The following is a 101,733-nucleotide window of genomic DNA, read 5'->3' as shown; positions in this document are numbered from 1 at the left end:
TTCAACACCGATGTCGCCGGAATCGTCGGGCCACTGGAGAGGCGTTTGAGCCTCAAGGGCGCGAAGGTGCTTGTCCTGGGTGCGGGCGGCGCGGCGCGAGCTGCCGTCTTCGGCTGCCGCGACAAGGGCGCCGAAGTCTGGATTCTGAATCGCACTCCCGAGACAGCCCAAAAGCTCGCCCGCCAGTCTGGTGCCAAGACCATCAAGCGCGATGCCGTCGCCAAAACTGGCTTCGACGTCATCATCAATGCGACGCCGGTGGGTATGGCCGGGCAAAAGGGTACGCCCTTGCTTCAGCCCGAGGACCTTACCGCGCGCATCGTCTTCGATCTGGTCTACAACCCCATCGAGACCCCGCTGCTGAAATTGGCACGACAGAAGGGGCTCACGGCGATCTCCGGCGTGGAGATGTTCGTGCAGCAGGGAGCACGCCAGTTCGAAATCTGGACAGGCAAGCCCGCTCCCGAGGAAGAGATGCTGCGCGTCGTACTGCACTCGTTGCGTCAGTCCGCCGAGGCCGCGAGCGATACCGCCGCTCACCCCGCAGCTCCAGCGAAGGTGGAGGCACCTGAACCGGTAGCCGCGGTCCCCGCAAAACCCCCTGCGAAGCCTGCGGAAAAACCAGTACCAGCAAAGGCCGCCGTCAAGGCACCGGTAAAAGCACCTGCAAAGGTTGCTGCAAAAACAGTAGCAAAGCCTGCTGCTAAACCAGCAGTCAAGAAGCCCGCAACCAAGGCCAAGCCAAAGGGGCGGTAACAGCCCTCGGGCTGCGCAGTTTTGGCCGTCTAAAAATCGGCGTAATGGCTGGTTGAAAATTGGCACAGATCTGAACCTCTCTGGTTCTTAGATCTGTGCCAATTTTGTTTAAGTTCCGGCGATTGCGCTGTAGGCAGCGATTAGAGCATTTTCACGAATAGTGTGATGTGGCTCTTTTCAAGCCCACCCATACCGTGTCATCTCGACCGGAGGCGGCGGCTTTTGCCGCCGTAGCGGAGAGACCTGCAGCTTGCCCGGACGAGCACTATAGCCAGTGCACACAACCTGCAGGTCTCTCCGCTCCGCATGACGATAAAACCATCCTGCTCCGGTCGAGATGACAGTTCTATGGCGGTTCATGCCTCACATTGTTCGTGAAAAGGCTCTAGCCCTCCTGGAAAATTCCCCTCATTACATCCTCTTTATGTCTTCTTTACGTCTTTACCCGTTAAATCTTTATTACAGCTTCTAGTAATCGCCTAAGTCCTTGTACCCCTGAATGATTTCTGCCACACGGGCTCTTTGCGCATACCCAAAAGTGTGCCTGGAAAGTTGTACCCATCGTTGCTTCAAAGCAATTCAATCTCAAAACTCCGATCAGCCACGGATGAAAGAGGACTCCATCTTGATGTCTAAAAACACGCTTCGCAGACTCTTTGCCGCCCTCGCCCTTTTGCCGCCCTTGAGCCTGCCAGCCGTCGGGCATGCTGCCAGCGGAGTCGATCCCGGCAGCGTCCACCTCTCTACCGGCAGCCTGCACGGCACGGTTACCGGCGGCAATGGTCTCACCGCTGCCGGCGCCAAGGTCGTCATCTGTACTCTCCTCAATGATTCAGCCTGTTCCTACGCTGTTACGGATGCCTCAGGCAGTTTTGTAGTCTCGGCGCTTCCAGCCGGGACCTATCAGGTCGCCACGATCGAGAACCATGAGATGGCGGGCTCAATCATCCGCGAAGTTCCAGCAGGCGGCGATGTGACCGCCGATGTCGATACTCAGACCTCTACCTCCGCTCCGACGGCCCCAGCGCCGGCGGCTCCCCTGGACCAAAGCTTCATGCACAAGCTCGGCCGCGCATACGTTGCCGATTGGGCCGGTAACGGACCTGCCACAGCAGTGCCTCAGCAAACGCGTCGCGGCACGCCGCCTCCCATCTTCTCCCCGCCGTACCCCGCGACCGATTGGCCCATCGGCGGCACACCCGTTATCGGTGCTCCCGACGGACAGACCTACCCGCTGATGCAGGCGATCGACGAGAACAAGAGCGTCAACAAGATCTACGGTTGGATCGAAGTCGGCGGCAACGGCTCTACGAACAACAAGACCAACGCCGGCAAGGGCATCGCCGCCAATGCGCCGGCCGCCTATGACGTTTACTCCAACGTCATCCAACTCGACCAGGCCGCTCTTTACTTTGAAAAGATCGAAAACACCGCCCAGAAAGACCATTTCGACTGGGGCTATCGCGTCACCGCGCTCTACGGCACGGACTATCGCTTCACCACCTCGCACGGCCTGTTGAGCCAGCAACTGCTGGTCAAGAACGCGCAGTACGGCTTCGATCCGGTCATGTTCTACTACGACGCCTATTTCCCTAAAGTTGCGCAGGGAATGGTCCTGCGCATCGGCCGCTACATCTCGCTGCCGGATATCGAGGCCCAGCTCGCGCCCAACAACTACACCTACTCCCACTCCATCCTCTACACCTATGACTGCTATACCCAGTTCGGAGCCAACGCTACCATCAAGCTCAACGATCACTGGACTGTTCAGGCAGGCATCTCACCCGGTTGCGACACCATGCCCTGGACCACCGACGCCAAGGTGACCGGCAACTTCTGCGCCACCTACACCTGGTCGAACGGCGGCAACGCTCTCAACACCTGCGACAACACCATCAACGACGGCAAGTATGCCTACAACAACCTCACCGCCTTCTACGAGACGTGGTATCACCGCTTCAACAAGAGCTGGCACACCGACACCGAGGCCTGGTATCAGTACATGAAAGACGTGCCCAATATGTATTGGTATAACGGTGGGTACGCCAAGACAGCAGCGACACCCTGGCCCGAGACCAACGGCGCCGGCGTAACGCTGAACTTCGGTGCTGTCTGCCAGGACCCTCGCCTTCCCGTCGCGCAGCAGTCCTCTCGCTGCTACGCCCCTGAGTGGGCTATCACCAACTACGTCGAGCACAATTTCTGGAACAACACGGCTTCGTTGAACATCCGCAACGAGGTTGTCGACGACATCAAGGGCCAGCGTACCGGCACCCCCGGCATCTACGAAGAGCACATGGTCGGCTTCGACTTCTGGGCGGGATCTACCATCACCTTCCGGCCCGAGCTCAGCTATACCAAGTGCTACACCAAGTACGGCGCCTCCTGCACCGACATCGCTGCCGGCGGCTCCATTGCCAATATTGAAAGTGTTCACCTGGGAGGCAATCCAATCCCCACAGGCGAGGGTAAAACCCAATCCCTCACCCTCGCAGCCGACCTGATCTGGCACTTCTAGCTCAGTCAACTTCAGGGGCTACAAGGCAATCACCTTGTAGCCCTTTTTCACATCTTCTCGCATAAAGACTTCATAAAGATTTTTGCGATAGCTCCATGCAATTCGTGGCATTCTGTAGGCTCCGAACAGCTCACGACCTACTTCCACAAAACAGCTCCACAAGCTCCAGCGGCCCCGTATCACTGCATTCAAGAATGCGGTTCATTTTTGGAACATTCAGTCCACGGAGGAAACGAGATATGGCAGAAGAAGTGACCACCACTGCAATGAAACCCACGTTGGGTCTCACAGGCCTTACCAGCAATGCGATGGCCCTCATCGCCCCGGGAGCCTTTCTCTGGCTGACCTTCTTCATCCAATCCACGACAGGAGTCTCCGGACCCGCAATGTGGATGGGAGTGCTGGGAGCACTGGTTCTATGTTTATCCACCGCTGTCTGTTACGCGGAGATGGCGAAGCTCTACCCCGGTACAGGAAGCTCCTATTACTTTGCTGAGCAAGCGCTTCTAAATCGTGAAGACGCCTGGCGTTACGCCCGCATCTCCAAGTTCGTGGTCGGCTGGGCGTCGCACCTCTACTACTGGATCTATCCCGGCGTGATGGTCGGCACCATGGGCATCTTCTGCGGCTACATCGTGGGCACGCTGTGGCCGAGTTTCATGAGCGCCTCGAATCCCGGCGTCCTCTTCATGATGGCCGTAGCCATCGTCTTCTCCTTCGTGACCGCCTATATCTCCTATCGCGGCGCGCATCTTTCTACCTCCATCAATCTCGGCATCAACGTCGTCCAGATCACAGCACTCCTGGTCTTCGCAGTTCTCGCCCTCGGCTATCGCATCAACCACAAGCCGGGATCGGTTGCGTGGCAGTTCGATTCCACCTCCGGCGAGGCCTACCAGTACGAGTTCAAGACATCCACCACCGTCGCCGCCGGCGTCTCCACCGATACCATCGTTCGCGACACAAACGGCGTGCCGCTGCCCAAGCTCGATGCCGACGGCAAGCCCGTTCCGTTCCACATCAGCTATGACGAGCGCGATGCCAGCGGCAACTTCCTTGCGCATCCCAATGCCAAATCGGTCATCAGACCGCATCACTGGAGCTGGGTCTTCATCCAGGCAACAGTCGCCATCCTCATCCTTGTAGGCTTCGAGTCCGTAACCGCAATGGGAGGAGAAGCGAAGAACGCCAAGCGAGATGTTCCCATCGCGGTCATCACGTCGCTGCTGGTACAGGGAGTGATCTTCTACTTCATTGAATACTTTGCAGCCAACTACTTTCTCAACAGCGGCTACAGCATGCAAAGCGCAGCGGGTTCGGCCGCGCCCATCGGCGACATGATGATCATCGTCGGCGACGCTCTCTTCGGCTCCGGCCATGGCCGCACGTTCATGCTGGTGGAAGCGGTCACCGTCTTCCTCGCACTTATCGGGACGACGCTCTCCTGCATGAACACAGGCGCGCGAGTCACCTATGCAATGGGCAAGGACAAAGAGGTCTCCAACCGCTTTGGCCTGCTGCATAACAGCAACCTGACGCCCCACCGCGCGGTTTGGACCCTCGCCGCTATCTCCGCGGCTATCGGCTGTGTGGCTGTATCCCTGGCCTTTGGCGACAGCGGTGCACCGAGCGCTGCGGCGATTGCTGCCCTTCCCCATGGGCTGTGGTCGAGCTTCGGCTACTTCTCCCATGACAAGATGGCGGCGCTGCCCAATAGCCTTCTTGCCATCACGCTGACGACCAACTTCGGCACCTTCCTGCTCTATGCACTTAGCTGCATTCTTTGCATGGTCGCTTATCACAAGCATGCGAAGTACAGCTTTATCCGCCATACCTTTATTCCGATGTTCGGCTTGCTTGCAAATCTCGGCTGCATGGGCTTCTACCTCGCGGCTCCGTTTATTGGATTGGGGACGTGGAAGGAGCCTTACATTGCACTGGGTATCGCGGCAGTCTGGGGCATCTATGGCGCCCTGCACTTCCTGACCAAAAGCAAAAGCGAAGGGAAGGCTGTTTTACTCCAGGCCCATCCGCATCGGTCGTAATTTGGTCGCGACTTAGAGGCTGTTTGAGGCTTACGATTGCTGTTGTCTTTCGTTTTTGTTCTTCGCCGTCATGCTGAAGCTACGCTTCAGCATGACGGCGAGAAAGAGAGAACAGCTTTCAGAGCCTCTTACAGCGCATCCAAAATCCTATGCTTGATCTAGAGTTTGCCGAACTTACCGACCGCGGCCTGGTACGAAGCCACAACGAAGACTCGCTAGGGCACGTGCTGCCTTCCAACGCTGCACAGGTACAGTCGCAGGGATGGTTCTTCGCACTAGCGGACGGCATGGGTGGCCATGAGCACGGCGAGGTGGCCTCGCAACTCGCCATCGAGACAGCGCTCGACGGCTTCCGCAAGATCCCCAAGGGAGTCATGCACGTCTCACTGCTGCCGCGTCTGGTGCAGGAGGCCAATGCAGCGGTATACGACGCAGGCCAGGCCAAACATGGTTCCGGCGCACGCATGGGCACAACCTTCGTCGCCTGCGCACTCCGCTTCGACTCCGCCGTCGTATCGCACGTCGGCGACTCACGCTGCTATCTCTTTCGCAACGGCAACGGAACGCAGCTTACGCGCGACCACACTATGGCCGACGAGCAGTTGCGTCTCGGCATCCTCTCCAAAGAAGAAGCAGCCACGGGCGAAGGACGGCATGTGCTCACACGCTCCCTGGGCAGCGATCTCTTCGTCGCTGCCGATACCATCACCGTCAACGTCCTGCCCGGAGATGTGCTTCTACTCTGCAGCGATGGCCTGCACGGCTATGTGCCTGATACAACCCTGGTGAAGATTCTCCAGCAACACACCGACCTCGACCAGGCGGCAAAAGCGCTGGTCGCAGCTGCCCTCGATACGGGAGGGCATGATAACGTCAGTGTGCAACTCATCCGTGTGCGAACCGTGGAACGAATGGGGCTTTATCGTGGACGTCCCTATCGGCTGCTCTAAAGTCTCGTTATGCATAGGGAGAATCTTTGGATGACGCAATCTACTACTTCACGAGCTTCACTACGATGGACGCACTCTGTTGCCTTCAGCATCCTGTGTCTGTCGCTCACCAGTGCTACCTTCGCTCAGTCCCAGGCTCCAGCCGTTACACAAAACCCCGGCACGACCGCACCGAAACATCCACTTGCCTTTGAAGTCGTCTCCATTCGGCCCAGCGGCAAGAACTCGTCGTACAGCTACGGACATGCGCCTGACGGCTACCGGGCCACACACTTCACACTTTGGTCGCTGATTATGCAGGCGTACTTTCCCATGCCACTTTGGTCGGGTGATCGCCTCCAGAATCCACCGCAAGACAAGCAGGAATACGACATCGTAGCTAAGATCGCTCCAGAGGATCAGGCTGAGTGGAACAGCAGCCTCAAACGAGGTCTGGAGATGCAACAAGTAATGCTGCAAAACATGCTTGCTGATCGATGCAAACTTGTCTTTCACACCATTCCCGCAGAGACACAGGGCTTCGCGTTAGTGACGGCGAAGCATGGCGCAAAACTCACACCCGCGCCCCCAGGGGAACCTTTGCCCAAAGCCATGCAACTTTCGGCTGGCGGAGTAGCGGTAGGGCGGAATAATCCCGTCAATGGCGTGGAGTGGACCTTTCACGCGGCACCCATAGCCTCACTGACAGGCTTTCTATCCCAGGTATCACATGCAATCATCGAAGACCACACGCAACTTACGGGGAGTTATGATTTCCTGCTCGCGCGTCGGTCCGATTTTTCAGGCCAAGGAGAGGCTACAAATCCGTCCGATAGCTGGGAGCTGGAACCGCTGGGTTTACGCACGGTCCCGATTAAGGTTCCGACCGTGACCCTAGTCATCGACCACATCGAGAGCCCGTCGGAGAACTGATTGCGATTTCCTTTGAACCCATGATCGCGCCTAATCTCACCCTTCATCCCGGCGACGAGCTTGATCACTACAAGCTCGAAGGCATTGTTGCCACCAGTGGCATGGCCACGGTCTTTCGTGCCCACGATCAGAGAACCGGCCAACTGGTTGCGATCAAGGTGCCGCATCCCGAGATTGAAAGCGACCCGGCGATGTTCGATCGCTTTCGGCGTGAAGAAGAGATCGGCATACGCATCGATCACCCCGGCGTAATGAAGGTCTTCGCCAACCCAGACCGCTCACAGGTCTATATGGTGATGGAGTGGCTCGACGGCCGTCTGCTGCGGCAGATCATGAACGAGGAAAAGAAGCTGCCGGTAGAACGCGCGACCAAGCTCACCCTCGGCATCTGTGCCGCACTGGAACACATTCACTCGAATGGCGTCGTGCATCGCGACCTGAAGCCCGAGAACATCATGGTCGAGCCGGACGACGCGATTCACCTCATCGACTTCGGCATTGCCGCCAACGCCGGTGCACGGCGACTCACCTTCGGTCATTTTTCGCAGAGCATGGGCACACCCGATTACATCTCTCCCGAGCAGGTCCGCGGCAAGCGTGGCGATGCGCGCAGCGACATCTACGCACTCGGTGTAATGCTGTACGAGATGTTGACAGGCGTCGTGCCGTTCTCAGGGCCAAACCCCTTTGCCGTGATGAACGACCGCCTGCTCAATCAGCCGCAGCCGCCCTCACAGCTTGAGCCCTCGATCACACCGCAGATGCAGGAGATTCTCTACCGCGCACTGGAGAGAGAGCCAAAGAACCGCTACGCCAGCGCACGAGAGATGGCGCGCGATCTGGAGCATCAGGACGAGGTCGGCATTGCGGTACGACCGGATGCAGCAAACTGGCAGAAGAGACAATCGCCGGAAAAGCGCCGTTTCCTTATGTACCTTCTGCTCGCGCTTATTCCGCTGCTGATCTTCGCGCTCCTGCTGCTCGTCGCGCACCGGAACTAAGTGTTAGGACGACCGTTCGCATGAGCGTCTATGCAACACCAACGAAGAACAAGCAACCACAAAACCTTTAACGCAGAGGGAGCGGAGGTCTCGCGGAGGCCGCAGAGGGTTCCGTGGCGACCTCCGCGAGACCTCCGCGCCCTCTGCGTTAAAAGAAAGGTGTCCGTATAGCCTCGGCTATCGCGGCGCGAACTCATCAGCATGCATCACAAACTCCGGATACGCTCCTGCACCTAGTTCGCGAATATCCATACCCTGCCAGTCACCATCGGAATCCACACGATAAGGAAGGATCCGATTCAACAGCAGGTTCCCTGCGTGGATGAGCGGAAACATCACTCCGAGCAGCGTCGCTACCCCAACCAGCTGCGCCAGGATAAGCCCCATCCGCGAAGCACCCTGCACCGGCCCGAAGAGGCCGAGGGCGATAAGCCCCCAGAGTCCGGCTCCCGCATGGACCGAGATTGCTCCGCCAGGATCATCCACCAACAGCTTCAGCTCCAGCGTCTCGACCAGGAAGGTGACCAGGCCTCCTGCCACCAGGCCGATGAGGATGGCCACCCCGGGAGATACCCTGCCGCATCCCGCACTTCCTGCCACAAGACCAGCAATCCAACCGTTCGCGCTGAGCGAGGCGTCCGGCTTGCGATAGCGCAGATGCGTGGTGAAGACCGCGGCGAGACAGCCGGCCGCGGCGGACAGCATCGCGTTGATCGCGACCATCGGCAACAGGTCCACGGTAGCCCCATAGAAGAGCATGGAGGTAGCCGAGTCCAACCCGATCCAACCCACCAGGCCCAGCAGACACCCAAACAGCACCAGCACAATGTTGTGGCCGGGAATAGCCGTGGCCACACCTTCCGAGTACTTGCCCTGTCGCGGGCCAAGCACCCAGGCCACAGACAGCGCCGCAAAGCCGCCAACCACCTGCACCACGCCCGCACCACCTGCATCGGAGAACGCCGGAATCCCGAAGCTGCTTCCCATCTGTGCAAGCCATCCCCCGCCCCACACCCAGTGAGAGAAGAGCGGATAGAGCAATCCCGCCAGCAACGCGCTCGAACAGCAGATGGGCAGAAGCCGCCAACGATCGTTGCCGGAGCTGACCGGGATCAGCACGGCCACACCGACGGCAAATATTTGCAAGCAGAGGACCAGCGCAGCATAGGGGCCCTTGAGCAGGCCGGATCGAACCCCATGAGCGAGGAACGGATCCGCTCCAAGCCAGTCCCAGCGTACGCCGCCGGTGTGGAACGCGTGTGCTGCTCCGCCGGGATACCCCGCCCAACTGAACCCAATCGCCACGAAGACGATCGCCGCAACCCCCAGCGCGCAGAGCGTTGCGAGCATCGCGTGAGCCGCGCTGCGCGATCGCCCCAGGCCCTGATAGATCAGCGCGAGGCCGGCAGCCGACAGAGGAACGAGAAAGATACAGACGAGACAGACGGCCACATTCAATAGGCTCATCCCTGGGCCTTTTGCAGCGCCCGATAGCTCTGCGCAACCAGCACGAGACCTATGGATTCCACCAGCAGGCCTGCCATCACAAAAGCAAGGCGCTGCCCCGAACCCACAAGCAGCAGGAGGGCGGCAATGGCAATCAGCCAGCCCGAGACCATCAGTAAGCAACCAACGAAACTCAAGGCAACCTCCTCTATCCGTTCAGCCAAAAGGTGTTGAGGGGATCAGTTTATCCGCATTGCCCAGCCCGCAGGGCATGATTCTCAACGCTGGAGCCTGTCTCCTGCTCCTATTCCCTGTTTCCTGTTTCCTGTTTCCTGTTTCCTGTTTCCTGTTTCCTGTTTCCTGTTTCCTGTTTAGCTTCAGATAAATTCAAAGACAGACTCAAACCCATCCCAAACTTAATCGGAAGAGGCCTGCGATGAAAAGCACTCTCAATCAACTCGTATCATCTCCTGTCGGAGCCTTCCTGGTGCTCGTAATCGCGGCATCACTGGAGGTCTTTGGAGATTCCTTCTTCCAGTCCGGCCTATATCGGTCCACGGGAACGACGCGTTCCCTATGGTTTCTTTTAGGCGTATCCGTGCTCGGCCTCTATGGTGTGTTCGTCAATCTTCCGCAGTGGGACTTCGGAAAGCTTCTGGGCGTCTATGTCGCCCTGTTCTTCGTTGTCGCCCAGGTCGTCGCGAAGGTCCGCTTCCATCAGTCCCCCACCCCGCCTATTTTGGTCGGCGGCGGCTTGATTGTGGCGGGTGGTTTGGTCATCACCTTCTGGAAGGCATAGTTTGCCAAAGAACCCTGCAAAAGCCTTGACGCAACGGGGCAATCGTTCGCGACGATACGCAACGGCCGTAGTGCCTAAGGCAGCATCTTCCCAAATACAAATGCCGTCGCGTTCCTTTGCGAACCTCTGCGCCCGTTGCGTCAAGGCCTTTGCAACGCTCGCAGAGGAACGATGGCAGGATTGAATGACACGCCCTGCGGCCTCCAGCCCTCGAGAATCGTCGAACGGATGTGGAATACTATCCTTGGATAGGTAAAGATGGCATCATTTGACGCTATCTTTACGATTTCTTTACGACTTGTCCTCTATTTTGGAGTGAGACGCAACTAACAACTTGTTTATGGCCTATACCCCTCAGCGCGTTATCCGTCCGCGCACTAGTTGTGTTGTACCTCGCAGGGAATTCTGTGGATATGAATACGCGGCTCGCGGTCTGGTGGTATCGCGAGCCGGTTTTCGCCGCAGCATGCCGGATGATTTTAGAACGTGGAAAGAAAGGCTTTCAATAATGCAGTTGGCCGAGGCGGTTCGCAGCCCAATAGCCTGTGTGTCTATGTTCTTGCTTCTAGGTTTTGCCGGCTGCAAACATGAGGCCGCCAATCCCGCGCAGGAGGCTCCAGCCTCGCAGCCACAGGTAGTAGATGTGAGCTCTAATGGGATTGTCCGAGTAGATAATCCAGGCAGATTTCCGCTGCAGCCGGCGGTGGCGCGGTCGGTTGTCAGCACCCTTGAAGTAACAGGTTCTGTCAGCCCGGACGTCTCCCGCGAGCTTCCCGTCCTTTCGCTGGCCAATGGACGTGTTGTCGCTCTGCATGTAGGTCTCGGCGACTATGTTCATAAGGGCCAACTGGTGATGGAGGTGCAAAGCCCCGATGTGAGTACGGGCTTCGACGCCTACCTGAAGGCCGTAAACGACGAGCACCTTACGTCTGTCACCCTGGACCGAGACAAGCTGCTATTCGACAAAGGCGCCATTCCGCAGGCTCAGCTTCAGGCCGCACAGACTGGCGACGATGATGCAAAGGCAGACCTCACCGCCTCCGAGCAACAGCTCAGGGTCCTGGGTGTCGACAAAAACCATCCCAGCGACACCGTGAAGATCTATGCCCCGGCCTCCGGCGTGATCATCGCGCAGAATGTCACGGCGGCAGGAGCAGCGGGTATCACCTATGCCGGCGCGACAGGCTCACTGACCATCGCCGATCTCTCTCACGTCTGGGTCATCTGTGACGTCTATGAGAACGACCTGGCGAACGTCCATCTCGGCCAGCACGCCGATATTCGCCTGAACGCATTCCCGGGCAAGACATTCTCCGGGACCATCAGCGACATCGGAGCGCAGCTCGATCCTAGCCTTCGCACGGCGAAGGTCAGAATCCAGGTGCCCAACCCCGGCAATCAGTTGCGGCTTGGCATGTTCTCAACAGCGACGATCCTGGGCTCCCGGCCCGACACCAAGACGGCAGTCCCTGCTGGAGCGATCCTGCAGCTGCATGATCGTTCCTACGTCTTCGTGCCGGCAGATAACGGCACCTTCAAACGGATTCAGGTCAAAATTGGGCGTACTCTCGAGGGCAATTTCATCGAGGTGCAGACGGGTTTGAATGTCGGACAGCAGGTGGTTGCGAATGCGCTTGACCTGCAGAACACGGCAGACCAGCAATGATCAAGCGGGTGGTTGATTTTGCGCTGAACAATCGCTTCATCATCCTCATCGCTGCCGTGCTGCTGTTTGGCTGGGGAGCGATCTCATTCCATAACCTTCCCGTCGAGGCCTATCCCGACGTCGCGAACAACTACGTCAACATCATCACGCAATGGCCTGGCCGCTCCGCCGAGGACGTGGAGCAGCAGGTCACCGTACCGCTTGAGATCGGCATGGCGGGCATCCCGCACATGACGCATCTGCGGTCGACCACGCTGGCTGGGATCTCCAGCATCATGATGATCTTCGACGACGACAGCAAAAACGACTGGAATCGCGAAAAGGTTCTGGAAAGGCTCTCCCAGGTCACGCTGCCCACAGGTCTTCAGCCGCAGATCGGTACCGACTGGAGCCCGGTCGGGCAGATCTACTGGTACACGCTGAAGAGCACGAATCCTGAGTACGACACCATGGCCCTGAAAGGCCTGGAAGACTGGCAGATCGAAAAGCAGTTCCGCAGCGTACCCGGAGTCGTCGATGTGGCGAGCTTCGGCGGGACGACGCGTGAGTATCAGGTCACCGTCGATCCGGAGAAGCTGATCTCCTACGGCCTCACGATTGCACAGGTGCAGCAGCAGATCGCCGCCAACAACGTCAACACCGGTGGCAGCTTCATCGAGCAGGGCCAGCAGCAGATCAACGTGCAGGAGGTTGGTCTCTTTACCAACGTGCACGACATCGAGCAGACGGTCCTCAAAGCCTCCAACGGCACCGCTCTGCGCGTCAGCGATGTGGCGACCGTCGCACAAGGCCCCAAGATCCGCCTCGGCCAGATCGGCAAGACCTTCCGCAGCGTAGACGGCAAACTCATCGACGACGACGATCAAGTGGAAGGCGTCGTTCTTCTCCAAAAGGGCGAAAACTCCGACGCCACGCTCGTAGGCATCCACGCGAAGGTCAAGGAGCTCAACGAACACATCCTGCCCAAGGGCGTGTCGATCGTTCCCTTCCTCGATAGAAGCACGCTGCTCAAACTCACGACCAGCACCGTTCTGGACAACCTGACCAAGGGCATCATCCTGGTCGTCATAATCCTGTTCTTCTTCCTCGGCAATCTGCGCGGCGCGTTGATCGTCGCCATCACCATTCCGTTTGCGCTGCTGTTTGCATCGATCTGTCTCGATCTCAACCATATTCCAGCGAATCTGCTCAGCCTGGGTGCGCTCGACTTCGGTATGGTCGTGGACGGCGCCGTCGTCATGATCGAAAACATCGTCCGCCACCTGAGCCACAAGCGCCAGCCGGACAAGACGCCGTTACAGATCATTCGCGAAGCAGCCCACGAAGTACAGCGACCCGTCTTCTATGCGATCGCGATCATCATCACGACGTATCTGCCCATCTTCACGCTGCAATCGGTAGAAGGCCGCCTCTTCAAGCCGATGGCCTGGACAGTGGCCTTCGCCCTGCTGGGCGCGCTGATCTTCTCCATGATTCTCGCGCCGGTACTCGCGAGCTTCCTCTTCCCCAAAGGCACGACCGAGTGGGAAAACCCGGTCATGCACTGGCTCACCCAGCGGTATCGCCATGACGCTACCTGGGCCATCGAGCATAAGACGGTTCCAATCATCGCAGGAGTCTTACTGCTGGCCCTGGGCGGTTTTCTCGCCTTCAGCGGTGCTATCGGTTCAGAGTTTCTGCCGCACCTCGACGAGGGCGCCATCTGGGTGCGTGGGTCTTTGGCTCCCAGCACAGGCCCCACCGAGAGCCTCACCATCGCCAACAAAACCAGGGTTCTGTTAGCCGCATTCCCCGAGGTCACCCAGGTCGTCAGCCAGATCGGCCGGCCGGATGACGGCACCGATACCACCGGCTTCTTCAACACCGAATACTTCGTTGACCTGAAACCGAAGGATCAGTGGCGCCCAGCCTTCCATAAGAACAAGGAAGAGTTGATCGCAGCTATGGATCGCGAGCTGGAGAAGATGCCCGGCGTGATCTGGAACTTCTCGCAGCCCATCTCGGACAACGTGGAAGAGGCGGTCAGCGGCGTCAAGGGCGAACTCGCCGTAAAGCTCTACGGCACGGACCTCAAGACGCTGGAACAGAAGGGTGACCAGATCGTCCAGGTGATGAGCACGGTGCGAGGCGTAGCTGACCTCGGTCTCTTCCGTATCATCGGTCAACCGAACCTGAACTATATCGTAGACAGGCAGGCAGCGGCCCGTTACGGCATCAACGTAGCCGACATTCAAAATGCAATCGAAGGTGCCGTTGGAGGCACTATCGGGGGCAGCCCTGTGACTCAGGTGCTGGATGGCGAAGCACGCTACGACGTGATGGTGCGCTACAGCCCGAAGTTTCGGTCGACGCCTGAGGCCATCAACGACATCCGCCTGCTTGCACCCTCCGGAGAGCGTGTCTCTCTTTCACAACTCACGAAGCCTACAGTGGCTGATGGTGCAGAGGAGATCTATCGTGAGGGCAGCAGCCGTTACGTAGCCATCAAGTACAGCGTGCGCAACCGCGACCTCGGCAGTACCGTGATGGAGGCCATTGACAAGGTGAACAAGCAGGTTCCGCTACCCACTGGCTATAAGCTGGATTGGGCTGGCGAATACGAGAGCCAGAAGCGCAGCTCGCGCCGCCTGATGCTCGTTCTGCCTATCACCGTCCTGGTCATCTTCATGATCCTGTATGGCATGTTCAGCTCGTTCAAGTGGGCCATGCTGGTCATCTGTAACGTAATGATTGCTCCCGTAGGCGGCATGGTCGCTCTATACCTGACCCATACGCACTTCAGCGTGTCGTCGGGTGTCGGCTTCCTGGCCCTGTTCGGCGTCTCGGTGCAGACCGGCATCATCATGCTGGAGTACATCAACCAGATGCGCGTCAACGGGCACTCGGTAGAGGAGGCAGCCGTTGAAGGCGCTGTGCTGAGGCTTCGCCCCATCATCATGACCATGCTGGTCGCAATGCTGGGCCTGCTGCCGGCAGCGCTCTCTCACGGTATCGGATCCGACTCACAGCGGCCCTTCGCGATTGTTATCGTAGGTGGCCTCATGGGAGCTCTTGCATTCGGCATCTTCATCCTTCCCTGCCTGTATGTCTGGCTGGCACGTAGTACAGACGTTCTGCCGACACCGGACCACGAGTTCGAGAATTGAGGCCATTCGCGATGTTAAAAACTCAATCCGTTCTCCTGATCCTCGCCGGCGCTCTTGTCCTCCAGACGCCTCAAACGCCTGCACTATTCGCGCAGACCGCCCAGAACCCCGCTGCGGCTTACGCTGCGGGAGTAGGCCCTGGTCCGGATCCACGTAAGCCTCCCGCCTCACGCCCGGGAGCCTATACGCTGGCGCAGGTGTTGGATCTCGCCCACGCCAAGAACCCGACGCTGCTGGCCGCCGAACAAAACCTCCGCGCCGTTCGCGCGCAGGAGATACAGGCCGGCGTGCGCGCCAACCCCAGCCTGCAGATCAACGGAAACGACATCACCGAAGATGCAACCGCTTCCAGCCCGTACAACTACAGCGTGCAGGTCTCGCGTCTCTTCGAGCGCGGCGAGAAACGGCGCTGGCGTCTCGACGATGCCCGTGCCACCACCGCCCAGACGCAGGCACAGCTGGACGACACGATTCGTCAGACGATCCTGACCGTCAAGCAGGCCTTCACGCACATGCTGATCGCCAAGGAAGCCCTGGAGTTGTCGAGCGCAAGCCTCAAGGACTTCCGCCATGAGGTCGACATCGCCTCGGACCGCTACAAGGCAGGCGATCTGGGCAAGCTCGACTATGAGCGTCTCGACCTGCAACTGGGCAGCTTTGAAAGCGATGAGTCGAACGACATCGTCAATCTGCGCCAGGCCAGCGACCAGCTACAGACGCTGATCGGCATAGCGACGCCGGGAACGGACTTCGACGTAACCGGAGACATCATTCCGCCCGTTATCACGCAGACGCAGGACGCTCTCGTGCAGGCCGGCCTGGCCAATCGTCCTGACTATGCCGCCGCTAAATTTGGCGTTGCGGCAGCGGAGGCAAATGCACGCCTCGCCATAGCCAACGGCACTACCGATCCGACCCTCGAAGCGGAATACGACCGCAGCGGCACCGAGAACTCCGCCGGCTTCTCCGTCAACATTCCGCTGAGACTCTTCGATCGCAACCAGGGCAACAAACAGACGGCGCGCTTTCAAGCAGATGCCTCGCAGTTCACTCAAGTCGCGGCTAAGAATCAGGTAGTCTCCGACATCGACCAGGCCTGGATCGGATACGTGCAGTCCAAGCGTCTCTCCGATCGCTTCGGGGAGCACTACCTCGATGAGTCGCACGACGTCCTGAGCATCGCTCAGTTCGCCTTCGAGCACGGCGGCATCGCCCTGATCGACTACCTGGATGCGCTTCGCGATTCCAGATCCTCGACCAACGACGCCCTCAACGCCTATCAGCAGACGTGGCTTGCAATCCATCAGCTAAGCGCTGCTAGTGCTACAGAACTGATTCCGTAGGCCCCCACCAAAGTCTGTCATTTCGACCGACCAGCGGGAGCGGAGAAACCCCTGTATTTCGCGACCGCTTGTACTACTGCAGAAACCAAAGGGACTAGCTGTACCGCCGTCAAACCTAAAATGTGTTCTTGCTTCAGACAGCCATGTCCTGGGAGGCATCGCACAATACAGGGGTTTCTCCACTCCCGCTGGTCGGTCGAAATGACAAACTTCGAGGCAGGTTTGTAGTACCTAAGCCCCCTTCTGAATCCACCCCCGCAACGCCTCCATACTGACCTCACGACCCAGAAAAGCCTGCACCAGATCGCGAGCAGGCTTCGATCCGCCCGGCTCCAGCACCTGCCGCCGATAGCGCATAGCCGTGTCACCAGCCAGCACATCACCCTTGCCATCCTTCGCAAACTCCGCAAAGAACTCCAGCGCCATCACCTTGTCGTAGAGATAGGTGTAGTAGTTCGACGTGTAGCCAACGAGGTGCGTGAACGCCGCGTACATGCGGTTGCCATCGACAAACTCGTAGCGGCTGAAACGGTCGTAGCCCTCACGCAGCAGCGCGTCGAGGTCGAGCTTCGCGGCGCGGCGATCGTGCGTCTCCATCGAATACGTCGCGTACATCACCTGTGTCAACGTATTAAGGGCGCGGCCATGCGCACTGGCCTTGGTCATGCGAGTAACCGTCTCATACGGAATAGGCTCGCCGGTCTCGTAGTGTTTCGCGAATGTCCGCAACAGGTCGGCATCCTCGAAGAACTCTTCGAGCATCTGTGAAGGCACTTCGACAAAATCCCCTTCGGTCGCAATGCCGCTCTGCCCTGCCCAGCGCTGGCGTCCGCCGAGAACCTCATGCATCAGATGCCCGAACTCATGGAAGTAGGTCACAACATCGGAGTACTGCAGTAGACCGGGATCGCCGTCCTTGGGTTGGGGGAAGTTGCACACCAGCGAGGCCTCGGGCACCTGTGCGCCGAGCACGCCGCCGACCAGCGAGCACTCGCTGAACCACTTGCTCTTGCCTTCGCGCGGATGCATGTCGAGATAGATTCGACCGACAATCTCCCCCTTGTGCTTCGAAGCGCTGTCGTCGTCGAGCACGTCAAAAGCCTTTACCGCCTCATCCCACACAGGAGCATCGTTTGAGCGCTCAAATCGTACACGGAAGAGCTTGCCAGCTGTTGCAAGGATGCCAGCCTCAACCTGCTCGTAGGGAAAGTAAGGCCGCACACTCTGCGAATCGAAGTCGTAGTGCGCACGCCGATACTGCTCCTCCCAGAAACGGGCATCGCTGAGTGTGAGCGGCAAGGCCTCGGGATTACGCCCGCGGACAAAGGCTTCCAGTTCCGTAAACTCATGCTGCGCCGTCTCCCGCGCAGCCTCTTCGACCTCTTCTAGAAATTGCCGCATATTCGCGGCCGAACCCATCATCTGGTCGACTGTCGCGAGGTCCGCCCAACTACGAAAGCCAAGCAGTTCCGCCATCTCCTCTCTGGAAGCAAGTAAGTCCAATAGAATCTGCTTGTTAACGGGATATCCGCGATCGCTATAAGCAAGGTACATCTTGCGCCGTAATGAGGGGTTTACGGCATAATGCATCACTGGCGACATCTCCGGCGGGTCCGTTGTGAGCACCACCGGAGCGTCAGCCTTCAACGCACCTCCCTCTTCGCGCACCCCATGCCGTGCCAGATAGTCGGCAGGCAGCCCGAGCAACTCATTCGGATCGTCGACGGCGATCTTCCGCACATCATCCTGCACCGTTCGGCTGAAGCTCATGCTCAACTCAGTCATGCGCTCCGAAAGCGAACGCACTTTCTCCCGAGTCTCCTCATCGCGATCGACGCCGGAAAGCCTATAGCTAAGTAGCGTACGCTCCAGATAGTAGCGCGTCGCCGCATCTTCAGCACTGACATCAACTGCTTCAAGTGCCCGGTAGACGGCCTGATTCAAGCTCAGAGCGACTCCCGCTGCACTGACCGTCTGCGACAGCTCCTGCGCAGCATCGCGAACCTCAGCGGCAGGATGCACCATGAACATTACACCCGTCTGGCTCCCGGCCATACGTAGATGCCACTGCGCTTTATCAAAGAGTGCCAACGTATTCGCGACCGTACGCGCTCCCTCAACCGCCAGCAGTTCGTCCACCTTCACCCGCGAGGCTGCAAGATGCGCCTCGGTCCATTGCTTTGCGGCATCGGCTGTGCCGCCGCCGTTCCAGATATGCAGCGTGTCCATGTTGCGTTGTTCCTCTCCAACCCGCCTCAAATGCGGCATCTTTAATGATCGCACTTCTTGAGAGTTTGTCTTAGATTCATCATGCTGCCGGTCCGTGTCTCCGGAAGCGACAATACCCGTAAAATAAGACAGCTATGCGCTTCCTCATCGTTCTGCTCGCCCTCGCCGGAATCTTCGACTCAGCCCTCGCGCTTCGCATCCACTATCAGGACCCCAGCACAGCGCCACCGTGCGCGGTCACGGAGAGATTCGACTGCGGCGCGGTCAATCATTCACGGTTCGCAGTCTTTCCACCGAGCAGCTTCGATGAAGATCCTGCGTCCAAGAAGGTCCATATTCCCGTGGCGCTCTTCGGCATCATTGGCTACGCGTTGATTGCGGTATTGGCACTCGTGAACCGCCTGTGGCTCACGCTGCAGGCTGCCGAAATCGGCTTCGCCTTTGCCTCCTTCCTGAGCTATATGGAGGCCTTTGTGATTGAGAAATGGTGCGTCTACTGCCTGTGGTCGCAGGCTATCATCACGGCGATCCTGCTGTGCACCATCGTTGCACTCCTCCTGCAGGGCAGGAAGAGACGACAACTAGCGGCACAATAAAGCCCGAGATCGGCGCTACAATCCGTAGCATGTGGCCCAAGGCTGTTGCACAACTGATCGAACTCGCTCCTCACGTCACTCGGCTGATTCCCGTAGCCGATCGCTTCTTTCGAAATAAGTCGGAGACCGAAGAGACCCACCGCCGCGCTATGGAAGCAATGGCCGAAGGCCTGCGCAGCGACATCGGCCAGGCGACCGCGGCTCACGAAAGTCTTTATCGCCAGCTCAATGACCAGAGCGAAAAGCTCGCCGGTATTACCGCCGAGGTTCGCACGGCAAAAGCCGCCGTGGAAGCCGCGGAAGAGCACGTTGTCCGGCTTGAGAAAGCATTGAGACTCAATACGGAGGTACTCATCGGCGTGCTGGCCATCAATGTGGCTCTACTGGTGATAGCCCTGTATTTCGTACTGCGCCACTAATCAACCATGTCTTCGCGAATGCCAACTTCAACACAACAACACAATGCTTCCGGATCTACTGGGATAGCGGCGCTCGCAGCGCGCAAGATCTGGGCTGCCTTCGTTTTATTGTTCGCTGTCGTGACGGCAGCGTTCGTCTGGCCGTTCGCGAAGGCGCACCTGCAAGCAGTCGCAGTACTGGACCTTGTAGGAAACCAGCCGGTTCCTGCGCTGTTGCACGAGCTGGTTACAGAACCCATCACTACACACGACGTGAGTCTCAACACCAGCCAGGGAACGGTGCGGGCTCGGCTCTACTCGCCCCTGCACCACCCGAATGCACCCGCACTGGTGGTGCTGCATGGCGTGCACCACCTCGGCATGGACGAGCCAAGACTTATCGCCTTCGCCTCGGCGATGGCCTCCTGTGGCCTTCGAGTGCTGACACCGGAACTGTCAGACATTAAGGACTATCACGTTGGCGCGAACTCGATTGCGACCATCGGCGATACAGCAACGTGGTTCGCACAGGAGAATGGAGAACGACCGGTTGGGGTGATGGGCCTGAGCTTTTCAGGAGGGCTCTCGTTGCTCGCGGCCTCCGACCCGCAGTTCCGGTCGAGCATCAAGTTCGTGGTGGCTATCGGCTCGCAGGATGCGATGTCGCGCGTAGCCCAGTACTACCGCACAGGCCAAGATCTGCGTCCCGATGGAACCGAAGAGTTACTGCCCCCGCACGAGTACGGCGCACTCGTAATGGAATACGAAAACCTTCAGGACTTCGCTCCAACTGCGGATCTGATTCCACTGCGGGCAGTGTTGCGCGCGCATCTCTACGAAGACGGTGCAGCTGAAAAGGCAGCACTGGCAGTATTGATGCCCGCACAGCTCGCCGAAATGAAGCAACTACTGGACACCACGTCCGTCATGACTCGCGACAAACTGGCCGCTGCAGAGACAAAACACATCGCGGATATGGCTGGTGTGAGCCCGCGCGGCCACTTGCGGCAGCTCACAACGCCGGTCTACCTACTGCACGGCGAGGGCGATAACATCATCCCCGCTGCTGAAACGCTGTGGATGGCCAGCGAGTTACCAAGTGAGACGCTGAAGGCATCGCTAATCTCCCCTGTCCTTACTCACATCGACATAGACAGACACGGCCCGACCGCAATGGACCGCTGGAGGCTAGTGCATTTCTTTGCCCTGATTCTGCATGCGGCAGAGACAAAAGCATGAACTTCGATACCGCTATCTATCTCGGGGCCTTCCTATCTGTACTCTTGATGTTTGGGTTGCTGATCTATCTGCGTCCACCTCTTTGGCGGATTTTGTCAGGGGTTGAACTTCTTAGCGTGGTTTGTATCGTAATGGGTTGCCTTGCACCTCAACCCGTCAAGGACTTTGCCATTATGGAAGGTTCTTGGCTGGCATTTGCTACGGTGTCATGTATAGGGTCAATGTTGCTTATGTTCCGAAAACAACGAACGGGAACAGCGCTCTCAACAGGCTCGTTTTCCACACCACAATTGAAAGCTCTTATTTTCGCCTCAGCTGCGGTTCTTGCTCGTATCCTGTTGGCTCCAGTCTTACCATTTCATTTGTAATCCCACTTATGCCAAACCTCATTACCCTCACCGATATCTACGCTGCGCAGACACGTATCGCCGATACTGCTGTGCGCACTCCCCTGGTTCGTCTCAGCCGCGCCCGCTTGCGTATGGCCGGGTTCGCGGAACTCGCCGACACAACGCCGGACATCTATCTAAAAGACGAATCCGCTCAGCCTATTGGCAGCTTCAAACTGCGCGGCGCATATAACAAGATCGCGCAGCTTCCAGCAGAGCAGCTGAAGCGCGGCGTGATCACCTATTCTTCTGGCAATCACGCACAAGGAGTTTCGTATGCGGCGCGAGCACGGGGAGCGAAGGCGGTCATCGTAATGCCCTCCAACGCGCCGCGACTGAAGAGCGAAGCTACCGTTGCACTCGGCGCGGAGATCGTCACTGTTGGCCCCGGCAGCCTGGAGCGCAAGCAGAAGGCTGAAGAGCTTGAAGCGCTGCATGGCTATACGATGGTGCCTCCCTATGACGACGAGGCTGTCATCGCCGGGCAGGCGACGTGCGGGTTGGAGATTCTCGAACAACTTCCCAACGTGGGCCTCGTACTCGCGCCTGTCTCTGGTGGAGGCCTGCTCTCTGGTATCGCCAGCGGCATCAAGCTCGCAGCGGGCAGTCATACTCCACAGGTCTGGGGATGCGAGCCGGAGCTTGCCGGCGACGCCAAGGAATCGTTCGACACGCGCACGCTCGTTGAGTGGCCTGCCGCAAAGACCACGCGCACCCTGGCCGATGGCCTGCGCACGCAATCGCTCGGCGAACGCAACTTCGAGCACATTCTTCACTTCGTCGACGGCATTGTGACCGTCACAGAAGACGAGATTCGTGCCGCATTACGTATCATCCTGAGCGCAACCTCGCTGGTCGCCGAACCCTCAGGCGCGGTTGCGCTGGCGGCGGCTCTCTTCCATTCACAGCAGCTCCCGAAGGCCGACAAGGTGGTCGCAGTGCTTTCGGGAGGTAACCTCGATCCAGTGCTGCGGGCGGAGCTCGAATCCGAAGCCGCCGCACACGTCTAAAATTTCATCCATGCGATTCTCTGGTCTCATCGCCGCAGTTCTTCTCACGCCGACGCTGCTGCTCGCTCAGAAGCAGAAAAGAGACGACCGCAGCGGCTATGACCGTTCGGCGCGAGCGACGGTGCTGCATACGGCTAACGTCTATGTCACCCCAGACGGCGGCGCCCCGCCGGTCATTACCGTAACCCCGGGGCATGAGGTCGTCGTTACGGCGCACAACGGGCCCTGGGTAAACGTCTTTGCCAACACCGATACCAAGGAAGACGCAGACCCGGACTCCAAACCCGAGTTCGAAGAACCCGAAGCGAATCCCGACCCGAGTTCCGGCTGGATTCGAGACAAAGGCATCGTCGGTCCCACAACGCCAAACGGCGATCAGTTAATCTACGGCGCAGCTGCCGAGTATGAGGCCCAGGCCTCAGAGCCTCATCCACCCAAAGGCGCCGCACAGGCTGCGCATCTGCTCTATCGTCGCGTAGCCGATTACTTCCCCAACTCTACCCTCGCACCGGAAGCCGCGTTTCGCTCTGCCGACATTCGCTGGCAGCTCGACAAGCTCGACATCTCCACGCTGCCCAGCGCGCATGAGCAGGAGGCCTTCCTGCGACCGCAGTTGTATGAGGGCGAGTTCAAGCATCTGATGAAACTCTATCCGGACTCTCCAGTAGCGGCACGAGCGGCGTTCGAACTGCTCGACAATAAACTATGCGGCGACTGGCAGGGGCTGCCGAAGTGTCCTGAGATGGAGACGAATCTCTATCTGAAGTATGCCGACCGCTATCCTGGCGGACCCAAGTCTGCCGAAGCGCTCTACGATGCCGTCTATCGCCAGGGCGCCTTGGTGACGATGTACTCCGTCGACGAGAACAAGAAGAATTCAGACGCTGCCGCGAAGAATTGCGAGTCCATCGCCGATGAGATGCGCCAGAAGTATCCGCAATCGGACTTTACCGCTCGTGCCGCGAGCATCGCCTTTCGTGTGCAACAGGGCATTCCGATCTATGGCAATGATCGCGACTGAGGTCGTCTATTCGGCGGCTTTGCTTGCGCAGCGGAAGCCAATATTCGAGGCCGAGCTGTCAGGAGTATTGGAGGTTCGAGCCGCCACCCTGTAGCGATTGCAGTACGAAGCGTGGCACAGGAAAGAACCGCCCTTCATCACCTTCGCCTGGCCATCTGACGGCCCCGCTGGATCTTGCAAGGTAGAGAATGCCGTACTGAACCAATCAGCACACCACTCCCACACGTTGCCGGTGCAGGAGTACAGGCCATAGCCGTTCGGAGGGAAGCTATCGACCGGGCAGCTTCCTGCATAGCCGTCTGCGGCGGTATCGAGCTGGGGAAACTGGCCTTGCCAGATATTGCATAGATGCCTGCCCTCAGGAGTCAGCTCATCGCCCCAGGGGTAGAGCTTCTGTTCGAGGCCACCCCGCGCGGCGTACTCCCACTGCGCCTCTGTCGGCAGCACCTTCCCTGCCCAGGCAGCATAGGCTACGGCATCATTCCACGACACATGAACGACTGGGTGGTTCTGTCTGCCCTTGACGTCGGAACCGGGACCTTCAGGATGGTCCCAGGTTGCGCCAGGAACCTTGCACCACCAAGGCGTCTGCGCAACGGTATCTTCGACAACAGCTTCGAAACGTTCCTCTGGAATATGCGCCCAGAAGACAAACGACCAGCCAAAGACTTCAGCCTCGGTACGGTAGTTCGTTGCAGCGATGAAGGAGGCGAAATCGGCGTTCGTAACAGGGTAGGTGTCGATGTCGAAGGACGAGAATGTGACGCGACGGACAGGGCCTTCGCCGTCAGCGGGAAAGCCCTGTGAGTAGTTCGTGCCCATGAGAAAACTTCCGCCGGGAAGCGATACTGTTGCGCGAGTTGCGGCGTGAATGGATGTGGCCTGTGGCGTCTTGATCGGTGAGGATATTTCGCGGGCAGCCACCGGCGTGCAGCAGGAGTTGGGTTTGTCGTTGCTCATAGGAAGCAAAATGTTCTACGTGGAACATTCTTACAGGGTTTGTGCCGCGAAGGTATCGGGTGGAAATGACATAAAAGAGCTGGCGGAGGATTGTAAGCCAGAGAATTCTAGAAATGTGCCCCTGTGATTTCTAGAATTTCTGGGGTGTTACTTATTGTTTCTACTCGGGGTTACAGGAGTGGAATGATTTGGTCTGTGTCTTGGCAGATTTTCTAGACAGGATTTTCCAGGCGCTACACGCAAACAGCAGATTCCCTCCGGGAATGACAGAAAGAAAAGCAAAGGCTTCGCTGAGGCACTATGGATAAAGCTTCGCCTCCAAGATCTCCGGCTCCGGTTCGCCAGCAGCTACTATCAATTTCTTTAGTTGTTCGCGCAGTTCATTGGCTTTCTCTCGATACTCCTTGCGTCCTGCAAGATTGACCAATTCATGGGGGTCAGCGCGCTGGTCGTACATCTGATATTCCGTGTAGGTCTTGGCGGCGAGTTCCCTGCCACCCGAGATGTCCGCGACACAGTAGGTCCAGTCCGGCGTTCGGATCGCGCGGCCTGTCATCGACTCGCTGATCTGGATGAGCTGCTGGTTCGGCCAGTGCTGCCGTGCTTCTGGATCGTTGAGCAGCGGAAGTGCGCTGTGACCCTTCCACGTGGAGGGCACAGGGACCCCCGCCGCTTCCAGCAGTGTGGGCGCGAGGTCGATGAGGCCAATGAGTTCCGGGATCTGTTGTGTTCCGCGGAAGCCGGGACCGTCGATCACAAGCGGCACGCGAATCGAACTGTTGTGTGTGCTGCGCTTGTACTCCTGGTTGCGCGTCATGAAGTGGCAGCCGTGATCACTCATAAAGACGAAGATTGTGTTCTCGGCGAGATGCTCCTCTTCCAGGATGCGGCGCACGCGGCCCACCGAGGCATCGATGGATTCGATGCAACCGTAGTAGTCCGGGAGCTGAGCCTGCCAGGTGCCCGGCAACGCGCGGAGATCGTCAGGCACAACCGAGTTGACGAAGCGCGCCGCTGCACCCTTGGGAGCAATGGGTTGGTGCATGTCGTTCTGCTGATGCGGCTCAAGCTGCGAGATGAAGAGGAAAAATGGTTTGTCGTGCTTCTGACGGAGGAAGCGTTCGGCGCGATCGGTGAGGAAGTCGACGCGGTATTCGTCCTTGTAGGTAATCTCTTTTCCATCTCGATCCCAGATAGTCCCCTCATAGGGGTGCGAGGTGTTTTCGATGGCGTTAGCACCCTCCCAAAGATCGAGGAAACCGCCGCGGTCTTCCGCCTTGACAGCGCCAGGGCTACCACCGTTTGCCGGGTTCTCGAGAGCAAGATGCCACTTGCCGATGAGGTTCGCCGAGTAGCCGGCCTTGCGCAACTCTCCTGCAAGAGTCGGCAGTGACTTATCCAGCTCCAGGCCGTTGTGCCAAACTCCGGTCTCGGTAGCATAGCGACTTGTAAATATCACCGAGCGTGCAGGGGCGCATACAGGTTGATTGGTGACTGCATGGGTAAAGTTCTTGCCTCGAGCGGCAAGGGCATCGATGTTCGGCGTCCGTGTCGAGCTATTGCGGCCGCTGGCACCAACGAAGTCCGACCGGAATTGATCGGCCAGATATAGAACGATATTGGGAGGGGAGGAGGGCTTGGTTGTAGCCTGTTTTGCCTCCGCGGCGACAGGAACGGCGGCGGCCACTGCAGCTGCTACTGTGCTTTTCAAAAATGATCTACGACTCGCTATTTCTTCCGGCATTTCAAACTCCTACCAATAGATCTTTGCAGCAAACTGCAGTTGTCTTGAATTGTCGCGCGTGCTGGTGATCGACGCAAAAGTAGAGGGCGTTGTGAAGGTAAGGCTCCCAGGAGCGGAGAAGTTTGGCGTATTGGTTACGTTGAATGCTTCAGCACGAATCTCCAGCCTTGTTCCTGCAACAAGAGGAATCTCGCGAAAGAGCGAGGCATCGAGCTTATGATAGGCGGGTCCGCTCACCTGCGTGGGCGATCCACCCAATGCGGCAAGTCCAGTGGCCGCTGTGGCGGGATTTGCAAAGGCCGCCGGGTTCAGAAATTGCGTCGCGTTATGCGGACCTGCATAGGGGTTCTGCCCTGGAACCTTCAACGCATTGCAACCGAGACCAGCTGCGGTGGTAATGGAGCAAGCTACGGTAAGTGGCTGGCCATCCTGCACGGTTGCAATCCCCTGCAGCGACCATCCACCAACCACATAAGACGCAGGGCCGTGTGTAAGGAGGGCATGTCCATGACCAAACGGCAACTCATAGGTTCCGCTGGCATGGAAGATATTGCGAACATCCGTGTCGCAAAGGGCGTAGTCGAAACCAATACCGGCACCCGGAACATAGGGCGCGCGGTAACTGCCGATGTTGTTGTCGAGTTGATCTCGTGCATCCCCCATGCACTTCGACCACGTGTAGTTGGCGTCGATTGTCAGATCGTTCGCCCAACGGCGAGTCAGATCCAGTTGCAATCCGTTGTAGTTCGTAACGCCCGACGGAGTAATAAAGGTGCCACCTCGCGCGAAGTCAGGAAAGAAACTGTTCGTCTGCGCGTTGGCGGTCGCGGGGAGGACCACATCGAGCGTGTTTGTATTGATGGGTGTTTGCAGATGTTTCGATACCGAGCCGTCATACGCCAGCTTCAAGACAGTAGTTGCACTAAGTTGATATTGCACCTGCAGGTTATAGCCCTCGGTGTACGCGCTCTTCCAGTTATATTGCCGGCCCAACAGTGTAATGCTGGTTAGATTGGCATTGGCAGCGCTGAGCGGAACGTTTGTCAGTCCATTGCTTAGTGTGCCGATGGAGTTATCAGGGGTCAAAGGAGTTACTGGATTGCCCGCGGAGTAACTCGTTGCAATATTGAATGGGAAGTTTGCTCCCGGCTGTGCACTGAGGCCATAGTTTTCATAGCCGCCATAGAACAATCCAAAGCCCGCATGGATGACTACGCGTTGCGTGGCCTGATAAGCCAGGCCAAAACGAGGAGCAAAATTTCCTTTCTGAGCTGTCCCCAACCCTCTGTTGTCCGTTGGAACGAAGGCTATGTTGTCCTTGTTCAACAGTGCGATAAATGCTTGCGGTACTGATGCTACCTGCGACTGCGGAACGATAAACTGTGCGCCAACAGCGGGGTTGCTCGAGGAGCCTGGGATGAAGTTGGCCTGTCGATCATTGCGTTCCGTAGGAACACCGTAGTACTCCCAGCGCAGACCGAGATTCAGCGTTAGACGCGGGGTCGCGCGCCAGTCATCCTGCACATAGGTTCCGAAGTAACTCCGGTGCAGATTGCTGATGGGCGGAAAGCTGGAGGCACTGACGCTGTTTGCGCCGCCTATGTTGTCGTAAGCGGTAGTGCTGGCATGCTCAATCGAGTTCACCGTCGGATTCAGAACAAACTGCGCGCGATCGGTAGAGCCATCCGTCTGGCTCACAATAGAGGTGTAGATGCCGCTGTAGCCAAAGGATCCACGCGATGCCGAAGGAGTCGACGTTGGATAAGACAGGCTCTGGTAGAGCACCCCGCCGCGCAACACATGGCTACCGTGCGAGATCGTAATGTTGTCGGAAAATTGCAGGATATCGCTGGCCTTATTGCTGGGCAGAGAACCCGACTGTCCTAGATTGGCCAGCGCTCCAAACGTCAAGGAGGGCAAACCACCATTGCCCGGAAACTGCGGAATACCACCGATGCCATACTGTGCCGGAATACCTAACTGGTTGGCAAAGGGCTGACGACGGATATCGACGACGCGGCTGTAACCGGCGCGCACCTCGTTGACCAGTTGGGACGTGAAGATGTGCGTCTCGCTCACAGCCACGTTCTGCGCCTGTGTCCATCCATTGCCGGGGCGGCTGGCCTGGCCATCCGCGATACCCTGGAATGGGCCTGGGTTCAGCTGATCGGTATCGAGATAGCTGTAACGCGCAAATGCCGAGTCGCGATCGCTGAAGTGTTGATCAATGCGCAGATCGATGCCATCGCTGTTATTCGTCACCGTCGGGAACGAGGTGTAGTTATTTGTAATGCCACCAGCCGTCGGCGAAGGGAATAATTTTAGTAAGGCAATTGCATTGGCGTTCAGACGTCCGCTGGGTAACTGGTTGAGCAGCGCCACCTGCGCGGCAGAGGTAAAGTTCGTCTGCCCGGCTATCGCACCCGCATAGAATGGATCGCGCACATAACCGGTACCGGTCGCTATCAAGCCCGTGGTTGGATCGCTCTGCTTCGTCGTCACTGGTCGACTGGTTGCCGGATCGAAGATCGTTCCTACCGGAAAGACTCTTCCGAGCAAATCGGTCTTGGTTCCGCTTTGCCCCGCAATCAGATCGGTGAAGTTCGTAAATCCGGACTGATTCTCGGCCAGCGTAGGTACGGTGACTACCTTGCTGCTGTCCTGTGCGATGCGCGTGCCCTGGTAGTCGAAGAAGAAGAAAGTCTTGCCACGGCCGTTGTACACCTTAGGAATCACCACCGGTCCACTGAGCGCAAAGCCGAACTGGTTCTGACGATAGGCGGGCTTGGCCGCTGCCGTAGCAAAGTAGTTGCGAGCATCGAGAACGTCGTTGCGGAAGAACTCCCAGGCATCGCCGTGAAAGGCATCACCACCTGACTTGGTCGAGACATTCAATACGGCACCAGCGGAGTGCCCAAACTCTGCCGAGTAGTTGTCGGTCTGCACCACAAACTCCTGCAGCGCATCCGGCGGAGGCATGATGACGTACTGCGTTTGATTCACATAGTCTGCAATGGCTGCGTTGTTGTCGATGCCATCGAGAAGATAGTCGTTCTGCCCACGGCGCGCTCCATTCGCACTGAAAGAACCGCTGGCAGCCAGCCCGCGGGAATCTGCTTGTGCAATGGTGACACCGGGAGCCGTCTGTGCCAGAAACGTTACGTTGCGGCCGTTCAACGGCAGGTTGTTAATGCTGCGCGCATTTACCAGTTGCTGCAGAGAGGAAGTCTGCGTCTCCAGCAACGGCAGCGCCGAGGCTACCTCTACTGTCTGCGTTACCGCGCCGACGTGCAGCGCGACATCCTCGCGCAAAGTGGACTGTGCCGTTATCGATAGACCCGTCTGCACATAGCGCTCGAAGCCCTCCTGCTCCACGGTGAGCGAATACGTCCCAATGGCGAGAGGAGAGAAGGTGAAGCTGCCATCGTTGCCTGACTTCGCGGTGCGTTCTACACCGGTCTCTTCGCGCCGTAACCGAATCGTAGCGCCGGGTACACGCTGCTGTTGCGCATCGACGACTGTGCCGACGATAGCGCCTGTGTCCACCTGGGCCAATGCCACAGCACTACAAGATGCCATTAATGCCAATAAAAGAGAGATGTTTCTGAGGAAAAACAATAGGCCTCCGGGGAGATAAGGAGAAGACACGCTTATTCCAGCGGGGCTCAAGATACGCGCAAAGATATAGCTAGTCGTTTGGAAAAATTAGAAGAGGGGGATTCGCAGGTTAGCGGCAACAGAAACAACAACAACAACCGGAGCGGGGAGCGACCGGACAGAGGCCAGAGAAGGCCATCACGAGTTGTTGATCATGGTAAGACATGTTCAGCTACCTGTCTGCACAGGATAGGTAGAATCGTGACGTTGTGTCAACCTTGGCGAGCTGCAGTTTTCAAACTTCAAATCGCTCTTTTACCGCTTCGCGCGTTTCTTCACTGGCGGAGGGCAGGTAGATTCCCGTACCACCAGCTCGGGATCGACGACTAACTGCTTCGACGGCGAATGCTCAGGATGAGCCGCAATCTGGCGCACGAGGGCTTCGGCAGCGAGCATTCCCATGGTGCGCAAGGGCTGTCGTACCGTGGTCAGGCTGGGGTTCTGGAAGGCAGCCGACTGCACATCGTCAAAGCCCACAACCGAGACATCCTGGGGCACACGCAGACCTGCCTCCCGCAGAGCGCGTATGGCACCGATAGCCGAGACGTCGTTGAAGGTGAACAGCGCGGTAAACGGAATACCCGAAGCCAGCAGCCGCTGCGCGGCGAAGTAACCAGGCTCATGCGAGGGTGTGTCGCCTTCGAGCTGGGCCACGAGCTTTGGATCAAGCTTGAGGTGCGCTCGCGCCGCCGCATGCCGAATGGCCTGCCAGCGCGGCTCGGTATCGGAACTGAAGCTCTGCCCCTTGATGATGGCGATCTCGCGATGCCCAAGCCCTACCAGATGGTCGAGCGCCAGCTCCGCAGCGCGACGATGATTCAGCACGATGTTCGTAATGCCCTGCTGCTCCTCGGGGCCAGAGACAGTGATCGTCGGCAAGCGTGTCGATCGCGAGAGGATAGTGTCGATCGCAATAATGCCGTCGACGGAGCGCTCCACCAGCAATGCCTGTGAGCCTGCGATGAGCTCCTCGCGGTGATGGTGGCTGATGAGAAAGTAGACGTAACCGGCCTGCAGCAAGCCCTGTTCGAGTCCGGCGAGCACCAGCGTCACATAGCCTTCCGAGACCTCCGGAACCAGCACTCCAACCATCATCGACCGGCCGTGGCGCAGCGATCTTGCCAATGCATTGGGGCGATAGTTGAACAGCTTGGCCGCCGCAAAGATGCGGTCCTGCGTGGCTTTGGGGATCGACTTCGCGGCAGGAACACCGTTCAACACACGCGAGATGGCAGCTACCGAAAGGCCCAGATGCGCCGAAAGAGTTGCGAGCGAAGCAGGCGCGCCATGCCCGGAAGCTGCATCTGACTTATTGGGCTTACCCGGTTTAGTTGCGTGCTTTGACGAAGGCGCCACTCGCTGAGTCTTTCACAGGTTGCACCGGAAGGAAAACAGAGATACGGCCTTGACAGCCGTACTTCAAACGGAGCATAGTTTCGATTTGCTCAAACGTTTGCCTAATACGCTCAATCGTTTGCCTAAGGCGTCACTACAAGCGCCAACATTTTATGATGTCGGACTTTCTTTTGGAGGCAGTATGAAGTTGATTCCCACCACTCTTTCCCCTCAACGCAGGGCATTCCGGTGGTTTGCGTTCGCGGCCTTTCTCTGCGTCGCATCCCTGGCTGCGCATGCTCAGTACCGCGCATCGATCCAAGGCACAGTCACTGACACAACCGGAGCCGTGATTCCCGGTGCAACCCTGACCCTGACCGACATCGGAACACATGGAAAGCAGGTTCGCACCAGCGATTCTAGCGGCGTTTATAACTTTAACGCTCTGCCCCCTGACACCTTTACCTTGCAGGTTGAAAAGAAAGGCTTCCAGAGGCAGTTTCTCGACAAGCTAGAGTTGATCCCCGAGCAGGCGAATGCCATAAATGTGCAGATGCAGGTCGGGGCCGACACCCAGACCATTATCGTGGATGCGTCGACTCAGCCCGCAATCGATACAGAGACCGCGGGGCTTGGACGCAATATCACCGCGAACGAAATACAACACTTACCGGCATTCGAGCGGGATGTAACCAGCCTGATCCAGTTGGTTCCGGGTGTCCTAGCCGATGGCTCACAAGGCGGGGGCGGAGGCGGTTTTCTCTCCCCAGGAACGGCGACCGGAGCAGGACCGGCTGGAAGTGGCAACCTGGGTCACAGCAGCAGCATCTTCTCGACGGAGAATGGAGCTTCGGCCAACACCAATGGCGGTGAGTTTCAAAACAATGGCTACTCCGTAGACGGAATCAGTACAACCAGCGCTGTCTGGGGTGGAGCAACGGTGATCACACCGAGCGAAGATTCTGTTAGCAGCGTAAAGATTGTCACGAACGCCTACGACGCCGAGAACGGCCGTTTCAATGGGGCCCTGACGGAGATTACCTCCAAGAGCGGAACAAACCAGATCCATGGCAGCTTGTTTGCTCAGATTGTTCGCCCCGGCTTAAACGCCTATCAGCGCTGGAACGGCCCAAATTCGGTATTATCAGTCAATCCCGATGGCACGAAAAAAACTCCCTCTGAGCGCGGGTTGCTCAGGGATGAGGACCGCTACAACCAATTTGGCGGGAGCATCGGAGGGCCCATCTGGAAAAACAAAATATTTGCCTTCTTTAATTACGAAGGGCAAACCAACAATAATCCAGGAACAGGAACAGGCTGGTACGATACCGCCGCATTCGATGCTCTGGCGACCTCTGGCAGCATTGCTTCGACCTATCTTAATTTCAAGGGAAATGCGCCCGCAAACAGCGGTATTGTTACATCCACCTGTCAAAGTATCGGACTCACTGAAGGAGTAAGCTGCAATACGGTTTCGGGAGGACTGAACATCGGATCCCCGCTTACCTCAGGACTTGGAAAGCAAGACCTCGGATACGTTAGCAGCGCCAATCCGGGAACCGGCAGCGGTCTTACCCAGGTTGCGGATATTGCAAACTACATCACACAGAACCCAACCAGCACAAACTTCAAACAGTACAACGGCCGAGTGGATGCAGATGCAACCAGCAAGGACCATCTCAGTTTTGCAATTTACTGGGTTCCTTCAACCAAGGCAAGCTACAACGGTGCGAACCGCGGCTATGATTTGTTGAATCACACGCAGGTAAATGATGCTTTCTCGCTGATTTGGAACCACATCTTCTCGCCGACTTTTCTAAACGAGGCACGTTCCAATGCTGCAGGGTGGCGCTATAACGAAAACCAAGGCAATCCAAATGCCCCATACGGACTCCCTCAATCCAATGTAGCCAGTCCTGGAACCGCATCGCTTGCGTCATGGGGATGGAGTGCAGGACAGCACCTCAATCAATGGACCTATGGCTTCAAAGATGTTGCCACCAAGGTATTCCACTCGCAGACCTTCAAGTTTGGCGTTGACTTTACACGGCTTGAATATCTGAGCGATAACATCGGAACTCCAAATTATGGCTTTTACAACATCTGGGATTTTTTGAACGATGCTCCGGACAGCGAACAAGGCTCCTTCAACAACTTGACTGGCGTACCGGGAGAGTTCCGTAACGACAACCGCGAAAATATGTTCGGCGCCTTCATTCAGGACGACTGGAAGGTCACTCCGAAGCTAACTTTCAACATTGGACTTCGTTATTCGTACTTCGGCGCCCTGACTGACAAGGATGGGCATATGGGTGTCGTTCAGTTTGGCACGGGAAGCAGCTTCCTGACCGGACTTACGATTCATCAAGGGGTCGGCGCCTGGAAGCCTCAGCATCTCAACTTCGGGCCCCAGGTTGGCTTCAACTATAGTCCGGACCTCTTCCATGACAAGCTGGTGGTCAGTGGCGGATATGGGTTGAACTACAACGAGGGCGAGATCGCTACGGACAATGCAGCCGACGGCAACCCGCCGGGAGCGGGTTATTACAACTTCACGAGTACAGGTCCAACCGGAATCAATCCATTTATCTCGTACGCTGTGTCGAGCAGCTCGGGTAACATCAACGGTTATCCTCCTAACCCTCACGCTGTAACTTCGTATAACTCGGCCGGATTGCCGATCGGGGGTGGAGCAAGTCTCGGAGCTGTCGTCACGAATCGTCCGACAGAGTACTCAAATCACTATTCGTTGACTCTCCAATACGACCTTGGCCACTCGCTTGTAGCAGATCTGGGATATGTTGGCAGCACCAGCCGTCATCTCTACTACAACTATGATTCGACGGCCCTGGCTGCGATCCAAGGCTACGCTCAGAATCCCCTGGTTCCAAACGGTATCAACACCTTTGGAGCGGGAGGAGGTTCCAATAACAATATGATGCTGGCAGGCCTAAAGCATCAGTTTTCACATCAATTCTCGACCGAGGCTCAATTTACGTGGGGCAAGAGCATGGACACCGGTTCTGGTCCTTATGCACGCGATGCCTATCTTCAAAACCCTGGGTTTTACAGCTATGGCCGTTCCGATTTTGATGTAAATAAGGCTTTCAAACTATTTGGCGTCTGGCAGCCAGTACTTTTCCATGGTGGCCACGAATGGGCAGAAAAGGTAGCTGGTGGATGGACTCTTAGCGGCATTATGAGTCTGCACTCCGGTTTTGGATGGACGCCAGTCTATAACATCGGTGGCCACCAGCCCTACTGCTCAAACTGCGGATACGGGTATACGAACCTGCGCCCATATTACCTCGGCGGAGCCGGTAGTAGCACGAGTAACAACGCCTTCAAAACGGGCAGCAACTTTGCCCATCATGTGCCAAATAGCGGCAATGCGACTAGCTATTTGGATAATGAGTTCCTGGTTCCAGACTATGTGGCCGCTCTTGCAGATGGAACGACCGCGATCCCAGCAACGACCACTACAGGGTTGTTACCGGCCCCCGGGATTGTTCGTAACTCCTTCGCCGGACCCGGATATCGCAATGTTGACTTCACCATCGCGAAGGCTTTTGGTTTCCCCAATACGAAGATTCTCGGTAAAGATGCCAGGCTAGAAATTAAGGCGAACATCTACAACGCCTTTAATCTATTGAACATCAGCCCCACGAGCTTATCGGCTAACATCCAAAATTCCAATCTGGGTCAGGCTGGCAGTGCTCTGGGATCGCGGTCCATTGATTTCCAAGCTCGGTTTAGCTTCTAACCGCTCTTATTAGCCTCTTCGAACACGAGGGTGCTCTTCATGGGCACCCTCTCTTTTCCTTCAATACTTCAGTTTCGGGGATTCCCTCCCGTTCGACTGCACTCAGAGCGAATGATAGAAAAAACAAAGACTCACCTTGTGAATTTATTAAATGGCCTGAACGGCTGAACAATCCTTACAGCAACAAATTGAAGGGACACCATGCGGAATCAATCAAAACTTCACTCTGTCGCTCTGGCAGCAGGGCTCATCCTTCTTTCAAGCTCTCTGTTTACCCTCCAGGCACAAGAGCAAGAAAAAATCGCCATCGACGCAAAGGCGGTGACTACACCGTTCCCTCACTTCTGGGAACAGACCTTTGGCTCTGGCCGCGCCATTCTTTCGCTGCGGGAGAGTTATCGCAACGATCTCCGCACAGTAAAGCAGGCGACTGACTTCCAATCGGTTCGCTTCCACGGCATCTTCAACGATGAGGTTGGGCTTTACGATCCGGATCGTCAGACCAAAAATCCTGGTCTCGCCGCGCAGGCCGCCAACGATGCCTCGGTCTATAACTTCTCCTACGTCGACCAGATCTACGATGGGCTGCTGGCCAATGGAGTGAAGCCCTTCGTCGAGATGAGCTTTATGCCGAAGAAGATGGCCTCCGACCCGAACGCGGCGCATGCCTTCTGGTACCACCCCAATCCTTCTCCACCGAAGGACTATGCGGCATGGGACGCCATGATTCGCGCCTTTGCCGAGCACCTGGTCAAGCGCTATGGAATCGACGAGGTTGCGACCTGGAAGTTCGAAGTATGGAACGAACCCAATCTGGACTTCTGGATGGGAGATCCGAAGCAGGCTACGTACTTTGAGCTCTACGACCACACGGCTCGTGCGCTGAAAGCTGTTTCTCCGCGCCTGATCGTCGGTGGACCGTCCACCGCACAAGCTGGGTGGGTCGCGCCTTTTCTCGCGCACGTAAAGGCGGAAAATGTGCCGCTCGACTTCGTCTCCACCCATGTCTACGCCAATGACAAGGCGGAAGACGTGTTCAATACCCACGAGGAGATTCCAAGAGACAAGATGGTGTGGCGCTCGGTTGAAAAGGTCCACAACGAGATACTGCACTCGGCCTTTCCGAAGATCCCGCTCATCTTCTCCGAGTACAACGCCAGCTATGCCAACGAGCCTAACATTACCGACACCACCTACATGGGTCCATGGATGGCCAACAATATCCGCCTATGCGACGGCCTGACCGAGAGCATGGACTACTGGTCCTTCTCCGATGTCTTTGAAGAACAGGGTGTCGTGCGGTCGCCGTTTTATGGCGGCTTTGGGCTGCTCGCCGCAGACAGCATTCCAAAACCTTCCCTCAATATCTTCCGTGTACTGCATAAGCTGGGAGACCGGCGAATTCCCGTTACTTCGGAGTCCGCGCTGGCAACAGCAACGGAGAATGACGGCCTCGCAATTGCTTTGTGGGATTACGCTCCTCCCACAGGGACTGGCCCCACGTACACGATGCCGACCGGCCCCGCAGGCCCCGCGAAGACGTTCGATTTGGAACTGAAGAACGTGCCCGCGAACTCCGCCGTCGAGCTGTGGCGCGTGGATGAAGACCACGGCAACGTGCTGAAGGAGTTCAATGCAATGGGACGGCCACCGGGCGACCTCACACAGGAACAGATCAAGAGACTTCGCGCTGCCGGAGAGATGGCACCCGCGGAACACCTGCATCTTAAACAAGGCAAACTACAGGTCACGGTTCCGGCATATGGTCTGGCACTTGTGGTCGTAGGAAGGTAATCCCGATGAAACGGCGCACGTTATTAAAGCTACTTGCCGGATCGGCCCTGCAATCGCGAATTCCAGCCTTCGCGATCGCAGCGACTCCCAACAGCCTCGCAAGCGGCCTTACGCACGAGGACCATGTCTTTCTCGACGAAATGCAACGTCGCGGCTGCCTGTACTTCGTCGAGCAGGCAGGCGCGACGACGGGCCAGGTGCTCGACCGCGCCGCGGCCTCCAACGCCGACGGCAAACTGGATCCTCGTGGGATGGCCAGCATCGCCGCCACAGGCTTTGGTCTTTCAGCGTTGTGCATCGCAGAGAAGCGTGGCTATCAACCCCGCGCCAAGGTTGTGGAGCAGGTGCGGAAGACGCTGCACTTCCACCTCTACCAGATGCCTCACCAGCATGGGTTCCTGTCGCACTTCAACGATGTTGAGAAAGGAACCCCTTACCCTGGCAGCGAGATTTCGTCGATCGACACGTCGCTTTTTCTGTGCGGCGTGCTGACAGCTCGTGCCCACTTCCACAAAGATGCCGAGATCGTGCGGCTCGCGACTGCACTTTACGAACGCGTCGACTGGCCGTGGATGCTCGACAACGAAACGACGTTCTCGATGGGCTATGCGAATGGCAGCTTTCTCAAAGCCCACTGGAACCACTATTGCGAACTGATGATGATCTATCTGCTCGCCATGGGTTCCCCGACACATCCTGTCGCGGCCTCGAGCTGGGATGCCTTTGCCCGGCCGAAGATGACCTACAAGGACTACACCTATATCAGCGCGGATGATCCGCTCTTCGTGCATCAGTACAGTCATGCGTGGTTCGACTTTCGCGGCAAGCGCGACAAGTACGCGAACTACTTCGACAACTCCGTCATCGCGACGCAGGCGCATGAGGCTTTCTGCCTCAACCTGGGCAAGCCGTATTCGGCTGACTACTGGGGGATCAGCGCCTCGGACTCAGCACATGGATACACCGCCTGGGGAGGGCCTCCGGGCGAAGGCGGCATCGATGGTTCTGTTGTCCCCAATGCGACAGCCGGTTCTCTTCCCTTTCTGCCGTCAAACTGCCTTCGCGTGCTGCGCTCGCTGAAAGATCTCTATGGAGAAAAGGCATGGGGACGGTACGGCTTCTGTGATGCGTTCCATCCGGAGGCGAAGTGGTATGACCCGGATGTGCTCGGCATCGATCTGGGCATCGGCGTGTTGATGGCCGAAAACCTGCGCACTGGCTTTGTGTGGGAGACCTTCGCCCGCAATGCGGAGGTCGCGGTTGCGATGAAGAAGGCTGGATTTCATGCGGGGTAGTTGTTAGTTTTTCGCCGTCATCCTGAGCCAACGGCGAAGGATCTCCGCATTCGTGCTGCCCCCAATGCGGGGGTCCTTCAGCTACGCTTCAGGATGACGACGAGAAACAAACAACGGCAATTGTAATTTTGGAAGGCTTCTCAACTGCCTCCACTGCTTTGAATTCTCTTTCGGTTTTCGCGTAGCAAAGCGAGAAAGTCACGCAGCGCCACGCCCTGGTTCTTGGGGTTCCATGACACCGAAAGCCCTAGTGACAACGTCTCTGGAAGCAGTGGGCTGAAGGTAATTCCTTTGGCGCGCAGATGGCGCATGCCTGCAGGGACCAGTGCGATGCCTTCACCCGCCTCAATCAGCGTCAATACCCCTGGCCAGGATGATGCAGTATTCGCAATATGCGGCGAAAAACCCTCCGCAGCGCACATAGAGACGATGCTATCGAACAGGAACGTATTGGAGTTGCGATCGACCATCACCAACGGCTGGTTCGCCAGTGAGCGTAGGGGAACGTCGCGGCCGGCAAACGGATGATCGGGCCGCATGGCCACCACAATGGGATCTCGATACAGAAGCTCGGAGCGCAGCGTGCGATCGAACGGCGGCTCAAGCGGCCTCGTTAGTCCCACGTCTATGCGGCCCTCCTCCAGCGCGGCAACCTGCTCTACTGCGCGCATCTCGATGAGCGAAAGCCTGATTCCGGGCCGGGTTCGCCGGTACTCGCGGATGATGCGGGGGAAGAACCCTCCAGCGCCCCAGAGAAAGAACCCAATCGATAGCGTTCCAATTTCGCCATGCAGCGATTGCCGCGTCAGATCAACCGCTCGCTCTGCCGCCCGCAATGTTTTGCGGGCTTCCTCTAGAAACACGTAGCCTTCCGCGGTGAGTTGAACGCGCCGACCGGAGCGATCCAGCAATGCGCCGCCGATCTCGGCTTCGAGGTCGGCCATCTGCTCGCTCACGGACGACTGTGAAACATTCAACCGCTGTGCTGCTGCCGAGAGGCTTCCGAAGTCCGCAACCGCTGTGAAGTAGCGCAGATGACGCAGTTCCATGGGCTTTCTCCTAGCTGTTTCTCGATTACCGCTTGCTGATCCTTATACCTGTATAAGCGATTTCCACTAACCCTTTATATCGGTTTTTCCGATGGAACGTACAGGAAAGAACTGCGAGTCGTATCGGCACAAGATAGAGTCCTTAATACAGGCATTTTTTGCTGCGGAGTCTCTTGCATGTGGATTGTTCGACTTGCGTTGAATCGGCCTTACACGTTCATTGTGCTGGCGCTGCTTATCCTGATCGCGGCGCCAGTCGTGATTCTGCGTACGCCGACCGACATCTTCCCCAACATCAATATTCCGGTGGTCTCCATCGCCTGGCAGTACACAGGCCTGAATCCGGAAGAGCTTGAAGGCCGCCTGACGACGCCGTACGAGAAGGTGCTCACCACGCTGGTGGACAACATCGAGCACATCGAGTCGACGACCATCAACGGCCAGGCGATCATCAAGATTTACCTTCAGCCAGGGGCTTCGCTCGATACGGCGAATGCACAGGTTTCGGCCGCCTCCGAGTTTCAGCTCCGCTCGCTGCCGCCGGGAATTCTGCCGCCGCAGATCATCAACTTCTCCGCGTCCAGCGTGCCGATTCTTCAACTTGGCCTCTCCGGCCAAGGACTCTCCGAGCAACAACTGAACGACTACGGCCTCAACTTCATGCGGCCGCAGTTGGTCACCGTTCCCGGCGCGGTAGTTCCAAACGTCTACGGCGGCAAACAGCGGTCGATCATGGTCAACATCGATCCCAAGCGGCTACAGGCCGAAGGGGTTTCGCCGGTGGACGTGCTGAATGCGATGAACCAGCAGAATGTGGTTCAACCCGGAGGCACGGCCAAGATCGGTTCCGCCGAATACGACATCAGGCTCAACAGCTCGCCGGCCACCATCGAAGGACTGTCGAACCTTCCTCTCAAGCAAGTGAACGGAGCGACGATCTACGTTCACGACGTCGCCAGCGTCACCGACGGAAGTATTCCGCAGACCAACATCGTTCGCCAGGATGGGCGTCGCGGTGTGCTCATCACTATCCTCAAATCCGGCTCGGCTTCCACACTCGATGTCGTGAAGGGTGAGTATGGCCTGCTGCCACGGATCAAGCAGAGCCTGCCTTCGACACTCAAGATCACACCTATTGGTGATCAGTCAGTCTTTGTGCGCTCCTCTGTCAACGGAGTCATTCGCGAGGCCATCATTGCCGCAGCGCTGACCGGCCTGATGATTCTGCTGTTCCTCGGCTCGTGGCGTTCGACACTGATCATCGCGGTCTCTATTCCGCTCTCCATTCTGACCTCGATCATCATCCTCGGCCTGATCGGCGAGACGATCAACATCATGACGCTGGGCGGTCTTGCGCTCGCCGTCGGTATTCTCGTCGACGATGCCACGGTCACCATCGAAAACATTGAGCGCTACCTCGAAGAGGGCAATCCGCTGCACGATGCGATTCTCGAAGGCGCCGCGCAGATCTCAGTGCCGGCGCTGGTGTCCACGCTCTGCATCTGCATCGTGTTCCTGCCGATGTTCTTTCTCGCCGGCGTAGCACGCTATCTGTTCGTTCCGCTGGCCGAAGCCGTCGTCTTCGCGATGCTCGCGTCCTACATGCTGTCGCGAACACTGGTGCCAACGCTGGCGATGTATCTGCTGAAGGCGCACGATCACCATGCTCCCCTTTCGCGCAATCCGCTGGCGCGCTTCCAGCGGGCCTTTGAGCGTGCCTTCGAGCGCGTACGGTCCACTTACGAATCGCTGCTCGAACGTCTTGTTGCAGCCCGCAAACTGTTTATTCCCATCTTCCTCGGCTGCTGCGTGCTTGCACTGCTGCTGATTCCTTCTCTTGGCCAAAACTTTTTTCCCGCGACCGATAACGGCTCGTTCATCCTGCATGTCCGCGGCACGACCGGCATGCGTATTGAAGAAACAGCCAAACTCTGCGATCTCGTGGAACAATCCATCCGCACAACGGTACCCTCCGGTGAGATGGACAATATCCTCGACAATATTGGCCTGCCCTACTCGACACTGAATACGCAGCATGCGACCAGCGGACTGTTCGGCGCGTCAGACGCTGATATTCTTGTCTCGCTCAAAGAAGACCACCATCCCACCGCGGATTACGTGCGTACGCTTCGCGACAAACTGCCCAAGGAGTTCCCGGGAACAGTCTTCTACTTCTTACCCTCCGATATCGTTACGCAGATTCTGAACTTCGGCCTGCCCGCACCCCTGGACATACAGATCGATGGGCCCGACGATGCCGGCAATCGCAAAGTGGCCAACACCATCCTGCTGCAACTGCGGCAAGTGCCGGGCCTCGTCGATCTCCGCCTGCAACAACCGAACGATTACCCCGTGCTTAACGTGGACGTCGACCGTACCAAGGCGGCGCAGGGTGGCTACACACAGCGCGATGTAGGCACCTCGGTGCTCAATATTCTCTCGGGCTCCACTCAGCTTACGCCGATGTTCTTCCTCAACAACCGCAACGGCGTGGTGTACAACATCGTCACGCAGACACCGCAGTACCAGGTGCAGTCACTGCAGGACCTGCAGAACATTCCCATCACCGCGCCGGGCGCGAAGGAGCCGGAGATTCTTGCGGACGTCGCCGACTTTGGACGATCCACCGAGTTGCCCGTCATCAACCACTACAACATTCGCCGCACGCTGGACATCTATGGCAACGTGCAGGACCGTGACCTGGGCGCAGCGGCCCGACAGGTTGACCGCATTATCAATGCCAACCGCGGCTCGCTCGCGAAGGGCAACTTTATCCGCATGCGCGGCCAGGTGGATACGATGCGCAGCTCGTACGAAGGCCTGATCTTCGGCCTGATGTTCTCGATCGTTCTCGTATACCTGTTGATCGTCGTGAACTTCCAGTCGTGGCTCGATCCCTTCATCATCATCACGGCGCTGCCGGCGGCGATCTCCGGCATCGTGTTGTTCCTCTTCCTCACGCACACCACGCTGTCGGTGCCCGCGCTCATGGGAGCCATCATGTGTATGGGCGTTGCAACCGCTAACTCGATCCTTGTGGTTTCGTTCGCGAAGGACAGGCTCAACGCAACCGGTGATGCCATCCGCTCAGCTGTTGAAGCTGGCGCAACGCGCTTCCGCCCTGTCGCCATGACAGCGCTCGCAATGATCATCGGTATGATTCCGATGGCGCTGGGTGCGGGCGATGGCGGCGAGCAGAATGCTCCGCTGGGACGCGCCGTTATCGGCGGTCTGGCCCTTGCGACCGTCGCCACCCTCATCTTCGTCCCCGCCGTCTTCGCGTTGCTGCATGGACGCGACAACGCTAAAGAAACCGCCGCACCACAGGAACAAGCCACCGTCTAGAGCAGTTTTCGTATTACTACGAAGCGGATAATCTTTGAGAGTGCCGTTTTCTTGGGAAAAACGGCGTATAAGCCATTGACTCGCTCTACACCTATACGGAAACTGCCCTAGCCCGCATGAAGGGCCGCACTGGAGACCGGATCATGTCGACCGACATCAACACCGAAATGACGACACCCTCAACAACAGTATCTGGAGGCTCTGTGCCACACTATCCTCCACACCCCGATCCGCAGCACGGGCTGGAGGCACCACGGCGCATACCTACAGGGGTATGGCTGGCCGTCGCTGTGCTCGTAGTGCTCCTGCTGGCGGCTATCGTCTACGGCCTACTCTCGCGAGCCGCTGACGAGCGCCATTTGGAAAAGGCAACTGCGGTCAGTGCAATTCCGACGGTCAGCGTCACACATCCGGCGGTATTAGGCATGAGCTCCGAGATTGCGCTGCCCGGCGATACGCAGGCCTATAACGACACGCCCATCTATGCCCGCACCAACGGCTACCTCAAGCAGTGGTTCGTGGACATCGGCCAGCACGTCAAGCAGGGCGAACTCATGGCGATCATCGAGACGCCCGAAGTGGACGAACAGCTCCAAGTAGCGCAGGCGGATTTGAAGTCCGCACAGGCAGATCTCGCGCTGGCCAATACCACCTCAGCGCGCTACCAGAACCTGCTCAAGAGCGATTCCGTCTCCAAACAGGAGACCGATGTTGCCGTCAGCGGCGCAACCGCCAAGCAGGCTGCGGTGGACGCTGCTGAAGCGAACGTTCGCCGCCTGCAGCAATTGCAGTCCTTCGAGCATGTGTATGCGCCGTTTTCAGGCATCGTCACCATTCGCAACACAGATATCGGCGCGCTGATCGACTCCGGTTCAGCTACCACTAACAGCACCGCGAAAGAACTCTTCCACATAGCCGCCATTGGCAAGCTTCGCGTCTATGTCGCTGTACCGGAGACCTATGCGCCCGCCATTCAAGACGGCGGCACCGCTACGCTCACGCTCGACGAGTATCCCGGCCAGGAGTTCAACGGCAAGATCGTGCGCAACTCGAGCGCCATCGATCAATCCTCACGCACGTTGAATGTCGAAGTTGACGTCGACAACCCCGATGGCAAGCTGCTGCCGGGCGCTTATGTCTTCGTACATTTCAAGATTCCACAGCAGGTACGCCGGCTTTCAGTGCCGGCAGATGCGCTGCTGTTCCGCGCGCAGGGCTTGCAGGTGGGCGTGGTGCGCGATGGACACGTACATCTTCAACACATCACGATCGGGAAAGATAACGGCAGCACGCTGGAGGTCGCAACAGGCCTTACGGCGGACGACGAAATCGTACTCGCTCCTTCGGATTCGCTCACGGAGGGCCAGCAAGTGAACGTCGCAAATAACGGAACGGTGACGCAATGAACCTCCGCTCTGCATCTCTCTTCACGCTAAGCGGAGGCGTGCTTCTGAGCATGTTTTCGCTCACGGGCTGCATGGTTGGACCGAAGTACAAGGTTCCCACGGCTCCCGCACCTCCCGCCTACAAAGAGGCCTCGCCCGATGCGTATAAGGAGACTGCCGATTGGCACGTCGCCACGCCTGACGACGCGGCCATACGCGGCGCCTGGTGGACGATCTTCAACGATGGCGAACTGAACATACTCGAACCGCAGGTGGAGACCGCCAACCAGACGCTCAAGGCCGCCGACGCCAATCTGCGCGCCGCACGCGCTAACATCCGCGTGCAGAACGCCGATCGCTATCCCACCGTCGGGACCTCCCCGACGGTCCAGGGCATGCGCGAGTCGTCCAACCAACCCTACCCATTCAGTTCGTCCGAACAAACCAACGGGAACGCCAACCTTATACTGCCGCTACAGGTGAACTACGAGGTCGATCTCTGGGGCCGCATTCGTCGCAACATCGCCGCGGCAAAAGAAGAGTCGCAGGCCACTGCCGCCGATCGCCAGAACGTGTTGCTGTCCCTGCAGGCCGAAGTCGCCTTTGACTACTTCGAGTTGCGCTCATCCGATGCCGAGCAGAAGCTGTTCAACGATACTGTCGTGCAGTACCAGGAGGCTCTCCGCGTCACGAGCAATCGCTTCAATGGTGGCATCGCCCCGAAGTCTGACGTGACGCAGGCTGAGACTCAACTGCAGGCCGCGAAGGTACAGGCCGCGGACGTGGCCGTTCAGCGTGCGCAGTTTGAGCATGCCATAGCGATCCTCATCGGCCAGCCGCCAGCCTCGTTGAATCTGCCGCCTGCTCCGATACCTGTCGAGTTCATGCCGCCGGTCGTCCCGCCAGGGTTACCTTCGCAGTTGCTGGAGCGCCGTCCCGACATTGCTGCTGCAGAGCGCCGCATCGCCGCCGCCAATGAACAGATCGGCATAGCGCGTGCGGCGTACTTCCCCACACTCTCACTCGGCGGCCAGGGAGGCGTACAGAGTTCTTCTATCGCCTCGCTCTTCACGCCCTCCAGTATCATCTATTCGCTTGGTCCTACACTCGGCGAGACCTTCTTCGACGGGGGACGCCGTCGCGGCCTGTCGGAAGAGGCGATCGCAGGCTACGAACAGAACGCCGCAAACTATCGCCAGAGCGTGCTGACTGCCTATCAACAGGTTGAAGATAATCTCGTTGCCCTGCGAGTGCTGTCCGACGAAGCGCAACAACAGCGCCAGGCCACGGCCTCTGCGCAAGAGTCGGAGCGGATCTTCAATAACCGCTATGTGGGCGGTGTCGACACCTATCTGCAGGTCATCACAGCGCAGACGACAGCACTCAATAACGAACGGAATGACATCGATATTCTGCGCCGCCGCATGGATGCGACGGTGCTGTTGATCAAGGTGCTGGGTGGTGGATGGGACCGCGCGCAGTTGCCACCACAGTAGAGCGCAACTCTACGTCAGCCTAAAGTTTAAGTCGTTGTTCGTAGAGGAAGTTTCGTTAAGGGCACGGGCTTACCCGGCTAAGATAAGGCGCGGAGCGCTGGTTCCAGCTACCCCCTTGAAACCAGCGTCTTGGGGAAAAACAGCGTATAGACCTGTGGCTCGCTCTACACCTATACGGGAAATGCCCTAGCTCCCATTCCAAAAGCCGAGTCACCGGCCCGGCAGCGTCAGCGTGACGCGGTGCCCTGTGCCGAGTTCGCCGAGTGTAATGGTCAACGGTTTCGCAGGGTCTTTCCAGTCACCGTACTTGTAAGCGGCCGACCAGAGCGAGTTGCCGACCTTGAGGATGGGTAGGTTTCCCGGCGGGCCGGCAGAACCGATATCTTTCTGCAGGTCGTGAATGTTGCGAAGATGGGCGCCGCTGTCGTTCTGGCAGCCGAACACATCGGGCGCGCCGGTCCAGGCGATGCCGTTTCCGCAGCCGTCGAGATGCACCGGCTTGAGGGCACCGTCGATCCACAAATCGGTCGCAATAAACGTTGTTTTTCCGTTGTCTGTGGTGCCGGACTCACCAGCAGCCAGGATGCGGCTGTCAGACGAGAACACAGCCGTCTCGATCTCCGCATGACTGGTCGGGTCGCGCTTGATGAAGTGCCCGGGCATTGTTCGCCCCGCTGTCGCGATACGCAATACATCGCGGAGCGCGGCAATCTGGCGGCCATCGGGTGAGAGCGTGAAGTCTGTCGCGTGCCCATAGGGTAGCGGGTCAGGCAGTTCCGGCGGTGCTTCGATCACGGCCGGAACATCCTGGGTCCAGAGATACTTCTTCGCGGCGACGTCCCATGCGAACAGGGTATCGTTCGACAGGCCGTACAGCAATGCTCCATCGGGCGAATACATCAACTGTGACACACCGGATCCATAGCGGGGATATACCAATCCCGGCACGAAGTACGAGTTCTTATCATCGCCAATGCCTCCCACCTGCTTGCCCGATCGGGCGTCCAGCAGTAGAACACCTAGATCGCGGTCAGTGACCCCGACCAGGCCCACAGCTACGGTGTTACCGTCCGGAGACACTGCGATCGAGCCGATGGTGAACGGCTGCACGAGCTGCCAGACGATCTTACCGGTCGCCGGCGACATGAAAAAAACGCGTGGTTGCTGGGGGGCACCGTCATCATGGATCGCAGCAACTATCCCGGAGCCGGAAGGGCTTGCGACCAGAACTGAAATCTGACGAGGCGCGGAAACCTGCGCGTGCGCCCAGCAGGATACGAGTACAAGAGAGAACAGCTCCAGCAGGCAGCGCAGCGCGCGAACTTCAATACGAACTTTCATCTTGTCGGCTTTGCCGGTGCTGCCGGATGGGCTGGGTGTGCCCGATGCCCAGAGTGCTTCGGACGGTGCGTCTTTTTTGCGCGAGTGGTCGCTTGCGCCTGCTGAATGATGGCCTGCGCGATGACCGCCCGGCCAGCTGCCATCGCGATCTTGAAGGTATCAAGGCCGTTCGTGCCGCCATTTACGAGTTTGCGCGCCTCAGCCAGATCATTGTTTTGCAGAGCCTGACGAAGCTTATGCTGCACAGCTGAAAGAAAGCCTGCGACCACAATCCCTGCATACTCCTTTGCGTTCACCAAGTCGGGGTCATCGATAAATTTGCTTCCTGTGTTCGCCTTCTGATCTGCCTCTTCGTAGCGGCCCCTTCCTGTGAGTTGAATCAGCCCACGGCCACCGAAATAGCACCTTTAGGCTCAAACCGCCTTATGTTAGCATCTATTGGCTTCACCCCCAGACTGGTATGAAACGGGCCGTTGGCCCTGTCGGGTGCTGGGATTTATGGTGCTCTATCCCAGCAGCGCCAGCAACCCAGCCTCATCCACTACGGGAACCCCAAGCTGTTGGGCCTTCTCCAGCTTCGAGCCGGCCTCCTCGCCAGCAACGACGTAGCTCGTCTTCTTGCTCACCGAGCCCGAGACCTTGCCACCTGCAGCTTCGATGCGCTTCTTCGCCTCGTCGCGCGTCAGCGTCGGCAGTGTCCCGGTGAGCACGAACGTCAACCCTGCGAACGTCGTCCCAATCACCTTTTTCTCTGCCTGCATCGTCAGGCCCAGTTTTTGCAGTTCATGAACGAGCGTTTTATTTTTCTCTTCCGCGAAGAACTCCACAATGGCCTGCGCCACTCTTGGCCCCACCTCATTCACCGCTTCGAGATCGTCGGCTGTAGCGTTCATCAACGCATCAATGTCTCCGAAATGTTCCGCTAGCAGGGTCGCCGTACGCTCACCGACAAAGCGGATGCCAAGACCGAATAAGACGCGTGCCAGTGGCGCCGATTTCGAACGCTCAATCTGCGCCAATAGCGCATCCGTTGTCTTCTCGCCAACACGGTCGAGCGCCAGCACCTGGTCGCGTTTGCCTTTCAGCTTGTAGAGGTCGGCAATGCTAAGCACCAGGGGCTCGCGCGTCACCTGCACCGGCGCGCCCGTTTCGGCCACCTCTTCTTCCCCGCCAATCAGCGAGGCACTCTGTCCAAGCAACTGTGCAACCATCGACTCGCCGAGACCTTCGATGTTCATTACACCGCGCGCCGACCAGTGCAGCAACTCTTCGCGCACACGCGCTGGGCATACCGCGTTGATGCAGCGCCAGTCGACCTCACCTTCCGCACGCACCAGTTCGCTGCCGCACACCGGACAGAGGCGCGGAAAGACGATCTCGCGCGTACCACGCGGGTGCTTAGCGTCCTCTACGACCTCAGTGATCTTCGGAATTACATCCCCGCCGCGCTCGACAGAGACGAAGTCTCCGATGCGAACGCCAAGCCGCGCAATCTCATCGGCATTGTGCAGCGTAGCCCGCGTCACCGTCGTTCCGCCGATGAACACAGGAGCGAGCGCAGCTACCGGCGTCACCTTCCCTGTGCGTCCAACCTGAAACAACACATCTTCGAGCTGCGTAATCGCCGCCCGTGCAGGAAACTTATACGCGATGGCCCAGCGCGGAGCTTTCCCCGTAAAGCCAAGACGGCGCTGCTGAGCAATCGCATCAACCTTGATGACGACGCCATCGATCTCATACGGCAAACCATCGCGCAACGGCTCTGCCTTCTTGATGAACTCAAGCACCTCATCCATCGAGTCCACCGTACGCGCGTGTTTGTTGACGAGAAAGCCCGCATCCCGCAAAGCCTGCAACGCTGTGCTCTGCTCCGGCAGCAATGGCTCGCCCTCGCTCAGAAGAAAATAGGCGAAGAACTCCAACCGCCGCTGCGCAACAATATTTGGCTCCAGCGTACGGATCGTTCCTGCTGCCGCATTGCGAGGGTTGACGGCCGGCGCAAGCCCTGCGGCCTCTCGATCGGCATTCATCTTCTCGAAGGCCTTCTGCGGCAGAACGACTTCGCCGCGCACCTCAAACTGCTGAGGAAGTCCGGCCTTCGCCAGCTTCGCAGCATCAACATGCAGAGGCACGCTGCGAATCGTGCGCACGTTGGAGGTCACATCCTCACCAATCGTGCCGTCACCGCGCGTCACGCCCGTCTTCAACACGGCTTCATGTTTCGCTCCAGCATGGTATTGCAGGGCCATGGAGAGGCCATCGAGCTTCAGTTCACAGACGTAACGGACTCGCTCACCGGTGGGCAGGCCACCCAGAACGCGCTCCGCCCAGGCGCGCAATTCAGCCTCATTGTAGGCATTGTCGAGCGAGAGCATAGGCCGCGAGTGTGCAACCTTCGCAAAGCCCTCCTTCGGCTTGCCCCCGACGCGCTGCGTGGGTGAGTCCGGCGTAACCAGCTCAGGATGCTCAGCTTCAAGCTTCCTCAGCTCGTTCACGCGGGCATCGTACTGCGCATCGGTTAGCTCCGGTGCGTCGAGCACGTAGTACAGGTGCTCATGGTGACGTAGTTCTTCACGCAAAGCTTCGATCTTTTGATCGGGAGAGAGGGCGTTGGTAGGCGTGTGAGGCATCGCAACGATTATAGAAAGGCAAGGGCAAAGAACAAGAACCGGAAAACCTTGACGCCATTGTTGCTAAACTGGAAGCTCAAGGAGCATTCGACAATGGCACACATGGTTTTCTGCACAAAATACAAAGCCGAACTGGAGGGCCTGGACGAACCGCCCTTCGACTCCGACTTCGGGCAGAAGATCTTCAAAAACGTCTCGAAAAAGGCCTGGGGCGAGTGGGTTGAGCGCCAGAAGATGCTGCTCAATGAGTACCGCCTGCAGCCCTGGACGCGCGAGGCGCAGGAGTTCCTCGTCGAACAGATGAACGAGTTCTTCTTCGGCTCCGGCGGCGAATTGCCCAAAGAATACGTCGCACCGACCCACTAAAGCAGGAAATCGCAAATAGTGCAGGCATTCTGAGTCTTGCTTTGCCTGTTTCCTGTTTGCTATCTCCTGTTTCCTGTCCTTACTGGTGTAGACTAGAGGTACCCCAGCCGCTGGCCCACAAGGCGCGAGCGGCTTCCGTAGCAAGTCGGGACGTGGCTCAGCCTGGTAGAGCGCACCCTTGGGGTGGGTGAGGTCGCTAGTTCGAATCTAGTCGTCCCGACCATTTTTCTTCCGCATCGTCTTCGGCATTTAGAACAATCCTTGTTTAGGTCCATCCAAAAGTGAGAGCGTCGTCTTTCGCGCCCCCACAACCCTGGCGGCTCGTTCTACCGGCACGTCGCGATCAAAACATCATCACTGCCCATCTGCAACTTCAACTGCTTGTCAGCAACCTCGGCAGACGATGTACTAGCGGCAATGTTAGCTTTCCCGATCCGGCACCCCGAGGCCCACGTCTGATCCAGGCCAACCGTCAAGGTATCGGGTTTCGAGCTACGATGCACTGCTACTAACACTCGCTGATGGTCCGTTGCGGTGGTGCAGCCAGTTACAGGCGCATGGGAGCTATCCCGTACAAAGACCAGCCAATCCTCGTTACTGCTAAGTACTTGCTCGCCACCACAGGTCAACGCGGTGTGCTCGTGCCGAATGGACATGAGCTGAGACACCCAATCGAACATCATTGCCTGCTCGGGCGAGCGACCTGCAGCCGTGAAGGCGTTCGAGTCAGATCCGGCAAAACCTCCGAGGAAGTCTTTTCGATTGTCGGGATCATCGCCGCCCTTCATATCCAGCTCGTCACCATAGTAGAGCTGAGGCATACCACGCAGCGTGGCTAGTAGACCAAAAGCAAGGCGAAGCGCAGCAGGATTCGCACCTGGCTCAGAGAGAAATCGCTTCGTGTCGTGGTTTCCAATAAATGTGACGAGCCGCTCCGGATGCGCATACAGCCCGTCCGATTTAAGGACATCACTAATCGCAGTCATCGGCTCCTGATGGGTGAGAGCGGCACGCAAAGCAAAGTACATAGGATAGTCGAAGGGTGTATCGAGCAGCGTGTCATAGGTCCCGTCACTGCCTGTATGCGCTCTTCCACCCGCAAAGAAACTTACGACGTGCGTGTCTTTGTTAAAGATCTCTCCCACGTCCGACAGGTGGGGATAAAACGCATGTAACTGCTCGTTGTAGTCATGCCAGAATCTGCGTGGGACATAGGGGAACGTATCGATGCGCAGACCGTCCAACCCTGCCGATTCGATCCACCAGATGGCATTTTGGATCAGGTATTGAGCAACCAGTGGATTGTCCTGGTTGAGGTCCGGCAGAATATCGGCAAACCAACCATTGAGCAAGATGTTGCGCCGCGCGGCAGTGGCCGTCGGATCGGTAACGCTTGCGAAATCGTCATCCACTTTGATGTGGGATGCTGCCGTTCCATGAAACCAGTCTGGAGTGGGAGAGTCCTCTACCCAGGGATGGGCAGGGCCTACATGGTTCGGCACTGTATCCAGCACAACCTTCATTCCACGAGCATGAGCCGCTGCCACAAGCGCTCTATAGTCCTCCATGCTGCCGAAGTGCGGATCCACGGCATACATGTCGGTTGCACTATAACCGTGATAACTCTGCCCTGATTGCGCAGCGCTGTTGTCGTAGAGAGGTGTAGTCCACAGAGTCGTGACACCTAGCTGATGTAAGTAGTCTAGATGCTCCTGGATGCCACGTAGATCGCCACCATGATAGGCCCGACTGAGGCTACGATCGTCTGGATCGCGGAAGTTGGCAAGCTTATCGTTGGTTTTATCGCCGTCCGCAAACCGGTCCGGCATGATGAGGTACATCACGTCAGCCGAGCTGAAGCCTTTAGGCTGGTCTGCGACACTTCGTCGCGCCGAGAGCCCATAAGGCACAGTCGTACTGCCATGCACGTTCGTTGCCACCACTTCGAGAGTTCCCGGCTGTGCCTTCGCTGATACGAAGGTAAGAAACGCCCAATGTCCATTTGGCGAGATCGTCTGCTCAGTAATCCGGGCACGGGTATTGTGCAGAGTAAAGGTCGTGTTCTCCAGATGCTCACCGTGAACTAACAGAAGTGAGTCAGGAACCCGTGTAAACCAGTTCGGCGGATCGATCTTTGTAATGACTGGTTTTGCACTCTGCGCATAACTTGCAAACGTAAAAAAGCAATAAGCCAGAAATAGCATCACGGCACACATAGGACGAGTGAATACCTGTAGGTTCGTTCTGTGCGTGTGACGGTACATAGACTTCAACCTTTTTTGAAATTCGGATCATGTTCACATCGAACGCGACATAAGCCCATACGATGTGGTGTTAGTTCTTCATTACGAAAACAGCACAAACGTTGGGCCTCTGCCATAGGAGCTACAGGAGCCGCTGCTAAAAGTGATTAGTACGAGCATGAGACCGGACAAAAACTGCACGTCGGCCTCATGCCCGAAACTATTGGGCATCCAGGACCTGCCCCAGCAGGTCCGTTCTAAATCGCGCACTACGATAGCCCATGCCGGTGGCAATAATCGGATCGCTGTTGGGGTCAGAAGGTAAATCGAGCTGCCAACTGAATCTCACGATTGCTGTATACCTGCGTTCCTTCAATCTGGCCAAAGTTCGAGCCGGTAGCATTGGAATTCGGGTTTACGAATTCCGCTGTGTTGAGCAGGTTGAATGCATCCCCATGCAGCTCCAGCGTGTATTTGTCCGTGAGATGGATGTTCTTCTGGGCGCTGAAATTGACCGCACGATATCCAGGTCCATAGACCTGATTTCGGCCTAGTGTACCCAGACGCGTATACGTCGTACCGTTTGACGCAGCTATGGTGGGGATGTTGGTGGAGAATGCTGACGGATTGAACCAATATCCTGAGATGCTCTTGGGGTAGGTGATTGGCGCAACCAGATCAGGACGATTGCCGGGCTGGTACTGTCCTGTCGAGAGGTCGACGGGTGTGCCAGACTGGACTAGGGCAATCAGGCTGGTCTGCCAGCCGCCAATCAGCCAATCCATGGGACGTGAGACAGTTCCACCAAAACGCTGGCCATGGCCAAAGGGCAGGAGATAGAGGATGGACGAACTAAATACATGGCGTTGATCCTGGCTGGAGTTGCCATAGCCAGCCATCGGATCGTAATAGAGAGCCGCTGTCTGCGTCTGGAAAGCTCCAGGCGAGTCGTCCAGCGTATGCGACCACGAGTAGGATAAGGTTCCGGTCAGCCCATTGTTGGCGCGGTGTTCCGCGTGTACTTGCAGGGCGTTATAGTTCGAAATGCCGTTATATTCGTTGTAGTTAATGCTCCCCAATCCAGGGAAGTTCTGTATCCCCGTCCCAAACTGATTAATGTTGTAGGGATAGTAGGTTGAGAGGTGTTCGCCCTTGGTTCCCACGTAGGCGATGTTCAACACGTCCTTAGAGCCAAATTGCCTTTCCAGTTGCACATTCCACTCCTGGATCATGCTGTTCTTATCATTCTGGTTTACGGCAATCATGCTGGTGCCAGCCGGAGGTGCCGCTGGGTTGAAGTTGACGTAACCGCGGGCTGGAAGAGATGTGGTAACTGCGGCGGGACCGGTATAGCCAGTGCAATTGTAAGCACCACCACCGGAGACGGGCGACTGGTTGAGCTGTCCGGTGAACGTGATGCAGTAACCGTTGCTGGCCAGATAGCTATTGCTGCCACCGAATGGAGCTTGCTCGCCGAGTTGATTGTCGATACCGCCATAGTCCAGGAAGTAGAAGATGCCGTATCCGCCACGGAGTACGGCCTTTCCGTTTCCGTATAGGTCATACGTGAAGCCGAAGCGTGGAGCAAAGGCGTGGTAGTCCTGATTGATGATGCTGTCAGACACACCATTCTTTCCTGCGATCAGGACCGTACCGGTTTTAACATCAAAGGCGGCCTGCTGATTGTGTGCTTCATAGGGATGCGACAGATAATCCCAGCGAACACCAAGGTTGAGCGTTAGGCGATGGTTCACGCGCCAGTCGTCCTGCCCGAAGATACCGTCTTCCTGACCAATATTGGCGAAGTAGCCTGACTGCGAGCCTATTTCGTAGTTATCGACGCCACCGGCCAACAACTCGGAAACTTCATAGCCAGTAAAGTCGACCGTATTGCCGTTCAACCCGTCGATCCAGAAGTAGCCCTTTCCCTCCTGCGGATTGAAATACTCCACCTGGCGGCGAATAAATGTCCCGCCAAATTTGAACGAATGGTCTCCATGCGACACGCTTACTGAATCGGTCGCTTCATAGGTATTTTGAGGAACTGAGTACAGACCATAGTCACCGGTATATTCCAGATCGCCTTTATATCCACCAATCAGGGCGCCACCGGTAGTTTCCATATTGATGTTGGCATTCACGATGCCAAGATTTTTTGATACATAGTCGCCATACATCGGCGGCGTGTACCCATAGTTGTCGCGGTTATACGCAATATGTGCCTCATTCACAATGGACTGTGAAAAGATGTGCGTGTAACCCAGGTCATAGCCGCGAGCATGGGTAGGATTGGTGCCAGTTCCTCCGCCCGCCGGAAGGTTAGCGAACTCTGAGGTCTTGGAATTAACCGAATTGTCGTAACTGTAGCGGAAAAATGCTAAATCTTTAGATGTGGCGTTCCAATCAAGCCTAACGTCAAAGGTGTTGTACTTGTTAGACTCCGACTGCGTGTCGAGATAGTTTTGAAGGTAGCGATCCGTTCTCGTGGGCATTGGATACGCGTTGAGGTAGTTAACCGCAGCCGGATTGAGACGGGCTGTAGGAATAATGTTCCCGGCGAATGGCTGGCAGGTGGTGGGATCGTAAATCAAACCGGGGCTGGTCGAGCCTGCAATGGGATTGCTCGTACCAGGAATATTGCCCGGCGTGCACCGTGGATAGTTGCTCTGGTAGCCAGACCCGTTGGACATTGCTACATTTTCCAGTTCAGTAAAGTTCCCCGTGCGCATCAGTGCAGTTGGAACGGTCAAGTAATGTGGGGCCACGGGAAGAGCTTCGCGCAGCGCCTGATAGTCGCCAAAGATGAAGAGATGATTTTTGATGAGGGGGCCACCCACGGAGAACCCAGGCTGGTTGCGATTGAAGGAGGAGGCTGGTGTGGTTGGAGCATTGTTGAACCGATAATTCGGGTTTGAATCGAAGTGACTACTGCGATAAAACTCGAAGACCGAGCCGTGAAACTGGTTGGTGCCGGACTTGATAGAACTGACGACGATGGCTCCGCCCGCACGGCCATACTCGGCAGGGGCTACGCTGGTATCGACCTTGAATTCCTGCGTCGCATCGATTGAGGGGAAAAACAAAACTGTGTTGACCAGACCGTCGTTGTTGTCCACGCCATCCAGGATGTAGTTGTTCGCCTGGGGGCGAAGGCCATTAACAGAGAGTGCGGCGCTGCCGCTCTCGTTATTGCGTATTGTTTCGGTGGTATTCGAACTGCCACCGCCGCTGGCCGAGTCGCCATACGCACCACGGGTCACGCCGGGGGTCAGCAGGGCAAGGTTACTGAAGTTGCGGCCATTCAGCGGAAGTTCCGTTACCTGCGCACCTTGAATGGTCGCACCCATGCTGGCATCGGCGGTGTTGAGTAGCGGGGTGGCGGCGGTAACCTCTATGGTTGTCGCTCCCCCGGAGGGCATCAGTTGGATGATCAGATTCTGCGTAGTGGTGACGGTAATCGTTACCGCCTCCGACTGTGACTGAAAACCCTTTGCTGCGATCAAGACCGTATAGTGACCGCGAGGTACGGCAAGAATTTTGAATTCGCCCGAACTACTCGATTGCGCAGTGAGCTTGAGTCCGTTGTCTGTACTTGTAGCTGTAACGTTTGCACCAGGAATCACTGCGCCGGTCGAATCCGTCACCGTTCCAGCGACGCTTCCCGTATCGGTCTGTGCTTCCAAGGGGGCCTGCAGGATGGACCATCCCGCCAGTAGGCATATTGTGAGGAGTGCGCGGAATATCATTTTCCCCGTCGAACTCGATCCAAAGATTCGTTGCATGGTCGTGCCTCCAAAAAGAGCTCTCAGTCCCTGTGCCCTCTCAGGGCGCGCAAATGATGGACTGTCAAGCTACGTCGCACACCTTCGAAGAATCTCTCGCATCAGCGCAATCCTTTCGGGTCCCTTTGTCTTTCAATTTTTCATCCACAGCTAACCACCTATACAACAACAACTTAGATCCGGTTAATCATCCGATAACAAGTGCGTGCCCGTAGTGATAAAGTTTATGACGCACCTATTTCATATCCGATGCAGACGCCGGTTGCCAATTCGAGACTCACCTTCGGTCTCTATGAAGTTGATCTTCAGGCCGGCGAACTTTGGAAGGCCGGCTTTCGCATCAAGCTGCAAGGCCAACCGTTTAAGGTCCTTACCGCATTGATTGAACGCCCGGGCCAGGTGGTCTCGCGCGAGGAGCTTCAGCTTCGGCTTTGGGGCAAGGATACGGTCGTTGACTTCGACCACTCGTTAGGCACAGCCATCAATAAAATCCGGGAGGCCCTGGGCGACTCCGCCGAGAATCCCCGCTTTATTGAAACCCTCGCGCGACGCGGCTATCGCTTCATCGCCCCGGTCGGCTACCTTCCTGCAGAAGGTGTCCCCGCGCAGCAGTCTGCCACAGATCCGGCGCGATCGGCCTCAGAGTGGAACACAACACTTCCTGCCGGAGACGTATCTCCCTTAAACGATGCGACGCTCGCTACTGCAGGCGTCCAAAGCAAGCCGGATTCGACCAGTAGCGGGATTACTCAAAGAGTTCAGACCTCAGTCGCCCGTCCTTACAGATGGGCGATTGCCACAATCGGCCTCGTTTCGATGGCTGCAGTCGGCTACTTCGTGGGCTCTTCGCGCTCCACCACAGCTCCGCCGCACATCACGCAGATCACCCATGACGGTCACCTGGCACCCAGCGTCAACACCATTGAAAATCACATGGCGAGCGCGACCGATGGCGTTCGCTTGTTCGCGCCGACGCTCGAGAACGGCCATGCGGGGTTGGCAGTAGTGTCACTCTCGGGCGGCTCCGTTGCTCCTATGAGCATTCCGTCCGAGGTCGCCAGTCCGGCGCTGGGCGATATCTCCCCCGACGGTTCGCGACTACTGCTGCGCGACCACCTCTCCCCAGAATCCGAGCAGCCGCTCTGGGTAGTGCCTACTATTGGGGGCTCTCCCCTGCGTGTGGGCAACACCCTGGCTCATGATGCTACATGGATGCCCGACGGTAAAGAGATTCTCTATGCCAACGGCAACGATCTTTACCTGACCGGCAATAAACCCGAGCTCTATGCCTCGCTGCCAGGCCGCGCCTTTTGGCTGCGCTGGGAACCAAACGGCAAGCTGCTTCGGTTCAGCATGATCGATCCGATCGCGCATACCCTTTCGCTCTGGCAGCTCTCCGCCTCGGACCGCAAGCCGGTGCCAGTGCTTGCGGGGTTCACCAATCCGTCGTCCGAGTGCTGCGGCATCTGGACCAACAGTGGCCGCTCCTTTGTCTTCCAGTCCTCGCATGGCGGCAACACGGATCTCTGGAAACTCTCCGGCGAATCGACGAAGAACCCGGTGCGGCTGACCGACGGGCCACTCGAATTCCAATCTCCCGTCGCCGCGCCCAACAGCAGCCGTGTCTTCTTTTTGGGCGTCGATGCGCGCTCGGAGCTGGAACGAGTGACTCCCAACGGAGAACTCGTCCCTGAAAAAGGCTTCCTCTCCTCAGCGTTTCGTATCGACTACACTCGCGACGGCAAATGGGTCGCCTGGACCGACAGCGGCGGCCAACTCTGGCGGGCAAGCGCGGATGGAACAGAGAAGCTGCAGCTTACACCAGACACCCTGGATGTCTTCCTGGCACAGTGGTCGCCCGACGGCTCTCGACTCGCCCTAATGGCGCGAGAACCTGGCAAGGCGTGGCAGATTTACAGGGTCGGTGCGAACGGGAATGACCTCACCCCGCTCTTGAAGGAATCGCGCAACGCCGCCGACCCCTCCTGGTCGCCCGACGGCCTATCGCTTGTCTTTGGCCGCATCAACGATGCCATGGGCAAAGAAAACGCCGCACGCACTCTGCATATACTCCACCTTCCGACAAACCAGGTGGAGCAGGTCCCGGCATCGGATGGACTCTTCAGCCCACGCTGGTCGCCTGACGGCCGTTACATCGCCGCGCTCACACTCGACCAACGGCAGGTCCGGCTCTACGACGTTGCGAACCACACCTGGAAAGCGCTCTCCGTTCCCTCTGGCGCCGACCCGGTCTGGTCGTCGGACAGCCGCTCCCTCTACGTGCATGGCTCGCTCGACCCTGCACAGCCCATCTATCGTGTGAGCATCCCCGAGGGCCACGTGCAGGAGGTCGTCCGGCTCGCGGACTCGCGTGAGAACGATGCAGTGGACTACGTCTTCGGCGGGTTGACCCAGGACAATACGCCGCTGATTCGCGCCCGCATCTTTGCCGGAAACTTCTACTCACTCGACGTAAAGTAACTCGGCAAGCCCCCTATACACCTTTATCTATTGCGATAACTTACTGATCGAAAAGCGCTTATCTGTTGATTCAAAAATGAGCAACTGAGGGCGCATCTTGCATTGCGGTGATGCCTAGTGAATGCAGACTCTTACACCCATGTCTGCTTTGGCCCCGACGAAGAATCTGTTCTACCTCGCCGCCTGTGCTCTTTCTCTGGCGATCTTTAACACGAGCTCAATCGCTCAATCCGCGCCAGCTACGCTCAGCAGCCCCAAAGCTGTCACCGAGCCACTGCAGGGACTTGCGCATACGGCAAGCGGCATTGAACTCTCGAATGCGGCATCGACGCTAATGATCGACGCCATGCGGCCGGATGTTCTTCGGGTACGAATCTATCCCAAGGGGCATCCTGCCGAAGACGCCTCCTGGGCCGTGCTGCCGGAGGCCCGCAAGGCGCGTGTCTCGGTTACCTCTGAAGCTGCGGGCTTCAGCACTTCGGCGCTGCGCATAGCAGTGGATGCCAATCTTGGTGTGTCTGTGTCCGATCTCGCCGGGAACGTGCTTCAAAGTGACGCGGCTCCGGTTGGGTGGGATGGGACTGGGTTCAAGGTGAGCAAGCAGAAGACCGGCGACGACCACTTCTTCGGCCTCGGCGACAAGCCCGGCCCGCTGGACCGTGCCGGTCAATCTTTTGTGATGTGGAACAGCGACACCTTCGGTTGGCAGGAGTCGACTGACCCTATCTACAAGTCGATTCCCTTCTTCCTGGAGATGCACGGCGGCCGGACGATTGGAATTCTCTTCGACAACACCTTCCGTACCTACTTCGACTTCGGCCACGAGCGCGCCGATCGCTATACCTTCAGCGCTCCGGACGGCCCACTCGACTACTACCTGCTCTATGGCCCCGAGCCGAAACGCGTCGTCGAGACTTATGCCTGGCTCACCGGCCCAACACCGCTGCCGCCGCTCTGGGCACTCGGCTTTCAGCAGTCGCGCTATACCTATATACCGCGCACCAGGGTAGAAGAGATCGCCTCACGCCTGCGTGCCGACAAGATTCCCTCCGACGCAATCTATCTCGACATCGATTACCAGAACCACAATCGTCCCTTCACCATTGATTCCGCGAGCTTCCCCGATTTCCCTGGTCTCATTCACGAACTTGCAGCAGAGCACTTCCACACAGTTCTCATCACCGATCCACACATCGCCTATCTGCCCAACCAAGGCTATATGGCCTACGACACCGGCAAAGCGGGCGACCACTTCGTAAAACACAACGGACAGGATTATGTAGGTCCCGTTTGGCCGGGCCCTTCCGTCTTTCCTGACTTCACTCGCAAACAGACACGCGAATGGTGGGGCACACTTTACAAGGACTTCGTCGACGATGGGGTTGCTGGCTTCTGGAACGATATGAATGAGCCAGCCGTCTTTGTCTATCCCAGCAAAACCATGCCAGACGATGTGCAGCACCGCATCGAGGATCCCGGCTTCGCGCCGCGGACCGCAACACACCTCGAGATCCACAATGTGTACGGCCTGGAGAACTCGCGTGGCACGCGGGATGGCCTGCTCGCGCTTCAGCCTAATGTGCGGCCCTTTGTACTGACTCGCGCCACTTATGCCGGCGGCCAACGCTATGCAGCAACCTGGACCGGCGACAACTCGTCGACCTGGAACCACCTTCGCCAAACGACTCCACAGATTCTTAACCTTGGGTTGAGTGGTTTCTCCATGTCTGGTGCGGATGTTGGCGGCTTTGCCGGTTCACCACCGCCCGATCTGCTCACACGCTGGTTGATGCTGGCCGCGTTCCAACCCATCGACCGCGACCACGCCGCCAAAGGCACGCGCGACCATGAACCATGGGTCGATGGCCCGGTGCAGGAAGACATTCGCCGCCGCTACATTGAAGAGCGCTACCGGCTGATGCCCTATCTCTACACCACCGCCGAGGAGACCTCACGCGATGGCGTTCCGATTCTCCGTCCACTCTTTCTGGAGTTCCCGCATGCAACGAGCGACGATCATCCGCTCGACCAGGATGCTCCAGGCGAGTTCTTCTTTGGGTCGTCGATCCTGGTGGCAGACTCCCCCTCACCGGAAGAGGTTGCGCCCTACACCGTCAGCCTGCCGTCGGGCCTCTGGTACAACTACTGGACCGGCGAGAAGCTTGACCGGCGCGCTTCCATCGGCACGCGCGATCTCGAAATCCGTGATCCGACGGCAACGGCCACTCCTGCGTTGCCCCCGATCACGGTACAGCCCGGCCCGGGAGATCTGCCGCTCTACGTTCGCGGAGGGTCGATTATTCCGATGCAGCCGCTGGTACAGTCCACCGACGAAAAGCCCAGCGGACCGCTAACCCTGCGCGTATTTCCTGGCGATAACTGCCATGGCGATCTCTACCAGGACGACGGTATGAGTTTCGACTACCGCAAGGGCGCGTACCTGCGCCTGCACTTCACCTGCAGCGTCGGTGCAGATGGCTCACTGAGTGTTGATATCCCAAAGCGCGAAGGCAACTTTACTCCGTGGTGGACAGCGTTTCGCATTGAAGCTGTTGGCTGGACGTCTTCGGCGACACAGGTCAGCATCGACGGACACAGTGCAGCGCTCGAACACACCAAGCTGGGATGGGCCGCTACAGTCAGCGACACCGGCAAACCGCTGGTTGTTGTCTTCCACTGAAGTTAGGTCAGATAGCAGTGAAGGATGTCGATCATCTCTGCGCGACTGTAGACGGTGCAAACTCACCCGCCGAAAACGTCGTCCATGGTCCGGCCTTCATGTCGTGCAAAATTGGTTTCTGCCACGCAAACTCCGAATGCTTCTCAAGGAACGGAGCGGCGATGAAGTCTTCGCCACAGGGATGGCCAGCGCGTGCGATGAAGCTCATATTGGCGGCCATGTCGGCATCCATGACCTTGCCGGTGACTGCGCCCGAAGGTGAGAATGGCGGATTGCCCCAGACCGGTTCGCCTTCCGTGGAGAGCTCTTCGTGGCCGCAAAGCGAACGTTTGCCGGCGTCCACTTTCTTCTCGTAGCTATCGTAGTGGTCGGAGAGATACGCTTCCGCAAGGGCTGTGTCCAGCTGTCCATAATGCTTCTGCACAAAAGCCTCAGCGGTCACATGCCGCGCGTTCATCGAGCTCGACATGTTCTTTGGATCGAAGCCGGGCGTGTCGTCGCGGATCACATCGGGGTCCCATGCGTAGTTCGCGCTGACGAAGTAGCCATCCTTCTTGCGCTTGAGAGGTGTGTGCTTGAGGCCGAGCTCGAGGTAAGCAATCTCGCCAGTCTTTCGATCGCCGATCATCCAGGAGTTCGCGTAGCCGCCGTTGTTGCCCTTGCGCATGATCTCGGCGTACTCGTCGATGGAGTTCGCATACTGCATGGCTTTGCGCGAACGCTCGAACTCCGGGACGCCGTTGACGTCGAAGCCCGCGGCCATAGGCAGCGTAGTCTCGGTGATCATCAGACCGGCGGCATTGACGCCGAAGTCATCCTGGCTGGTGATGAAACCGGGCGCGCCGTCCATCAGCATGTGCTGTCCCTTCGCAGGGACGATGTCGAAGACGACGGTCCAGCGCTCGCCTTCCGCATAGCTCGACCAGTTGCTGTGCGCGATCACGATCTTGCCGTCCTTGGTGGCAGAGCCGGTGGCGATGAATGCGCTGCACTTGCCGGGGGCTGCAGCCGCGGGTGGGTTGGGCTTCTGCTGTTGCGCATTGAGCATCGGCAAGTAGTAGCCGGTTAGCTCTTCATTTCCATTGATAGCTACGACATCCCAAAGGTCGGTCTTTGAGCCTGCGGCCTTGAGCCCTGCGGCGATCCCCTTGAGCTCAGCCTGATACTCGGGATCGAGGTGCGGCCACAGAATGGTGCGCGCGGCCTCGCGAAAGAACGACCAATCCTTTTGATCGAGGTTCGGCGCTTCTACCGCATAGACGTGAACGTTGTCATCGATCTCTTTGGCGAGCAAGTACCCGTGCTGAAAACCAATCTGCTCCGGTGTGCCGGCAAGATGGACATACGTCCAGCCGCCTTGATTCGCCTTGTAACCGCCGGCAAGGCGCGGATCGTGCGTAGACCGCGCGGAGGCGCTGAGTGCGGAAACGGCAAGAAGAACAACGGCGGCAACGCGCATGACGAACTCCTGGATGTACTTGAGAGGGGATGGAAACCCGTGTGTCCAGATTGTAAGCCGAAGAGCGCGTCGAGCACTACACCCGCCGAGTGCACTTATTCATAAGGCACGCCCTGTTGAAACTGAAGTATCCCATCCTTTCCCGAACAGCCCGGCAGAATATCCCCCCCCCCAGAATGTCAGTCATGACTTGGTTCTGATCACCTGCAATTAGCGTTTGGGCACATTTCACTTGACAAACAAGTAGACAAAGAATGACTCTTTCATAAAGAGAGATCACTGGGATGTCAAGTAGAGAGAACGACTCGATTCAACTTCTTCAAGGAACGCTAGATCTCATTGTCCTGCGCACTCTTGCCAGCATGGGCTCACAGCACGCCTACCAGATAGCAAAGCGGCTAGAGCAAGTCTCCGGCAATCTTCTCAATCTCAATCAAGGCACGCTCTATCCAGCACTGGTACGTCTCGAGCAATACGGATGGATCAAGGGCACCTGGGGGAAAACGGAAAACAACCGGGAAGCTAAATACTATGCAATTACCCGGACCGGCCAGAACGCGCTTGGCAAAGAAACCCAGCGATGGAGAAGGATGGCTGGTCTGGTCGAAAAGCTTCTCGTTGAGGAGTCCTAAAGATGAGATATCTAAGGCGCATCTTTCTCAGATTCTTTGGCCTCTTCGCCAATTCCAAAGCAGAAGCCGAGTTGGATAGGGAGATTACTGCTCATCTTCAGTTGTTGGAAGACGACTTTCTGGATCGAGGCGTGACTCCAGAAGAGGCCCGACGAGCGGCCAGGCGCGCCTATGGAGGAGTGGAGCAGGTGAAGCAACTGCACCGCAACGAACGAGCCTACCAAGGTCTGGCCAGCACTGTGATGGACGTGCAATATACCTTGCGGCAGTTGCGTAAATCTCCAGGATTTACTCTCACGGCAATTCTTATGCTGGCATTCGGAATTGGCGCTACGACTGCCGTCTTCTCGATCGTCGAAGGAGTTTTGCTGCGCCCGCTTCCGTTTGCCGATCCCGATCACCTGGTTATCCTTGGCGATAATCTCGCCGGATCGTCCTGGGACCAAGCTAGCGTCACTGCTCCAGATATCCGCAACTATATGCGCGACACGCATAGCTTTCTCCACCTCGGCGGCTATCAGGGGAAAGGTTTTGAGCTGTCCGGTACCGGAGACCCGGTGCGTGTCGATGCGACGAGAATGAGCGGAGAGGTATTTCCGGCCCTGGCTATCGCGCCGCTTTTGGGGCGTTGGTTTTCCCAGCAGGAAGACGATCAGGATCAGCTAGTAGCCGTACTAAGTTATGGCATGTGGCGCGAACGCTTTCATGGCGACGAGAAGATTCTTGGGACGAAGATTCTTCTTGATCGCAAGCCTTATCTCGTGATCGGGGTCATGCCTCCTGATTTTGAGTTTCCCCTGCCGCCCGGCCACGTAAATAGAAGTGAACTTTGGGTTCCGCTAAGCCCTGAGCCAGAGGAATTCACCGCGGGCTTCGCGGCATCCTGGAACTCTCGTATGGTGGGGCGACTTAAACCTGGAATTACGCCTGCACAAGCACAGAACGATGCCCAGGTGGTAGCTGAAGAGACGATGCGTAACTATCCGGGGTTTATGCGAAGTCTTCGTATTCGATCCAACGTGAAGCTCTTGCAGGAAGACACCGTGGCACAGGCCCGTCCGTTGGTGCATACGCTGCTGATTGCAGTGGCAACTGTTTTGCTGATCGCATGCGCGAATCTGGCTGGCCTGCTTCTGGTGCGCTCGATTCGCAGGAGGAGAGAGATTGCCGTTCGTCTTGCTCTGGGCGCACGCGCCGCTATGATTCTGCGGCAAGCCATGGTGGAAAGCCTGGTGTTGAGTATCACCGGAGGTCTAGTCGGATTAGTATTTGCCGCGGCCTGCATTCGGATCGGCATCAGCCTGCTGCCGGAGACATTGCCGCGAATCCACGCGATCTCATTGGATTGGCCTGTCATCGCCTTTGCTCTTGGCCTCGCCGTCGTGACAGGTCTAGTCTGCGGACTAGCGCCTGCATTCGCAGCCATACGGACCAGCGTAAACGAGACCTTGAAGGAGGGTGGACGAACCGGCACTCCGGGTAGTGGACACGGGAGGCTGCGTTCCATGCTCGTTGTTGCGGAGATCTCCGTCGCACTGGTTCTACTCTCGGCTTCCGGGTTGCTATTGCGCAGCTTTGAGAAGATGCGCCAGGTCGACCTTGGCTTTCGGGTGGACCACACGCTCTCCGCGTTTTATATCCTCCCCCATGAGCGATATAGGGTTCAGTCTGCAGTCGATGGCTTTACGGACGCCTTGCTTCGGAATCTACGGCAACTGCCTGGGATCAAAGCTGCGGGCATCTCCTCCTCACTGCCCGCTGTAGGTGATGGCGGAGGGCTCTCAATCATTGTGGAAGGGCATGTCCCGCAGAAAGGCGCGGGACTGAATATGGCAACGGTATCGCAGATGCAGGGCGATCCCTTTCAGGCGCTCGGGATCCGCTTGCTGCGGGGACGATTCTTCACGGAATCAGACAAAGTGGATTCTCAACCCGTTACGATCGTGAACCGGAAGTTGGCCGAACATTTCTGGCCCGGTCAGAACCCTATCGGAAAACGGCTGCGCCGCGGTATGCCAGAGACTCCGACTCCCTGGTTGACGGTAGTGGGCATAGTGGATGACGTAAAGCTCGGATCGCCCGATGGCGAGACTGCAGAACAGTTCTATCAACCTGCAGCCCAACTAGTCGTCTCAGAAGGGGCCTTTGCTTCGGCTGGTGAGTTGACCGCAACCTACGGATATATCGTATTGCACACCGACTTACCTCCCGAGCAAATGGAGAACTCGCTTCGCGCAGCAGTACGAAGTATCGATCCTCAGCTCCCCCTTATCGAGATGCAGACGATGGAGCACGTGATCTCGGGTAGCGAAGCTCCGCGCTTGTTCAATACTGTGCTGATTTCAGCCTTTGCGACGATTGCGTTACTGCTGGCTGTGCTGGGGATTTATAGCGTCATCGCATTTTCGGTTGCTTTGCGAGAGCAGGAGATGGCGATACGTATGGCGCTCGGCTGTCAGCGCCAGGGGGTACTCCACCTTGTTCTTCTCTCCGCCGCGAAGCTCGGCGCGATCGGATGTCTCTTAGGACTCCTGGCCGCAACAGCCGTATCTCATCTTTTGCGTTCCTTTCTCTTTGGAGTCAGCCCGTTCGATCCACTGGTGCTAACGCTTTCTGCTTTCGCCATGTTGTCGTTTGCGCTCGCAGCATCTGCTCTTCCTGCGACGCGCGCAGCGAAGATAGATCCCATGATCGCCTTGCGGGGCGACTGAGAGCCTTGTGCCCAAGACGTAACGCACGGACCTGCCGTGAAGAGGAGGAAGATTTGGCGCACCATGCGAACCGGCCCGAGAGAGTGGCCATTACAGATTGCAGCCTGAATCGTCAGAGCTTCGTTCCGCTCTACCAACAGATCAAAGATCTGCTATTGGATCGAATGGAACATGGAGAACTTGTCGCCGGCGATCTGATTCCATCGGAAGCAAAGCTTGGGGCCGCGTTTGAGGTCCACCGCCTGACAGTGAGGCAGGCTCTTTACGAGCTTCGCATGGAAGGTTACGTCATTCGCGAGAAGGGCCGCGGCACATTTGTCAGAGGGTCTGCCGTCTAGCTACATGTTGTCTAACAATGCAAACATGTGCCTTGATCGAGCTGACGATTGTGGGCTGTCGACTTGCGCAAAATCGCCAAGTCACTCAGCAACTCGCTGCAGCAGGAGTGTGAAATCGGGTTCTGCATTCAGAGACCGCTCCAGGGCGGCGAGCTGCCCCTGAATGCGCCGAAGCCGCGCGGCAATGCGTTGATTGCGGCGTTCAAGTACTGAGAGTGTTTTGTTCATCGTCTTACTCCATTGAGGCTTGAACAACCGACCAGCTTAGGTTGGAGACATCATCTTCCATCGAGAGCCGCATTACGACTTGTTCCAGAGCCTCATTGTTCCGGCCAGCAGTCATGACTTCTGCTCGGATGTGCGTCTGGTCGTCCACATCATCGTGTTCGCCGTGGATCGACTGAAGCGTCACGGGCAGATTGTTGATCGTCGAAAGCAACAACGAGCGAATGTGCGCTGCACCGGATACCCTGCAGGCCACGCGGATTTCATACAGCGTCTCCACTGGAGTGGCTTCCGGAAGAACAGGATGCAGGCGATAGGCGAGTGGGCGCAGCACCATGTTGGTAAGCAGTACGGCCGCTGCCAGAACCAAGGCAAGATTGAGAGAACCCAGTCCAGACAAGGCACCTATTGCCGCCGAGCACCAGATCGTGGCAGCGGTGTTAAGTCCGCGTACGTTCCCACCCTCTTTGAAGATGACTCCCGCTCCAAGAAACCCGACGCCCGAGACGACATAGGAGACGATTCGACCTCTTGCAGAGGGATCATTGTCCAGCAGCAAACCGCACATCACAAACGCCGCGGCACCGGCAGCTACAAGAGCATTTGTCCTGGTTCCGGCCATGCGCTGACGCCATTGCCGTTCCAGCCCGACTAATGCACCCATCGCAATCGCGAGCAACAAACGAAGAGCAAATTGAACTGTACTGATTCCGATCATGTCTTTCTCCGTTCTCTTGATCTCACAAATGAGGGAGGCGGCGCCTCCCTCATTCTGTTAAAACCGGAGTTTCGCTGCGATTTGTCCGATGCGTGGATCGGCAGCCCGCAAAACCTGGCCGAAAGAAGTGTCTCCAATATTTCCGTCGACCGATCCATTCGGGTAGAACTGCGCGTGGTTGAACACATTGAACATCTCCAGCCGAAGCTCAAGAGAGCGTGTTTCGGTAAAGTTGGTCACCTTATGGAGCGCCATGTCGTAGTTGTCGATACCCGGGCCGTAGAACATGCGGCGCTTCGAGTTCCCCTGTGTTCCCAGAGCATTTGGCGTGAACGCAGAGATGTTGAAGTACGGCTTGCCATTGCGAGGATTGTGATTGAGCTTGTAGCCCGTGCCATCGTAGTTGGGCATATCGATACTTGTCGCATTGACGCCATTGTTCTGGACCTGCACGAGGTAGTTATCGCTTGAACTTGCAAACGTAACCGGCAATCCGGAAGCCAGGCGGGTGATCCCTGATAACGCCCAGCCGCTTGTGAAGCGGTTCGGATGGAATAGATGATCGATCGGCAGGTCGTAGTTATAACTCACGACGAAGTCATGCTTGAGGTCGAAAGCCGAGATGCCATCGAGCCGATGGTAGTCGTAGGGATCAACCTGCTCCTGAATACTGGAAGTCTGATCGTACGACTTGGAGTAGGTGTAGCTGGCAAGAAAACTTAGCGGTCCCGTGGTTCGCTTGAGCGTTACCTGCAGGGCGTTGTACTCCGAGTCACCCATATTTTCGTAGTACGCGTCGGTGCCTATCTGGTTCGGAAAGGGTCCACGCGTTCCATTGACGACCGTTCCATTCGCGCGAGTAAAGACCAGATTCTCCTCGAATGGCCCACAGGTCGGAGAGCCGGGCGCGACCTCTGAAGATTGACTGAGGCTAAGACAGAGCGCGGGGTTACCGGGGTTTGCGCTTCGAACCGTCAGAAGGTGCCTTCCCAGTGAGCCGACGTAGCCAATACTAAGAAGCGAATTGGCGCCGATCTGCCGATCAACGGTGAGGTCGTACTGCATGGCATAACCGGTCTTGTTTTTGTAATAGACACTACCGGCTCCGCTGATCGGGTAATAGCGGCTCCAATCGACGGATTTATCCGGATTGGTCGGAGAGACGTTGTAGGAAGGCACTTGAACCGGAAACTGTTGCAGGTACTGTGTGCCCGAAAGCGCGCCAATGAAGGGTGTCTCCATAATCGGAGATTCCGGGCTGGTATAGGTCAGCCCATACGGCGGATTGCCGGTTGGATAAGCGACGGTGAGTCCCTGGGGTGCAGTGACAAATCGCCCTCCACCCAGCCGGATACTTGTCTTTCCAGGACCACCCGTAAGTGCCCCCAGAAAGCCACTGGAGGCGCTGGGAGAATACGCTACGCCGAAGCGGGGTGAGAAGTTATCCAGGGGCGTCGGAGCGATCCCGGCAGGAATCTTGTGCCCATCCGGAAGGACATCGCCGGGAACAAGATAACCCTGAGGAGCTCCTGGAAAGGTCTGGGATTGCGCTCCCAGGACAAAGGTCGTTATCTGGTGATACTTCTCCGCCCATGGCGTGACGTAATCCCAACGCAGGCCATAGTTGAAGGTAAGGTTCGGACGAATGCGATAGCTGTCTTGCGCGAATAAGTCGCCGTTTGCTGCCCGTTCATAGAAGCTCGGCGAGGATTGTTGAGAATAAAAGTCAGGTAGACCGAGCAGGAAGTCCGCGTAGTCGTTCCCCGTAGTTTGATTGCCAGAGGCAAAGAAGGAGTAGGTGCCATTGGCCACGAGATTCGGATCCTGTTTGACGCGATACCAGATGTAACGCCCACCGAACTTGAACGTATGGTTGCCAGCTGTGCGTGTAAGCGAGTTAGACAGATCGTAGTTACTGTTCACCTGAACGAGTGAAAAAGGATTGGTCCCAATGGAGAAACCATTGAAGAAGAGGCCCTCTACTCCCGCCTGAGAGGGGAAGCCCTGAATAATACCCTCACCTCCGGATTGAATGCCCTGATCGGCGAGTGTGACACCCACTCCACCTTTGGGTACACCAATATTGTTATCGAGGCGCGTGATGCCAAAGCGGGCCTCGTTGACGGCTTTGACACCGAATGTGTGGATGTTGCTGAAGACGAGAGTCTGGTCGGTGCCAAAGGATGCTGCGTCATACGCAAAGCCATTGCCTGGGAGCGTCGCGCCACCGAGTCCGCTGGGATAGGGATTGTCGAGGTTATATCGATCATTGAAGTAGTAGATCGAGGACGTGCCAAGGTGCGTGGAGTTGAAGTCCACCCGGCCCGCAGCCTTGTTATCGTTGATGCGCTCTTTATACGCACCCGTCGAAAACTGGCTTACACCGACGTTGGGTTCAGGGATGTACTGCAACATTCGCGTGGGGGCTGCTCCCCATGCATTTCTTGGAACGATGCCGTTCGGAAAAACTTTGGAGAACGGTTCTCCCTGTGTGACCTGATAGCCAAGCCGCTGCGTAAGAATCTGGGCAAGATAGGAACCATTGACTGTTCCTGTAAACGCAGAAGCCGCGCCAAAATCTCCGTTGCGATTCGCCATCGAAGGCACGCTGACGAAGCCGGTCTCGATGCCTTGAATGTAACGCTGCCCCTGGTAGTCCGCAAAAAAGAAGATCTTGTCAGGATGAATCGGGCCTCCGAAGGTGCCACCATATTGGTTTTGGTGAAAGGCTGCGCGTTCTGGCGAGAAGTAGTTTCGCGCGTCCAGATGAGTATTGCGGAAGAACTCGAAGATGTTTCCGTGGTAACTGTTCGTGCCGGATTTAGTGACGACGTTGATGATTCCGCCTGTGAAGCTGCCATACTCCGCGTCTACATTGCTCGAAAGAATGCGGAACTCCGCAATCGAATCGAGGTTGGGGATGATTCCGGCCTGCTGTCCGATGGTCTCCTCCACACTCACACCGTTGAGATAGAAGGCGTTGTCGGATTCGCGCTGGCCGTTGATAGAGAACTGCCCTGTGTTGGCCTCTCCTGCGGCAGGCACCGTACCGAAGCCGCCCCCGGAGCTGCTGTTGCCGGCTCCACTGGTTGTAACGGGCGAGACGCCGGCCTGCACCGCGAGCAGGTCTGTGTAGCTCCGTCCGTTCAGGGGAATATCGACCACTTGCTTGCTCTCGATCGTCTGCCCGATCTGCGTGTCGGTGGTGTGGACTTCGGCAGTATTCTCGATCACGTTAATGGTCTGGTTGGCATCGGCGACCTGCAGAACCACATCGATCGTCAGGGCAGTGTTTACATCGATCTTCAAGTTCGCGGTTTGCCGATAGGGGCTGAAGCCATCGGCTGTCACATCGAGTTCATACTGACCTACGGGAACGGCTGCAAAGGTGAAGACGCCATCGTTCCCGGTCACAGCATTTTGCTTCACTCCGTTTGCTGGATTCACCAGTACAACCTGGCTATTGGGGATCAGTGCGCCGCTCGCATCTTTGACCGCACCCGCGATGCGGCCTCCTGTTTGCGCGGCGAGAAGCTGCGGTGAAAACGTGCAGGCGAGGAACAAAAGCAAGAGGGAGATACGGCGGAAAGGCTGTGGGAAGCCATGGATCCCCTTAAGGATTGGGTGCGATTTACATAAAAACGACATAGTACGTCTCCGCGACGTTTTAGACACACGTCGAGCATTCTGGCGGAGCCTCTGCAGGGCTCGCCAGTGAGTATTGCGCCTGACCATGCAGGCCTTCAGTTGTTACGGAGCTTGTTCGGGAAGCTCGCGCTGTGAGCGGAGACTCTCATGCTGCGAGCGAAGCGCATTGTGCGGTTTCACATGCAGCGAGGAGTTGCCACTGGCCTCCGGCTAGGCGGAGGCTCGCTTGGGACTGGGTCGTTCATCGTTCCTCCTTGCGCATCGAGGCACGCCGTTCAGGCCGTAGTTTCACGCGCTCCAATGACAGGTCCTATGATGTGGTGAGCGGAATTTTGCTTATAGATAGTTGCAGCTCTCCTGCGAGGGATGCCCCTCACCTGTCACTTTATATCATACCCCCCTAGGATATACATAAGGATTCCATGCCGGAACTAGACAAAGAGAAACAGAAGCTTGTGGCACGTATCAAACGGATTCGCGGACAGGTCGATACCATCGAACGATCGCTCACCACAGGAGATGACTGCGCCGATGTTCTTATGTTGCTGGCGAATGTGCGCGGTGGGATTAACAGTCTGATGGCCGAAGTGCTTGAAGATCACATACGGCATCACCTGCTCTCGCCCGAGCGGAGTTCCGTTCCACCTCACGAATTAGCCGAAGATCTGGTCGACCTGGTCAGGGCCTATCTGAAGTAAGGATCCGTTGATGACTCGCCCTAAGGTTTGTTCGCAGGCTGCGGTGATGGCGCTGGTGTATCGTCGTCGACCCAATAGCTGCTTCGGGCCTCTACGACGAGGTCGGTGTAGTTCTTCAGTTTCAGGTCGACGGCATGCAGCCCCGGGTGCGGCGACTGGGGATGGAAGGTTAAGACATAGCGGTTCGGGATGTGGTTGGAGATGGTGAAGAGGTCGCGCTGCAGCGTCTTGGCGTCCTTGTACTTGAAGTGTTCGCCGCCGGTGAGTTTGGCTACGTTCTCTGATGCGTTGGAACGCAGGGCGTTGCGGGCCGCGATCTCAGCCATCTTCGCCAGCCGCAGCGGTGGCAGGAGCTCGGCGAGGCAGTCGAAGTTTTGCGTGGCGCGGCCTTCGTAGGTGGCCGGGTCGGCGTTGGGGTCTTTGCTGAAGCAGCCGTGAGGAGGTCCGGGCTCTGTCGAGCTAAGCTTCGAGGCCTCGTGCTTGATCTCGCCCTTAGTGCTGGAAAAACCCACGCTGTAGATCGCGGTGTTGGTGTCGCTAATGGCTTTCAGCGCGTCTTCTAGCGTGGTGTGGCTGCCGTGGTCGATGGTCTCACTGAGCAGCAGAATCGCGCGCCGGTAGGTGGTTGGCTGTTTGCGCAGCATATCGACGGCGTACGAAAGAGCATCGAACATGGCGTCCTTCTGGTCGCCGGGATCGAGGTCGGCGAGAACGCCGGCCACGCCGTCTATGTTGCGAGTAAAGTTCTGCAGCAACTGCGGCTCACTGTCGAATCCGACGACGGCCACACGGTGAGGGACACCGCCGAGCATGTCGTCGAGTATGGGTGAGAGGTTGCGGTAATCGGCTAGATGTTGAGCGCCGTCGCTGCCGGTCTCGACGAGGACAACGAGCGCCAGCGGCTGGTTGCCGGTGTCCTCTTCGAGCGTGAGCTTCTGCTCGATGCCATCGTCGGTGAGGATGAAATCGTTGGCCTTAAGGGTGTAAACCAGTTGCCCTGATTTGGTCTTGACCAGCGCTGGAACGACCACCAACGACGAGTGGATGGTGATGGAAGCCGCCTGTGAATCTGGCTGTTGATCGGGCTCGGCGGGGGGCGACGCGGGGGTTTGCGCCAGCAGAGCTGGCATCCCCAGAAGCGCGATGGCGGCAAGGAGCTTCATGAACACGCTGGGGTTAGTGTAAATGGAGCCAACTCGCAGCAGAGCGCTGAAAGCACGATCTATCGGTGGCAGCACGATAGGTCGCCCCTTCAGGGCTCAACATTTTTAGACTCCATTACCCAGGGTTTCACCCTGGGCTGTGATAGCGTCGCCCCTTCGGGGCTTGGGTTTGTGCCTGATCGGGTGGTTATGCCATCCATTTAGAATTTTAGAGTTGCCGAGCACCCAATAGGGAACTGCTTCCTATGAGGAAAGCACGATACCATGTAGTGTTTGCCGCTCGCTTTTTCAAATCAGGCGCGCAACAGATGGAGTACCAGGCTCAATATGATTCCGAAGACCATGCAGGCCCTTGTAAAAGCCGCCGCCGCGCCGGGGATGGAGATGCGCGAGATGCCGGTTCCAGCCATTGGGCCGAACGATGTGCTCGTTGCCGTGGAGACCGCCTCTGTCTGTGGCACCGACCTGCACATCTACCATTGGGACGAGTGGGCGCAGGCGCGCATCAAGCCTCCCTACATTCCAGGGCATGAGTTCTGCGGCACCATAGCGGCTATCGGCGATCTCGTGCAGGACTTGCAGATCGGCGACTTCGTCTCTGCCGAGATGCACGTGGCCTGCGGCCACTGCCTGCAGTGTCGCAGCGGGCAGGCGCATGTATGCCAGTTCGTAAAGATCCTCGGTGTCGATGCCGATGGAGCGTTCGCCGACTACGTCCGCATTCCAGCGAGCAACATCTGGAAGCTCAGCCCTGCGATCCCACGCGACTTCGGCTCGCTCTTCGATCCGTTTGGCAACGCAGTGCACACGGTGCTGTCGGGCTCCATCGCCGGACAGACGGTCGCGGTCACTGGATGCGGGCCTATCGGATTGTTCTCCATCGCCGTGGCGAAGGCCTGTGGGGCCTCCCACATCTTCGCCATTGAGCCGAATGCGCAACGACGTGAACTGGCTCGGCGCATGGGAGCACGCACGCTGCTCGACCCCGCGAGCGGCGATGTCGAGCAGCAGGTGAAGGCTGCGACAGGCGGCAACGGCGTCGATGTGCTGCTGGAGATGTCGGGCCATCCTTCCGCCATCGCGCAGGGATTTCGCCTGTTGCGCATGGGTGGACGGGCATCCCTGCTGGGCATTCCATCACGGCCTGTGGAGCTCGATCTTGCCAACGCCGTCATCTTCAAAGGCGCGACGGTGCATGGCATCAACGGCCGCAAGATGTACGAGACCTGGTTTCAGGCCGAGGCACTGCTGCGTGAGAGCGGGATCGATCTTGCGCCGGTCATCACACACCGGCTTCCTCTGGCACAGTTTGACGAGGCCATGCATCTGCTGGAGTCGGGTGAGGCGAGCAAGATTTTGTTGACGGTGAAACGGTAGAGCGATTTCACGAATGGTGTAATGGGTGTTTTCCGGACTACCCAAATCTGTCATCTCGACCGAAGCAGACGGCATCATGTCAGGCACAGCGGAGAGACCTGCAGGTTGTCTGCGTCGGCAGTAGTGTCGGTACAGGCAATCTGCAGGTCTCTCCGCTACGGCGCAAAAAACGCGCCTCCGGTCGAGATGACAATTCTGGGGTGATTCATTCCAACATCGATCGTGTGATTCGTTGATGCATCACACGATCGATAAAGCCGCTCTATGGATTCTGCACGACGAGTTGGTCGGCGAGCCGGAAGTGCACGATGGACTCGGCAGGAATCGAGATATCGCGATTGCCCGTAGCGCCGGCCAGTAACGTGCCCGCACCGGCGCCTGCGGCGCCGCCGATGGCCAGTCCAACACCGCCGGTGGCGATGCCACCGATCAGCATGCCTGCACCGGTCATACCGCCAATGAAGCCCGCTGTGCGCTTGCCCTTACCCTTCTTCGTCCGCACGCTGTCATGCGTGTCCAGAGCGTACTGATTGCCGTTAAGCGTCATCTCCGTCAGGCGCAGTTCGAGGATGGAGCGACCCTTGAAGTGGCCGCGGCGATGTGATGCGTCTATACGACCGGAGACAGGCGTGCGGCGAGGAATGACGACAGTACCATTCTGCAGCACAGGTTCAACAACTTCGCCGGAGAAACGATCGCCAACACGGCTTGTTTTGACGCTGATGTTCTGATTGATCCGGATAGCAAGCTCCGTGCCCGCTGGAACGGTGAGCTGCAGCGGAGCCGCAGGCTGATTGGGTCCTGTTGCATTTTGCTGCGGGCCAGTATTTTGCGGCTGCATGGCGCCGTTTTGAGCCTGCATCGCACCGTTGTTTTGCGGCTGCATGGCGCCGTTTCCGTTATCAGGCGTCTGCGAACCTGCTCCGGATTGAGCCGACTGGGCTGATTGATCATTGGCAGAAGGAGCTGTCAGCGGTGCAACCACGGGATCGGTACGATTCGGCTTGGGGCCGGGGGGAGGAGGCGTAATGGAGGTCGCGATCAGCTGCGCCTGGCCTGCCACCGGAGGCTGTACGGTGGTTGTGACGGCGTTGCCGTTGGCGTCGATGTAGCTTACCTTCTGCGGTGTGTTGGTCGAGGCAGCTTGAGCCTTGGCCTGGTCGAGCGCCTGCTGTTCTTTGTTCTTGCATCCGGTGAGCAGTACGAGAGCGATCAGGCCTGCGCCGGTAATAGAACGAATCTGTTTTGTGGATATCATTTGGTTCCTCTTGCCGCGTTGAAACTGCGCGGTCTTTTTGGAGTTACGGGCTACATACTCTGAGTGGGATGCCCAATTTCCTGCCGTTGTCGCCTATGACACGGTGAAAGGTTTAAGATCGTGAGCAGTATGAGCCCTGTAACGATCGAAACCAAGCGTCCGCAACTCGCCCACCTCTCCGCACAACTCGACGATCTGCGAGCACGCGGCACCTACTTCCGTCTGCGCGTGCTCGACGACGAACAGGCAGCGGTTTGCCACTACGATGGCCGCGAAGTCATCAATCTGGCTTCGAACAACTACCTTGGTTTGTGCAATCACCCCAAACTGCGCGAGGCCGCGATTGCGGCGACGGAGAAGTACGGCGTCGGTTCGGGTGCGGTACGCACGATCGCCGGCACCATGCGTATCCACATGGAGCTAGAAGAGAAGATCGCAGCGTTCAAAGGCGTCGAAGCCTGCGTGGTCTTTCAGTCCGGCTTTGCAGCCAATGCAGGCACGGTGTCGAGCATCCTCGGCAAGGAGGATTTCATCCTCTCGGATGAGCTAAACCATGCGAGCATCATCGATGGTGCGCGACTCTCGCGGGCGAAGATCAAGGTTTTTCGTCACAAAGACGTTGCCCATGCTGAAGAGCTGTTGAAGGAGATTCAGAATGAGCCCGGGCGCAAGCTCGTCATCACCGACGGCGTGTTTTCCATGGACGGCGACATAGGACCGGTCAAACAGCTCTGCGATCTTTGCGATAAGTACGGCGCGATCATGATGGTCGACGACGCGCATGCGTCAGGCGTGCTGGGCCGCAATGGACGCGGCAGCGTTGATCACTTCGGCTGCACGCAGCGTGTAGACGTGCAGGTGGGCACGCTGTCGAAGGCTATCGGTGCACTAGGGGGCTACGTCTGCGGATCGAGAGATTTGATCGACTACCTCTATCACCGCGCACGGCCATTTCTGTTTTCGACGTCGCATCCGCCATCGGTGGCAGCAACGTGCATCGCGGCCTTCGACCTGTTGGAGCGCGAGCCGGAACGTATCGAAAGATTGTGGAGCAATACACGGTACTTTCAGGAGCAGTTGAAGACTGCCGGTTTCGACATCGGCGGTAAGACAACTCCTGCCAGCGAGACGCCGATTACGCCCATCCTCATCGGCGATGGCCGCAAGACGATGGAGTTCAGCCGTGCGCTCTTCGAGCAGGGCTTGATGGCCACCGGCATCGCCTTCCCCACCGTACCGGAGGGCAAGGCGCGCATTCGCTGCATCATGACCAGCGAGCATACCCGCGGGCAGATCGACCGCGCCCTGGAGACACTGACAACTACGGCAAAAAGAATGGAAATTCTGTAGTGAATTTTCATCTTGAAGAGATGCCCTTTTTGCATCTCAGCTGTTAGAAAGTCACTAGCAAAAAGTCACTACCAAGGAGATTCTGTATGGCCGATTTGGATGCGTTGAAACAGAAGTATGCCCCTGTGATCGAGACGATTGAGAGCTTCGCCGAGTATGGCGCGAAGGTTGACTCCGCCGATCTCGATGGCGAAAAACTGCACCTGAAGGGCGAGGTTCCGTCAACAGTGATCGCGAACCGTGTGTGGGACGTCATCAAGGAAGTCGATCCCACCTACAGCGACCTCGAGCACGAGATTGCCACCACCGGCGGCGAAACACAGCCTTACACCATCAAGGCCGGCGATAATCTCAGCAAGGTGAGCAAGCTGTTCTACGGTACCGCGAACAAGTATCAGGAGATCGCATCCGCCAACGGCATCGACAACCCTGATCACATTCAGGTGGGCCAGGAGATCAACATTCCTGTGCTGTCGTAGGTGTTTGGTAGCCAACGAAAAGGCCGCTTTGGCGGCCTTTTCTCTTTTGCTAAAGCATTTTCATGGCTATCGATACGAACAGGTCAGTACGGTCGAACTCACTTTGGCTCGCCAAATCTTGGGTCTCCAAAGGTTGGGTTATCGGGACGAGCAAAGGAGGTCCTGGGATGGTCCTGCAGCTTGATGTACGCGAGCCATTCACGCGCCAGGGATTCCGTTGGAAAGTAGGCCGCCGGCATCTCCTTAACGGGTAAAACGCTTCCCGCAGGTTTGATATGAGCCTCACAGACGTTCCATAGAGGAAGGCCCCAGTGATCCTTGTACGGTGTGGGACATGGCTGAATAGACCCATACCAACCGGACTTTAAATTCATTGGCAAGAGCGGCTTTTCTGGGTCTGGCTTTCGGGTGTCAATGACTGCCTGCAGCCAATCGATCATGAAGGGCTTTGTATTGTTGATGCAGCAGTGAGGAATATTGTTTTGCACCAGGTAGACCCAGGGTGCTCCCTCCGCGCGATGGTGATCGTAAAAAGCATACGGCTTCATCACACCTCCGACAGCATCTCTTCCTCCCGCGATGATTAGCTCCGGAACAGCAACTCCCTTTGCATCGAGCGTTATTTTGTCGATATTGTCTGGGTCGGTCTGCCCAGGATTGGTAAGGATCGCTGCCAAAACACGGTCCGGGGCATACGCCACAAAGTGTCCGAAGTAGGCTCCTGTTCCAGAGAAGCCGAGAACGATAAGCTTCGCCTTCCCCAGCTCCGGATGCCCGCTTTCCTGACCCAAGGCGTCGAGGGCAGTGAAGAGCGATCGACCCAGACCATGTTCTGGATACATGTCCATCTCACCCTTTTCAGATGTTCGAGTGGCTGGGCACTGGCGAGCCAGTACCATCGCCAGATCATTCTTCTGTGCGAATGCCAGAACATCCGGATCAGAGTAGAACTTCGTGATATCCGGCCCCCTGTCATAGGTGACCCACGCTGCCTTCACGGCCCTCTCCCCAGCAGGAAAAGAGGCCTCGTACTTGCAAGGTTGATCGATGTTCTCGCCAGCTCGAGGAGGATCGACAGTCTTGTATTGCTGAAGCTGTGCGAACGCAGACCCCGACATTATAAGAACTGCTAAGAGTGCAAACTTTATCATTAGGATCTTTCTGAAGGAGCCATACCGCATCAATCGAAACAGACGATCTACGGTGGCGACGCCCCCCCAAGGTAATGACGTTTCACTTCGTCATGCGCTCGAGTTTTTTGCAGGGGAAAACAAGCAGGTTAAAGAGGTTGCCGAAAAGTTGCCGCACGCTGAAGCGTGTTATCTCCGACACTTAGCGCGATGCGAAGGTTTGCGGCCCACTCTGCATCAAGAACCCCTTGTATTCCCCGTAACTGCAATGCCGCTGCAAGCGAAATACAGGGGTCTCTAGACGCAAAGCGCGCCACAAACATTTGCATCACGCTCTGCATCAAGGGGTCTCTCCACTGCGGCGCAAAAAACGCGCCTCCGGTCGAGATGACAGACTTTGGGGGATTGATCGATAACTCTGGGACGGATATGGGGATAGGCCCGCGATCCGGTACGAACTATATTTTCTGGACGCGCATCACTTCGCGGACGCCGGGTACCTTGCGCAGGTTCTGTGTCAGCCGCGTGAGGTGGCGAAGGTCGACCGTCTCGATCACGAAGTCTACGTTCACCACACCGTCCACCGAGGGTTTGGTATCGAGTGAGCGAATATTCGTGCCGTCTTCGGAGATGATGGCCGTGAACTCTTTCAGCAGGCCGGAACGGTCGTCGCAGACCACGGTCAGCTTTACCGGATAGGTCGTGGGCTTCGGTCCCTGCTTCGTGCCAGCGGGCGATGGGGGGGCCAAAGCCGCCCAGTCGACATCGATGCGGCGATCGGCTTCATACAGCAGGTTCTGCACGTTGGGACAGCTTCGTGCATGCACAGCCACACCCTTGCCGCGCGTTACATAGCCGATGATCTCTTCGCCGCGAATCGGATTGCAACATCGCGCGCGGTAGACCAGGAGATCATCCTGCCCCTCCACCTGCAGCGAGTCCGAACCTTTACCGAAGAAGACACGCTTCACGGCGTCGGACATGTGCGAGAGTGTGTTGCCGACTGCTCCCGGCTCTGTCGGCGCGGTTTCGGGGGCCATGGTGCTGCCGGGTTCGAGTTTGTTCAGCACCTGGCGGGCTGAATACTTTCCAAAGCCGATGCCGGCCAGCAGGTCCTGTTCGCCGCCCAGGCCATAGTCGTTCGCAATGCGGTCGAAGTCGGCGATCTTGAACTTGTCGAGCGAGAGCTTGTAGCGGCGGGCTTCGCGGTCCAGCAGCTTGCGGCCGATCTCGATGGCGCGGGCGCGCTGGTTCTCGTTGAGCCAGTGCTTGATCTTGTTGCGCGCGCGCGAGCTCTTGGTAAAACTCAGCCAGTCGCGTGAGGGCGCATGGCCCGTCTGCGTCATGATCTCGACGATGTCGCCGTTGCGCAGCTTGTGCCGCAGCGGAACGATGCGTCCGTTTACTTTGGCGCCCGTGGTCGTGTGGCCGACGTCGGTGTGAATGGCGTAGGCGAAGTCGACCGGCGTGCCATCCTTGGGCAGCACGATGACCTTGCCCTTGGGCGTGAAGGTGTAGACCTCCGCGGGGTACAGGTCGATGCGCAGCGTCGACATGAACTCGTTGGGGTCGGACATCTCGCGCTGCCACTCCATCAGCTGACGCACCCAGGCCAGCCGCTGCTCGTCGGCCGCGCTCACGTTGTCGCTGGCTTTGTACTTCCAGTGCGCGGCGATGCCCTCTTCCGCGACCTCGTGCATGTCTTCAGTGCGGATCTGCACCTCGAACTGGTGCGCACCCTCGGCGATCAGCGTGGTGTGCAGCGACTGATACATATTCGGCCGCGGCATTGCGATGAAGTCTTTGAAACGCCCCGGCACAGGCCGCCAGGTGCTGTGCAACAGGCCGAGCGCTGCGTAGCAATCCTGTTCCGTCTGCGTGATCACGCGGATGGCGAAGAGATCATAGACCTGGTCGACGGGAATTCCATGCGCGGTGAGCTTCTGCTGGATGGAATAAAGCCGCTTGATACGCGACTCCACGCGGGCCTTGATGTTGGCCTCGCGCAGCTTGGTTTCGAGCGTGCTCACAATGCGGTGCAGAAACGCTTCGCCCTCGCCGCGCAGCGAGTCGACCTCGGTCGTAAGCTGCGTGTACTGGAAAGGGTCGGTGTAGCGGAAGGCGAGGTCTTCCAGTTCGCCACGCAGTTTGCCCATGCCCAGGCGGTGCGCCAGCGGGGCATAGACTTCGAGTGTCTCGCGGGCGATGCGTTGCTGCTTCTCGGGCTTCAGGTGCTCGAGCGTGCGCATGTTGTGCAGGCGGTCGGCGAGCTTGATGATGACCACTCGGACATCTGTGACCATGGCGAGCAACATCTTGCGGATGTTCTCGGCTTGATGGTCTTCGCGGTTGGCAAACTTGATCTTGTCGAGCTTGGTGACGCCCTCGACAATGTGCGCAACCTGCTCGCCGAAGCGCTTGGCGATCTCTGCCGGGGTAACGTCGGTGTCTTCCACCGCGTCGTGCAGCAGGCCTGCGGCGATGGCGGTGGAGTCCATCTTCAGCTCGGCGAGCACTTGCGCGACTTCCAGCGGATGGATGACATAGGGCTCGCCCGAGGCACGCTTCTGCTCCGCGTGTTGCTGCATGCAGAAGATCCATGCCGAGCGAATCAGATGAAGGTCGTCCGCGGGGCGGTTGGCGCGCACCGTCGCGAGCATGCGCTCGAAGCGGACGTCCAGCGCCGGATCTCCGGAGAGCACGCGGGTGCTGGGTTCTTCTGCAGAATCGGGAGGCTGTGTCGAAAGAGAAGCCCCGGATGGTTCGCCGAGGTCGATGGCAGCCTTTGCAGGCAGGGAATCGCTTAACGAAGTGGTTGGAGGCGTTGCTTCGAGCTCCATGCCGGTTTCGCTGAGTGGTGGCGCGAGCGATGTCTGTGAGCCGGCCGCTGGGAAGCGGCCTTCCCTTGATTCAGGGCCGGGTACAACCGGCCGCGCTATAGCCATAGGCCATTATACGTGGGTAGTGGTACGTAGTGATGAGTGGAGGCGAGTGACGAGTGATAAGTGACAAGTGGTAAGTGGACAGAACGGGTAGAAAACGCCCGTTTGGTTTATTCACTTGCCACTTATCACTTGTCACTATTTACTTCAGCTGTCCGGGCGTGGGCCTTGAACCTTGATGGGTCCACCGCACCAGTTCGTCGAATGCCCGGCCAACTTCGTCCTGGCTGATGACGCAATGGCCTTCGCGATGGACATACTGCTGCACGAGGTTCTGCTCGAAGCCGGCGGATGCTACAAGGTGGTCATACAGCGACAGGGTGGTGGCAGGAACCACTGGGTCGTAGATCGTGTGAAGCGCGAGCATCGGCTTGGCCAGACGGCCGCTCGGCGTGTAGTGACGGTAGAGGTAGTCTTTCGCCCTGGGATCGGCGGCGTAACGGCGAACACCATCATTCAAGGCATAGTCGCCGACGCTCGAGGTGGGGTTGGTTCCGGTGTAGATATAGTTCCGGTTGTCGAAGGGGTTGCCACCGGCCCGACGCTGTATGTCACCAATCACGAAGGTGAAATAGGCGACGTCCTGGGCAAGCCCTACATCGGTGTGGAGGCCAGTGAGAGCGCGCATCTCCGTCGCTGCGGTGGGGTTGGCGCGCAGAGCGGCTTCGATCTTCTCGTCAAGGGCGGGCGATATCGCGTAGTCGGCGGGAGTGGGAACCAGCGGAGGCATCACGCCGGGAAAGTAGTAGTCGAAGGCGGCGCGCAAGGCAAAACGCCGCTCAAAGGACTCGGACGAAGGCCCAACGGCGCCACAGAGATCCAGCCCGCCAAGATAGGGCTTCGGGTTCAACTCCAGCGTAATCATCGTAAGAGCGCCGCCCATCGACTCGCCTGCAACGTAGGTCTCGCGTGGCTGGCCGTAGGCCCGTATGAAGTAGCGGCGTAACTGTTCGGTCTCGGGAAAGGCCTGCTGAAGAGCCCAACCTGGCTGCGAATAGGCGCTCTGCGCAATCGCATAGTGGCGCTCGAAGAGGGGCATCTTCCGCGACCCAATGCGCTCGGCGCCGTGGAACCTAACCCCTTGCATGGAATAGCCGTGGTAGTAGATGACCAGCGAGTGGTTCCACTCGTTGGGAATGTCGATGCGATACCCCGCTCCCGCAAGTATGCCTGTCTCGGTAATCCCAAGGGGCGTCTTCAGAACCTCCGGCCTGGACTCCGGCTTCTGCGCACGCAACGTTACGGCGGTCAGCGCGAGGGCGACTACTGTTGTTAACGCAGACAGGCTTATCGTGTGCGCGAAAAAACGTTCTCTTGAAGGGAGACGCATTTAGGGTTCGATTAATTTTACCGCAGCTGGAGTTTGCCGTTGCTTCGTAGCCGTAGTCACGGCTCTGAGCGCAGCCGAAGAAGGCCGATCAGCGGTTCCTCAGACGCCGGTGGCTACAACGTACTTTTGAGCAAGCCGGAGGGCCTCCTTCAGCACTACCCTGTCGTCACCGAAACCTGCGAGCCAGTGCATCTCCGGCTCGCGCCGAAACCAGGTCAACTGACGTTTCGCATAGTTGCGGTGCCCCTGCTGTGCCGCTGAAATTGCGGCTTCGAGCGTGAGGGCGCCACGCAGAACGGCCATCGCCTGCGCATAGCCGAGTGACGTCAAGGCGCGGCAGCCGTCGCCGAAACGCAGGCGCAGACTCTCGGTCTCCTCGATCAGGCCACGATCGAACATCGCCGCGGCGCGTTGATTGATGCGCGCGTAAAGAGCCTCCCGGGGTGGCCCCAGGGCAAACTGCATCACGCGATACCCCTGCAAGGCATCGCGCCCGGCCTGCCACTGCTCGGTCTGCGGCTGCCTGGCGGCGAGCGTGACTTCGATGCTGCGGATCAGCTTTGGGGTGTCGTTGGCGTGGATAACCTGGGCAGCCTGCTTGTCGAGCCGCTGCAGCAGACGGTGTAGCCAGGGGGAGCCATGCTTCGCGGCAAGCTGCCGAAGCCGCTCGCGCAACGCCTCATCGCGCGGTGGCGCGGGCGCAAGCCCCTGCAGCAGCGCGCGCAGGTACAACCCTGTTCCCCCAGCGACGATGGGCACACGTCCCCGGTCGCGAATGCCGGCGATGGCTGCGCGCGCGTGCCTTGCATAGTCGCCCGCGGTGCAGGCTTCATTGGGCCAGTAGAGATCGAGGCAGTGTTGCGGCACTCGCGCGCGCTCTTCGAGCGTCGGCTTGGCCGAACCGATGTCCATGAGCCGGTAGACTGCGACGGAATCACAACTGACGATCTCGCCACCGATCTGCTCAGCCAGCGCCAGCGACAGCGCTGTTTTGCCGCTTGCGGTAGGGCCTGCGACAACCAGGAGAGGAGTTTGATGTGTCTGCTCAGGACCGCTCACGGTCTCCACCACCCAGGGATGAAGACGCGATCCACGCCAGCTCGTGCGATGCTCTCAACCAGTACCAGCAACGCCAGTAAGAACAGTCCGCGCATGAGGCTGCGATGTTCCATCTGCTCGCGCTTGCGGAAGTAGGCCTTGCGCTCCAGTTGCGCGCGCTCCAGGGTGCGAGTCGGCGCTGGAATCCGGGGCGGCTCGGCACGGTGTTCGGACTGCGGCGTCATGCGTTTAGCGTTGCGGCTCGTTGACCATGTAGAGGAACCTCAATTCGAGGTTAGGTCCATGGAACTGCTTGGGCAGCGGCGGGAACTGGCCTTCGCTGGTGATGGAACCCCAGGCAGCCTTATTGATGGCATCGTCGTGGGTCGAGCCCTCCAGATGCATATCGCCAATGCGGCCATCGGGAAGAATCGTAAAGCGAATGTAGGTCTCGCCTTGCTTCGAGAGCGGTGGCTCGGTCTCCACAGGCAATAGGGGAATCCAGTTGCGATAGATATCCGACTTGAGACGGCGCAGGTAGTCGCTGAAGTCGACACCCTGCGTATCGGAGAGGACCTCTACGCCAGCCTGCTTATCCGATCTGGAAGGGCTGCGGGCGAAGTCACCGCCGCCACCACCACTGAGGGATCCACGTTCCGCCCGCCGAATGTTATCGCCCGCGGTGCCCGAGTTCGTATTGAAGTCCGGCTTGGTAGCGGGTTGCGGGGTCGGAGCGTCAGCCAACGGAGGAGTTGGCGTACGCGGCTGGGGCGTCGGTGGGATAGGCGTAGGAGGCGTGGGCGTAGCGTTCGCCGGAGCTGGGGTTGGCGGAGGAGGTGCGGGCGCAGGGGTAGCTCTTTCTCTATCTCTTTCGCGCAGGCGGTTCAGAGTGTGATTGTCCGGAGCTTTGGCCACGGGCCTCGGCGCAGGTGCACGAGACGACAACGTCGGCATGTTCAACTGCGTAAGCTCACGATTCTTCAGCACATCCGACGGGCTGATCAGCACCGGAGCATGCCACAGGACGCGTGGACCGTAGAAGATAAGCCACGCCACTACCAGCCAGAAGAAGACCGATATGTAGATCGACTCGCGGAACCGCCCTCGCGCGCGCTCGTCCTCGATGGTATCGAGCAGGTGGACGAGTTCGTGCTCTTCCAATTCGCCGTAGCGGTTGGTGCGGATACGGATGGGTTTAACAGGAGCTTGCGGCCCTGGATCGTGCGGCACAAAGGAGAGTGGCGCATCGGAATCGGGTGTGGACGCAGGGGTCTGTGCCCGAGATTCAGGCGAGTCCTGCTCCGGTGTCGGTGGTCCGGGTTCAATCGGCGTTTGAATAGGCGGCATCAGCAGTCTTGAAGTCTGTGACGGTTTAGCCAGCACAAAGTTTCGCCAGCACGACCGATCGCCAGATCTGAGTAGATGCTGGCTTGTCTATTTTCTCATCTTTTGCGATCTTAACTTTTCCATCTTTGCAGTCTCTATGCCCTTGGAGATGAGAGCGATAGACTTCGATCATGGCCACTGCTCCCCTCCCGCTCACCGGACGCACCGCCGTTGTCCTTACGGCGAGTGACCGCTGCTTTGCCGGAACGCAGATTGATCTCTCCGGACCGGCGGTTGCTCGACTGCTCACGGAGGCCGGAGCGGAGGTGCTCGGCCTGCGCGTCGTTGCCGATGAGCAGGCGGACATCGTCGCCGCGCTGCGTGAGGCCGCCCAGGACGCTGCACTGATCGTCACCACTGGCGGAACGGGCCTTGCCGCACGCGACGTTACGCCGGAAGCCACACTGGCTGTCTGCGATCGCCTGGTTCCGGGGCTGGCGGAGTTGATCCGCCAGGACGGAGCGCGGCACACCCCGTTTGCGGCGCTGGGGCGCGGAGTCTGTGGCATTCTGGGGCAAACGCTGATGGTTAATTTACCCGGAAGTCCTTCCGGTGCCGAGAGTTCGCTGCGGGCGGTACTTCCGCTGCTGCAGCACGCGCTCGACCTGCTATCCGGTAAGACCGATCACTAATACTGCCTGACTGACGTAAGCGGTAGAATAAAGCTTCGTGATCATTGGACCTATTGCACTTTTGCACAAAGTTTCGACCACCCTGCTGGCCGTGATGAAACCGCTTGGAGTCTGGGGAGTGGGCGGTCTTGCCTTCATCGACTCCGCGTTGATTCCGATTCCGGTTTCGATGGACGGCGTCATCATTGGCTACGTCGCGACCAACCATAGCCGCTTCCTGATCTACTGCCTTATCGCGTCTGTGGCGTCGGCGATTGGGTCGCTGGTTCCCTTCTACATTGGGCGCGCGGGCGGGGAGCTGGTGCTGCTCAAACGGATCAACCGCGAACGCTATGAGAAGATTCGCGACCGCTTCGAGCGGCAGGAGTTCTTCGCCATTATGATTCCGGCGATGCTTCCGCCACCGACACCGCTCAAGCTGTTTGAGTTTGCCGCAGGCGTCTTCGAGATGAAGCCTCTGCCGTTCCTGCTGGCGATCTTTACGGGAAAGTTTGTACAGTTTCTGGCGTGCTCGCTGCTGACGATCTGGTTCGGGCCGAAGCTGGTGCATACCATGCACGGCATACTGCATCGCCACCTGAGCGTGGTGATCGGAGTAGCCATTGGGGCGCTGCTGGTGCTGCTTTTCTACATCACCCGCAAGCTCTTCGACCGGCGCAAAGGCGAGCGTTTGCCGTCGGAAGACAGCGAGTAGGCAGGAAACAGGAAACAGGAAACAGGAAACAGGAAACAGGAAACAGGAAACAGGAAACAGGAAACAGGAAACAGGAAATGGACGCGATAAAGCTGTCCCCCACGATGAAATAAATGTTTATCCAATCATTATTTTTGTGGACATGACCTTGTCTCGACGCTAACATGGCGAACAAAAGGCGATAACCCCTGTTGTTCATTTTAGCGAGGTCATGAATGCAGCTTTCACGCAGCCCTCTTTCCGCTCTGGTGCTTTGCGGACTTTTCTCGTTGAGCCAGATGGCTCATGCCGGCGACAAAAAGGTATCCATTGATACCTCGCCTGAAGGCGCACAGGTCGAACTCAATGGAAACATTACCTGCACGACGCCGTGCAGCATCAATGTTTCATCCGGCTACTTCGGCGCAAAGCACTTTGCCTACAGCAGCCATGTAGATGACCCGCTCGCCATACGCTTGATCAAAGACGGGTTCGTCCCCAAGAACGTCACCTTAACTACGGGACCCCATGTCTGGAACAGCTTCAATGGCGGAGCCAGCTTTGAGTTCTATCAACTGGACACAGACCACTTTAATATTCGGCTGGATCCCGTCCAGGCGTTTGTGGGCCAAGGGTCCCCGTCAGGTGGTGCCACAGCCTCTTCAGCGATCGTTGAATCGGAAAGCCTTCCGATCGAACAAATTATCCACAACTCGTTGCCGGCGATCGTGCTGGTTAAAACGTCCGCGGGCAGTGGGAGTGGATTCTTCATCACGGACGAGGGGCTGATAGCCACGAATGCGCATGTCGTTGAAGGCCAGCAATCAGCAACCATTGTTACGGCCAGCGGAAAGGAGCTCCCGAGCAGCAATATCTATGTCGATCAGGATCGCGATCTGGCGCTGATTAAGGTGGACGCTCATAACGCGCCTTTCCTGTTGCTGAGTCCTTCTATCCCGGTGCAGGGTGCTGAAGTGATTGCCATCGGCACCCCTGGAATTCACGATGCGGATGGAGTCTCCCTGCTGCCTAACTCCGTGACCAAGGGCATCGTCAGCGGAGTCCGTCAATTCTCCGACGAGACAGTGGCCAATGTCGCCAGGCGTACGGGCACCTGGATTCAGACAGACACAACGATTAATCACGGAAACTCCGGCGGTCCTCTGATTAACCGTGCGGGCTACGTCGTTGGCGTCAATACATTAGGCTTTGCCGGAGCAGGCACGCCGGGGATCAACTTCGCGTTGTCTTCCACAGAATTGGCGCAGGTTGTTCATCAACGCTTAGGAGTCACTCTGGGGGCTAAGACGGATTCTACGCAGCATGCCGAATCCTCTGTAGCGGGGAAGATCTCTATTAGTTCCACTCCGGCAGGCGCAGATATTGAAATCGATGGGGTGTTTCTGGGTAATACTCCTTCGGATCTGGCGGTCGCCGAAGGAAAGAGAGTCGTCAAGATTACGAAGAAGGGCTATCAGCCTTACGAACGTACGCTTCAGGTGCAGCCTGGTGGTTCGCAGAGAATCTCGGCTGAGCTTGATCCGGTTGTTGCGCCATAAAGAGGTGGTAAGAATCTAGAGGTTGAAATAGTTCGGCCTGTATCGGTAAGTAGAATTCTTCGGGGTTCCTTCGACTACGTAGTTCGTAAAATACGCGAACTACTTCGCTCAGGATGACGGATTTGTAGTTATGTAAAAGCAAAACTACTCAACGAAAAGCACGGTAAATAAAAGGGCCGACGCTGCTATAGCGTCGGCCCTTTTATTACACGAGGTTAGTTAGAAGTGGAGCTTGGCTGAGAATTGAGCGACCCGAGCATCCGGCGATTCCGCTGCGATTCCCGATCCACCAAAACGTGTGCTGGATATTTGTCCGAAGCCGGATCCTACCGTTGTATTGGGCGGACCATAGGTTGGAGTGTTGAGCGCGTTGTACAGATCTGCACGGAAGTCCAGTGTGGTTTGATGCCACAGCGGGAAGGTCTTGGAAAGAGACAGGTCGAGGCGGTTGTACCCCGGTCCATAAACAACCTGGCGCAGCGGTGGGCCATAAGCTGCGATGTCATCAGGTCCATCAGCTACAGGAGGGTTGGTATAGGCGCAAGGGTTGAACCAGGTCTTAACCGTACGCGTCTTCGTAGCGCAGGCTACGCTGGGGTCGGGGTTGGAGCCACCCGTCGCGAAAGGATTACCAATCCTTACAGCATCTGCGTTGCCTGCTCCATTGGTAGGATTATTGCCTGCGGTCACCAGATTTGGCTGACCCGTCTCAACACGGAAGAGGAGACTCAGGTTGAAACCACCCACAAGCGCATCCAACACCCTCGACTGATTCAGGTATTTGCGCCCATTCCCTACAGGCAATTGATATTGAGAGTTCAGAATGAAGCGGTGACGAGTGTCCGTTGCGGTTGGGCCATAATCATAGCCAAAGCCCAACTGCCTCCAGTTGCGATAATTAGATCCGTTTGTTCCGCCGAGCGGCTGGGTGGAGTCATCCAGGCTCTTGGACCAGGTATAGTTGGCCATAAAATACAGACCGCCCCTGGCGCGATGCTCTCCAGTAACCTGGAGGCTGTTGAAGTTAGAGCTGCTGCCGTTGGCTTCAAGTGACCCTCCAGAGAATTGATTGAACGGCCGGTTCGCCTGCACGGAAGCTCCGGGAGTCAGCAAATAAGGGATCTGATTGGCGGAGGGGTTCGAAGTGATGTGATCGCCCAAGGCTCCGACATAAGCAGCGGTAAGCGTTGAGTTGTCGGGAAGCTGATACTGCAGCGCAAGATTGAACCCCTGCGTATAGGCTGTCTTCAACGTCTTCGGATACATATTGATACCCGGAGTCGTTATGTAATTGGACAGTCCAGCAGACAGTGCTGTGGTAAATCCATTCTCAAGCGTGATGCCATTGTTAGCGCAGTTGCCCGGGCCTGGTGCGCAGCCACCACTGCTAAAGTTCGAGGTAAAAAGGAACGGAGCATTGAGGGCAAGATTTGGGCTGAAACCCACATTCTCAAAGCCCCCGAAGAAGATCCCATACCCGCCGCGAATCACCAGCTTGTTATTTGCAGAATAAGCAAAACCGAAACGTGGCCCAAAGTTTGTTTTTTGGGCATCCGTCAACGCAGGATTATTGTCGTAAACGACGGGCACATTGTTGGCGGCGAGTTCGTTGAGAAACGCCGCTGGCAATGTGTATTGCTTGGCATCATTGGGAAGCAGGTAGGTCGCAGTGTTGTTGTCGTAATCAATCAAAAAGTTAGCTTGCCGGCCATTCAATTCTACAAATGGCTGGAAGTAGTCATAGCGAAGTCCCATGTTGATGGTCAGGGCTGAGCTTACGCGCCAGTCGTCCTGAAAGTACGCACTGCGATACCAGCGTTGGTCGTGTACCAACGAGAAGTTTGAAACCGAGGCCGTGTTCATCTGGTCGAGCAGGAAGTCGGCCCCGCCAAAGCCGGAGTTGGCTTGATTGGCTTGATCTTCCGTGAACTTGCCGGTGAAGTCGTAGTATCCACGTGCCTGCGGTATCTGCAGAGTCTGAATACGAATCCTCTGTAGATTGAAACCGAACTTCAGGCTGTGCTTGCCAATCGTCTTGGAGACGTTGTCCAGAAGCTGGGCGACATTCTCGAATTCGTTGGTAGGAAGATACTGTGCTGAGCCGAAGGAGGTAGGGTTCGGATTGGTACTGGTTCCGAGATTCTGGCCCCCGCCAAAATCGAAGAATGGCAAACCGCCGTTCCCTGACTCGAAGGGAATGCCCCCGAGCCCAAACTGTGGGGAAAGATCCGTATCGGCGTTGGGTTGTGCGTACTGCGCATTGATCCAGTTATAGCCAACTCGAAATTCGTTGGCCAAAGTCGACGTGAAGAAGTGCGTCTCCGAGAGGGTGAACTGGCGTGCCTTATCTGTGACGTTGCCACTCGTGCCAAAACCTGAACCATCGAGTATGCCGAAGGGGCTTGGATACGTTTGCTGCTCATTGACGACACTATATTTGGTGAATATCTGATCTTTCTGGCTTAGGTTCCAGTCCAGGCGTCCATCGTACTGGACAGTGTTGTCCTTCGCTCCGCCCAGAAACTGATAGTTACTGTACGTCTGGCCGGAGGCACCATAGTTCGGGGCTGGTAGAAGGTTGAAAAGTCCTTGCGCTACGGCGTCGATTTGGGCCGGGCAAATGACATTTATCGCGCCGTTGCAATTCAACGGAGTGGGGTTAGGGTTGATGCTGCTGTTTGTACCCGCTGGATAGAGTGTCTTCGGACTGCCACCTGTATCCGTGGCGCTCAGCAATTCGCTGAAGTCGCCCGTTCTCATTTTGAGAGTGGGAACGGTGTTGATGGAACTCTGGCCGAAGATAACGCGGTTTCCTTCCACATCACCGAAGAAGAAGAGCTTGTTCTTGAGGATCGGTCCGCCGATGGCTGCGCCAAACTGGTTCTGGCGATACTTCGGTTTGGAGGGTTCAAAGTAGTCACGAGCATTAAGGATGTCATTCCGCCAGTACTCCCACAAAGAGCCGTGAATCTGGTTGGATCCCGATTTCATACTCGCGATGACTACTGCACCAGCCGCGCGGCCAAGCTCCGAGTTATAGCTGGAGGTCTGAACTTTGAATTCAGCAAGCGATTCAGGAATCGGCTTGATGACGTACATGGCACCGCTGGGTTCATCGACCAACATGGCGTTGTTATCGACGCCATCAAAGATGTAGTTGTTCTGTCCAGTCCGTTGGCCGTTGGCCGAAAAATCACCACCATTCGTGCCGCGGGTTCCTTGCGCAGCTGGAGCAACTCCAGGAGTAAGCTGTGCGATGAAGATAGGATTTCGCGTAACCAAAGGGGTCGAAACGATTGCCGCTGCGGGGATAGTTGCCCCCGTGGAGGAATTATCAGTCTGCAATATTGCAGGGTCCGTGGTGACCTCGACGGTCTCGGTAACGGCACCGGCAGCAAGCGTTATCGGCACCTCAATACGCGCGGAAGCATTGACGACGAGCCCCTTTTGTTCGGACTTGGAGAAGCCCTGCGCGGAGACGGTGACCTTATAGCTGCCGATTTTGATCGGGGTGAAGGTAAAGATTCCCTCGCTATCGGACGAGCGGACCAGAGAGAGCCCTGTCGCTTCATCGACCAGGGTGACGGTGGCGTTGGGGATGGCGGCGCCGGTACTGTCGTGCACGGTTCCAGCAAGGGTGCCCTGATCCAACTGGGCATGGGCTGCGGTCCCGCCCAGCAGAGAAAAAATGATCGCAAAGATACATGCGAAATAGGTTGATTTAAACGAATAACTACTGAGAGATTGGTCTCGACTTGAGAGCGGTTTTTTTAGGTTTGTTTTGGAGAGCTTGATCGATCGCGATGATAGAGCGATGTAGGATTCCTGCTCATTATTGAAGTTCGTCATGGGTGCTTCGGCCTCTGAAAAAGTAATGCAATCTGATGGGCGGCAGCTTATATGGCCAGCTTAAGCCTTGTCAACCGTGTAAACGTTTACGATACCGTGAAATCCCATACTTAAACGCTAACGTAGTTTTTCGAGCGGCGGCGAGGAAACGTTTACATAGCGACTGATATTTGGCCCTCTCGGTGAGCCCAGACGCACGGGGACATCGCATAAAAATGCGTGCGCGGGGCTGCTGAGAATTGTTATTGCCAGTACCTTCTTGATTACTGCGGTTATTTATTAATCGACGCTATGTCTTCCAAATCGAGGCTCGCGCCAGGATTCTTATCGAGATTGCGTCAAAGGGGTTTATAAGTTTTGTGCTTTCTGTTGTGATGCCAGATCGCATTCAGGTGTTGCCGATCAAGAATGATCTGGCGGCGCGGTTTTACACATCCTCTTTGCGCGATGGCACGCAGCGCAGAAACGAGATGTGGGGCACCCGGCCGGTGAAACCACTTCCTCGCCGTCTCCGTTATACTTCTTCACAACCTCATCATGAAGCGCCACGTCCTCATCTTCGGTCTCGTCGGCGGCCTCCTCATCGCCACCCTCCAATACACCGAATACCGCTTCGTCATCATCGAGCACTCCGTGGAGCTCTACAGCGCGCTCGTCGCCATCCTGTTCGCGACCTTCGGCATCTGGCTCGGCCTCCGCATCACGCGCAGTCGCGAAACCATCCGCGAAACGGTCGTGGTGAGAGAAGTGCCTGTCCCCGCGGAGGCCCCCGCCCTCGAATCCTTCGCTCCCAATACGACCCGCCAGCAGACCCTCGGCATCACGGCACGCGAGCTCGAAATCCTCACCCTGATCGCCGGCGGCTTCAGCAATCGCGAGATCGCCACGCAGCTTTTCGTCTCCGAAAACACCGTCAAGACTCACTGTGCCCGCACCTTCGACAAGCTCGGAGCTGTCCGTCGCACCCAGGCCGTCCAGCGCGGCAAAGAACTCGGTCTCCTGCCCTGATGTCTCACCCAAAGCACGCGTCACCCGAAAGCACGATTTCCGCTCCATTCCTCAAAAATCATCCGAATGGATGACGACATCCGGCCCCGCTACACCGCATAGTGACTCCATCCTCACTCGCACAAGGAGCCCTCCCATGAAGAAAACCGTCCTTGCCTTCGGCCTCATCGCCGGCCTCATCATGTCCGTCCTTATGGACGGCTCGGTTCTCCTCTTCGACAAGATCGGCTCTGGCCACAGCCTGGTTCTCGGCTACGCCAACCTGGTGGCGTCGTTCCTGCTCATCTACTTCGGCATCCGCAGCTACCGCGACAACACCCTGGCCGGCCAAATTTCCTTCGGCCGCGCCTTCGCCTGCGGCATCCTGATCGCCCTCATCACTTGCGTCTGCTACGTCGCCACGTGGGAGGTCCTCTACTTCAACTTCATGCCCCACTTCATGGACAGCTACTTCGCCGCGCAGATTCACAAGGTCCAGTCCTCCGGACTTGATCCCGCCACCACCGCCGCGCGGGTCGCTGCCATACAGCGCTCTCAGCAGCTCTACCAGAATCCCTTCGTCAACATGGCCTACACCTTCATGGAGCCCTTTCCCGTCGGCCTTATCATGACTCTCATCTCTGCTGGCATCCTCCGCCGCAAAGCCCCTGTCGAACCCGCCGCCGCTCCCGCAGTCACGACCCCATAGATCAAAAGGCCAGGGCGTAAGCCCCGACCTTCCGATTCGTGATCCGGTCTAATTCCTTAGCAGGAACGGTCGCGCGTTGCGCGATGGCCCACATCTCAGAAGCGAGATGTGGGGTGCCCGGCTGCTAGCTAACGTTCTTCAGGAAAATGCGATTCATGGCCGGCTACACACTGCCAGCGTCCATCGCGATAGACAAAAATATCGGTGAAGCGATTCTTCGCGTGGAATTTTCCGTCAGCGCTTCTTATCCCGCCTACCCCGCGGACATACGCGGAATCGCCATGCACATACGCATGCAAGTCAGACAATTCGAAGGGAACGGCGCTCGGCTTCGCGGTGGTCGCCAGCATTGCGCGGCGGTCGATCAGTGAGCCATCAAAGTCAGCCTCTTCGAATTCATCTGCCAGAATGCACTCTAGCGCAGCCTTATCGTGCTGCTCCGCGGCTCGCAGCCAGACTTGCTCGATCTGAACCAGCGTCGCCGGATCCTTTTGCTGACCCGCTGGGCAACCTTGGCCATGTGCCAACGAAAACGAACACAACAGCAACAGGGGGAGGACAAATTTCATGGGGCGCACCATTCCTCTGCCGTTAGAGACGCAGCCGCCGGACAGTTTGACTCCGGAAACAGTTAACCAGAACTTCCTTTTTGTCATCGACAACGTCACCCATAACAACGAAAGCATAGAGCTTGTAGAGCCCCTCGGCACGATAGTGCTGTAATGTCTCGATGAAGAGCCTGACTCTTGCCTCGACCCGGAAGAGACACCGGCGGCTATGCCGGCAATGGCGGTTCTCGGCGGCACAGACATGTGCGCATTTTAGCCGTTACCCCATACCTCTTGGTTACATGGAGGAAGGCAATTCAGTCGTTACGGCTGCGCCTCCACTCCGGCCTTCGGCAGAGCGGTACGAGCCTTTGGCCCGGCTTTTACGGCACGGTTGAAACCGTGCCCTTCCGGGTGGTGGTGGGCCTACAGCATCAGCAGGAGCGGCTGCGTTGCCCGATGGGCCCATTCACCGCAACGTACGCAATGGATGGGCACCCGAGCGCTTCTTACGCTGCAATAAGATCGGAAACCGATGCAAGCGCAGTAGAATCCGCAGTGGTAAAACTCTTGTCGAAATGCGCAAGCATCATTTCGAGAAAGCGCCCATGGTAAATAGCGTACGTTTCAACTGAAAGACGAACATCAGAACGCCCAACGATCACAAACGTCAGAGCAGAAGCAGCAATGCTCGGGCGAACCCAAGCCTGATACTTCCACTGTGGGACACTATGAGTAAAGTCACCATTGCTATCGTATGACCATGTAACGATGTGGCCACTGTCAATCCCGGCCTTGATTTTATTGAGCAATGCAGCTGGATCGGTAGTTTCAAAAGTAATCATTTGTTCCTCTCACGAGTCTGAATAACCCGTTGGTTGATCCGCCGAGATCAAGAGGGCTTGCAGACGGCCCCTACAACAACGTAGAGTTGGCCGATACGCTACTCTGCTTACCGAGTGGCAGGCGGTGACGCCACCAGCCGGGCATGGACGCAAACCATGTCCGGCTTTCTCATTTAAGATTGAGCTTGTACAATAGCTATGATACTGCATATAGTATCACTAGCACATGAGGAGTCAAGTATGAATCCCCCTGCCCAAAGTAAGTATTTAGGATTGACCTCTCAATGGCATCTGCCGAAAAAGTCAGGACGAGAATTTTAGAACTCGCTGCAGAGCCAAAGGACGTCACGCTTGCAGATATTGACTGGGTGATGCATCAACTAAAGCAGTTCGGAGAAGTTGAAACCGGCGGCAATGCTCATATGAAGATCTGGCGTTTCGAAGACACCATCTTCGTCATTTGCATCCATAAGAAGGAGTTCAAACAACTCAAGGCCGCATACATCAAAGACTTCCTGAACGCCATGATCAAGACGGGTTGGTATGAATAGCAAAATGGAAAAGACACTGCGGGAGTATATGAAGCTTCCGTACACAACCATTCTTCAACGTGATGAAGATGGAGACATCATTGCGCGAGTAAAGGAGTTGGAAGGTTGCGTTGCAGATGGGCAGGATGAAATGGAGGCTATTGGACATCTTCAAGATGCCAAGGAGCTTTGGATAGCTGCAGCATTAAAAGCTGATTTACCTATCCCAAAGCCTGAGGGGGAAGACGAACTCCCAAGCGGAAAGTGGCTTCAGCGCGTTCCACGCTCATTACATAAAAAGCTCGTTGATCTCGCAAAAAATGATGGGGTGAGTTTGAATCAACTTGTTCTGTCAATCTTGGCTGAGGCAGCCGGACAAAAGCTGCAAATGCAGAAATCTATGCCTGATCGCTCCGTTATCGACGCGATAGATGCTAATGGCTATGCTCCAGCGTCAACACGATGCTTATCGCTGGTTCATTACTCAGCAGGTCACTCGTCTTCGCGATCCGCGATCTCCAGTCAGTCAATCGAGTTTGCCGTTGGCTTAGTCCCAGGAAGTGCAAAGCTCAATACTCCGCTTGGCGTTTTAAGCAAGTCACTTGCGGATAGAGAAAGGATTGCAAGTGGCTATTAGGAAAAAGGCCCCTCCTGCTTCATCATTAGTTACCGACTCACGGATGGCTTTCATTAAAACTGTGAAATTTACAGGCTTGGGGCTAGATGAAGCATCTGTGTCCATCGACAGACTCACTCTCGCGCAAATAAGCAAGAAAGACGATACCGTTAATACCGAGATCGATATCGACCAGAAAGTCATTGCCCATGAAGACGATTTTTTTGTGGTGGCTGTAGACTTCGAACTGATTCAGCGAGCTAAAGGCAGCGAGGCACCGTTGCTATCGATAAAAGCACGATTCTCCGCACTCTTCAGACTTACTGAACGAGCAAGTGAAGAATCTGTAAGTCGCTTCGCTAGCTTAGAGGCTCGATTGGTGTTTTTCCCTTATTTACGGCACTTTGTCTCAGATATAAGCTACCGAATGGCGATCGATCCGATTGTTTTGCCCATGACTAGCGAGTTATAGCATTACCTTCATATCAGGCGTCAAAGGCCCCACCTAACGGCGGGGCCTTTGTACTTGCGCGAAGCGCGTCTGCCTGGACGGCTAGTCCTAGCTGCAACCGCTCGTACTTCCGCACTCCATGCAGCGGTAGCAGGAGCCGTTTCTGGTCATGATGCTCCCGCAGGTGCTGCAGCTTGGGGCGTCGCCCATGTCGTAGAGGTCCTTCATGGCGGAGGCTGCGTGGTAGAGGCTGCGGTCGGGGGTGGCGAGGATGCCTGTACCTGCGCCCTCGGCGGTGAGGCCGGAGTTGGCGGTCAGGTCGGGGGCGATTCCCTGCTGGGGTGGCGTGCGGTCGTTGCGCTCGAAGGCCTCGCCTAGCATGGTGTGCTGGGCGGGTTCGGTCGCTCCATAGGATTCACCGGTAGACGGTGAAGCAGGTCTCTCCGCTGCGGCGGCAAAAGCGCCGCCTCCGGTCGAGATGACAGAGTTGTTGGGGGTCGAGATGGCAGCGTCTGAGGAGGGCTTGAGGCCGGCGAAGAGGTCCAGCTGGGTGCCGCTGAGGAAGCGGAGCTGCATCCAGCGGAACAGGTAGTCCATGATCGACTTCGCGTAGCCGATCTGCTCGTTGCCCGTCCAGCCCGAGGGCTCGAAGCGGGTGTGGGCGAACTTCTCGCAGAGCAGCTTCAGCGGCACGCCGTGCTGGAGGCACATCGAGATCGCTGTGGCGAACGAGTCCATGAGGCCGGAGATCGTTGAGCCTTCCTTGGCCATGCGGATGAAGATCTCACCCGGGACGCCGTTGGGGTAGAGGCCGACCGTGACATAACCCTCGTGTCCGGAGAGCGAGAACTTATGCGTGATCGAGGCCCGCTCGGCCGGCAGGCGGTGACGCATCGCACGTGGCGGAGCCTGGGCGTCGAGGGCGTCCGCATTCTGCGTTGTAGAAAGCAGCAGCGCGGTGAGCTTGGCTTCGAGAGCGGCGACCTGCTGCTTCGCCGCGGCGGTCTCCAACTGCGAGGCAGCGAGGACAGCAGCGGAGATCGCGTCTTCGCTGACCTTGGTCGCATCGACTGCAGTGCCCTTCTTGTCGGCATCGGTCTGCGCGGAGACGTTGAGCGGCTGGGTGCCCTTGGAGCCGTCGCGGTAGATGGCTACGGCCTTGAGGCCGAGACGCCAGGACTCGGTGTAGGCGTCGGCGATGTCCTGCACCGAGCAGTCGTTGGGCAGGTTGACCGTCTTCGAGATGGCGCCGGAGAGGAAGGGCTGGGTGGCGGACATCATCTTGACGTGGCCGGTCCAGGCGATGGTGCGGGTTCCCTTGGCAGGCTTGAAGGAGCAGTCGAATACGGCGAGGTGCTCGGGCTTGAGGGACGGTGCGCCTTCGATGGTGCCGGTGGCGTCGATGTAGTTGACGATGCCTTCGACCTCGGACTCCTTGTAGCCGAGCTTGAAGAGCGCGCCGGGGACGGTGTTGTTGACGATCTTGATCATGCCGCCGCCGACCAGCTTCTTGTACTTGACCAGGGCGAGGTCGGGCTCGATGCCGGTGGTGTCGCAGTCCATCATGAAGCCGATGGTGCCGGTGGGCGCGAGCACGGTGACCTGCGAGTTGCGGTAGCCGTGCTTTTCGCCGAGCACGAGTGCGGTGTCCCAGGCGTTCTGCGAGGCGGCCTTGAGCTCGTCGAGCTGCGGAGCTACGAAGGGTTCCTTGGACGACTTGAGGTGCTTGTCCACGTTGTTCACTTCCGCGCGGTGCATGCGGATGACGTCGAGGAAGGGCTCGCGGTTGACGTAGAAGCCGGGGCAGGCTCCGCCCTGCACGCCAGTCTGCTGCGTGAGCGGTGTGGCTGCGCCGAGCGGCGGGCAGTCAGCGGCGATGCGTGCGGACTGGGCGTAGGCGTCGCCGCAGAGGATGGCGGTGAGGGTTGCCGCGTAGGCGCGACCGGCGTCGGAGTCGTAGGGCAGGCCGCGGTCCATTAATAAAGCCCCGAGGTTGGCGTAGCCCAAGCCGAGGGGGCGGTAGTCGTGCGAGTTCTTGGAGATCTGCTCGGTCGGGTAGCCGGCCGCGTCCACGATGATCTCCATCGCGGTGGTGACGACGGCGATGGCGTGGCGATAGCTTTCGACGTCAAACTGGCCGCCGGGCGTGAGGAACTTCATCAGGTTGAAGCTGGCCAGGTTGCAGGCGGAGTCGTCAAGGAACATGTACTCGCTGCAGGGATTGCTGGCGTTGATGCGCGCGGTGTTCTTGCTGGTATGCCAGCGGTTGATGGTGGAGTCGTACTGCATGCCGGGGTCGCCGCACTGCCAGGTGGCTTCGGCGAGCTGGTACATGAGGTCGCGGGCACGGTACTCCTTGACCGGCTCCTTGTCCTTGACGGTGCGGGTGGTGAAGGTACCGTCGTTTTCGACCGCATGCATGAACTCGTCGGTGACGCGGACGGAGTTATTGGCGTTCTGGAAGAAGATGCTGGCGAAGGCTTCGGAGTCGGGGCCGGAGCCGTCGTAGCCAGCCTGCATCAGGGTCCAGGCCTTGCGCTCTTCCTTGACCTTGCACTGGATGAACTCTTCGACGTCGGGATGGTCGACGTTGAGGATGACCATTTTTGCAGCCCGGCGGGTCTTGCCGCCGCTCTTGATGACGCCGGCGAAGGCATCGAAGCCGCGCATGAAGCTGAGCGGGCCGGAGGCTGTGCCGCCGCCGGAGAGTGTTTCCATGCTTCCGCGGATGGCGGACAGGTTGGAGCCTGCACCCGAACCCCACTTGAAGAGCATGCCCTCGGTCTTGGCGAGGGTCAGGATCGAGTCCAGAGAATCGTTGACCGAGTTGATGAAGCAGGCCGAGCACTGCGGGCGCGAGTAGCCGGTGACGGAGAAGGCAACCTCACCCTTGGTGGCGTCCCAGTGCCAGTTCTGCGCGTCGGAGTTGGGCTCGAGGCGGTCGCAGCCGACGTTGAACCAGACGGGCGAGTTAAACGCCGCTTTCTGGTTGAGCAGCAGGTGGGCAAGCTCAGCGAAGAAGACTTCGGCGTCCTCAGGCGAGGCGAAGTAGCCGTCGCGGAGGCCCCAGTCGCGGATGCTCTCGGCGACGCGGGAGATGAGTTGGCGGACACCGGTCTCACGGGCAGGTGTGCCTACCTGGCCGTGCAGGTACTTGCTGGCGACGATGTTGGTGGCCGTCATCGACCAGTCGTTAGGCACCTCGACGTTCTTCTGCTCGAAGATGACCTTGCCCTTGTAGTCCTGAATAACGGCGTCGCGGAGCTCCCAGGTGAGCTCGTCGAAGGGAGAGACGTTGGGCTTCGTGAAATGTCGAGCGAACTTAAGGCCATGGGCGTTCTCCAGACCGCGTGCGCTGGAATTGTTGGTGGTTACGGCTGCGGTTTGGGTGCCATTGTGAGCGGCGGTGGCGGTGGTGATTGTCTTGGCCATGTTCGATCGAACCTTTCGGGTGAAACTGAAGCTGATTCCTGTAAAAACTAGGGGGCACCGCTAAATCCGGTGACGGGACTTATCGGTCTTTATGAGCCCTCCGTTGACGATGCTGTCCCGACACGTTCAGGGTGCTTAAACAAAACGCACTGCCATAGCCTGATTGCAGGCCATGGGCCTGCCAACCAGGGTCGATGGTTCCTTGTTAGCGGTGTGGCCGGGGCTACGGGCGCTTCACCAGGAACTACGGGTGAGGTTGAAAGTATCGCCCCATGCGGTACGAGTCAAGTATAAAACAACTATATCTAGTGGTGACGAAGTAGATACTCCCCGGACGCGACGATTTACGAGGACGACCTCGGTTTTTCTGGGGTTTTCTTGTGGAAAGCTCCGGCAGTAGGCGTCAGTTGCGGGTTTTTGTAACCCGCCATTCACGCAGCTTTCACAGAGTAGCGCCGCAGGGGGTCGAGAGCAAGGTGCAAGAGTTGTGCAATTGCGTTTTTTACCGGGTGGAAATGTGGAAGACAGGGATTAGGGTTCGTGGCGGCTAGAGTTCCTGATCTCAATCGAGATTTGCTTTGTAGTAGTGGTCGAGAGCCACGGCGGGGATGTCGAGTTCGAGGCGGAAGTTGTCGGCGGGGTGATAGGTCTGGAAGGTGAGCTGGGTGCCGGGGCAGACGTTTCCGCCCAGCTGAAGCGGTTCCTCAACGACGGTTTCGATTCCGGCGGCAGGGATAACGCGCATGACCGCCATGCCGGGATGGGTGGGAGCAGAGCTGTTACAGAATTGTGCGGTGACGGATCCATTGACTCTTGTTGGGAGAGGGCTTTGGAAGGCATAGCGGCAGAGGGGGGTCCCGAGGGGCCGATCGGTGAGTAAGAGGCAACTGCCGCCAGGAACGCTAAAGTGGTTCGCCACCGTGACGATCTGGGGAGTGTCGGGGAGCAGGCGCTGGGCTACAAGGGAGAGGTGTATGTGTGCCTCCGTTGCATGGATGCGCTTGAAGGCGTCCGCCGGGAGGGACAGGAATAAGCCTCTGTCTGCGACGGTCACGGGTCGCCACGGTGAGGTGTAGTGATAGCCGGGCACATCAAGGGTGAACGAGGCGTTCGCTTCGTGTAAGCGGGCGGAGGGATCGAAGCCTTCGAGATGGACGGGGAGAAGGAAGGAGAGAAAGCCTCCATTGGCCGTCTCCATACCCTCCTGCCCCTGGTAGACGCGCGGACTGGCATCAAAAGTGAGGCGCTCTGCCGTATTCGTGGAGACCGGATAGTGGTAGCGGATGAGGGCATTGACCGGGCCGGCAAAATACTGCATACGAAAACAGCAGTGGAATACAAAAAATAAAAAGGCTGTGGCGACGAGCGCGATGCGGGCCCGTGACGTGTTACGGGTGGCGTATTGATAGAGCAGAATGCCGATGAGTAGTCCTCCGAAGAGGATGGCGAACGTTCCATCGACGAACGGGGGCGTCATGCGCGAGCCAGCCTCGCTGCCAACAGCCGCCAAGACACCAATTAACACAACTACAAAGGCAGCCACCAACAACCCCGCGCCGCCGACTGTGGATGTAACGGCAGCAGCCATGAAAGGCAGTAGGGGGATCAGGGCCAAGGAAACGAGCCTCGACAACAGACTCGGGATCGAGGCCAGGGGGTTTAAGCCGGCCTGGAGAAGCAGAGACCATTGCATGGCGACGACGGGCAGAACGAGGCAGACCACGACGAAGAGCAGCTTCGCACTCAGCAGAGAAGTCCATGCATAGGGACGCGTAACCCAGAACTGCCGATCGCCAACCAGGGACTCGTCATGGATGAGGCGAGCGATGATCATCAGCATCGCGATCGGAATGAGACCTTTCAACAAAAGTGAGAACATCCCAAGCATCGTGCCGTGGAGCGCAGCCCCCTCCCAGGTTTGCGGAGCAACCAGACTTAAAATGACCAGCAGACCTATATAGTTGGTGAGCTCCGGCCTGAGATGGAGAATGTCTTTGCGGAAGATGTGCAAGGACTGATTCATGCGCGGCTCCGATCTTGCCTATGGCTGGATTTCACGAGAGCGAGAAAGATGGTGCGGAGAGTCATAGGCTCCGCTTGAATGCTGATCGCATTCGGAAGCACCGCGTAAATCTGCTCTTCCAGGAAATTGGTTTGCGCGTTGCTATGGATGAAGCGGAGGAGCGACGGAGTGGACTCGGGGAGAAGCC

General features: G+C 57.5%; 73 protein-coding genes and 1 tRNA gene (1 of these 74 only partly in view). 42 read left to right on the top strand and 32 right to left on the bottom strand.

From position 1 onward, the window contains the following. Positions 1 to 756 (top strand): shikimate dehydrogenase (locus GSQ91_RS11100; protein WP_158821618.1); only part of this gene is annotated, 756 nt, incomplete at its 5' end. Between the two features lie 177 nt (positions 757 to 933). Here the strand turns inward: GSQ91_RS11100 and GSQ91_RS11095 are convergent. Further along, positions 934 to 1,116 carry a hypothetical protein gene (locus tag GSQ91_RS11095; protein ID WP_158821617.1) on the bottom strand — a complete coding sequence of 61 codons (183 nt, stop codon included), beginning with the start codon at positions 1,114 to 1,116 and terminating at the stop codon, positions 934 to 936. Between the two features lie 268 nt (positions 1,117 to 1,384). Here GSQ91_RS11095 and GSQ91_RS11090 point away from each other — a divergent pair, with 268 nt between their 5' ends. The 5 genes from GSQ91_RS11090 (at position 1,385) to GSQ91_RS11070 (ending at position 8,182) form a co-directional block, all read left to right on the top strand. After that, positions 1,385 to 3,274, top strand: coding sequence for a TonB-dependent receptor (locus tag GSQ91_RS11090; RefSeq protein WP_158821616.1), 1,890 nt, complete (start codon positions 1,385 to 1,387; stop codon positions 3,272 to 3,274). 239 nt (positions 3,275 to 3,513) lie between these two features. Further along, complete coding sequence (locus GSQ91_RS11085; protein WP_158821615.1) at positions 3,514 to 5,319, top strand: APC family permease; 1,806 nt, start codon at positions 3,514 to 3,516, stop codon at positions 5,317 to 5,319. 149 nt (positions 5,320 to 5,468) lie between these two features. Beyond that, positions 5,469 to 6,269, top strand: coding sequence for a PP2C family serine/threonine-protein phosphatase (locus GSQ91_RS11080; RefSeq protein ID WP_158821614.1), 801 nt, complete (start codon positions 5,469 to 5,471; stop codon positions 6,267 to 6,269). A 30-nt stretch (positions 6,270 to 6,299) separates the two neighbouring features. Continuing rightward, a complete protein-coding gene (locus GSQ91_RS11075; protein WP_158821613.1) occupies positions 6,300 to 7,181 on the top strand; it encodes a TIGR03435 family protein in 882 nt (293 codons plus the stop codon). A gap of 20 nt (positions 7,182 to 7,201) precedes the next feature. Continuing rightward, on the top strand, positions 7,202 to 8,182 hold the full coding sequence (locus GSQ91_RS11070) for a serine/threonine-protein kinase (RefSeq protein WP_158821612.1): 981 nt from the start codon (positions 7,202 to 7,204) through the stop codon (positions 8,180 to 8,182). 177 nt (positions 8,183 to 8,359) lie between these two features. On the opposite strand, the gene GSQ91_RS11065 is transcribed toward GSQ91_RS11070, so the two are convergent. Both GSQ91_RS11065 and GSQ91_RS11060 read right to left on the bottom strand, forming a co-directional pair. Beyond that, the gene (locus GSQ91_RS11065; RefSeq protein WP_158821611.1) at positions 8,360 to 9,649 is read right to left on the bottom strand and encodes an ammonium transporter; all 1,290 of its coding nucleotides are present in this window, start codon (positions 9,647 to 9,649) and stop codon (positions 8,360 to 8,362) included. Continuing rightward, entirely contained in the window at positions 9,646 to 9,825 is a 180-nt protein-coding gene (locus tag GSQ91_RS11060; protein ID WP_158821610.1) for a hypothetical protein, read from the bottom strand. The genes GSQ91_RS11065 and GSQ91_RS11060 overlap by 4 nt, the downstream gene beginning before the upstream one ends. A gap of 239 nt (positions 9,826 to 10,064) precedes the next feature. On the opposite strand from GSQ91_RS11060, the gene GSQ91_RS11055 reads away from it, so the two are divergent. The 4 genes from GSQ91_RS11055 to GSQ91_RS11040 all read left to right on the top strand — a co-directional run bounded on the left by GSQ91_RS11055 (position 10,065) and on the right by GSQ91_RS11040 (position 16,582). Next, positions 10,065 to 10,427 (top strand): hypothetical protein, encoded by a 363-nt coding sequence (locus GSQ91_RS11055; protein WP_158821609.1) that lies wholly within the window; start codon positions 10,065 to 10,067, stop codon positions 10,425 to 10,427. Positions 10,428 to 10,980: 553 nt separating this feature from the next. Further along, on the top strand, positions 10,981 to 12,093 hold the full coding sequence (locus GSQ91_RS11050) for an efflux RND transporter periplasmic adaptor subunit (RefSeq protein WP_254064503.1): 1,113 nt from the start codon (positions 10,981 to 10,983) through the stop codon (positions 12,091 to 12,093). Further along, positions 12,090 to 15,239: an efflux RND transporter permease subunit gene (locus GSQ91_RS11045; protein ID WP_158821607.1), complete on the top strand. Its 3,150-nt coding sequence runs from the start codon at positions 12,090 to 12,092 to the stop codon at positions 15,237 to 15,239. The genes GSQ91_RS11050 and GSQ91_RS11045 overlap by 4 nt, the downstream gene beginning before the upstream one ends. A gap of 11 nt (positions 15,240 to 15,250) precedes the next feature. Continuing rightward, on the top strand, positions 15,251 to 16,582 hold the full coding sequence (locus GSQ91_RS11040; protein ID WP_158821606.1) for a TolC family protein: 1,332 nt from the start codon (positions 15,251 to 15,253) through the stop codon (positions 16,580 to 16,582). A gap of 231 nt (positions 16,583 to 16,813) precedes the next feature. Here the strand turns inward: GSQ91_RS11040 and GSQ91_RS11035 are convergent, their stop codons facing one another. After that, a complete protein-coding gene (locus GSQ91_RS11035; RefSeq protein ID WP_158821605.1) occupies positions 16,814 to 18,811 on the bottom strand; it encodes a M3 family metallopeptidase in 1,998 nt (665 codons plus the stop codon). Positions 18,812 to 18,945: 134 nt separating this feature from the next. Here GSQ91_RS11035 and GSQ91_RS11030 point away from each other — a divergent pair, with 134 nt between their 5' ends. From GSQ91_RS11030 to GSQ91_RS11005, 6 genes are read left to right on the top strand one after another with little or no spacing between them, the layout of a single operon-like run. After that, positions 18,946 to 19,407: a vitamin K epoxide reductase family protein gene (locus tag GSQ91_RS11030; RefSeq protein ID WP_158821604.1), complete on the top strand. Its 462-nt coding sequence runs from the start codon at positions 18,946 to 18,948 to the stop codon at positions 19,405 to 19,407. A 29-nt stretch (positions 19,408 to 19,436) separates the two neighbouring features. Beyond that, entirely contained in the window at positions 19,437 to 19,826 is a 390-nt protein-coding gene (locus GSQ91_RS11025; protein ID WP_158821603.1) for a hypothetical protein, read from the top strand. 18 nt (positions 19,827 to 19,844) lie between these two features. Then, positions 19,845 to 21,044, top strand: a complete 1,200-nt coding sequence (locus GSQ91_RS11020) for an alpha/beta hydrolase (protein ID WP_216845177.1) — start codon at positions 19,845 to 19,847, stop codon at positions 21,042 to 21,044. After that, complete coding sequence (locus tag GSQ91_RS11015; RefSeq protein WP_158821602.1) at positions 21,041 to 21,412, top strand: hypothetical protein; 372 nt, start codon at positions 21,041 to 21,043, stop codon at positions 21,410 to 21,412. The genes GSQ91_RS11020 and GSQ91_RS11015 overlap by 4 nt, the downstream gene beginning before the upstream one ends. A gap of 8 nt (positions 21,413 to 21,420) precedes the next feature. Continuing rightward, the gene (locus tag GSQ91_RS11010; protein WP_158821601.1) at positions 21,421 to 22,443 is read left to right on the top strand and encodes a threonine/serine dehydratase; all 1,023 of its coding nucleotides are present in this window, start codon (positions 21,421 to 21,423) and stop codon (positions 22,441 to 22,443) included. A gap of 10 nt (positions 22,444 to 22,453) precedes the next feature. Next, positions 22,454 to 23,464, top strand: a complete 1,011-nt coding sequence (locus tag GSQ91_RS11005; RefSeq protein ID WP_158821600.1) for a tol-pal system YbgF family protein — start codon at positions 22,454 to 22,456, stop codon at positions 23,462 to 23,464. A gap of 6 nt (positions 23,465 to 23,470) precedes the next feature. On the opposite strand, the gene GSQ91_RS11000 is transcribed toward GSQ91_RS11005, so the two are convergent. The 4 genes from GSQ91_RS11000 to GSQ91_RS10985 all read right to left on the bottom strand — a co-directional run bounded on the left by GSQ91_RS11000 (position 23,471) and on the right by GSQ91_RS10985 (position 31,181). Then, entirely contained in the window at positions 23,471 to 24,424 is a 954-nt protein-coding gene (locus tag GSQ91_RS11000; protein WP_158821599.1) for a formylglycine-generating enzyme family protein, read from the bottom strand. A gap of 298 nt (positions 24,425 to 24,722) precedes the next feature. Further along, complete coding sequence (locus GSQ91_RS10995) at positions 24,723 to 26,135, bottom strand: sulfatase-like hydrolase/transferase (protein ID WP_254064502.1); 1,413 nt, start codon at positions 26,133 to 26,135, stop codon at positions 24,723 to 24,725. Positions 26,136 to 26,177: 42 nt separating this feature from the next. Then, positions 26,178 to 29,729, bottom strand: coding sequence for a TonB-dependent receptor (locus GSQ91_RS10990; protein WP_254064501.1), 3,552 nt, complete (start codon positions 29,727 to 29,729; stop codon positions 26,178 to 26,180). 351 nt (positions 29,730 to 30,080) lie between these two features. Further along, positions 30,081 to 31,181: a LacI family DNA-binding transcriptional regulator gene (locus GSQ91_RS10985; RefSeq protein ID WP_158821596.1), complete on the bottom strand. Its 1,101-nt coding sequence runs from the start codon at positions 31,179 to 31,181 to the stop codon at positions 30,081 to 30,083. Positions 31,182 to 31,362: 181 nt separating this feature from the next. On the opposite strand from GSQ91_RS10985, the gene GSQ91_RS10980 reads away from it, so the two are divergent. The 3 genes from GSQ91_RS10980 to GSQ91_RS10970 all read left to right on the top strand — a co-directional run bounded on the left by GSQ91_RS10980 (position 31,363) and on the right by GSQ91_RS10970 (position 38,012). After that, entirely contained in the window at positions 31,363 to 34,923 is a 3,561-nt protein-coding gene (locus tag GSQ91_RS10980; RefSeq protein WP_158821595.1) for a TonB-dependent receptor, read from the top strand. A gap of 201 nt (positions 34,924 to 35,124) precedes the next feature. Beyond that, on the top strand, positions 35,125 to 36,717 hold the full coding sequence (locus tag GSQ91_RS10975) for a glycosyl hydrolase family 39 (RefSeq protein WP_158821594.1): 1,593 nt from the start codon (positions 35,125 to 35,127) through the stop codon (positions 36,715 to 36,717). Between the two features lie 5 nt (positions 36,718 to 36,722). Then, positions 36,723 to 38,012: a glucoamylase family protein gene (locus GSQ91_RS10970; RefSeq protein ID WP_158821593.1), complete on the top strand. Its 1,290-nt coding sequence runs from the start codon at positions 36,723 to 36,725 to the stop codon at positions 38,010 to 38,012. A gap of 140 nt (positions 38,013 to 38,152) precedes the next feature. Here the strand turns inward: GSQ91_RS10970 and GSQ91_RS10965 are convergent, their stop codons facing one another. Further along, positions 38,153 to 39,061, bottom strand: a complete 909-nt coding sequence (locus GSQ91_RS10965) for a LysR family transcriptional regulator (RefSeq protein ID WP_158821592.1) — start codon at positions 39,059 to 39,061, stop codon at positions 38,153 to 38,155. Between the two features lie 177 nt (positions 39,062 to 39,238). Here GSQ91_RS10965 and GSQ91_RS10960 point away from each other — a divergent pair, with 177 nt between their 5' ends. The 3 genes from GSQ91_RS10960 (at position 39,239) to GSQ91_RS10950 (ending at position 45,287) form a co-directional block, all read left to right on the top strand. After that, on the top strand, positions 39,239 to 42,406 hold the full coding sequence (locus GSQ91_RS10960) for an efflux RND transporter permease subunit (protein ID WP_158821591.1): 3,168 nt from the start codon (positions 39,239 to 39,241) through the stop codon (positions 42,404 to 42,406). Positions 42,407 to 42,549: 143 nt separating this feature from the next. Then, on the top strand, positions 42,550 to 43,812 hold the full coding sequence (locus GSQ91_RS10955; RefSeq protein ID WP_158821590.1) for an efflux RND transporter periplasmic adaptor subunit: 1,263 nt from the start codon (positions 42,550 to 42,552) through the stop codon (positions 43,810 to 43,812). After that, positions 43,809 to 45,287 carry an efflux transporter outer membrane subunit gene (locus GSQ91_RS10950; RefSeq protein ID WP_158821589.1) on the top strand — a complete coding sequence of 493 codons (1,479 nt, stop codon included), beginning with the start codon at positions 43,809 to 43,811 and terminating at the stop codon, positions 45,285 to 45,287. Before GSQ91_RS10955 ends, GSQ91_RS10950 begins: the two co-directional genes overlap by 4 nt. Positions 45,288 to 45,497: 210 nt before the next feature. Here the strand turns inward: GSQ91_RS10950 and GSQ91_RS10945 are convergent, their stop codons facing one another. The 3 genes from GSQ91_RS10945 to ligA all read right to left on the bottom strand — a co-directional run bounded on the left by GSQ91_RS10945 (position 45,498) and on the right by ligA (position 49,258). Then, positions 45,498 to 46,628, bottom strand: coding sequence for a WD40 repeat domain-containing protein (locus GSQ91_RS10945; protein WP_158821588.1), 1,131 nt, complete (start codon positions 46,626 to 46,628; stop codon positions 45,498 to 45,500). After that, positions 46,625 to 46,927, bottom strand: a complete 303-nt coding sequence (locus GSQ91_RS10940; protein WP_158821587.1) for a hypothetical protein — start codon at positions 46,925 to 46,927, stop codon at positions 46,625 to 46,627. Before GSQ91_RS10940 ends, GSQ91_RS10945 begins: the two co-directional genes overlap by 4 nt. Before the next feature lie 207 nt (positions 46,928 to 47,134). After that, a complete protein-coding gene (ligA, locus tag GSQ91_RS10935; protein WP_158821586.1) occupies positions 47,135 to 49,258 on the bottom strand; it encodes an NAD-dependent DNA ligase LigA in 2,124 nt (707 codons plus the stop codon). A 93-nt stretch (positions 49,259 to 49,351) separates the two neighbouring features. Here ligA and GSQ91_RS10930 point away from each other — a divergent pair, with 93 nt between their 5' ends. Both GSQ91_RS10930 and GSQ91_RS10925 read left to right on the top strand, forming a co-directional pair. Continuing rightward, entirely contained in the window at positions 49,352 to 49,624 is a 273-nt protein-coding gene (locus tag GSQ91_RS10930) for an oxidative damage protection protein (protein ID WP_158821585.1), read from the top strand. A 146-nt stretch (positions 49,625 to 49,770) separates the two neighbouring features. Beyond that, positions 49,771 to 49,847: transfer RNA gene (locus tag GSQ91_RS10925), tRNA-Pro, on the top strand. A gap of 103 nt (positions 49,848 to 49,950) precedes the next feature. Here GSQ91_RS10925 and GSQ91_RS10920 read toward each other — a convergent pair. Beyond that, positions 49,951 to 51,828, bottom strand: a complete 1,878-nt coding sequence (locus tag GSQ91_RS10920; RefSeq protein WP_158821584.1) for an alpha-amylase family glycosyl hydrolase — start codon at positions 51,826 to 51,828, stop codon at positions 49,951 to 49,953. Positions 51,829 to 52,181: 353 nt separating this feature from the next. Then, entirely contained in the window at positions 52,182 to 55,649 is a 3,468-nt protein-coding gene (locus tag GSQ91_RS10915; RefSeq protein WP_174240677.1) for a TonB-dependent receptor, read from the bottom strand. Between the two features lie 249 nt (positions 55,650 to 55,898). On the opposite strand from GSQ91_RS10915, the gene GSQ91_RS10910 reads away from it, so the two are divergent. Then, a complete protein-coding gene (locus GSQ91_RS10910; protein WP_158821583.1) occupies positions 55,899 to 58,130 on the top strand; it encodes a winged helix-turn-helix domain-containing protein in 2,232 nt (743 codons plus the stop codon). Between the two features lie 139 nt (positions 58,131 to 58,269). Further along, positions 58,270 to 60,810 (top strand): TIM-barrel domain-containing protein, encoded by a 2,541-nt coding sequence (locus GSQ91_RS10905; protein ID WP_158821582.1) that lies wholly within the window; start codon positions 58,270 to 58,272, stop codon positions 60,808 to 60,810. A gap of 31 nt (positions 60,811 to 60,841) precedes the next feature. Here GSQ91_RS10905 and GSQ91_RS10900 read toward each other — a convergent pair whose 3' ends face one another. Beyond that, positions 60,842 to 62,269: a C45 family peptidase gene (locus GSQ91_RS10900; protein WP_158821581.1), complete on the bottom strand. Its 1,428-nt coding sequence runs from the start codon at positions 62,267 to 62,269 to the stop codon at positions 60,842 to 60,844. 284 nt (positions 62,270 to 62,553) lie between these two features. Here GSQ91_RS10900 and GSQ91_RS10895 point away from each other — a divergent pair, with 284 nt between their 5' ends. From GSQ91_RS10895 to GSQ91_RS10885, 3 genes are read left to right on the top strand one after another with little or no spacing between them, the layout of a single operon-like run. Then, complete coding sequence (locus tag GSQ91_RS10895; protein WP_158821580.1) at positions 62,554 to 62,901, top strand: PadR family transcriptional regulator; 348 nt, start codon at positions 62,554 to 62,556, stop codon at positions 62,899 to 62,901. Positions 62,902 to 62,903: 2 nt separating this feature from the next. Continuing rightward, positions 62,904 to 65,612: an ABC transporter permease gene (locus GSQ91_RS10890; protein WP_254064500.1), complete on the top strand. Its 2,709-nt coding sequence runs from the start codon at positions 62,904 to 62,906 to the stop codon at positions 65,610 to 65,612. 53 nt (positions 65,613 to 65,665) lie between these two features. Beyond that, positions 65,666 to 65,950: a GntR family transcriptional regulator gene (locus tag GSQ91_RS10885; RefSeq protein ID WP_158821579.1), complete on the top strand. Its 285-nt coding sequence runs from the start codon at positions 65,666 to 65,668 to the stop codon at positions 65,948 to 65,950. Positions 65,951 to 66,031: 81 nt separating this feature from the next. On the opposite strand, the gene GSQ91_RS10880 is transcribed toward GSQ91_RS10885, so the two are convergent. From GSQ91_RS10880 to GSQ91_RS10870, 3 genes are read right to left on the bottom strand one after another with little or no spacing between them, the layout of a single operon-like run. Continuing rightward, entirely contained in the window at positions 66,032 to 66,178 is a 147-nt protein-coding gene (locus tag GSQ91_RS10880) for a metal-sensing transcriptional repressor (RefSeq protein ID WP_158821578.1), read from the bottom strand. Between the two features lie 4 nt (positions 66,179 to 66,182). Beyond that, complete coding sequence (locus tag GSQ91_RS10875) at positions 66,183 to 66,893, bottom strand: MgtC/SapB family protein (protein ID WP_158821577.1); 711 nt, start codon at positions 66,891 to 66,893, stop codon at positions 66,183 to 66,185. Between the two features lie 57 nt (positions 66,894 to 66,950). Continuing rightward, positions 66,951 to 70,541 carry a carboxypeptidase-like regulatory domain-containing protein gene (locus GSQ91_RS10870; RefSeq protein WP_158821576.1) on the bottom strand — a complete coding sequence of 1,197 codons (3,591 nt, stop codon included), beginning with the start codon at positions 70,539 to 70,541 and terminating at the stop codon, positions 66,951 to 66,953. 422 nt (positions 70,542 to 70,963) lie between these two features. On the opposite strand from GSQ91_RS10870, the gene GSQ91_RS10865 reads away from it, so the two are divergent. Further along, entirely contained in the window at positions 70,964 to 71,239 is a 276-nt protein-coding gene (locus GSQ91_RS10865; protein ID WP_158821575.1) for a metal/formaldehyde-sensitive transcriptional repressor, read from the top strand. A 20-nt stretch (positions 71,240 to 71,259) separates the two neighbouring features. Here the strand turns inward: GSQ91_RS10865 and GSQ91_RS10860 are convergent, their stop codons facing one another. Then, on the bottom strand, positions 71,260 to 72,477 hold the full coding sequence (locus GSQ91_RS10860; protein WP_254064499.1) for a VWA domain-containing protein: 1,218 nt from the start codon (positions 72,475 to 72,477) through the stop codon (positions 71,260 to 71,262). Between the two features lie 252 nt (positions 72,478 to 72,729). Here GSQ91_RS10860 and tdh point away from each other — a divergent pair, with 252 nt between their 5' ends. Continuing rightward, a complete protein-coding gene (gene tdh, locus GSQ91_RS10855) occupies positions 72,730 to 73,779 on the top strand; it encodes an L-threonine 3-dehydrogenase (protein ID WP_158821574.1) in 1,050 nt (349 codons plus the stop codon). A gap of 262 nt (positions 73,780 to 74,041) precedes the next feature. On the opposite strand, the gene GSQ91_RS10850 is transcribed toward tdh, so the two are convergent. Continuing rightward, positions 74,042 to 75,037, bottom strand: a complete 996-nt coding sequence (locus GSQ91_RS10850; RefSeq protein WP_158821573.1) for a hypothetical protein — start codon at positions 75,035 to 75,037, stop codon at positions 74,042 to 74,044. A gap of 129 nt (positions 75,038 to 75,166) precedes the next feature. Here GSQ91_RS10850 and GSQ91_RS10845 point away from each other — a divergent pair, with 129 nt between their 5' ends. Next, positions 75,167 to 76,387 (top strand): glycine C-acetyltransferase, encoded by a 1,221-nt coding sequence (locus tag GSQ91_RS10845; protein ID WP_158821572.1) that lies wholly within the window; start codon positions 75,167 to 75,169, stop codon positions 76,385 to 76,387. An 86-nt stretch (positions 76,388 to 76,473) separates the two neighbouring features. Next, positions 76,474 to 76,866 carry a LysM peptidoglycan-binding domain-containing protein gene (locus tag GSQ91_RS10840; protein ID WP_158821571.1) on the top strand — a complete coding sequence of 131 codons (393 nt, stop codon included), beginning with the start codon at positions 76,474 to 76,476 and terminating at the stop codon, positions 76,864 to 76,866. Positions 76,867 to 76,964: 98 nt separating this feature from the next. Here the strand turns inward: GSQ91_RS10840 and GSQ91_RS10835 are convergent, their stop codons facing one another. The 6 genes from GSQ91_RS10835 to GSQ91_RS10810 all read right to left on the bottom strand — a co-directional run bounded on the left by GSQ91_RS10835 (position 76,965) and on the right by GSQ91_RS10810 (position 84,653). Beyond that, entirely contained in the window at positions 76,965 to 77,984 is a 1,020-nt protein-coding gene (locus GSQ91_RS10835; RefSeq protein WP_158821570.1) for a hypothetical protein, read from the bottom strand. A 470-nt stretch (positions 77,985 to 78,454) separates the two neighbouring features. Beyond that, positions 78,455 to 80,941 carry a bifunctional (p)ppGpp synthetase/guanosine-3',5'-bis(diphosphate) 3'-pyrophosphohydrolase gene (locus tag GSQ91_RS10830; protein ID WP_158821569.1) on the bottom strand — a complete coding sequence of 829 codons (2,487 nt, stop codon included), beginning with the start codon at positions 80,939 to 80,941 and terminating at the stop codon, positions 78,455 to 78,457. Between the two features lie 139 nt (positions 80,942 to 81,080). After that, positions 81,081 to 82,268: an alpha/beta hydrolase gene (locus tag GSQ91_RS10825; protein WP_158821568.1), complete on the bottom strand. Its 1,188-nt coding sequence runs from the start codon at positions 82,266 to 82,268 to the stop codon at positions 81,081 to 81,083. A 99-nt stretch (positions 82,269 to 82,367) separates the two neighbouring features. Beyond that, positions 82,368 to 83,327: a tRNA (adenosine(37)-N6)-dimethylallyltransferase MiaA gene (gene miaA / locus GSQ91_RS10820; RefSeq protein ID WP_158821567.1), complete on the bottom strand. Its 960-nt coding sequence runs from the start codon at positions 83,325 to 83,327 to the stop codon at positions 82,368 to 82,370. Beyond that, entirely contained in the window at positions 83,324 to 83,551 is a 228-nt protein-coding gene (locus tag GSQ91_RS10815; RefSeq protein ID WP_158821566.1) for a hypothetical protein, read from the bottom strand. Before GSQ91_RS10815 ends, miaA begins: the two co-directional genes overlap by 4 nt. 4 nt (positions 83,552 to 83,555) lie before the next feature. After that, positions 83,556 to 84,653 carry a TonB C-terminal domain-containing protein gene (locus GSQ91_RS10810; protein WP_158821565.1) on the bottom strand — a complete coding sequence of 366 codons (1,098 nt, stop codon included), beginning with the start codon at positions 84,651 to 84,653 and terminating at the stop codon, positions 83,556 to 83,558. A gap of 170 nt (positions 84,654 to 84,823) precedes the next feature. Here GSQ91_RS10810 and GSQ91_RS10805 point away from each other — a divergent pair, with 170 nt between their 5' ends. The 3 genes from GSQ91_RS10805 (at position 84,824) to GSQ91_RS10795 (ending at position 87,556) form a co-directional block, all read left to right on the top strand. Beyond that, positions 84,824 to 85,324 carry a molybdenum cofactor biosynthesis protein B gene (locus GSQ91_RS10805; RefSeq protein ID WP_158821564.1) on the top strand — a complete coding sequence of 167 codons (501 nt, stop codon included), beginning with the start codon at positions 84,824 to 84,826 and terminating at the stop codon, positions 85,322 to 85,324. Between the two features lie 37 nt (positions 85,325 to 85,361). Beyond that, a complete protein-coding gene (locus GSQ91_RS10800; RefSeq protein WP_158821563.1) occupies positions 85,362 to 86,018 on the top strand; it encodes a YqaA family protein in 657 nt (218 codons plus the stop codon). A gap of 215 nt (positions 86,019 to 86,233) precedes the next feature. After that, positions 86,234 to 87,556 (top strand): trypsin-like peptidase domain-containing protein, encoded by a 1,323-nt coding sequence (locus GSQ91_RS10795; RefSeq protein ID WP_158821562.1) that lies wholly within the window; start codon positions 86,234 to 86,236, stop codon positions 87,554 to 87,556. A gap of 219 nt (positions 87,557 to 87,775) precedes the next feature. Here the strand turns inward: GSQ91_RS10795 and GSQ91_RS10790 are convergent, their stop codons facing one another. Then, positions 87,776 to 91,405 carry a TonB-dependent receptor gene (locus tag GSQ91_RS10790; RefSeq protein WP_158821561.1) on the bottom strand — a complete coding sequence of 1,210 codons (3,630 nt, stop codon included), beginning with the start codon at positions 91,403 to 91,405 and terminating at the stop codon, positions 87,776 to 87,778. 537 nt (positions 91,406 to 91,942) lie between these two features. On the opposite strand from GSQ91_RS10790, the gene GSQ91_RS26120 reads away from it, so the two are divergent. Together GSQ91_RS26120 and GSQ91_RS10780 are read left to right on the top strand one after the other, a co-directional pair. Then, complete coding sequence (locus GSQ91_RS26120; RefSeq protein WP_158821560.1) at positions 91,943 to 92,413, top strand: response regulator transcription factor; 471 nt, start codon at positions 91,943 to 91,945, stop codon at positions 92,411 to 92,413. A gap of 136 nt (positions 92,414 to 92,549) precedes the next feature. Continuing rightward, positions 92,550 to 93,101: a DUF4199 domain-containing protein gene (locus tag GSQ91_RS10780; protein ID WP_158821559.1), complete on the top strand. Its 552-nt coding sequence runs from the start codon at positions 92,550 to 92,552 to the stop codon at positions 93,099 to 93,101. A 128-nt stretch (positions 93,102 to 93,229) separates the two neighbouring features. Here the strand turns inward: GSQ91_RS10780 and GSQ91_RS10775 are convergent, their stop codons facing one another. Beyond that, positions 93,230 to 93,670, bottom strand: a complete 441-nt coding sequence (locus GSQ91_RS10775) for a nuclear transport factor 2 family protein (RefSeq protein WP_158821558.1) — start codon at positions 93,668 to 93,670, stop codon at positions 93,230 to 93,232. On the opposite strand from GSQ91_RS10775, the gene GSQ91_RS10770 reads away from it, so the two are divergent. Then, a complete protein-coding gene (locus GSQ91_RS10770) occupies positions 93,669 to 93,824 on the top strand; it encodes a hypothetical protein (RefSeq protein ID WP_158821557.1) in 156 nt (51 codons plus the stop codon). The two genes, GSQ91_RS10775 and GSQ91_RS10770, sit on opposite strands and share 2 nt — an antisense overlap. A 334-nt stretch (positions 93,825 to 94,158) precedes the next feature. On the opposite strand, the gene GSQ91_RS10765 is transcribed toward GSQ91_RS10770, so the two are convergent. Continuing rightward, on the bottom strand, positions 94,159 to 94,494 hold the full coding sequence (locus GSQ91_RS10765) for a hypothetical protein (RefSeq protein WP_158821556.1): 336 nt from the start codon (positions 94,492 to 94,494) through the stop codon (positions 94,159 to 94,161). Positions 94,495 to 94,778: 284 nt separating this feature from the next. Here GSQ91_RS10765 and GSQ91_RS10760 point away from each other — a divergent pair, with 284 nt between their 5' ends. From GSQ91_RS10760 to GSQ91_RS10750, 3 genes are read left to right on the top strand one after another with little or no spacing between them, the layout of a single operon-like run. After that, positions 94,779 to 95,045: a hypothetical protein gene (locus tag GSQ91_RS10760; RefSeq protein ID WP_158821555.1), complete on the top strand. Its 267-nt coding sequence runs from the start codon at positions 94,779 to 94,781 to the stop codon at positions 95,043 to 95,045. 4 nt (positions 95,046 to 95,049) lie between these two features. Further along, positions 95,050 to 95,661 carry a type II toxin-antitoxin system HicB family antitoxin gene (locus GSQ91_RS10755; protein ID WP_158821554.1) on the top strand — a complete coding sequence of 204 codons (612 nt, stop codon included), beginning with the start codon at positions 95,050 to 95,052 and terminating at the stop codon, positions 95,659 to 95,661. Beyond that, the gene (locus GSQ91_RS10750) at positions 95,651 to 96,112 is read left to right on the top strand and encodes a protein-export chaperone SecB (protein WP_158821553.1); all 462 of its coding nucleotides are present in this window, start codon (positions 95,651 to 95,653) and stop codon (positions 96,110 to 96,112) included. Before GSQ91_RS10755 ends, GSQ91_RS10750 begins: the two co-directional genes overlap by 11 nt. A gap of 87 nt (positions 96,113 to 96,199) precedes the next feature. Here GSQ91_RS10750 and GSQ91_RS10745 read toward each other — a convergent pair whose 3' ends face one another. From GSQ91_RS10745 to GSQ91_RS10735, 3 genes are all read right to left on the bottom strand, one after another. Further along, positions 96,200 to 99,523 carry a vitamin B12-dependent ribonucleotide reductase gene (locus GSQ91_RS10745; RefSeq protein WP_158821552.1) on the bottom strand — a complete coding sequence of 1,108 codons (3,324 nt, stop codon included), beginning with the start codon at positions 99,521 to 99,523 and terminating at the stop codon, positions 96,200 to 96,202. A gap of 562 nt (positions 99,524 to 100,085) precedes the next feature. Next, positions 100,086 to 101,546: a hypothetical protein gene (locus tag GSQ91_RS10740; RefSeq protein ID WP_158821551.1), complete on the bottom strand. Its 1,461-nt coding sequence runs from the start codon at positions 101,544 to 101,546 to the stop codon at positions 100,086 to 100,088. Continuing rightward, on the bottom strand, positions 101,543 to 101,733 hold the end of the coding sequence (locus GSQ91_RS10735; RefSeq protein ID WP_158821550.1) for an ABC transporter ATP-binding protein. The gene runs 742 nt beyond the window's last position; 191 of the gene's 933 nt are visible here — the last part of the coding sequence; the start codon falls outside the window, past its right edge; the stop codon is at positions 101,543 to 101,545. Before GSQ91_RS10735 ends, GSQ91_RS10740 begins: the two co-directional genes overlap by 4 nt.

Source organism: Granulicella sp. S156 (assembly GCF_009766105.1).
GTDB lineage: Bacteria > Acidobacteriota > Terriglobia > Terriglobales > Acidobacteriaceae > Granulicella.
Note: the sequence above shows the minus strand (reverse complement) of the source record. Positions and strands in the feature narration are given on the sequence as shown.

Excerpts from the sequence above, each read along its gene's own strand:
- GSQ91_RS11095 (WP_158821617.1), bottom strand. The coding sequence starts at position 1,116 with ATGAACCGCCATAGAACTGTCATCTCGACCGGAGCAGGATGGTTTTAT.
- GSQ91_RS11090 (WP_158821616.1), top strand. The coding sequence starts at position 1,385 with ATGTCTAAAAACACGCTTCGCAGACTCTTTGCCGCCCTCGCCCTTTTG.
- GSQ91_RS11085 (WP_158821615.1), top strand. The coding sequence starts at position 3,514 with ATGGCAGAAGAAGTGACCACCACTGCAATGAAACCCACGTTGGGTCTC.
- GSQ91_RS11080 (WP_158821614.1), top strand. The coding sequence starts at position 5,469 with ATGCTTGATCTAGAGTTTGCCGAACTTACCGACCGCGGCCTGGTACGA.
- GSQ91_RS11075 (WP_158821613.1), top strand. The coding sequence starts at position 6,300 with ATGACGCAATCTACTACTTCACGAGCTTCACTACGATGGACGCACTCT.
- GSQ91_RS11070 (WP_158821612.1), top strand. The coding sequence starts at position 7,202 with ATGATCGCGCCTAATCTCACCCTTCATCCCGGCGACGAGCTTGATCAC.
- GSQ91_RS11065 (WP_158821611.1), bottom strand. The coding sequence starts at position 9,649 with ATGAGCCTATTGAATGTGGCCGTCTGTCTCGTCTGTATCTTTCTCGTT.
- GSQ91_RS11055 (WP_158821609.1), top strand. The coding sequence starts at position 10,065 with ATGAAAAGCACTCTCAATCAACTCGTATCATCTCCTGTCGGAGCCTTC.
- GSQ91_RS11050 (WP_254064503.1), top strand. The coding sequence starts at position 10,981 with ATGTTCTTGCTTCTAGGTTTTGCCGGCTGCAAACATGAGGCCGCCAAT.
- GSQ91_RS11045 (WP_158821607.1), top strand. The coding sequence starts at position 12,090 with ATGATCAAGCGGGTGGTTGATTTTGCGCTGAACAATCGCTTCATCATC.
- GSQ91_RS11040 (WP_158821606.1), top strand. The coding sequence starts at position 15,251 with ATGTTAAAAACTCAATCCGTTCTCCTGATCCTCGCCGGCGCTCTTGTC.
- GSQ91_RS11035 (WP_158821605.1), bottom strand. The coding sequence starts at position 18,811 with ATGGACACGCTGCATATCTGGAACGGCGGCGGCACAGCCGATGCCGCA.
- GSQ91_RS11030 (WP_158821604.1), top strand. The coding sequence starts at position 18,946 with ATGCGCTTCCTCATCGTTCTGCTCGCCCTCGCCGGAATCTTCGACTCA.
- GSQ91_RS11025 (WP_158821603.1), top strand. The coding sequence starts at position 19,437 with ATGTGGCCCAAGGCTGTTGCACAACTGATCGAACTCGCTCCTCACGTC.
- GSQ91_RS11020 (WP_216845177.1), top strand. The coding sequence starts at position 19,845 with ATGCCAACTTCAACACAACAACACAATGCTTCCGGATCTACTGGGATA.
- GSQ91_RS11015 (WP_158821602.1), top strand. The coding sequence starts at position 21,041 with ATGAACTTCGATACCGCTATCTATCTCGGGGCCTTCCTATCTGTACTC.
- GSQ91_RS11010 (WP_158821601.1), top strand. The coding sequence starts at position 21,421 with ATGCCAAACCTCATTACCCTCACCGATATCTACGCTGCGCAGACACGT.
- GSQ91_RS11005 (WP_158821600.1), top strand. The coding sequence starts at position 22,454 with ATGCGATTCTCTGGTCTCATCGCCGCAGTTCTTCTCACGCCGACGCTG.
- GSQ91_RS11000 (WP_158821599.1), bottom strand. The coding sequence starts at position 24,424 with ATGAGCAACGACAAACCCAACTCCTGCTGCACGCCGGTGGCTGCCCGC.
- GSQ91_RS10980 (WP_158821595.1), top strand. The coding sequence starts at position 31,363 with ATGAAGTTGATTCCCACCACTCTTTCCCCTCAACGCAGGGCATTCCGG.
- GSQ91_RS10975 (WP_158821594.1), top strand. The coding sequence starts at position 35,125 with ATGCGGAATCAATCAAAACTTCACTCTGTCGCTCTGGCAGCAGGGCTC.
- GSQ91_RS10970 (WP_158821593.1), top strand. The coding sequence starts at position 36,723 with ATGAAACGGCGCACGTTATTAAAGCTACTTGCCGGATCGGCCCTGCAA.
- GSQ91_RS10965 (WP_158821592.1), bottom strand. The coding sequence starts at position 39,061 with ATGGAACTGCGTCATCTGCGCTACTTCACAGCGGTTGCGGACTTCGGA.
- GSQ91_RS10960 (WP_158821591.1), top strand. The coding sequence starts at position 39,239 with ATGTGGATTGTTCGACTTGCGTTGAATCGGCCTTACACGTTCATTGTG.
- GSQ91_RS10955 (WP_158821590.1), top strand. The coding sequence starts at position 42,550 with ATGTCGACCGACATCAACACCGAAATGACGACACCCTCAACAACAGTA.
- GSQ91_RS10950 (WP_158821589.1), top strand. The coding sequence starts at position 43,809 with ATGAACCTCCGCTCTGCATCTCTCTTCACGCTAAGCGGAGGCGTGCTT.
- GSQ91_RS10945 (WP_158821588.1), bottom strand. The coding sequence starts at position 46,628 with ATGAAAGTTCGTATTGAAGTTCGCGCGCTGCGCTGCCTGCTGGAGCTG.
- ligA (WP_158821586.1), bottom strand. The coding sequence starts at position 49,258 with ATGCCTCACACGCCTACCAACGCCCTCTCTCCCGATCAAAAGATCGAA.
- GSQ91_RS10930 (WP_158821585.1), top strand. The coding sequence starts at position 49,352 with ATGGCACACATGGTTTTCTGCACAAAATACAAAGCCGAACTGGAGGGC.
- GSQ91_RS10920 (WP_158821584.1), bottom strand. The coding sequence starts at position 51,828 with ATGCTATTTCTGGCTTATTGCTTTTTTACGTTTGCAAGTTATGCGCAG.
- GSQ91_RS10915 (WP_174240677.1), bottom strand. The coding sequence starts at position 55,649 with ATGCAACGAATCTTTGGATCGAGTTCGACGGGGAAAATGATATTCCGC.
- GSQ91_RS10910 (WP_158821583.1), top strand. The coding sequence starts at position 55,899 with ATGCAGACGCCGGTTGCCAATTCGAGACTCACCTTCGGTCTCTATGAA.
- GSQ91_RS10905 (WP_158821582.1), top strand. The coding sequence starts at position 58,270 with ATGTCTGCTTTGGCCCCGACGAAGAATCTGTTCTACCTCGCCGCCTGT.
- GSQ91_RS10900 (WP_158821581.1), bottom strand. The coding sequence starts at position 62,269 with ATGCGCGTTGCCGCCGTTGTTCTTCTTGCCGTTTCCGCACTCAGCGCC.
- GSQ91_RS10895 (WP_158821580.1), top strand. The coding sequence starts at position 62,554 with ATGTCAAGTAGAGAGAACGACTCGATTCAACTTCTTCAAGGAACGCTA.
- GSQ91_RS10890 (WP_254064500.1), top strand. The coding sequence starts at position 62,904 with ATGAGATATCTAAGGCGCATCTTTCTCAGATTCTTTGGCCTCTTCGCC.
- GSQ91_RS10880 (WP_158821578.1), bottom strand. The coding sequence starts at position 66,178 with ATGAACAAAACACTCTCAGTACTTGAACGCCGCAATCAACGCATTGCC.
- GSQ91_RS10875 (WP_158821577.1), bottom strand. The coding sequence starts at position 66,893 with ATGATCGGAATCAGTACAGTTCAATTTGCTCTTCGTTTGTTGCTCGCG.
- GSQ91_RS10870 (WP_158821576.1), bottom strand. The coding sequence starts at position 70,541 with ATGTCGTTTTTATGTAAATCGCACCCAATCCTTAAGGGGATCCATGGC.
- GSQ91_RS10865 (WP_158821575.1), top strand. The coding sequence starts at position 70,964 with ATGCCGGAACTAGACAAAGAGAAACAGAAGCTTGTGGCACGTATCAAA.
- tdh (WP_158821574.1), top strand. The coding sequence starts at position 72,730 with ATGATTCCGAAGACCATGCAGGCCCTTGTAAAAGCCGCCGCCGCGCCG.
- GSQ91_RS10850 (WP_158821573.1), bottom strand. The coding sequence starts at position 75,037 with ATGATATCCACAAAACAGATTCGTTCTATTACCGGCGCAGGCCTGATC.
- GSQ91_RS10845 (WP_158821572.1), top strand. The coding sequence starts at position 75,167 with ATGAGCCCTGTAACGATCGAAACCAAGCGTCCGCAACTCGCCCACCTC.
- GSQ91_RS10840 (WP_158821571.1), top strand. The coding sequence starts at position 76,474 with ATGGCCGATTTGGATGCGTTGAAACAGAAGTATGCCCCTGTGATCGAG.
- GSQ91_RS10835 (WP_158821570.1), bottom strand. The coding sequence starts at position 77,984 with ATGTCGGGGTCTGCGTTCGCACAGCTTCAGCAATACAAGACTGTCGAT.
- GSQ91_RS10830 (WP_158821569.1), bottom strand. The coding sequence starts at position 80,941 with ATGGCTATAGCGCGGCCGGTTGTACCCGGCCCTGAATCAAGGGAAGGC.
- GSQ91_RS10825 (WP_158821568.1), bottom strand. The coding sequence starts at position 82,268 with ATGCGTCTCCCTTCAAGAGAACGTTTTTTCGCGCACACGATAAGCCTG.
- GSQ91_RS10815 (WP_158821566.1), bottom strand. The coding sequence starts at position 83,551 with ATGACGCCGCAGTCCGAACACCGTGCCGAGCCGCCCCGGATTCCAGCG.
- GSQ91_RS10810 (WP_158821565.1), bottom strand. The coding sequence starts at position 84,653 with ATGCCGCCTATTCAAACGCCGATTGAACCCGGACCACCGACACCGGAG.
- GSQ91_RS10805 (WP_158821564.1), top strand. The coding sequence starts at position 84,824 with ATGGCCACTGCTCCCCTCCCGCTCACCGGACGCACCGCCGTTGTCCTT.
- GSQ91_RS10795 (WP_158821562.1), top strand. The coding sequence starts at position 86,234 with ATGCAGCTTTCACGCAGCCCTCTTTCCGCTCTGGTGCTTTGCGGACTT.
- GSQ91_RS10790 (WP_158821561.1), bottom strand. The coding sequence starts at position 91,405 with ATGACGAACTTCAATAATGAGCAGGAATCCTACATCGCTCTATCATCG.
- GSQ91_RS26120 (WP_158821560.1), top strand. The coding sequence starts at position 91,943 with ATGAAGCGCCACGTCCTCATCTTCGGTCTCGTCGGCGGCCTCCTCATC.
- GSQ91_RS10780 (WP_158821559.1), top strand. The coding sequence starts at position 92,550 with ATGAAGAAAACCGTCCTTGCCTTCGGCCTCATCGCCGGCCTCATCATG.
- GSQ91_RS10770 (WP_158821557.1), top strand. The coding sequence starts at position 93,669 with ATGGGGCGCACCATTCCTCTGCCGTTAGAGACGCAGCCGCCGGACAGT.
- GSQ91_RS10775 (WP_158821558.1), bottom strand. The coding sequence starts at position 93,670 with ATGAAATTTGTCCTCCCCCTGTTGCTGTTGTGTTCGTTTTCGTTGGCA.
- GSQ91_RS10765 (WP_158821556.1), bottom strand. The coding sequence starts at position 94,494 with ATGATTACTTTTGAAACTACCGATCCAGCTGCATTGCTCAATAAAATC.
- GSQ91_RS10760 (WP_158821555.1), top strand. The coding sequence starts at position 94,779 with ATGGCATCTGCCGAAAAAGTCAGGACGAGAATTTTAGAACTCGCTGCA.
- GSQ91_RS10755 (WP_158821554.1), top strand. The coding sequence starts at position 95,050 with ATGGAAAAGACACTGCGGGAGTATATGAAGCTTCCGTACACAACCATT.
- GSQ91_RS10745 (WP_158821552.1), bottom strand. The coding sequence starts at position 99,523 with ATGGCCAAGACAATCACCACCGCCACCGCCGCTCACAATGGCACCCAA.
- GSQ91_RS10740 (WP_158821551.1), bottom strand. The coding sequence starts at position 101,546 with ATGAATCAGTCCTTGCACATCTTCCGCAAAGACATTCTCCATCTCAGG.